Consider the following 102594-nt stretch of genomic DNA (forward strand, 5'->3'; position numbering starts at 1 on the left):
GGCGTCCGGCGCGAGCCGATGGCGATGGGATTTGCGCGGATCCAAGGTGGGCGCGCATCGCTGATCATCGATGCCGCACCGCCGCCGCGCGGGATGGAATCGGCCAATGGCCATGCCTCGACGCTGGCTTTCGAGATGACATCGGGCCGCCGCCCTCTCATCGTCAATTGCGGCTCGGGCGTGCATTTCGGCCGAGACTGGGCGCGCGCGGGGCGCGCCACGGCGAGCCATTCGACGCTTTCGATCTTCGGCTATTCCTCGTCGCGGCTCGGCCCCGAGCGCCTGTTTGGCCGCGCGCCGCGCGCCTATCTGGCGAAAACGCCGAAAAATGTCTGGACGCGCAGCGACGACCTGACCGAGACAGGCCAGCTCTTTGGCCATGACGGCTATAGCGAAACCCATGGCATGACCCATATCCGCGAGCTGGATCTGAGCGCGGATGGCCGCACGCTGCACGGGCGCGACACGTTGGGGGCGATGACGCCGCAAGATATCGCTCGCTTCGATCAGATCTTCGAGCGCGAGGGGCTTCGCGGCATTCCCTTCGACATCCGCTTTCACCTGCATCCCGATTGCGACGCCACTCTGGATATGGGCGGGCATGCCGTATCCGTCGCTCTGCGCACCGGCGAGATCTGGGTGTTTCGCCATGACGGCGTGGCCGAGCTGGCGCTGGAACCCTCGGTCTATCTCGAAAAAGGGAGGATCAGGCCCCGCCCATCGCTTCAGATCGTGCTTTCGGCACGTGTTTTGGACCGCGCATGCCAGATCGGCTGGACCTTTTCGCAAGCACGCGATAACCCGTCCGCGAACGACGCGCCCTGACCTTGGGGCAAACTCCAAGGCCTCCCCGTTGCGCGTATTCCTGACCAACGCTAGCGAGGATGCTGCCCGTGACCCGCCCGATCCCTCTGACCCGTGCCCTGATTTCCGTCTCTGACAAAACCGGCCTGCTTGATTTCGCTCGGGCGCTGTCGGCGCGCGGCGTCGAGCTGCTCTCCACCGGCGGCACCGCCAAGGCTCTGCGTGAAGCGGGCATGAGCGTGCGCGACGTGGCCGATCTGACGGGCTTTCCCGAAATGATGGATGGCCGCGTGAAGACGCTGCACCCGGCGGTCCATGGGGGGCTGCTCGCGCTGCGCGACAATGACGAGCATCTCGCCGCGATGGAGGCCCATGGCATCGAGGGGATCGATTTGCTGGTGGTCAACCTCTACCCGTTCGAGGAAACCGTCGCCAAGGGCGCCGATTACGATGAATGCATCGAGAATATCGACATCGGTGGCCCCGCGATGATCCGGGCTGCCGCCAAGAACCATGCTTTCGTGACCACGGTGGTCGATGTGGCCGATTACGGGCGCGTTCTGGCCGAGCTGGACCGCAATGACGGTGCGATTGGCTATGCCTTCCGCCAGAAGCTGGCCCAGATCGCCTATGCGCGCACCGCCGCCTATGATTCTGCCGTCAGCACTTGGATGGCGGGCGCGATTGGCGAAGAGACCCCGATCCGCCGCACCTTTGCAGGCACGCTCGCCCAGACCCTGCGCTATGGCGAGAACCCGCATCAGAGCGCGGCTTTCTACCATGACGGTACCAACCGCCCGGGCGTCGCGACCGCCAAGCAGCTTCAGGGCAAGGAGCTGAGCTACAACAATATCAACGACACCGATGCGGCCTTTGAACTGGTCGCGGAGTTCGGCACCGAAAAGCCGACCGTCGCGATCATCAAACACGCCAATCCCTGCGGTGTGGCCAGCGGTGACAGCGTGATCGAGGCCTATAAGCGCGCCTTCGATTGCGACCGCACCTCGGCCTTCGGGGGGATTATCGCCCTGAACCAGCCGCTCGATGCGGCCACTGCCGAAGAAATCACTAAGATCTTCTCCGAGGTCATCATCGCGCCTTCGGTCGAAGAGGCCGCGAAAGAGGTCATCGCAAAGAAAAAGAACGTGCGCCTGCTGGAGACCGGCGGGCTGCCCGACCCGGCTTCTGCGATCACCACCTATCGTCAGGTGGCAGGCGGTTTCCTCGTGCAGGGCAAGGATAACGGCGAGATCACGCTTGATGACCTCAAGATCGTGACCGAGCGTCAGCCCTCGGAGCAGGAACTCAAGGACATGCTCTTTGCCTGGAAAGTGGCCAAGCATGTGAAATCGAACGCGATCATCTACGTCAAGGATGGCGCAACCGTGGGCGTGGGCGCAGGTCAGATGAGCCGCGTCGATTCGACCCGGATCGCCGCGCGCAAGGCGCAGGACATGATGGAGGCCTGCGGTTTTGACGTGACGCCGACGCAGGGCTCTGTCGTGGCCTCGGATGCGTTCTTCCCCTTCGCCGACGGGCTGATCACAGCCGCCGAGGCAGGGGCCACCGCGATCATCCAGCCGGGTGGCTCGATGCGCGATCAGGAGGTCATCGATGCGGCCAATGAGCGCGGCCTTGCGATGGTCTTCACATCGATGCGCCATTTCCGCCATTGAATCTAAGAACTGCCCTCTGCACCCCGGGACAGGCCCCGGGGGCGGGGGATATCTCTGCGCCGATCAACAAGCGAGACCCAAGATGCAACTGGCCGGACGCACCGCCGCACTTGTGCTGATCATTGATCAGCTATCGAAATATATCGTGGTCCAGCGCATGCAGCTTGACCGCGTTGGCGCGATCGATGTTTTGCCGCCATGGCTCAATTTCCGCATGGCGTGGAATCGCGGTGTGAATTTCGGCCTGTTCTCGGGAGAGGGCGATGTTACGCGCTGGGTGCTGATCGCGGTGGCGCTTATCATCTCGGGCTGGGTCTGGGTCTGGGTGGCACGCACGCCCCATTCCCGCCCCGTCATGATTTCAGCGGGGCTTTTGATCGGCGGTGCGCTTGGCAATGTCGTCGACCGGATCGCTTATGGCGCGGTGGCCGATTTCATCAATACCTCCCTGCCGGGCTGGTCCAACCCGTTCTCGTTCAACGTCGCAGATATCTCGATCTTCCTCGGCGCGATCGGTCTGGTGCTGTTTGCAGGCAAGGACAAAGCCCCCAGCAAGGACTAGACCGATTTTTCGCTGGTGACGGCGCTGCGATGTTGCGTTAAGACAGGGGCACAAACGGTAATGGGAGTTGTCCATGCAGGTTCGATACGGCACGCTCAGCATCGCGATGGCTGCGGTCCTGATGCTCACGGCTTGTGGCAATGACCGCACGCCGAGCCTTATGAATCTGCGGTCTTCGCATCAGGGACCGGATGAATTCGGTATTGTGCCGAACAAACCGCTTCAGATGCCCGAGAACCTCGCGCAGCTTCCGACGCCAACGCCGGGCGGCACGAATCTCACCGATCCCACGCCAGAGGCCGATGCCGTGGCCGCTCTTGGCGGCAATCCGCGCCGTGTGACCGCAAGCGGCACAGTGCCGGGTTCCGATCAGGCCTTGGTGGCCGCTGCCTCGCGCTATGGCACGCAGGCTGGCATCCGTCAGACCCTTGCCGCCGAAGATCTGGCCTATCGCAAGAAGAATGACGGTCGCCTACTGGAGCGCCTGTTGCAGGTCTCGGTCTATAACAAGGCCTATAAGCCGATGGAGCTGAACCAGACCGCCGAGTTGCAGCGCTGGCGTCGTGCCGGTGTTGCGACCCCCGCAGCACCGCCCTCCAGTGCCGCGCAGGATGCGGCAAAGTAGCGCCGCCACGCGTCTTCACGACAATGTCACCACTCTATACGGTCGCGGCGCGAGCCCGTATCGTATTCGCCTATATTGGTCCTGTGAGGAGTTCTGATTTTGCGCGCTTTCCTGCTGGCCCTGCTGTTCATCGCAGGCGTTACTCCGGCCGTCGCCGAGACTGTCTCGACCTTCGAATTGCCCAATGGCTTGCAAGGCGTCGTGATCGAGGATCACCGGGCCCCTGTTGTCGTGCAAATGGTTTGGTACAAGGTCGGGTCCGCCGATGAGCAGCGCGGCAAATCGGGCATCGCGCATTACCTAGAGCACCTGATGTTCAAGGGCACGAAAACGATGGCGCCGGGCGAGCTGTCCAAGACGGTTTCGGCCAATGGCGGCTCGGACAACGCTTTCACGAGCTACGATTACACCGCCTATTTTCAGCGCATCGCCGCAGATCGCCTGCCTTTGGTGATGAAGATGGAAGCGGACCGGATGCGCAACCTCCAAATCACGCCCGAGGATGCCAAGACCGAGTTGCAGGTGATCCTCGAAGAGCGCTCGCAGCGCACCGATTCCAACGTCAACGCGCAGTTCTCAGAGCAGCAGCGGGCCGCGCAATTCCTCAACTCGCCCTATGGCACGCCGGTGATCGGCTGGCGGCGCGAGATGGAGGGACTGACCCGGCAGGATGCGCTCGACTGGTATCACGAATTCTACGCGCCCAATAACGCGATCCTTGTGGTGGCGGGCGATGTCACCCCCGATGAGGTCAAAGCGCTGGCCGAGAAATATTACGGCCCGCTCAAGCCGACCGAGGGTCTCAAGCCCCGCGCGAGGCCGCAGGAGCCGCCGCAGCGCGCCGCCCGCCATCTGACCTTCAAGGATGACCGGGTCGCACAGCCCTATCTGACGCGCAGCTATCTCGCGCCCGAGCGCAACCCCGGCGATCAGAAAACCGCCGCTGCTCTGAGCGTGCTGGCCGAGATCCTTGGCGGCAATCAGGCCTCTTCGGTGCTGGGGCGCAAGCTGATCTACGGCAATGGCACGGCGATTTACGCATCGGCGGGCTATGACGGGATGTCGATTGACCCGACGACCTTCACGGTCTCGGTGCTGCCCGCCAAGGATGTGAGCCTGCCCGAGGCCGAGCAGGCCCTCGATACGGCTCTGGCGCAGTTCCTCAAGGAAGGGATCGACCCCGAGCAATTCGCCCGCATCAAGACGCAGATCAAGGCCGCCGAGATCTATTCGCGCGACAACACCCAAGGGCTTGCGCGCCGCTATGGCGAAGCGCTGGCCTCGGGCTTTAGCGTGAAGGATGTGGAGGATTGGCCCGATGTGCTGACCGCCGTGACCGAGCAGGATGTGATGGATGCCGCCAAGGCGCTGTTCAACCCCGATACCTCGGTGACGGGCTATGTCGAGCGCGCCGATGCAGCACCCGCCGGGGCCAGCGCCACCTCTGCCCCGGCCTTGCCGCCCACCACGACGCAGGAGGTCACGCAATGATCCGCGCCATCTTCACCCTGCCCACGCGCCTTGTGCTGGCGGGGCTCTTCGCGCTGGTGCTGGCCCTGCCCGCCCGCGCCATCGAGATCCAGCAGGTCACCTCGCCGGGCGGCATCAAAGCGTGGCTGGTGGAGAATCACGACATCCCCTTCACCGCGCTCGACATCGCCTTCCGCGGAGGTGCCAGCCTTGATGCGCCGGGCAAACGCGGCGAGATCAACCTGATGACCGCGACCCTCGAAGAGGGGGCCGGCACGCTCGACAGCCAGCAATTCGCCGCCGCTCAGGAGGCACTGGCCGCCGAGTTCGGCTTTGATGTCGGCGATGATACGCTCGAAGTTTCGGCCCGGATGCTGACGGAAAACCGCGACAAATCGGTCGATCTGCTGCGCTCTGCGCTGATCAATCCGCGCTTCGATCAGACCGCGATTGACCGGGTGCGCCAACAGGTGCTCTCGATCATTGCCTCGGATGCGAGCGATCCCAACGCGCTGGCCGCCGAGACCTTCCGCAAGCTGGCCTATGGCGATCATCCTTATGGCAGCTCGCTCAACGGGACCGTCGAGAGCGTGAAGGGCCTGACCCAAAGCGATATGTTCGACGCCAAGGCCCGGGTGATGAGCCGCGATCACATGGTCGTCTCGGTGGTGGGCGATATCACACCCGCCGAGCTTGGCCCGATGCTCGACACGCTGCTGGGCGATCTGCCTGCAACCGGGGCTGCGATGCCCAAGCCGGTGACGCCCGTTTTCAAAGGCACGGTCACCCGGGTCGATTTCGACAGCCCGCAATCGGTGGTGATTTTCGGCCAGAAGGGGATCAAGATGGATGATCCCGATTTCTTCGCCGCCTATGTGCTCAACCAGATTATCGGCGCGGGCGGTTTCTCGTCGCGGCTGATGGATGAGGTGCGCGAGAAGCGCGGGCTGACCTATGGCATTGCCTCATATCTTGTCGACAAGGACGATGCGCAGACATGGCAGGGCAGCTTTGCCTCGGCTAATGAGAAGGTCGCCAAGGCGATCTCGGTGGTCAAGGATGAGTGGAGCAAGGCCGCGACCGGGGCGGTCAGCGATAAGGAACTCGCGGATGCGAAAGCCTATCTCACCGGTGCCTATCCGCTGCGCTTCGACGGCAATGGCACGATTGCGGGGATCATGACGGGCATGCAGCTCAACGGGATGTCGCCTGACTACATCAAGACCCGCAACGACAAGGTCAACGCCGTGACCAAGGCCGATATCGCACGGGTTGCCAAGCGGGTGCTCGATCCCGAAGAGCTGAGTTTCGTGATCGTCGGGCGGCCGATCGGGCTGAACTGAATTCGACGGCGATCGCCTGCGCGAATCTCTTGGGGAGACCCGCGCATCATGCTATCCCTAGTAGGATGAACCAGCACAACCGCAACATGCGCGCGAGCGAGCGCCCCGTAATCCGCCAGCTTGATGACGCGGCGGCCAACCGTATCGCGGCGGGCGAGGTCGTGGAGCGGCCCGCCAGCGCCGTCAAGGAACTGGTCGAGAACGCGCTCGATGCCGGGGCCGGTCGGATCGAGATCGCCTATGCCGATGGCGGCAAGACGCTGATCCGGGTCAGCGATGATGGCTGCGGGATGACTGCCGAGGATCTGCCGCTCGCGCTTTCGCGCCATGCCACCTCGAAGATCGACGGCTCGGATCTGCTCAACATCCACACCTTCGGGTTTCGCGGAGAGGCGCTGCCCTCGCTCGGCGCGGTCGGGCGGCTCACCATCACCTCGCGCGTGGCGGAGGGCGAGGCGGTGCAGATCGCGGTGGCGGGTGGCGCAATCGGCCCGGTGAAGCCCGCCGCGCTCAATCGCGGGACGGTCGTTGAGCTGCGCGATCTGTTCTATGCGACGCCTGCGCGGCTGAAATTCATGCGCACCGACCGCGCGGAGGCTCAGGCGATCGCCGATGTCATCAAGCGGCTCGCGATGGCCGAGCCCTATGTCAGCTTCACGCTCACCGATATGTCGGGCGAAAAGCAGCGCGAGATCCTGCGGGTCGATGGCGAACAGGGCGAACTGTTCGATGCGCTCTCCGCCCGGCTGGCCCGCGTGATCGGACGCCAGTTCGTCGACAATTCCGTGCAGATCGAGGCCGAGCGCGACGGCGTTCGTCTGACCGGATTTGCAGCCCTGCCCACCTATTCCCGCGGAGCTGCCGTCGAGCAGTTCCTCTTCGTCAACGGGCGCCCCGTGCGCGACAAGCAACTGACCGGGGCGTTGCGCGCGGCCTATATGGATTTCCTCTCGCGCGAGCGACATCCGGCAGCCTGCCTGTTCCTGAGCTGCGATCCCGAGCAGGTCGATTGCAACGTCCACCCCGCCAAGGCGGAGGTGCGCTTTCGCGAGGCGGGCAGCGTGCGCGGGCTGATCGTGACCGGGCTGCGCCATGCGCTCGCCAATGCAGGCCATCGCGCCTCTTCGACCGTGGCGGATGCGACGCTGGGCGCGATGCGCCCCGAGGCGGCCCCTGCCCCCGGCCAGCCGCCGCGGATCTACCAGATGGACCGCCCCAGCATGGGGGCTGTGCGCCACGCCTATCAGGCGCAGGCCCCGGCCTTTAACGAGCCTGCGCCCTCCTTCGACTATGCCCCCTCGGCGCGCGCCGAGCCACCTCCGCCGCCGCAAGCGCCCGAATTGGAGGCGCGGCCTTTGGGAGCCGCCCGCGCGCAGGTGCATGAGAATTACATCATCGCTCAGACCGAGCACGGCATGGTGATCGTCGATCAACACGCGGCGCATGAGCGGCTCGTCTATGAAAAGCTCAAGGCGCAGATGGCGCAGAACGGCGTGCCCGCGCAGGCCCTGCTGATCCCCGAGATCGTCGAGCTATCGCCGGGCGATGCCGCACTTCTTCTGGAACATGCCGAGGCTTTGATGAAGCTCGGCCTGAGCATCGAGCCTTTCGGCGGCTCTGCGGTGGCCGTGCGCGAGACCCCCGCTGTGCTGGGCGAGATCAATGCCGAGGCAATGCTGCGCGATGTGCTCGATGAACTGTCCGATCTGGGCGACAGCCAGCTTGTGCAGGCCCGTATCGAGGCCGTGCTTTCGCGCATGGCTTGTCATGGCTCGATCCGCTCGGGCCGCCAGATGCGCGCCGATGAGATGAACGCGCTGCTGCGCCAGATGGAAGCCACGCCCCATTCGGGCCAGTGCAACCATGGCCGCCCCACCTATGTCGAGCTTCGTCTCAGCGATATTGAAAGACTGTTTGGCCGCACATGATCCAGATTGGCACGCTCACGCTCGACCTCAATGACCCGATCGTTCAGGGGCTGATCGGCGCAGCCCTGCTGGCGCTGATCTTTGCGGGGCTGTGGATTTCCGCGCGCCGCCAAGCCCGCGAGCTGGCCGCCGATCTGGCGCAGGCCGAGCCTTACCGCGAAGAGGCGCAGAACCTGCGCGAGGCGCTCGCGGCCTCTGAGGCGGCTGCCGAACGGCTGCAAGAGGTGGAGCAGGCGCTGGAGCAGACCCGGGCGCAACGCGATGGGGAATACCGCGCGCGCATCGCGAAATCCGAGGCCTATGACAGTCTGCAACGCGAACATGGCGCCCGGTTGGAAGAGTTGCGCGGCATGAAGAAGGAAATCGAGGATCGGTTTTCTTCGGTCGCCTCCGGCGTGCTGCAAAAGAATTCCGAGGCCTTCCTCAGCCTTGTGAGCGAGCGCTTCAAGACCCATGAGAAAACCGCCCAGGAAGAGCTGGACCGCCGCCGCGACGCGATCGAGCATCTGGTGAAACCGCTCAATCTGCGGCTCAATGAATTCGGCGAGCAGATCCAATCTATCGAGAAAGCCCGCAACGAGGCTTACGGCGCGATCCACCAGCAGGTGCGCTCATTGGCCGAGGGGCAGAGCTCGCTGGGGCAGGAGACACGCAAGCTGGTGCAGGCGTTGCGCGCGCCAAAGACACGGGGCCGCTGGGGTGAGATGCAGCTGCGCCAGGTCTTCGAGATGGCGGGCATGACCGAGAATGTGGATTTCCATCTCGAGCATCACATGTCGACCGATGAGGGCGCGCGCCGCCCCGATGCGATTGTGCATATCCCGGGCGGCAAAAGCATCGTTGTGGATGCCAAGACGCCGCTTGAGGCCTATCTCGACGCGCTGGAGGCCGACACGCCAGAGCTGCAAAACGCCGCGATCACCCGCCATGCCCAACAGGTGCGCAACCACGTCAAGATGCTGGCCTCGAAGGCCTACCAGTCCCAGCTCTCCGAGACGCCGGATTTCGTCGTCATGTTCATCCCCGGCGAAACCTTCGTGGCCGCCGCCGCCGAAGCCGATCCGGGCCTGATCGAATATGCGTTCCAGAACAAGGTTCTGATCTCAAGCCCGACGACGTTGATGGCGCTGGTCAAGGCCATCGCCTATGGCTGGCAGCAAGAAAAAATGGCCAAGAACGCCGTCGAGGTGCAGAAAACCGCGCAGGATCTCTATGAGCGGATCAAGGTGTTTGGCGGCCATGTCGATGCGGTGGGCCGTGCGCTGACCCGCTCGGTCGAAAGCTACAACAAAGCCGTGGGCTCGCTCGAAAGTCGCGTTCTGCCCTCGGCGCGCAAGTTCGAATCGCTGGGTGTGGTGGCCGATGAGGGCAAGCTGGAAACGCCTTCGCTTGTCGAAAGCCAGCCCCGCCCGCTCTCGGCCCCGGCCCTCACCAATGACGAATAGCGCATGAGGCTTGCGCAAACTGGCCTGCGGGTGGACACTACTTGCAGGAGGATTGCCCATGCTCACTCTCAGCCCCGCCGTGATTGCCACCGTCATCCTGCGCGCCCGGAAGTTCGATGCGGGCGTCCCCAGCTCGGGCCATGCGCGTGAGCTGCGCGCCTTCATCGCGTCGCTGAACGACGACGAGAAGGCCGAGCTTACCGCCGTGATGTGGATCGGACGCGAGACGTTCGAGCCCTCGGAACTCGCCGAGGCGATCCAGACCGCCAAGGCCGAGGCGACTGTGCCCACCGAAGATTACCTGTTGGGCATCCCGATGCTCGCCGATCATCTCGAAGATGGGCTGAATGCGATGGGTGTAACGCTCGAAGAGGCCGAAGAAGATATCTTTCCCAGCGTCTAGCGGCCCCAAGCGCCGGACGAAAAAAGCGGCCCCCGAAAGGGCCGCCTGAACCGATACTCACACCGAAATGCAGGTCTTAGCCCACGAGGCGATAGCCACCGGATTCGGTGACGAGCAGCCGCGCATTCGAGGGATCGGGCTCGATCTTCTGGCGCAGGCGATAGATATGGGTCTCCAGCGTATGCGTGGTAACGCCCGCATTGTAGCCCCAGACCTCATGCAGCAGCACGTCGCGCGGCACAACACCATCGGTGGCGCGATAGAGGAACTTGAGGATATTGGTCTCTTTCTCGGTCAGACGGACCTTCTTGTCCTTGTCGTCGACCAGCATCTTCATCGCCGGTTTGAACGTATACGGGCCGAGCTGAAAGACGGCATCCTCGGATTGTTCATGCGTACGAAGCTGGGCGCGCAACCGGGCAAGGAGGACCGGGAATTTGAACGGCTTGGTCACATAATCGTTGGCACCGGAATCGAGGCCGAGGATCGTGTCGGCATCGGTATCATGACCGGTCAGCATGACGATCGGGCACTTCACGCCCTGCTTGCGAAGCTTCTTGCACAGCTCACGGCCATCGGTATCGGGCAGGCCCACATCCAGCACCACAAGGTCGTAAAGCGCGCTGCGGGCCTTATCGACCGCGTCATGCCCGTTCTCCGCCTCATAGACTTCGAAGTCATCCGTCGCGACCAATTGCTCAGCCAGCGCCTCGCGCAGGTCGGTGTCGTCATCGACCAGAAGAATTTTTTTCAGTGATGCCATCTTATTCGCCTCCGATTGCATTTGACGCATAGCTGTTGCGTTTTCACGCTTGCGACAAGGGGGATGAAACCTATCTCACGCGGACGTGTCGAATCACGCAAGGATATTTCAATTTGTTACAGTCATCGCTATCTGAGGGGGTATGAAACCGATTTCCCCCCTTGGCCCGAGCGCCTCTGAACGGCTCAACCGCGCCCGCGGCGATCTTCGCATGGGCCTTCCCGTCCAGCTCGAGGGGCAGGGCCTTGCGACCGCTGTCGAGGCTCTGACGCCGGACCGTCTGGCCGCTCTGCGCGCGCTCGGGCCGCTCACTTTGGCACTGACGGCGCGCCGCGCGCAAACGCTCAAGGCGCGGGTCTACGATGGCGATCTCGCCCGGATCCGCGTGCCAGAGGAGGCTGATCTGAGCTGGCTGCGCGCGCTGGCCGATCCCGCCGATGACCTGCGGATGCCGATGAAGGGCCCGCTGATCAGCTTGCGCGAAGGCGACAGCGCCCCGGCCCGTGCGGCGATCCGGCTGATCAAATCGGCCCATCTCCTGCCCGCGGCCCTGCTGGTCGACACGCCCGAGACGCTGCCCGAAGGGCTGACCGCGATCCGTGTCGCAGAGGCGCTCGAGGCCGCCGATATCCCGCAAAGCTTCGCGCCGGTCTCGGCAGCCCGGGTACCGATGCGCGCCGCAGAAGCCGGTCGGTTGCATATCTTTCGCCCCGATAACGGTGCCGAAGAGCATTACGCCATCGAGATCGGCAAACCTGATCGCAGCAAACCCGTGCTCGCGCGGCTGCATTCCGCCTGCTTCACCGGCGACGTGCTGGGCTCTCTGAAATGCGATTGCGGCCCGCAGCTGGATGCAGCGCTCACGATGATGGGGGAGCAGGGCGCAGGCGTGCTGCTCTATCTCAATCAAGAGGGCCGCGGCATCGGGCTTGCCAACAAGATGCGCGCCTACAGTCTGCAAGATCAGGGGTTTGATACGGTCGAGGCCAATCACCGTCTGGGCTTTGAAGATGACGAGCGGGATTTCCGCATCGGCGCGGCGCTGCTCAAGAAGCTGGGCTTCGCCTCGGTCCGGTTGCTGACCAACAATCCGGCGAAATCCGCGATGCTCGAAGCAAATGGAATCACCGTGAGCGAACGGGTGCCGCTGAAAGTCGGGCGCAGTCGCCATAACGCGGCCTATCTCGCGACGAAAGCCGCCAAATCGGGGCATCTGCTGTGATCCGGCTCAGCCGCAGGGGCTTGCTCTATCGCGGTCGCTGGTTGCCGGTCGAGATCGGGCGCGGGGGGATCACCGCCACCAAGGTTGAGGGCGATGGCGCCACACCGGCGGGGCGCCTACATATCACGGGCATGCTCTACCGCCCGGACCGGATCGCGCCACCCCAGCCTTGGGCGCAACCGATCGGCCCGCGCGATCTGTGGTGCGATGCGCCCGAAGATCCGCAATATAACCAACAGGTCGCAGCCCCCTTCGCCGCCAGCCACGAGGCCCTGCGCCGTCCCGATCCGCTCTATGACATCGTGCTGCTCACGGATTGGAATCACCCAAAAGCCATCCCCGGAAAAGGCTCCGCGATCTTCGTTCATCAACGTAGGCGCGCCGGATATCCGACCGCAGGCTGCCTTGCGCTGCGCCGCGATCACCTGATCTGGATTGCCCGCACCATCACGCGCGGCGCCGCCATCGAGATTCCCTTCATCTTGGCGAAAATATCTCGGGGGGATGCGCCGTCAGGCGCGGGGGGGCAGCGCCCCCCTCTCCCGCGCGCAAATCGCGACAAGGCTTAGGCCGTGCCGTAATCCCGCGCGCCAAAGATTGCAGACCCTACGCGGATATGGGTGGCACCCGCCGCAATCGCCGCTTCGAAATCGGAACTCATCCCCATCGACAGCCCCGCCAGCCCGTTGCGCCCGGCCATCTGCGCCAGCGCCTCGAAATGGGGCGCGGCATCCTCTGCCTCCGGCGGGATACACATCAGCCCTTCGACGGGCAGATCCATCCCGCGCGCCTGCGTCAGAAACCCGTCGAGATCTTCCGGCAGCACGCCTGCCTTTTGCGGCTCGCGACCGGTATTGACCTGCACGAACAGCGCCGGGCACCGCCCCTGCGCCTGCGCCTGATTGGCCAGTTTGCGTGCCAGCGAGGCGCGATCAAGCGTGTGAATCGCGTCGAACAGCTCGCAGGCAAGCTTGGCCTTGTTGCTTTGCAGCGGGCCGATCATATGCACTTTGCAGCCGGGATAGGCCGCGCGCCAATCGGGCCATTTGCCCTGCGCCTCTTGCACGTAATTTTCGCCAAAAAGGCGGTGACCCTCACGCAGCACCGCCTCGACCCGCGCGTTGGGCTGCACTTTCGAGACCGCGATCAGTTGCACAGCCCCTGCAGGACGCTCGGCCAGCCGCTCGGCTTCGGCGATCCGGTCCTTGATATCGTTGAGCCCCATCTGGCACCTCCGCTTTGCGCGCAGAAAACACCCTTGGCGCAAAAAAGAAAAGAGCGGGCGCAAGGCCCGCTCTTTCCGTTCGTTCAATCCGGGTTGGATTAGAACGAGAACTTCATGCCGAGGTCGGCTTGGGTGCCGGTGCCGTCGATGTCGCTGTCTGCAACACCGCCAACAACCGAAGCGCCGCCGCCGAGGTCGTATGCAGCGCCGATACCGTAGGTCGTGCCGTCTTGCGACATCGGGCCGTCGAAGCTGTTTTCGATGTGCTGGACGTAGCCCAGAACGGTGGTTGCGCCGAAGACCGAGGTCACGCCCAGGCCGTAGCCTTGGTCGAGCGTGTTAGCTTTGCCGCCTTTGGCGTAGTAAGCTTTGACCGAGGTGTTGCCGAATGCGGCGGTACCGACAAGCTCAGCCTGCGACTTATCTTCCATGCCGTTTGCGCCCGAGATGAACTCGTAGCCAGCGCCGACGGTGTAGTTGCCGAAGGTGTAAGCAGCTGCGATCGCGGCTTCTTGATCAACGCTACCATTCGGGCTTTTTTGACCCTCACGACCGGTGTCTTTGCCGTCCGACATCGAAGCTGCGATCGAGTATGCACCGAAGGTGCCGGTGTACAGAACGTTCGGGCCGGAGTTGTAACCGTCGAACTGGGTGCCGCCGTCATCGCCCGTCAGGTAGGGGATTTCGTTTGCGCCGAGGTTCGGACGGTTTTGACCGAGGTGCATCGCAGCAGCGCCGAAGCCTGCGCCGTCGAGATCGGTGTAGCCAACTTCCGGCAGGTCGCCGAACAGAGCTTCCGAAGCGCCAACGGTGTCACCCATCGAGACTTTACCGAAAGCGCCCGAAATGTAAGCAGCGCCCGCGGCACCGGTCGAGTTTGCAGTGTTTGCCTGGTCAGCACGCAGCGAAGCGCCGAATTCCAGACCACCGTCGGTTTGACCCGACAGCGTGAATTTCACGCGGATCCGGCTGGAGAAGTTCCAGTCCTTAACGCCATCATTGCCGTTATACGCCACACCCATACGGGCCGTACCACCGGTCGAGACTTCAGCGGCGGCAACGCCAGCCGACAGCACCAGAGCGGTCGTCGCGAAGAGAACCTTTTTCATCGTTTTCCCTCATCATCTTAAGGTATTTAAGGTAACCCCCAACTCCGGGGAATCCGAATTGGGTATGACGGTGTTTTCCCCTCAAGCGTTGCTCAATGCAACAAAATGCACTGCCTCTTCGTGAAAGCCGCACGGCATGGTGCAGACATGTCACAGTGTTCTGAGCGGCCAAAATCCACGCCTCGCGCGTTCCAAAACGCCTCGTCCGGAAAAACCTTGTCGGTCTCCGGGCCATAGTCTAGAGACAGAACGAGCAACATTACCGGCCGACGGGGACAGCGCCTCATGAATAGCAGACGCCTTTTGCAAATCACCGCAGTACTTGGCCTGAGCCTCGCGCTGGCTGGATGCGGCAACAGAACTTCCGGTGGAGGCTCCTTCTTCGGCGGCGGCACCGCCAAGCAGAAAGAAGCGAACTCCCTCAGCCACTTGGGTGGGGGCAGCGGCGACAATCAGGCGATTATCGACGGACCTGTGCGCGCCCAGACCAAGCAATCGTCGGTCTGGGATCTGTTTGGCAACAAGAACGACCCCAACATCACGATCGAAGTGAACAAGTATCTCTGGCAGGCCTCGCTGGAAGTGCTCGATTTCCTTCCGATCCAAGAGGTCGACCCGTTCTCTGGCGTGATCGTGACCGGCTACGGCACTCCGCCGGGCGGTGGACGCGCCTATAAGGCCACGGTCTATATCACCGATCCTTCGCTCGATGCGCGCTCGCTCAAGGTGTCGCTCAGCTCGCGCGGCGGTCCGGTCTCAGCCGACACCCAGCGCGCCGTCGAGGATGCGATCCTGACCCGCGCCCGGCAGATTCGCATCCGCGATTCCAAGCTGTAAGCGATACGCCTAACAGAATCGGACACCCCGTTTCCCCGCCCGAGCTAGCCTCCGGCGGGGATATTTATGACCCGAAAGCGGGCCGTGTCTGGACCTTTCCCCTGCGCGCGGTGTAGCAAGCCTGCGCAGAATCCGACGATGAGGGCCTCGATATGTCGCGCTACGAACCGAGCCAGAGCGAAGCGAAATGGCAAACCGCATGGAACGAGGCCGAGCTTTTCGCCGCCCGCCCCGATCCCGCGCGCCCGAAATATTACGTGCTCGAGATGTTCCCCTACCCGTCGGGCCGCATCCATATGGGCCATGTGCGCAACTACACGATGGGCGATGTGGTCGCGCGCTATAAGGCCGCGCAGGGCTATGCGGTGCTGCATCCGATGGGGTGGGATGCGTTCGGCATGCCCGCCGAGAATGCCGCGATGGAACGCGGCGGCCATCCCAAAGACTGGACCTACGGCAATATCGCCGACATGAAGGAGCAGATGCGTCCGCTGGGCTTCTCGCTCGACTGGACCCGCGAATTCGCGACCTGCGATCCTGACTATTACGGCCAGCAGCAATCGATGTTTCTCGACATGCTCAAGGCCGGGCTCGTCTATCGCAAGAATGCGGTGGTGAACTGGGACCCTGTCGACATGACGGTGCTTGCCAATGAGCAGGTGATTGACGGTCGCGGCTGGCGCTCGGGTGCCGAGGTCGAGCGGCGCGAGCTGACGCAGTGGTTCTTCAAGATCTCGGACTATTCCGAAGAGCTGCTGAGCGCGCTGGACGGTCTCAAGGACTGGCCCGAGAAGGTGCGGCTGATGCAGGCCAATTGGATTGGCAAATCGCGCGGCTTGCAATTTGCCTTCTCCACCAAGGACGCACCCGATGGGTTCGAGGCGCTTGAGGTCTATACCACGCGCCCCGACACGCTGCTGGGCGCAAGCTTTGCTGCGATCTCGCCCGATCATCCGCTGGCCAAGCATCTGGAGCGCCACGACCCCGCGATTGCCGAATTCGTTGCGAAATGCCGTGCGGGCGGGACGACCGAAGAAGCGATTGAGACCGCCGAGAAGCTCGGGATGGATACGGGCATCACCGTACGCCACCCGCTGAACACCGAGGTCGAGCTGCCGGTCTGGATCGCGAATTTCATCCTGATGGATTACGGCACCGGCGCGATTTTCGGCTGTCCGGCCCATGACGCGCGCGATTTCGAGTTCGCGACAAAATACGGCCTGCCGATCACCCCGGTCTTCGAGCCGGTCGAGGGCGACTATCCGGCGGCGGAATTCGTGCCGCTGAAATCCGAGCCCGTCCGCTATATCCGCGGCTTCGCAGGCAATGAGATTCAGACCGGCGAAGACGGTGTCGCGTCGGCCATCGCGTTTTGCGAAGAGAACGGCATCGGCCAGGGTGTGACCAAATTCCGCCTGCGCGACTGGGGCCTGTCGCGCCAGCGCTATTGGGGCTGCCCGATTCCGGTCGTGCATTGCGAGAGCTGCGGCGTCGTGCCGGAGAAAAAAGAAAACCTGCCCGTCGCGCTTCCCTATGACGAAGACGGCACGCCGATTGACTTCTCGGTCCCCGGCAATCCGCTCGACCGTCACCCGAGCTGGCGCGATTGTGCCTGCCCGTCCTGCGGAGCGCCCGCCAAACGCGAAACCGACACGATGGACACATTCGTCGATTCTTCGTGGTATTTCACGCGCTTCACGTCGCCCGGTGCGCCCACGCCCACCGATCCCGAGGAAGTCGCCTATTGGATGAATGTCGACCAATATATCGGCGGCATCGAGCATGCGATTCTGCACCTGCTCTATTCGCGCTTCTTTGCCCGCGCGATGCACAAGACCGGCCACCTGCCCGCCGATGCGATTGAGCCCTTCGATGCGCTCTTCACGCAAGGGATGGTGACCCATGAGATCTACCAGACACGCGACGAAAAGGGCCGGGCGGTGTATCACCTGCCCGAGGATGTCGAGGACGGCAAACTGAAGGCCACCGGCGAGGCAATCGAGACGATTCCTTCCGCCAAGATGTCGAAATCCAAGAAGAACGTGGTCGATCCGATGAATATCATCGCCCAGTTCGGCGCGGATACCGCGCGATTCTTCGTGATGTCGGACAGCCCGCCCGAGCGCGATGTGGAATGGACGGCTGCGGGAGCCGAGGCCACCTCGAAATTCCTCGCCCGCGTCCACCGGATCGCCGATGAAATCGCGGCCTCTGAGGCCCCGGCGGACCCGGCGCAGGATACAGCGCTGTTGAAGGCCACGCATAAGGCCATCGACGAAGTGACCCGCTCGATCGAGGGGTTTGCCTTCAACAAGGCGGTGGCGACGCTTTACGGGCTGTCGAACACGCTGTCGAAATCGAAGGCGGGGGCCGAGGCCAAACGCGAAGCCATGAAGCTGATGGCGCAGCTGATGGCACCGATGGTTCCCCACCTCGCCGAAGAAATCTGGGCGATGCTGGGCGGGACGGGATTCGTGATCTCCGCACCATGGCCCAAGGCCGATCCGGCGCTGCTGGTCGAAGACACGGTGACGCTTCCGATCCAGATCAACGGCAAGCGCCGCTCGGAACTCTCCGTGCCCAAGGATATGGGCAAGGAAGAGGTTGAAAAGCTGGTGCTGGAAGACGAACATGTGCGCAAGGCGCTCGATGGCGGGCAGCCCAAAAAGCTCATCGTTGTACCGGGGCGGATCGTCAATGTGGTCATCTGACCGAAGATCGTTTTTGCTGCTCGCAGGCACGGCCGCCGCCGTGTCCGCTTGCGGGTTCACGCCAGCCTACGGGCCCAAGGGGGGCGCGGCCACCCTGCTTAACGGGGTCTTGCCCGATGCGCCCGACACGCCCGATGCCTTCGCGCTCGTGCAACAGCTCAAGGCGCGGTTGGGGCCGCCCGAGGCGCCGCGCTATCGGCTAAGCTATAAGATTTCGACCTCGGTTCTGGGTCAGGGCGTTCAGCCCGACAACTCCACGACGCGCTATCAGCTGAGCGGCATGGTCGATTACACCCTGCGCGCGCAAGGCAGCGATGCGATCCTGCTGACGGGCCGGGTCAATTCCTTCACCTCGTGGTCCGCGACCGGCACGGTTGTGGCCACGCAGGCGGCAGAAGACGACGCCCATCGCCGCTTGATGCGCATTCTGGCGGATCAGATCATCACCCGACTTCTCGCCCAAGCCTCGAGCCTGCCGCGATGAAATTGACCGGGGCGGCAGCGGCGCGTTATTTCGCCAAGCCCGATCCTGACCGCACCGGATTGCTGATCTACGGCACCGATGCGATGCGGGTGGCGCTGCGGCGGCAGGAGGTGATTGCCGCTCTGCTGGGTCCGCAGGGCGAAGAAGAGATGCGGCTGAGCCGAATCTCGGGCGCCGATCTGCGCAAGACGCCCTCGCTTTTGCTCGATGCGATCAAGGAGGTCGGGTTTTTCCCGGGGCTCCGCGTCGTCTTTGTCGAGGATGCGACCGACGGGCTGGCAGAGCCGATCACGACCGCGCTCAGCGAATGGCGCGAGGGCGATGCCCGGATCGTGGTCACCGCAGGCTCGCTCACCGCTAAATCCAAGCTGCGCAAAGCTTTCGAGGCGCATTCAAGCGCCTATGCGACGGGGATTTACGACGATCCGCCCTCGCGCGAAGAGATCGAGGACATCCTCAAACGCGCCGGGCTGCGCGATATCGGCTCCGAGGCGATGACGGATCTCGTGGCGCTTTCGCGCGCGCTCGATCCGGGCGATTTCCGCCAGACCATCGAGAAGATCTCGCTCTACAAGTTTCGCGATGAGACCCCGCTCAGCCCCGAGGATGTGGCCGCCTGTGCGCCCTCTTCGGTCGAAGCGGGGGTCGATGACGTGCTTGAGATTGTCGCCGAAGGGCGCGCGCCCGAGCTGGGACCGGTGATGCAACGGCTCGAAAGTCAGGGCATCCAGCCGGTGCAGCTTGCGATCATGGCGCTGCGCCATTTCCGCGCGCTGCATGCCGCGGCCTCCGATCCGGGCGGTCCCGGTGCGGGCATCGCGCGGATGCGCCCGCCGATCTTCGGGCCGCGCCGCGACAAGATGCAACGTCAGGCGCAGGCTTGGGGGATGTTCAAGCTTGAGATCGCGTTGAAAGATCTGGTCGAGGCCGATCTCACGCTGCGCTCGGCCTCGCGCGCGCCGCAGATGGCGGTGATGGAACGCGCGCTGATGCGCCTTGCGATGCTGGCGCGGCGATGAGCACGGCGGTCGTCATTGGCGGCGGTCCGGCAGGGCTGATGGCCGCAGAGCAGCTGGCCCGCGCAGGCGCGCAGGTCACGCTGATCGAGGCCAAGCCGACGCTGGCGCGCAAATTCCTGATGGCTGGAAAATCCGGCTTGAACCTGACCCGCGCAGAGCCGCTGGAGCCGTTTCTGTCGCATTACTCGCATCCGCAGATCGCGCAGATCACCGCCGCATTCGGCCCCCAAGAGGTTCAGAGCTTTGCGAAAGGGCTCGATATTGCGCTGTTCACCGGCTCGACGGCGCGGATCTTTCCCACCGGCATGAAGGCCTCGCCGATGCTGCGGGCGTGGATCGCGCGGCTCACCGGGCTGGGCGTGCAGATCCAGACGCGCTGGCGCTGGCAGGGCTGGGATGCAGAGGCGCTGGCGTTCGACACGCCGGAAGGCCCGGTGACGCTGCGACCCGATGCCTGCGTTGTGGCGCTTGGCGGGGCCAGCTGGCCGCGACTTGGATCGGATGCCGCATGGGTGCCGTGGCTTGCGGAGCGCGGCGTTCAGATCACCCCCTTTGCGCCTGCGAATATGGGTTTCACCGTCGCGTGGTCCGAGCATATGGCGCCGCATCTGGGCCAACCTGTCAAGAATGTCGGGCTAATCACGCCGACGCGCCGGATGCGGGGTGAATTTGTGTTCTCGCAACAGGGGATCGAAGGCGGTGGGATCTATCAAATCGCAGCCGAGCTGCGCGCCGGGGCCATGCTGCACCTTGATCTGGCGCCCGATCTTGATGCCAACGCGCTGGCGCTGCGCCTTGCTGCGACCGCCTCCAAGCAAAGCCTGACGAACCGCCTGCGCAAGGGCGCGCGGCTCGACCCGGTCAAGCTGGCGCTGGCCATGGAATGGGGCCGCCCGCTGCCGCGCGATCCGGGCGATCTGGCGGCCCTGCTCAAGGCGATGCCGGTGCCGCTGCGCGGGCCGCGCCCGCTTGCCGAGGCGATCTCAAGCGCCGGTGGAATCAGCTGGGGCGCTCTGAGCGCCGATCTGGAACTGACTGCGCTTCCGGGGGTCTTCGCTGCGGGAGAGATGCTCGACTGGGAGGCACCGACGGGGGGCTATCTGCTGACCGCCTGCATCGCCTCGGGGCGGCATGCGGGTCAGGCGGCAGCGCGCAGGCTTGGGCTGACACCGGCTGAGGGCTAGGCCTCCGCGCCCCAATCGGCGCCCTGCATTTCGCGCAACCGGCTGGCGGTGCGCTCAAATTCGAACGTCCCTTCGCCTTCGACATAAAGCCGCTCGGGCGTATCGGCGGCCGAGCAAATCAGGCGCACCTTGCCCTCGTAGAGCGCATCGATCAGCGTCACGAACCGCTTGGCCTCGTTGAAATTGGTGGCCGATAGCAGCGGAATATCGTCGATCAGCAACGCGCGCACGGCACCTGCCACGGCGAGATAATCCGCAGGCCCCAGCGGCTTGGCGCAGAGATCCCAAAAGCTCGCGCGCCCGACACCGGCATGAAACTGCGGCAGCTCGACCGAGCGGCCCTTCACCGTCAACACCAGCGCCTCGCCAGAGGCCCCGCCCGTAAGTTCGTCCCAAAGCGCATCCATCTGCGCGCGAGCCTCGCGATTGGCGGGGTGGAAATAGACCTCGTGATCGGACAGGCGGTCCTGCCGATAATCGGTCGGAGAGGCCAATTCGCGCACAGTCAGCGTTTCGCGGATCAGCTCGATGAAAGGCACGAACAGCTGGCGGTTGAGGCCGTTCTTATACAGATCTTCGGGCGGGCGATTCGATGTCGTCACAATCGTCACGCCACGCTCGAACAGAGCCTCAAAGAGCCGCCCCACGATCATCGCGTCGGCGATGTCGGTGATCTGCATCTCATCGAAGCAAAGCAACCGCAGCGATCCCGCCACCGCCTCGGCCACGGGGCGCATCGCATCGAGCGTGTTGGCCCGGCGCGCCGTCTCCAGCTCGCCTTGGATCTCTTGCATGAAGGCGTGGAAATGGACCCGGCGCTTGGCGACATCGGTATGCTCGCAAAACAGATCCATCAGCATCGATTTGCCGCGCCCGACGCCGCCCCAGAAATACAGCCCCTTCACCGGCGCGACGGGTTTGGGCTTGCGCGCAAAGAAGCCTTTCTTCGCCGGGGCGGGCGCGGCCTCAAGCCCGGCGCGGATCTCCTCGAGGATCGGCAATACCTCGCGCTGCGCGGCGTCAGGGGTCAGGGCTCCCTGTGCCACGCGCTCTTCGTAGATCTCGGTCATCGTGCGTCTCATAGCTTTCCGATATAGCGCGCGCCCGGGATTGAAAAGCCCCGGGACTTGCGCAACCATCGCGAAGACCGGGAGGAGAAATATGGCCAAGACTTTGCCGTTGCTGGGCGCCGCGCTGAGCCTCGATATGTTCGCGCATCATCATGACTGGATCTTGGGCGATCAGCGCGATCTGGAGCTGCAGAGCTTTTGCTGGCCCAACACCTCGCAAGCCGAGCTGCAGCAAATGCTCACCCGTGCGCAGGGCCTGCTGGAGGGCCATACCGGGCGGCGTGGATTGCACGGGCCGTTCACCGGCTTTTCGCTCGATTGCGCCGATCCCGAGATCGTCACCGTGATTCAGGACCGGATGCTGCGCACGCTGGAATGCTGCGCGGCGCTGGGGGCGGACCAGATGGTCATTCACTCGCCCTATACAATGTGGAAGGAGAGCGATCTGCAGGCCAATCCGGCGAGCGGTTTCATCCAGATCGAGCGGGTGCGCTTCGTATTGACCCCGGTGATCGCGCGGGCCGAGACGCTGGGGGTGACGCTGGTGATCGAGAATTGCGAAGATCTCAACCCTGCCCTGCGCGTTGAGCTGGCCGCGCGTCTGAAAAGCGAGCGGGTCCGCGTCTCTCTCGATACGGGGCATGCGCAGTTTATGCATCGCAGGCTGGGCGCACCGCCCGTTGACGCCTTTATCGGGGCGGCGGGGGGCGCGCTTGAGCATGTCCATCTGCAAGATGTCGACGGCTATGGCGATCGGCACTGGCACCCGGGAGAAGGCTCGATTGCGTGGCACAGCGTGTTCAAGGCGCTCGGGCGTCTGCCCAAAATGCCCCGGCTGATCCTTGAGGTGAATGACGAGCGTGGTCTGCTCAAGGGCGCACGCCACTTGATTGAGAGCGGGCTTGCGCGCTAGGTGCCAGCCGACAGGGTCGGGGCCCTGCTTGTGAACCCCGGGTGCAAGGCGTAGTCTCTGCACCGCAGAAAAGCGCACAGGAGTATAGCCATGTCCAAACCCAGCCCACAGCGTCTTCACCTCGTCTTCGGCGGTGAGCTTGTAGACCCGACGCGTTCGGAATTCGCCGATGTCTCGAAGATCGACATCGTCGGCATGTATCCCAACTATGCGACCGCCTATGCCGCTTGGAAAGGCGCCGCGCATCGCACCGTGGACGATGCCCATACCCGCTACTTCATCGCCCACCTGCATCGCCTGCGCGACGAAGAGCTGGAAGTCTCGCCCACCGAAGAACTCGGCAACTGATCGATAAAGGGACCGGCGGCGGAATGCGGCATACCCTTCCTGCATGGATCGAACGCCCGCTTTCCGCACTGCGCCCCGCAGGCGCGCGGGCGCGCGCGGCGACCGCCTCGGAGCGACCCGAGGGCGTTCTGCTGTGGATCTGGGATTGCTCGGATGGGGGCGCGCGGGCGGCGCTTGTCGCTCGCCGCGTCTCTGCAAGGCTTCCCGAGCTGCAAATCGCGCTGACCTATTGCACGGATCTCTCGGGACTGACCGAGCTGCCGCCCGAGACGCTCTGTCTGCCCGCCCCCGAGGATCGCCCGGCCTCGGTACGTCTTGTGCTTGATGCATGGCGCCCCGCGATGATCCTGATCTTGGGCAATCGCTTGCCCGCCGCGCTGATCGCAGAGGCCAACCGCCGCGGGATTGCACTGGCGCTGGCCGATGCGCAGTTCGGCACCGGGGTGGATGCGATTTCGGGCGACCGGATGATCAAGCTGCTGGCCCGGTTCGAGCGGATCTATCTGCGCGACGATAGCAGCCGTAGCGCGCTGGAGCGGCGCTTGTCCTCGGTCCCCATCGCGGTCAGTGACGGCGCGCTTTCAGAGCCCGCCGATCCGCTGCCCTGCTCAGAGGCCGAGCGCAGTTCGATGGCCGAGGCGATTGGTGCGCGGCCTGTCTGGCTGGCCACGAGCCTGCCCCGCGCCGAACTGGATATCATCCTCGGCGCACATCGCTACGCCATGCGCCACGCCCATCGCCTGCTTCTGGTTTTGGTGCCCGATGACAGCTCTGAGGGCGCCGACCTCGCACGCGAGCTGAGCGCGCAGGGCTGGGCCGTGGCCTGTCGGTCGCAAGAGAGCGAGCCGCAGGAGACGACCGAGATTTTCGTGGCCGATGATGCGCAGGAATACGGGCTTTGGTACCGCCTTGCGCCGCTCTCCTATATGGGCGGCACGCTCAGCGGCGAGGCGCAGGGGCCGCGCGCGCCCTTCGAGCCGGCAGCGCTTGGCTCTGCGGTCCTGCACGGGCCGCATCTGGGCCCGGCCCGTGCGCAATATATCCGTCTGGAAAACGCCCATGCCTGTCGCGGCATCCGCAGCGCGTCGGATCTGCCCGATGCGCTCGCCGATCTGATCGCACCGGACCGCGCGGCTCATCTGGCGCATAATGCGTGGCTGGTGTCCTCGGGCGGCGCGGGCGCGGTCGAGACCGTCGCGGGCGGCGTCGCGGCCCTCCTTGAAGGCCATATCGCAAACGGACGAACGTGATGGGCGCTCCGCTGTTCTGGTTCAACGCGCCTGAGGCGCCCGGACTGGCCGCGCGGGTTCTGTCGCCGCTGGGCGCGCTCTACGCGCGCGCCACGGCGCGCCGTGTCCGCAAGTCGGGACAGGCGCTGGCGGTCCCGGTCATCTCCGTCGGCAATATCAATGCAGGCGGGACCGGCAAGACGCCCACGGTTATCTGGCTGACCCAACATCTCGCCGCACGCGGGATCACCGCGCATGTGGTCACCCGCGGTTACGGCGGCACGCTGGAGGGCCCCGTGCGCGTCGATGAGCGGCTCCATAGCGCGGCGCAGACTGGGGATGAGCCATTGTTGCTTTCAGCCTTCGCACCGACCTGGGTGGCGCGCGACCGCGCGGCGGGGGCGCAGGCCGCCGTGGCCGCCGGGGCGGAGGCGGTGGTGCTTGACGATGCGCATCAGAACCCGGCGCTGCGCAAAGATCTGTCGCTGGTTGTGGTCGACGCGGTGAAGGGCTTTGGCAACGGGCGCTGCCTGCCTGCCGGACCGCTGCGCGAGCCGGTGGCGCAGGGGCTGAAACGCGCCGATCTTCTGATCTCGATCGGAGAGAATGCTGCGCAGCATTCCTTCGCGCAAACCTGGGGAGACCAGATCACCGTGCCGCATATGACCGGGGCTTTGCGGCCGCTGCAAACCGGTATGGATTGGGGGGGGCTTCCGGTTTTGGCCTTTGCAGGCATAGGCCATCCCGAGAAATTCTTCGCCACGCTGCAGTCGCTCGGCGCGCAAATGCTGCGCAGCGAAGCGCTTGAGGATCATCAGGCATTTTCGCCCCGCCTGCTGACCCGACTTGAGACCGAGGCTACGCTTTTGGGCGCGCAGCTTGTCACCACCGAAAAGGACGCGATGCGGTTGCCGCCCGCCTTCCGCCCCAAGGTGCTGAGCCTGCCGGTGCGGCTTGAGATCCCCGCCCGCGCGCCCCTCGACGCAGCGCTCGCGCGGCTCGGTCTGTAACGCAAAAGGCCGGCCCCGAAGGACCGGCCCTGTCGCTCAGACGCGCAATCTTAGTTGGCCTTCTTGGCTTAGTTGGCCTTCTTGGCCAGTTCGTCGTCGAGAATCTTCTTGAAATCGTCCCAAGCCATGTTGGCGTGTTTCTCGCCATCGATGAGGAATGTCGGCGTGGCATCGATCTTATCGGCGCTGGCATTCTTCTGGTAGGTCGCAACCAGTTGCTCGGCGCGCTTCTCGTCGCTCATGCAGGCATTGACCTGATCTTGGCTCAGCCCAGCCTGCAGGCCGATCTTGCGCAGGTTGTCAGCGATGGTCTGCTGCTTGCCGTCGCCGATCCACTCCTTCTGCTTGTCAAAGAGCATATTCGAGATCGCGTAATATTTGGGATCTCCACCACATTGCGCGATCAGCCCCGCCCAAATCCCGAACTTGTCGAAATAGACTTCCCGCTGGATGAACTTCACCTTGCCGGTGTCGATGTAATCCTTCTTCAGCGTCGGAAATTCGGTCTCATGCCAATGTGCGCAATGCGGACAGGTGAAGGACGCATATTCGATCACGGTGACCGGCGCATCTTCCTGACCCAGCACCACGTCGGGCAAGGTTTGGACGTCTTTCGTATCGGCAGTGGCCTCTTGCGCCTGCGCTGCCGTGATCAGGCTCGCCTCGCTATGCTGGCTGGCATACCAACCACCGGCACCGAGAACACCCGCAACGGCCAAACCGCCTAGGATCGTAAGAGTTTTGCTCATGAATCAGCCTTTCTTCTGCGCGGCCCGTTCCGCGGACCTCGTTAGAACGTTTCTTGCCAGTGTTTCCAGCGCCGATTTTAGCTCGGCATTCGCGCAACCCTCCGTGGTGCGTTCTGCGGCCCGGAGAATTTTCGGGTCGGGAGCCTTGGGGGCGGGTTTCGGCGCTGGGGTGAATTGCGCCTGACCTTCGGCAAAGCCGGTCGGCGCGGTTTGCGTCAGCGAGATGCGCGAAATCGCGTTGTAACCGTAGCAGGCATTCACCTTCTCGCGGATCTGCGGCAGTTGCATCTGAACCATCGGCGCGGCAGGGCCGGTGGTCAGCAAAGTCAGCGTCGCCCCAAGCCCGCCCTTGGAATAGCCGATCTTGACCGGGCGGGTCTGGGCCGCCAGATCCTGCCCGACGACCTCGGCCCAATGGGTCAGCAAACGCGAGACCGCAAAGCCGCGCGCCTCGCCCACTTCGCGAATCCGCGTGCGCAGCAGACCGCCTGCGGTTTCAAAGCCACGCATCCGCCTGTCGGGCTTGCCGTTATGGTGTTTTGCGCGCATTGCAGGCAGGGTTCCTCTTGATCGCGGTCATACTAAGCAGCACATCGGTGCTGGCCAACAGGTGTAAAAGAGGGGAGCATAAAGTTTGCGTGACGGTAAAGGCCCAATCGGCGGAAGCCTGCTGAAATGGTACGATGCCCATGCCCGCGTGATGCCTTGGCGGGTGTCTCCGGCGGATCGTGCAGGCGGCATGCGCCCCGATCCCTACCGGGTCTGGCTCTCCGAGGTGATGCTTCAGCAAACCACCGTGGCCGCCGTGCGCGACTATTTCCATCGCTTCACCGAACGCTGGCCCGATGTCGCAGCGTTAGCGGCGGCCGAGGATGCCGATGTCATGGCGCAATGGGCCGGGCTTGGGTATTACGCACGGGCGCGCAATCTTCTCAAATGCGCCCGCGTCGTGGCCGATGAGCTGAGCGGGCAATTTCCCCAAACCGCCCCCGAGTTGCAAAAGCTGCCCGGGATCGGCCCCTATACCGCAGGCGCCATCGCCGCGATCGCCTTTGACGCGCCGGTGCCTGTCGTGGATGGCAATGTCGAGCGCGTCGTCTCGCGGCTGTTCGCCGTGCAGACGCCGCTGCCCACAGCCAAGCCGGAACTGACCGAGTTGACCGCCCAGATCACCCCGGACCAGCGTCCGGGCGATTTTGCGCAGGCCATGATGGATCTGGGCGCCACGATCTGCACGCCCCGCAATCCCGCCTGCGCGATCTGCCCGCTGATTGGCGCATGTGCGGCGCAAGCGCAGGGCATCGCCGCCGATCTGCCGCGCAAAGCTGCGAAAAAGCCCAAACCCACGCGGCACGGCTTTGCCTATGTCGCGGTGAATGCGGCGGGCGATGTGCTGCTGGAACGCCGGCCCGACAAGGGGCTTTTGGGCGGCACGCTGGGCTTTCCCGGCTCGGACTGGTCAGAGACCCCCAGCCCAGCCCCGCCATTTGAGGCCGATTGGCGTGAAGCCCCCGCCGAGGTGCGCCACACGTTCACGCATTTCCACCTCCACCTGCGCGTGCTCACTGCGCAGGTGGAGGGGAACGATTTCACGGCGCGCGCCCAGTTTGCGCCCGGCGATCTGCCGACCTTGATGCGCAAGGTGTGGGACGCGGCGCAAAGCGCTGATCTGCCGCTGTCTGGATGATTGTGCCGGAGTAATCCCACGCTATCATATCCGTGCGCACAGAATTGAGGCCAGAATGTCAAACCGCGAAGAGTTACGCCGCCCCGGTCACGCCCTCCCGTTCTGGCTTTCGCTTGGCACCGTGCCACTTGTGGTCATCGAGGCGTGGTTCGGGGGCTGGACGCTGATCTTGCTGCCCGCCTATGCGTGGTGGCTGGTGACCATGCTCGACACGCTGCTGGGCCGCAACGAGGATCAGCCCGATACGGAAACCCCCGAGGACGCGCTGGGCTGGTACCGTGCCATCACGCTGATCTGGTGGCCGATTCAGATCGCGGTGATCTACGGCACGATCTGGTGGGTGACACATGGCGCGGATCTCAACGGGTTTGAGATCGTGGCGCTGATGTTCGGCGTGGGCGTGATCTCGGGGACGATCGGGATCGTCTATGCCCATGAGCTGCTCCATCAAAAAAACCGGATGGAGCGCTGGCTGGGTGATCTGTTGCTGGCCAGCGTGCTCTATTCCCATTTCCGCACCGAGCATCTGCTGGTCCATCACTTGTGGGTCGGCACGCCACGCGATGCGGTCTCTGCGCGCTACAATGAAGGGTTTCACCGGTTTTTCTGGCGGGTGATCCGAGAATGTCCCGCCTCGGCATGGCGGGCGGAGCGTTTGAAACTCGCGCGGGCGAAGCGCCCGGTCTGGCACCGCTCGAACCCGTTTTGGCGCTACGGCGCGCTGCAACTGACCGCGCTGGCGCTGGCCTTCGCGATTGGCGGCTGGGCGGGACTGGGACTGTTCGTGCTGCAAGCCATCTTCGCGATCTGGCAGCTTGAGCTGACGAATTACGTCGAGCATTACGGGCTGACGCGCGAATACTTGGGCGAGGGGCGCTACGAGCATGTCCTGCCGCGCCATAGCTGGAATGCCGATCACACCGCATCGAACTGGCTGCTGATCAATCTGCAACGCCATTCGGATCACCATTACAAACCCGACCGGCGCTTCCCGCTTTTGCAGACCTATGATGCCGAGGAGGCGCCGCAACTGCCCTTCGGCTATCCCGGCATGACCGCGCTGGCGATGATCCCACCGCTGTGGCGGCGACGGATGAACCCGCGCGTGCGGGCGTGGCGCAAGCGCTACTACCCGCATATCGAGGATTGGACACCCTATCGCGAGGGCCGCACCCCGATGCCGCGCGGCTCAGTCTGAGCGCGCTGGTCAGCCAAGCAGGTCGCGCACGCGGGGCGCAACCTTGGTGCCATATAGCTCAATCGTCTTGCGCAGGGTCGCCGGGTCTTGCTGGCCTGCGGAGTATTTCAGCGTGAACCGCGTCAGATCGAGCGCCTTGATGGTGCTGGCGATCTTGGCCGCGACCGTCTCGGGGCTGCCGACATAAAGCGATCCATGCGCGATCTCGGCCTCGAACTGCTCGCGGCGCAGGGGCGGCCAGCCGCGCGACGCACCGATCATCGCATGCATCTTCTGATAGCCCGGGAAAAACTCGTCTTGGGCCTGTTGGTCAGTCTCTGCGATATGGCCGGGCGAATGAACGCCGATCACGCCCGGTTTCGTGCCGAGCTGCTCATGGGCGCGTTTGTAGAGATCGACAAGCGGGGCAAACCGCGCCGCATCGCCGCCGATGATCGCGAGCATCAGGTTCATTTCCATCGCAGCCGTCTCGATCACCGATTGAGGACTGCCGCCCACTCCGCGCCAGACCCGCAGCGGCTGCTCGGGGCGCGGATGCACGGTGACGGATTTCAGCGGCGGGCGGAACCGGCTTTCGAAGCTGACCTTTTCCTGCGTCACAAGCTGATGGAACATCTGGGATTTTTCTTCGAACAGGACCTCGTAATCATCAAGCGCGAGACCGAAAAGCGGGAAGCTCTCGGTAAAGGAGCCCCGGCCGATCGTGACTTCGGGGCGTCCCGGCGCCAGCGCATCAAGCGTGGAAAACCGCTGAAACACCCGGATAGGATCGTCTGATGAGAGAACGGTGACCGAGGTGCCGACCCGGATCTTCTCGGTCCGCGCGAGAATGGCGGCCATGATCGGCTCCGGCGTCGAGATCGCGAAATCGGGACGGTGATGCTCACCCAGCCCGATGTAATCCAGCCCGACCTGCTCGGCCAATTCGCCCTCGGCCAGCGTGTCGCGGATTACCTGCGCAGGGCTACGCAGCCCGTTTGCGTCGCGGGTAATGTCTCCGAACGTGTCGATGCCGAATTCGATCAAGATGCGTCTCCTTTTGTCTCTGCGCCACAAGGTAATGTCTGGGCGCGCCGGGGCGAACCCCAAGCCTGCGCACAAGAGGTGAGCGCATGTGCAGGATCAGCCGTTTTCCTGCAGCACCCGGCCCGCAAGATAGAGCGAACCGCAGATCAGCACCCGCGCCTGCGGGTCGCGCGCCACGATGGTGGCCAGCGCCATGCCCACGGAGGCGGAGGGTGCCGCAGACATCCCCACGGCTTCTGCGGCGGCCGCTGTCGTCTCGGCGGGCAGCGTATTGGCCTCTCCGGGGATCGACACGGCAAAGAGCCCCGCCGCATGGGCCGCCAACGGCTTTAGATAGCCCGTCACATCCTTGGTGTTGAGCATGCCGCAGATCAGATAGGTCGGGCGCTGCGGCAATCGCGCAAGCGTCTGGGCCAGCATCTCGCCCGCCGCCGGATTGTGCCCGCCATCCAGCCAGATCTCGGCCTCGGGGGCTGCTTCTGGCAGCGGACCTTGGCGCAGGCGCTGCATGCGCGCGGGCCATCGTGCGCGCGTCACCGCCGCCTCGCAGGCGCTCTCATCAAAGCCCAACTGGCGCAGCGCCGCCAAAGCCGCCCCCGCGTTGAGCACCTGATGCGGCCCGGGCAGGTTCGGCAAAGGCAGATCGAGCAGCCCGGTTTCATCCTGAAAGATCAGCCGCCCCCGCTCTTCCCAGACCTGCCAGTGCTGGCCGTGCGCTGCAATCGGCGCGCCCAGCTTTTGCGCACGCGCCTCGATCACCTCGAGCGCTGGCTCTTGCTGCGGCCCCACGATGACCGGCACGCGGCGCTTGAGGATGCCCGCCTTTTCGCCCGCGATCTCGGGCAGGGTCTCGCCAAGAAATTGCTGATGGTCGATCGAGACCGGCGTGATGATGGTGAGCGCGGGGGTCTCGATCACATTGGTCGCATCGAGCCGCCCGCCGAGGCCGACTTCGAGCAGGGTGTAATCGGCCTCGACCCGCGAAAAGGCCAGAAACGCCGCAGCGGTCGTCACCTCGAAAAAGGTGATCGGCGCGCCATCATTGGCCGCTTCGCATTCATCGAGGATTGCCGCGAGATCGGCCTCGGGGATCAGAGAGCCCGCCAGCCGGATGCGCTCGTGGAACCGGGCGAGATGGGGCGATGTATAGGCATGCACGCGCTGGCCCGCCGCCTCGAGACCCGCGCGAATCATCGCCTGAGTCGAGCCTTTGCCATTGGTGCCCGCGATGTGGATCACCGGGGGGATCTTGCGCTCGGGATGATCGAGCGCGGCCAGCAAGTGCTCCATCCGGTCGAGCGAGAGGTCGATCACCTTCGGGTGCAGCCCCATCAGCCGTGCAAGGATCTGGTCGGAAGCGTCGGACATGGCCGGACCTGTCATGAAAGAGGGAGCTCGGGCACCGAGGGGGCGCAACCCCCTCTTCGGCTACCGCCGAATTCACGCCTGGGATATTTGGATCAAGAGGAAGAGATCAGGTCTTGGCCTCATCACCCTCCAAGACCTCGGGCGCCGGTTCCGGCGCGGGGACGACGGGTTCAACCTCAGGTGGGGCGGGCGCGGGCAAATCGCCTGCTACAGCCGGGGGCATGCCCATTAGCATGCGCAGGATCGTGACGAGTTCCTCACGCATTTTCATGCGGTGAGTCACCCGGTCGAGCATCCCATGATCAAGCAGATATTCGGCGCGCTGGAAGCCCTCGGGCAGTTTTTCGCGGATCGTCTGTTCGATCACGCGCGGCCCGGCAAAGCAGATCAGCGCATTGGGTTCGGCGATTTGCACATCGCCCAGCATCGCATAGGAGGCCGTGACCCCGCCCGTCGTCGGGTGGGTCAGAACCACGATATAGGGCAGGCCTGCCTCTTTGAGCATCTGCACCGCAATCGTGGTGCGCGGCATCTGCATGAGCGACAGGATGCCCTCTTGCATCCGCGCCCCGCCGGCTGCCGAGAACACGATGAAGGGGCGTTTGAGTTTGACCGCGCGCTCTGCCCCCGCAAGGAAGGCATTGCCCACATACATGCCCATCGAGCCCAGAATGAAGGAGGCGTCCTGACAGGCCGCGACCACGGGCGTGCGCCCGATCTCACCTTCGGCGACCAGCATCGCCTCTTTTTCGCCGGTGGCGCGTTGGGCGGCCTTCATCCGGTCGGGATAGCGTTTCTGGTCCTTGAAATGCAGCGGATCGGCAATCGCTTCGGGGACCTTCACCTCGGAGAAGACGCCGCCGTCAAAGAGCGCTCCGAAGCGCTGGCGCGGCGTGATCGCGAGGTGGTGATCGCAATTGGAGCAGACATTAAGATTGTCCGACAGTTCGCGGTGGAACAGCATCGTCCCGCATTCGGGGCATTTCGTCCAAAGATTCTCGGGCGTATCGCGCCGTGAAAATAACGAGTTGATCCGTGGGCGGACGTAATTGGTGATCCAGTTCATCGGGTGGCCCCTGAGCTGTTCTGATGTGGCGTTGGCCTGAGATAGCGACAGCTTAGGGGAATTGCAATCAGACCCGCAAGATCAGCCGGATCACAAGCCAACTTATGAACAAGGTGAGCGCATCGACCAGCAGCCACGGCACAAGCACGGCGGCATCGCGGGCGTTGATCACGATGGTGTAGAGCGCCAGCCCGTCGAGATCGCCGTAAAAGCCCACAAAGAGCATCGAGGTGGCGTTGTTGACGAGATGGAGCACGAGGGCGGCTCCGAGATTGCCCGTTCGCGCGGTCAAATCGGCCGCGAGGCAGCCGAACGCGAAGGCCCAGAGCACCAGCAACCATGCGCTGCTGCCAAATCCCGCACTGTCGTAATGCAGCAGGCCAAACAAGGCGGAGGGCACCCCCATCCACACCCAGCGGCTGCGCCAGCGCGCGCCGAGTTGCTGCAACAGGTAGCCGCGAAACAGAACCTCTTCGGCAGAGATCTGAATTGCCAGCATCGGCAGCGACAGGGGCAACCACGCCAGCATGATCGCCAGCGGCGTCGAGCGCCCGACATTGCCATCAAAAAGCGCCAGCGCCGCGCAAACCAACCCGGCACCCAAGACGCTGGGAAAAACCGCGCGCGCCGAGCGCCACGCACCGGGGCCAAGGAGGGTCACGGCAGAGCGCCTGTGCCACCACCGGGTCACAAAGATCACGCCACATAGAAGCGGCAGAAAGCTGGACAGAAGGATGACAAGCCCGCGCGGACTGGAACCGGATGCGATCTCGCTGAGTAGCCGCGTCAAGTGCCGTGGCGCTACGGCTTGCCCCAGCACGATCAGCAATGCCCAGCTCGCAACAAGGTAGATTGCTGCGATGAAGACGAGCCCGAGCAGGGTACGCGATATCTCGCAGCGCGCCTGCGCGGGCCTCACATAGGCCGCCAACCCGGAATAGCGGGCCGCGCCGATCACGGGCGGCTCCCGGTCGCGCGCGGCGACGGGCGGCGTGTCGAAAGCAGGTCTTGCATCGTCAATCCTTGTGCGGGGTCAATCCTTGTGCGGGCGGGGCCTCGTGCGGGTGGGCCCTCATGCGGGCAGGGCCCGGGTTGGCTCCAGATAGCCCCAGCCCCGCGCGCGAAGCAACCGTGCAGACTTTACAACCGGCGCGATTGCAGAGAGGAAGCGATCGGGATCATCGAGGGAGACGGCGCATGTTCGAGCTTGGCTATGAGTTGGTCGCGATGCTGATACTCGCGGCATTTGTGGCCGGTATCGTTGATGCGATCGCCGGAGGCGGCGGGCTGATCACCGTGCCCGCGCTCTTGCTCGCCGGCGTGCCGCCGTTGCAGGCGCTGTCGACCAACAAGGTGCAGGGCACCTTTGGGGCTGCGACCTCGGCGCTGTCCTATGCGGCCTCGGGGCGGGTCGATCTGCGCAAGCAATTGCCCGCCGCTGCGGTCTCGTTTCTGGGCGGGCTGGCCGGTGCCTTGCTGGTCTCGGTCATCCCGACCGATAGCTTGCAAAACGCCCTGCCCTTCGTGCTGATCGCGATCGCTGCCTTCTTCGCGCTGCGCCCCGGGCTGGACGATACCGACCGGGTCGAGCGGATCAAACCGGCACTTTTCACCGCCACTTTCGTGCCGCTGATCGGGTTTTACGACGGGCTGATCGGACCGGGAACCGGCTCCTTCTTTATGATCGGCTTCGTGATGCTGGCAGGCTATGGCGTGTTGCGTGCGACCGCCCATACCAAGCTTCTGAATTTTGCCTCAAACATTGGCGGGCTCGTGGGGTTCATTGCCATGGGATCGCCGCTTTGGGCTTTGGGGCTGGCGATGGGCGTGGCGCAGATCGCCGGGGCGCGACTTGGGTCGCTGCTGGCCATGCGGATCGGCGCGCGGCTGATCAAACCGCTGCTGGTGGGGACATCCTCTTTGCTGGCGATCAAGCTGATTTGGGATCGGTTTCTCTAAAGTTTGGCTTGGCTAAGCACGTCAGATAGCTGTGAAAAACTATCGGCCGTGCCCATTGGTGCTGGCGCTGCAAGGAAGCTGTCCAGATCGCGCCAGACCCTGATCGCAGCGTCAATCATCTGATCCGATCCTGGCGCATAGAGGCCAGCCTGAATCATCATCTCCGCGCGATCATAGGCGCCCAGAAGCGCACGGGCCTGTCCGATCAAATGGTTCTCCTCGGGGCTAGCCGCATCAGGCAGAGAGCGCGAGACCGAGCGCAGCAGATTGATCGCCGGAAAGCGCCCGCGCTCTGCGATTTCGCGCTCCAGAACGACATGGCCATCCAGCACACCGCGCAGGATATCGGCCACGGGTTCGTCCATATCCGAACCGGCCACCAGCACCGAGAAGACCGCCGTGATGTCGCCCGCCCCCTCAAGCCCGGGCCCTGCACGTTCGCCCAGCGCCATGATCTGATAGGAGGTCGAAGGTGGATAGCCGCGCAGGCTTGCAGGCTCTCCCCCCGCCAGCGCGACTTCGCGATGCGCCTCGGCAAAGCGGGTCACCGAATCTGCGAGAAACAGCACATGGCGGCCCTGATCGCGAAAATGCTCTGCCACGGCCATTGCCGCCCATGCGCAACGCCTGCGCACCAGCGGTGATTGATCCGAGGTCGCAGCGACAATCACCGCCCGCGCCATCCCTTCGGGGCCGAGCGTTTTTTCGACGAATTCGCGCAGCTCGCGCCCGCGCTCGCCGATCAGCGCGATCACCACGATATCGGCCTGCACGCCGCGCGCGAAATTCGCCAGAAGCGATGATTTCCCGACACCAGAGCCCGCAAAGAGGCCGATCCGCTGGCCGCGCACCAAGGGCAAAAGTGTGTCGAATGCCGCCATTCCGGTCGTCAGCCGCGCCCCCAGACGCTTGCGCCGGGCCGCCGCAGGGGGTGCCGCGCGCAGGCCGCGCTCCACCGGGCCCTTCGCCAGAGGCCGACCGTCGAGCGCCGTGCCGAACGGATCGACGATGCGCCCGATCCAGCTGTCATCGGGCGAAATGGCACCTTGGTTTTGCAAGGCAACCTCGTCGCCGATGGCCACACCATCCGCCGCCCCGTCGGGCAGCAGGCTGAGCGAGCCGCGCGCGAGCGACAGCACCTCCGCCCCGATCTCGCGCCCGGTGCTGCATCTGATCCGGGCGCGGTCCCCCAAAGTCGCGCTTTGGGTCAGACCGCTGACCTCAATGATGCCCTGCCCCACCTGCGTCACCCGACCGATGGGTTGGGCGATGCTCAACGTGCGCAGCTCGGCGCGCAGCGTGTCGAATCCTGTGAAAGCCAATCTGCCTCTCCCGATGTTCTCGCAACGTTTTCTTAAGTGATTCGCCCTTAAGGCTTGGTTGATATCTCGGAGGAGAAGCCCCGGTGTTTGAGAAACTTGAAACATTACAGATGGCCAGTGCGATGGCAGTGCATGCCTCCGCCCGGCAAAATGCGGTGGCGCAAAACATCGCGAATGCGGACACGCCGGGCTACATGGCCCGCGACCTGCCCGCATTCTCAGAGCTGTATCAAAGCGAGGCAGCCTCGGGCATGCGTTCGACCCGCGCGGGCCATATCGGCGCCGATCACAGCGTCACGGTCGGGCTGGCGGATCGCGCCAATCCCGGGGTGATGTCGCCCAATGGCAATGCCGTCTCGCTCGAAGACGAAATGGTCAAGGCGATTGATGTGAAACGCCAGCACGATCAGGCCCTCGCGATCTACAGATCCACAATGACCGTCCTGCGCGCCTCACTCGGGAGGGCTTGATCATGGGAGATTTTTCCAGCGCCCTGAGCAGCTCTGCCTCCGGCATGAAAGCGCAAGCGATGCGCCTGCGCCATGTATCTGAGAACATCGCGAATACCGACACGCCCGGCTATCACCGCAAGACCGCCGCGTTCGAGCAGGTCTTCGATGGCGGCACGCGCACCGGAGAGGTGACGCTCGGATCCGTCCAGCTTGACCGGCGAGAGCTCTCTCGCATCTACGACCCCGGCCACCCGATGGCCGATGAAACCGGCTACTACAACGGCTCTAATGTCGATCTGGTGGTCGAAATCGCTGACGCGCGCGAAGCGCAACGCAGCTACGAGGCGAATCTCAAGATGTTCGATCAGGCGCGGCAAATGTCGTCGTCCCTGCTCGAGTTGCTTCGCCGTTAACAAAGAGGACTTCCAGAATGGATTTCAACACCTCTCTTGCATCGCAAAGCTATGCCAACGCCCGCGCCGCTGCGGCCCCGCAGTCGCAAGCGGCCGGGCAGGCTGGCTCTGCGTTCTGGCAAGTTGCCGGCTCCTTTGCAGAGACGCTTCAACACGGTGAGGAGACCGCGAAAGCCGCGATGACCGGCGGCGCTGATCCGCATGCGCTGGTGCAGGCGCTCGCCCAGACAGAGCTGGCCGTCGAGACCGCCGTGACCGTACGCAACAAGGTCGTCGAGGCCTATCAGGAAATTCTCAGGATGCCGGTCTGATGCAGGAAGCCGTCTTCTTCGACACGCTGCGGCAGGGCCTTTGGATCGCCGTGATGATCTCGGCCCCGCTGCTGGGTGTCGCCCTCATCGCAGGCGTCACCATCGGTCTCTTTCAGGCGCTGACCTCGGTGCAGGAAATGACGCTGACCTTCGTGCCGAAGGTCGGTGCGATGCTGATCGTGTTCTGGGTGTCGATGTCATTCATGTCCGATGCGCTGGTCGATTTCTTCACCCAGACGCTCGTGCCTTTGATTGCGGAGATCTGACCTATGGACAACTCCATCTATGCCGCGTTGAACCGCCAGTCCGGCTTGATGCAGGAAATGCGCGTCGTGGCCAACAATATCGCCAATGCCTCAACCACCGGGTTTCGCCGCGAAGGGGTGATCTTCGCAGAGCATGTGGCCGCGCTGCAGGCGCAGGAACCCTCGCTGTCGATGGCCGATGCGCGCGGGCGTGAGATCGATCTGACGCAAGGCGGGCTCACCCAGACCGGCAATGCCTTTGACTTCGCCATTGAGGGCGAGGGGTTCTTCATGATCGAGACCCCGCAGGGCAACCAATTGACCCGCGCGGGTAGCTTCATCCCCTCCCCCGAAGGCGAGCTGCTGACACCCGATGGCTACCGTCTGCTTGATCCGGGTGGCACGGCCATCGCGGTGCCCGGCGGGGTGGGTGATATCGCCCTTGCCCCCGACGGCACGCTTTCGGCCCAGGGCAATCCGATTGCTCAGGTCGGGGTGTTCCTTCCCACCGATCCAGCCGGGCTGCGCCATGTCGGCGGGACCCGCTTCAGCACTGAGGCCGGGGCAGAACCGGTCGAGCAGGCCACGCTTTTGCAGGGATATCGGGAGGAGTCGAATGTCGATCCGATCACCGAGATTTCCCGCATGATCGAGGTCCAGCGCGCCTATGAGCTGGGCCAGAAATTCCTCGACCGAGAGGATGAACGCATCCGCGGCGTCATCACGACGCTGGGTCGCTAACATCAGGAGACAGCCATGCGCGCCCTTCAAATCGCAGCCTCGGGAATGAGTGCCCAGCAAATGCGGGTCGAGGTGATCTCGAACAACCTCGCGAACATGTCGACCACGGGCTACAACACGCGGCGCGCCGAGTTTGCCGATCTGCATTATCAGCAAATGACGCGACCCGGCACGATCAATGCCACCGATGGCACGCAAATCCCGGCGGGCGTGCAGCTTGGTCTGGGCGTGCGTCCCACTGCGGTGACGGTGACGCTGGCGCAGGGCTCGCTCACCGCCACGGGCGGCGATCTGGATGTCGCGATCGACGGGAGCGGCTATCTGGAGATCACGCTGCCGTCGGGGATCTCGGCCTATACCCGCGATGGCGGTCTCAAACGCTCGGCTGACGGGCAGGTTGTGACGTCGGACGGCTTTCCAGTCGTGCCGAATATCACGATCCCCGCAGATGCCCGCGCCATCGCGATCAATGCCGATGGCGAGATGTATGCCTATTTCAATGATCAGGTGCAGCCGCAGCTTCTGGGGCAGTTCACGCTGGCGAACTTCACCAATGAAAAAGGTCTTGAGGCGATCGGGTCGAACACATTTCTGGAAACCGGGGCCTCCGGTCCGCCGGTGGTCGCCACGCCGGGACAGGACGGGCTGGGCACGCTGCGGCAGGGCTATCTGGAGGAAAGCTCTGTCGATCCCGTCCGCGAAATCACCGAGTTGATCAAGGCGCAACGTGGCTATGAGCTCAACGCCAAGGTGATCACCGCCGCCGACCAGATGCTCGGCGCAACGACTCAGGTGCGCTGATGTTACGCCTCACCCTGTGCTGGGCCCTTTGTGCCGCAGCGACACCCGGATGGGCCGAGCAACTGGTCGCGGCGCGCACGATCCGCGCGCAAACCGTGCTGGCAGCCGAGGATGTTCAGGTCGAACCGGGCACGCGTGCAGGCACGTTTACAGAGCCCGCAGAGGTCGTCGGACTTGAGACGCGCGTCACGCTTTATGCCGGGCGCCCGATCCGTATCAGCGATCTCGGCAAGCCCGCCATCGTAGAGCGCAACCAGTTTTTACCTCTCATCTTTCTCAAGGGCGGGCTGACGATCCGCACCGAGGGGCGCGCATTGGAGCGCGCCGGGATCGGCGAGACGATCCGCGTGATGAACGCCGCCTCGAAAGCCACCGTCAACGCCCGGCTTGCCAAGGACGGCGCCGCTTATGTCACCCAGTGAGGAGACCCATGCCATGAAACTGCGCGCGCTGCTTTTGGTGCTTGCGATGGCGTCCTGCGGGCGTCTCGAGAATGTCGGAAAAGAGCCGGGCTTCACGCCTGTGGAAAGCGGCAACGAGTTCTTCGCGATGTCGAGCGTGGCAATGCCGGTCGAGATAGAGCGGCGGCGCCCCACGCAGGATGCCTCGCTTTGGTCGGGATCGCGCAACTCGCTTTTGGGCGACCGGCGCGCCGCCCAGCGCGGGGATATCATGACGGTCGTTATCGAGATCGACGACAAGGCAGAGATTTCCAATTCCAGCGGACGGTCGCGCTCGGGCTCGGAAAGCCTTGGCATCCCCTCCTTGCTGGGCATTCCGCAACGTCTGGACAAGGTGCTGCCAGACGGGGCCTCGATGGCTGATGCGGTCTCGACCAATTCCAGCTCATCCTATCGCGGGGACGGCTCTGTCTCGCGCAATGAAAAGCTCACTCTGCGCGTCGCGGTTACCATCATCGAGACGCTGCCAAACGGCGTCTTGCGCATCCAGGGCAGCCAAGAGGTCCGGGTGAATTACGAGGTGCGTGAGCTGGTGGTAAGCGGCTTTGTCCGGCCCGAGGATATCAGCCGCCAAAACGAGATCACCTATGACAAGATCGCCGGCGCCCGGATTTCATATGGCGGGCGCGGCCAGATCAGCGACGTGCAGCAGCCGCGCTATGGCCAACAGATCACCGATATCCTGCTGCCATTCTAAGGGGACGTTCGATGGGCAAACTCATACCGATTCTCCTGGCGCTTGTCGGGCTCGCGGGGGGTGGCGGGGCGGGCTATTTCCTGCGCCCGCCCCCGCCCGACCCCGAGGCGCTGGCCGAGTGCGGACCGGTGCAGACCGATCACGATCTGCAAAGCTTGCCCCCGGGCGAAGAAGAAGGCGAAGCCACCACGGAATTTGTCAAACTGAACAACCAATTCATCGTGCCCGTCGTGACCTCTGGCAAGGTAAGCTCGCTTGTGCTCCTGTCGCTTGGCCTTGAAGTCCGGGTCGGTGGGACCGAGGCCGTCTATCGCGCCGAACCCAAACTGCGCGATGCATTCCTGCAAGTTCTGTTCGACCACGCCAATGTTGGTGGCTTCGCCGGTGATTTCACCGGCGCGGCCACGATGGATCGGCTGCGCATGTCTCTCCGCGAGACCGCACAAAGCATCCTTGGCGACCAAGTGATCGCTATCCTCATCTCGGACATCGTGCGTCAGGACACCTGAGCACGCCGCACCCCGCCTAAGGGTTTTGCCGTTTCGCAAGTTTGACAAGTGCCGCGTGCCGCCCCACGGCGCGCGCAGCCGCATCGCGGGCGCCCTCAAAGCGAGGGGCGCCCGCTTTGAGTTCGTCTGTAATCTGCTCCGTCCGGTTGTGCACAAAGGTGTCAAAGCGCGCAGCGGCAATGGCGGTCTCAGGACTGGCCGCCGCAGATTTTCGGGCGCTGCGTTGCTCTGCGGCCAAAGCCTCGCGCTGCGCCTCGATTGCCTGACGCTCGCGCGCGAGCGCTGCAAACCCGCTCAGCGCCACCATCCGATGTATCTGCGCCAGATCCGTGAGGCGGCTGAGTTGGCGGCGCTTGTTCATCATGATCTCCGACGGCCCGCCCGCGCGCGCATCTTCTCGGCAAAGCGGATCGCTGCGGCCACGGGCTTGTAATGTTCGGGCCGGATATCCTCGCCGACCTCAACCACGGCATAGAGCGCACGCGCGGTCGGTGGATCGGAATGAATCGGCACGCCTGATTCCGCCGCGATCTCGCGGATCCGTGCGGCCAGCGCATCCATGCCTTTGGCCACGCAGGTCGGCGCGCGGCCACTTTCGCGATCCCATTTCAGAGCCACGGCATAATGCGTCGGGTTGACGATGATCACATCGGCCTGAGCCGCATTACGCAATGTCTGACCTGTCGCAATCTCGATACCGCGTTGGCGACGCTGGCCCTTGAGATGCGGATCGCCTTCTGATTGCTTCATCTCATCCATGAGTTCCTTGCGGCTCATCCGGTTGCGGCGCAGAAAATCGGCACGCTGCCAGAAGTAATCGACCGCCCCCATCAGGGCCGCGAGCCCCGTGACAAGTGCGAGAAATTCGACGATCATCTCCATCAGCATCCCGCTGGACTGCCCCGGAGACAGACGCTGGCTCACGAGGATCTCGTCCAATTTGGCCCGCAGATAAAACGCCAGAACGACCGAGATCACGATGAGCTTCACCGTGCTTTTCGCGAATTCGAACAGACCGTTGCGTCCGAATTTCTGCACGGCATTCGCCATTGGATTGATGCGGCTGAGCTTGGGTTGCAGCTTCTCGGGGGCGGCCACGATGGCGCGCTGCGCCCAATAGGCGACCAAGGCGGCAATCAGCGGCCCCAGCAGGAACGGAGCGACCGGCGCGAGCATCGAGAACATCGCGCCCATCCCCAAAGCGCTCCCGCCCGAAAAAATGGTTTTCGACAGGCTGTCGGCGCGATCGAGCATCACCATTGCGCGCGACCCGAACTGCTCAAGCGCGACATGCCCCACGGCAGCGATCGCAAGCAGGAAGCCGCCATAGACCGCCGCCACCGCGATTTCGCTCGAGCGCACAAGATCGCCCTTCCGGCGGGCCTCTGTCAGCTTGTGCTCGGTCGGTTCATATTCCTTTTCGGCGGCGTCTTCCTCACTCATGGAGGCACCACGAACGGGTTGCCCAGAAAGTCGCGGATCGCCTCATGCCACAGGACGATCCCGCCGGGCAGCGCGATGGCCAAAAGCATCAAGCCACCCGCCGTCAGCGCAGGCGCCCCGACGAAAGCGACCATAAGCTGTGGCATCGCACGGTTGATCGCGCCAAGGGCCACATTGTAAATCAGGCCAGTAATCACGAAGGGTGCGGCGATCATGAAGGCCAGCACGAAACTCTGCGCGATCCCCGAGACGCCCCACATCCGCAACGCGCCGGCATCGGGCCACGCCCCTGCGGGGAGCACATCGTAAGAGCCGATCAGAAACGCGGTTAGATGCACGGCAAATCCCAGCTTCATCAGCAAAGCAATGGCCGCGATCAGCAAGAGGTTTCCCACGGCGGGCTGCGGCTCGCCGCCCATCCCGCCAAGCAGTTGCGACAGCGATGTCGCCTGCGCGGCAATCGTCCCCGCCACCTGAAGCGCGAACACGAAGGCGCGCAGCCCCAGCCCAAGAAACAGCCCGATCATGAGCTCAGAGAGCATCCAGAACGGTATGCCCTCACGGCTGCGCAAGGGGGCCAGATCGGTCGCAAGCGCGGGCATCACGAGCACGGTAAGGCCCAGCGCGATCATGGTTTTGATGCGCGCCGGCACGGCTTGCTCTCCAACGCCCGGGGCGAGCGCCACCAGACCGCCCACGCGCAATAGCACCACGAAGCCCAGAAACAGCGCGGCCCGACTGCCATCGAGAAGCTGCACGAGCGCCTCGGTCATGCGGCCACCATCCCGACCATCGCGGGGCGCGCGTCCAATCCGATCTCTTCAAAGCTGAGCACCGGGGCCGCGATCCCTTTCGCGCTGAGCACCGTGCGCAGAAACCGCCGCCGCCGTCCCGATGCGACCAGCGCTGGGAAGATCCCGCTTTGCCCGGCCACGGACAGCCGCTCGGCGATATTGCCCGCCAGCCGATTGAACATCTCGGGCGGCAAGGCAACATCACCCGCCCCGCGCTCCCCGACCGTATAGGTGCCGAAGGTCTCCTCCCATTCGGGCGCCAGTTGAATGAGCGGGATCGTTCCATCTTCGCGGCGCAGCTCTGCCACAAGCTGAAAGCCCAGCCGTTGCCGCACATGTTCGCAGATCGCCTCGGGCGTCGGCAGGCTGCGCACCTCCGCGATCGCTTCGATGATCAGCAAAAGGTTGCGGATCGACACCCGTTCCTCAAGCAGCAACCGCAACACTGCAAGAAGCAGATCGACCGGCACCTTGTCAGGGACGAGTTCCTCGAGCACGCGGCGATTGGCTTGGGCACGAGCGGGATCCGAAAGGTTGACCACCTCGTCGAGCAACCGCCGCAAGGCCCGCTGTGTCATCAGACGCGCGAAATTCGCCTTGATCACCTCCAGCAGATGGGTGGCCAGAACTTCGGTCGGGCTGACAACGGTCGAGCCCGCCAGAGCCGCCTCTTCCTGCGTGTCCGCCGACACCCAGCGCGCGGGCGCCTGAAAGACCGGCTCGCGCACCTCGGGCCCTTCGGGCAGGATCTCGCGATTGTCGGCGATCAGCGCCAGAACGCGCTCCGGGTAAAGCCGGTCTCGCGCCTGCTCGACGCCCTGAATGCGGATCCGGTAGCCGCCCGGCCCAAGCGTCGCATCGTCGGTCAGCCGGATCTCAGGGAGGATCAAGCCAAAATTCGTAGCCACATGGTTACGCATATTCGAAATCCGCGCATCCAGCCCGGTGGCCGGGTCCAGAGCCATCGCGACCAGATCCGGCGAGAACTCGACATGGATATCATCGACATCGAGCATATCGCCGAGCGACTTTTTCGGAGCGACTTTTTCTGGCGCGGGCATCTTCATCGCCTCGCGCCGCAGCCGCGCCCGCTCGTTCCGGGCCAACATATAGGCAGCCCCGCCCAAGATCGTAGCGCCCAGCATGAAGGGGACGAAGGGCAGCCCCGGCACCAAGCCAAAGAGCCCCATCAAGATGCCGACCGTCGCAAGGGCTGGAGGGTATTTGCCCAATTGACGGAACATCTCTAGATCGGTGGAGCCCTTCGCCCCGCCGCGCGACAGCAAAAGCGCTGAGGCAATCGAGATGATCACGGCCGGGATCTGGCTCACCAACCCATCGCCGACCGTCAGGATCGCATAGGTTTCCAGCGCGCGCCCAATCGGCATTCCGTGGACCGCCGTCCCGATGATCAGCCCCATCACGAGGTTGAGCATGGTGATCAGCAAGCCCGCCACAGCGTCGCCCTTGACGAATTTCGACGCGCCATCGAGCGAGCCGAAGAAGGTGGTCTCGGCCTGCTCGCGTTCGCGCCGCTCGCGCGCTTCGGCGTGATCGATCGCGCCCGCATTCATATCGCTGTCGATCGCGAGCTGCTTGCCTGGCATCGCATCAAGCGCAAAGCGTGCGCCGACTTCGGCCATCCGGCCCGCGCCCTTGGTGATCACGATAAAATTCACGATCAGGATCACGCAGAACACGACAAGCCCGATCAGGACCGAGCCGCTCATGATGAAATTCGCGAAGCCTTCGATCACGTCCCCAGCGGCGCCTGTGCCAGTATGCCCCTCGCCAATGATCAGCTTGGTGGAGGTGACGTTGAGCGAGAGGCGCAGCATCAGCGAGCCAAGCAGGATCGTCGGGAAGGCCGAAAAATCCAGAGGGCGCTCGATGAACAGCGTAACCGTGAAAATTAGGATGGCGAGCGCGAAGGATGTCGCAAGGCCGACATCGAGAACCCATGCGGGCACGGGCAGGATCATCATCACGATGATCGCCATCAGGGCCAGCGCAAGAAGGATCGTGGGCTGAAAGATCCGGCGCAGGGTCAAGCTCGGCGTCATTTCTCTGCACGCCGTGCCAGAGCGGAGGCGAAAAGCGATGCGCCCGCGGCATGGCCAAGCCGTGGCGTCGCGCTCTCATCGCGGATCAGGAGAGGGTAGCTATTCGCACGGCGCGGCGGCACCACCGGGTTTTGCGCCGAGACGATATCGGGAATTTCAGGGATGTCCGAGAGATCCTGCGAGGAACGTGTGGGCGATATCGCCGCTGTGTCTTGGATCCGCGCTGGCCGCAGCTGCGCCATGTTCCTATCTTCCTCGATGAAGCCTTCACGCAGGCTGGCGAACCGTTTTGAATAGCGGTCGGCATGTATCTTGGTGCGCGAATGAAAGGCACCGGCGGCCTGCGTCCAATCGCCCAATTCTTCATATAGCTCGCGAAGGAAACGCGCGGCGTAGCGCCCGTTGGCAAGCGGATCGAACATTTCCTCGATCGATGCGAACTGATCGCCATGCCATTTGAAATTGATCTGAAAGCAGCCGACATCGAAGCTCCGCGCGCCGCGCTTATATTCACGAAACACATAGCGCAGAGCCTCATCACGGGTGTCGAACCAATGCCCAGCCCCTTCCATATTCACCGTCCAGGGCCAGGGCCGAAAGGTGCCGTCGCGCTTGCGTCCGGTTTCCGTGAGCGAAATCGCTTTGAGCACAGAGATCGGCACTTTCGTCTCACCTGCGACCAGCTCGGCGGTGCGTTCACACATCGCGGCAGTGTCCAACGAGCGGGCATGCACGAGACGCATCGGCATGACCAACAGCGCGCCGATCAGACAAAACGCAAGACAGATCTGTTGCATTGGGTTCTCCCTTGGCGACGCAATTCATGCTGTCTGAAGGGTTAAGGGCAAAACCTTTAGATTGTGTTTTCAGCCTCTGAGAAAGGTCGCGATTGGCTATTGATTTGCCGCGATTTCATTGCCCACCATTCCCTCGGAAGGTGCCGCCACCTGCGTCGGCCCCAGTGCATTGAGGACATCGGCCAGCAATTCCCGCTCCTTGCGACTCGCCGCGATCAAGCTTTCTGCGCGTTCCAGCGGACCTGCGGGCGGAGGCGCGGCCTCGGCTGTGTCTGCGTCTGCAGCAAACGTCGCGACAAAGGCCTTTTCCGGTGCACTGCCATGTTGTTTCACGTATTCCCAATTGCCATCGCGCCAGGCTTCTCGCGTGGCACGTTCGGCCTCTCCCGCATTCGCGAAATAGTTTAGCGCGGCGGCGTGATCCCCGATCCGCGACATCGCCGAGGCCCGCATAGCCGTCACTTCAGCCCCTTCAAGCCCCTCAAGATAGGTCAGAGCGGCGGCGGCATCGTTCTCCTGCAAAGCGACTTGCGCCAACAAAAAGCGATCCGTGTCGTTCAAAGCCTCCGCCCTCGTCAGAAGGGTTTTGGCTGATGCAGCAAATCCCAAAGCCGTCAAACGCTCCGCAAGCGTCGCGCGCACCTCCGGATCTGCGCCTGCAGCAATCGCGGCCTCGCGATGCGCAAAAAAGGCACGCGTGAATCCGTCATCCTCGGGGAGTTTGCCAAGAAGCATCGTGATCTCCGACAGTGTCTGCGCACGCAAATCTTCTTCGGCATCCGCAGGCCAATCCGCAAGCAAACCATATCCCTCATCAAACGCGCCAATTGATGCATGGCCGAGAGCCGCCGCGCGCAGCAAGCGGCGCCCGATCGGCGTGCCTTGCAATTCGAAAGCAAGCGAGCGGGCATTCTGCATTGTGGCCTCATCGATCGGCTGGCCTGCAGCGAGCCGCGCATCCACGAGAAGGAGGAGTGCTTGCGCGGCATGCGGACCGTCCTCGGCCACGACAGAGCGCAGCGCGGGTTCCGCATCGGGCGCGCCCTCATCAAGCTCGATCTGCGCGTCGACCATCTCAAGCGCGGCCTTGTCATCTTGCGAAACGCGCGACAGGGCCGGACGCAGCGCATAGGCCACATCCGACGCCCCCATCGCGATCAGGCGCGCGACAAGATCGGGGCCGACCGTGTGGCGCAGCTCCGGCGAGAGCGCGAAATAGGCCCGCTGAACAGCTGCGAAATTCACCTGATCTTTCTCCGGCAGAGGGTCTGCGCCAAGCACCGCCCAAAGCGCCACATCCCCGTCGCAACTTGTCATCTGAGCGAAGCGCGCGGTGCGGCTCTCTGGCCGTTCATCGAGAATGTCGGACAGGTAGAACAGCGAGTCGCGCGCGGGATCCTCGGTGGCCAGCTCGCGCAACAACGCCCGCGCCTCGGCGCCGAAACCGAACGCAAGAAAAGTGCGGGCGAGCTGGAGAACCTGCACCTGATCCGGCCTGTCAAACTCCCCAAGCAAGGCGCGGCGTCCGTCACCGATCTGAGTGCTCACATCGCTCTCCCCGCGCCAGGAGCCGACAGCGAAGAGCGCATCAGGGGCGCAGCGCAGACCCGTCTTCGTGGTTTGTGACCCGGCATTGCGAAGATGCTCTGCCTGATCCACCGATGTTTCGGATTTGAACGCGATATGATCTCGCGGCAGATGGGATGTTTCGGTGGGCTCAGCGACTAGCGCCTGAACCTCCTTGCCCGGATCCCGGTCGGGCCGAGTTGGCAATTCCGGCAGTTCAAGCTCAATCAAGCCCTGCGAGGCTGCGCGCCCCAACTGCTTGATCAGATTGGACTGGACCGCGGCCACCCGCGAATCGGTCTGCGCGATCTCCGGCAGGGCAAGCGGCGCATCTTGAGGGGGTGCAATCGGGTCATTTGCGGGGCTTGGATCTGGCGCGGACCGCTCGGCCCAGTAAAGATCTAGATGCTGCTCACCGATCTTGACCGGCTGTCGGGTGACGCGTTCGGTTGGCGCCTCGCTTGCAGCGGCGGATGGGACCGGTGAGGCCGCAGTTCGAGCGGACCGTTCAAGCGCGGCCGGGCGCGGCTGGGGGCGAATCTGGTCGCTGTAGAAATCGACGACCACCCCGCCACCGGCAAGAGCGAAGGCGGAATATCTCACCCCCTTGGCCGTTCGAATGAGTACCGTCCCCGGATCAACCCCGGTTTCCAGATCGAGCACCCGATCGCGCGGGATTCGTCGGAAGACATCCTGCATCTGAAACTGCGGATCGGGCGCATCCGTCGCAAGGCGAAAACCCCGATTGGTTTCTTCGATCTCCCACTGCGCATTGGGCGGCACCATAAAGACAAGCCGCGTGAGGGCCTCATGCTCTCCCGAAAGCACGTTGATCCGCGCCGCCTGAGCGGGCGCGGCAAGCAAGCACAGCAAAACGAGTGCCCGCAGCATCATGCCGCCTCCGTCTTCACGCTTTTGAGCGCCTCTTCGAGTTCAGAGAAGCTCGGGCGAATGTGATGCGGGGTGTTCTGCCGCCCCACCTCGATGCAGATATTTGTCGCGTGATTATGCAGATTGGCGACAAGCACTTCACGGATCAGCTTGTAGAAATGGCTGTCCTCGTCGATCACCGATTTCATACGGGCGGCAAAGGGGGCGATGAACCCGTAGGCGAGAAACACGCCAAGGAATGTCCCCACCAAGGCACCACCGATCATTTTCCCCAGAATTTCTGGGGGTTGATCAATTGAGGCCATCGTCTTGATCACACCCAGAACCGCCGCGACGATGCCAAGTGCGGGCATTGCGTCGGCCACGGATTGCATCGCATGCGACGAGTGCATCGCGTGGTGATAATTCGCCTCGAGCTGCTTATCGAGCACTTCTTCGACCTGCATCGGATCATCGTAATTCATCGATGCGGAGCGCATCGTGTCGCAGACGATTTCAATCGCCTCGTGATCGTGGAGGATCCTGGGATACTTGCCGAAAATCGACGAGCTTTCAGGCGCTTCGATATGTTCTTCGATCGCGACCGGGTTCTGCCGCGCCAGTCGGATCAGCTCAAAGAGCAGACATAGCAAATCGCGATAATCGCCGGGCTTCCATTTCGGCCCCTTGAAGACCTTTCCGATATCCTTGAGCGTATGTTTAATCGCGGCCATGTCGTTGGACAGCACGAAGGCTCCGACCGCCGCACCGCCGATCATGATCATTTCAAACGGAAGGGATTTAAGGATAATCCCCATCTTTCCACCCGCAGCAACGTAGCCTCCAAAGACCATCGCGAAGATGATGACGATACCGATGATGCCGACCATGAAACTATCTCCAAATCCGAGCTGCACTCTCGCAGAAGAGGCTTAAGAAAGGCCTGATCGCTTCATTCTTTCGGGGCGCCGGCATTGCGACCGGCCATCAAAACACTGATCGTATAGGCAGATTTGGGATCGAGGCTTGAAAGCACCGCCGCCGCCGCCTCGGGACGCATCCGCCCCAAAAAGCCTGCCGCAAATTCCGGGGACATCTCTTCGAAAAGCGGGGCGGCCTGTTTTGGCTTCATGTTCTCGTAAAGCGTCACGAGGCGCGCGACGTCCTTCTCGGCGGCCTGATCCGCGATCGTGACGGTCTGCGACAAAGCCTCTTCGGCGGCGCGCAGTTCCGCAAGCCGCGCCTCAAGTCGGGTCTGGGCAATCGACATGGCCTGTTCACGATCCAGCAAAGAGCCCTCGCGGTCGGCCAGGGTCTCCTCGCGGCTTTGCAGCTCCGCATGAAGCGCCATCAGCCCGGGCTCAGTCACACATTCGCCCGCCGTTTGCTCCGCCGCGTCCGCGCTTTCGGTCTGGCGGGCAATCGCACTGCCCCCCGCTTCCACAAGGCGCAGCACCCCGGAGCTTACAAACAGACCCGCGATGATCCAAAGGAGGCCCCGCCCGAGGCGGCGGCGAAGGCCCCGGGCCTTCTTTTGACCCGAACGCTTGGTATCGGTTGTGGCGCGTGCAGCCGTCTTCATTCTGCCGCCTCCAGATCGATATCGCGCAGGCGTCGGCGCAGCACGCGACGACGCGGCTCAGGCTCAGGCGTCACCTCTGGCGTCGCGACGGGGGCCGGTTCAGGCTCCGAGGGCAGGTCATGCAAAGAGGCAAGCAGGATTTCGAGTTTTTCCGCCCCCGCCTCCGCACGTTCGGTAAGCGCGCGCAGCTCGGTTTCCGAATGGGCCGCCGTTGCCTGCGCTTTTTGCAGGGCCCGCGTCATGTCATCGACCTGCGCCGAGAGCACGGCAATCGCACCCCCCATCCCGCTTTCAAGCTGATTGAACTGCTTGAGACGCCGGGCCAAGACAAAGCAATAGCCTGCCGCCACCAATGCCGCGAGGGCGAGAATGATATCCGAGATAAGCTGCATTTTCGTCTCCCTCAATTCAGCACGAATTCGATGACCAGAAGATCGCGCACCCGGCCCTCGCCGGTCACGATCTGCACCCGTCGCAGCATCTGCGCGCGCAGGCGCATCAGGGCAGACGAATCTTCCAGCATGGCGGTATCGACCGCGCGCAGATAGCCGTTCAGCACGTCCATCACCCGTGGCTTGAGCATCTCGACATCGGATTGATAGGCGACCGGAACCTCAAGCTGGGCGACGAATCGCAGATGGCGCGCGCCGTTTCCGGCCAGATTGATTGTCATCGGATCGAGCGCCACGAAGGCAATTTCCGGCAAGGCTGAAGGCGCGGCCTCTGGCGTGTGCTCTTCGGCATCCGCCGCGCCCTCTGGCACAGGCGGGGCAAGAATCATCCCCGAATAGACTGCGAAGAAACCGCCGCCACCAAGCAGCAGCATAAGCACCACCCCGATCAACAGCGGAAGCTTGGACTTTTTCTTCGGCGCTGCATCGGCAGCACCGGTCATATCAATGTCAGCCATGGTCTCACCGATTTCTTCGATGCAAGCAGTCATAACCCGAAACCGACTAACCGATTGTTAAGCGCCTTCGTGGAAAGTGAGTGCACGCGACGGGGCAGAACGCCCGCTCAAGGAGGTGCGCTTTGCAACAGCTACTCGGTGTCTGGCAGGCTCTGGATCTGCGCAAAAGGATCATCGTGAGCCTCGCAACTGGGGCCATGTTCGCCGCGATTCTCGCGATCTCCTCAATGGCATCGAAACCCTCGATGAGCCTGCTTTTCGCCGGGCTTGGCGGATCGGAATCAGGTGAGGTCGTAAGCGCGCTGGAACAAAGGGGAGTTGCCTACGAGGTGCGTGGCGACGCGATTTTCGTGCCCGCCGCGCAACGCGATGCCCTGCGCATGACGCTGGCCGCCCAGGGTCTGCCTGCCGGGGGATCGGCGGGCTACGAGCTGCTGGATTCGCTTTCCGGTTTCGGGACGACGTCGCAGATGTTCGATGCTGCCTATTGGCGCGCGAAGGAGGGCGAATTGGCACGCACGATCGCCGCCTCTCCGGCGATTCGTTCAGCGCGCGTGCATATCGCCCATCCCACCAACCAGCCCTTTCGCAAGGATTTGGCGCCCAGCGCATCGGTTACGGTGACAGGAACCGGCGGGCCGATCGGGGCGGAACAGGCCAAGGCGCTGCGCTATCTCGTCGCCTCCGCCGTGACCGGGATGAGCCCCGACGCCGTCTCGATCATCGATTCCACCCGTGGATTGGTCGCCTCGAGCGAGGATAGCTCTGCGCAGGAGGGCGCGGATGAGCGCGCCAAGGCGCTCAAGGAGAATGTCGAACGTCTGCTCGCCGCGCGCGTGGGCGCGGGCAATGCGGTGGTCGAGCTGTCCGTCGAGACGATGAACGAACGCGAGGCGATCACAGAGCATCGCTTCGATCCCGAGGGCCGCGTCGCGATCTCTACCGATACGGTCGAGACGACGAAACAATCCGATGCAACACAGCCCGCAGCGGTGACCGTCGCCTCGAACCTGCCCACAGGGGACGCGGCAGATGGCGGGAAGTCGCAAAGCCAAAGCTCTGAGACGCGCGAGCGGACGAATTACGAAGTGTCCGAGACCCGTCGCGAAGTGCTGCGCACCCCCGGCGCGATCAAGCGCCTCAGCGTTGCAGTGCTCGTTGACGGGGTCACCACGCAAAACTCCGATGGGACGACCTCTTGGGCCCCCCGCTCAGAGGCAGAACTGGCAACGCTCAAGGAGCTGGTCTCTTCCGCGGTGGGTTTTGATGCAGAGCGCGGCGATGTGATCACCTTGCAATCGCTGCAATTCGAATCCCTTCCCGAGCAAGGCACCTATGCCGGGGCAGGCGCGCTTGGCGGCATGTCCTTCGATCTCACGCAGATCATCCAGATCGCCGTTCTGGCACTGGTCGCACTTGTGCTTGGGCTTTTCGTCGCCCGGCCGATCCTGACGCAGCAGCCCGAATCCGCCGCAAGGGGGCTGCCCGCGCCCGAACCAGAGAGCGCCTCGGATCGGCCCACCGCGCTGACCGGCGAGATTGCCGATGACGCGATGCCCGAGATGAACATGCAGGTGGTCTCTGATTTCGACATGAGCGATCTGCCGATGGGGGTGGCCGGAGATTTCGATCTTGGAGACTTCAGCGGCATTGGCGCTGAAAGAGCACTGGAGAGCGACCCGGTCACGCGGCTGAAGAAGCTGATCGAAGCCCGGCAAGCCGAATCGGTCGAGATCTTGCGCAACTGGATGGATGACAGCGAGGAGAAAGCCTGATGGCACAGCGCCTGAAACTCGAGTCTTTCGAGCAACTCCCCGCCGAAGAGGAGATGGTCGAGCTGGATCCCGTCGCCTTCGAGGAGGCCAAACTTGCCTCCTTCGAGACCGGGTATCAGGCCGGCTGGGATGATGCGGTGGCCGCCCAAAATGCCGAGACGGCGCGGCTGCATGCCGATCTGGGGCGCAATCTTCAGGCACTGTCCTTCACCTATCACGAGGCGCGGCAGCACATGCTCGATGCGATTGAGCCGCTTTTGACTGAAATCTGCGCCACGATCCTTCCAGCGATGGCGCGCGACGCGATCCCGGGCCTAGTGGCGGACCAGCTGATGCCGCTTGCAGAGGCCCGGACTCTGACACCGATCACCATCGTCGCCCATCCCGAGGCTTTGACGCAGATCGAGGAGATCTTGCGCAGATGCGACTCCCTGCCGCTTGTCTACACCTCGGAGCCCAGCCTCGATACGGGCCAAGTGCTTCTAAAATTTGCCGAAGGTGAGACCCGTATCGACCTGAGCGAGGCGCTTGCGCGCATTTCCCAAACCCTTGCCACCTGTTTCCAAGCCCCCGCCGAGGAGAGCCACAATGACTGACGCCCCTGCCGAGACAACCGGAACCAATCCGTTCAGCCAGGTGCCGATCGAAATCACGATCTCTGTCGGAAAGGCGCGCCCGCTGGTGCGCGACATGTTGCGGCTGCAGCGCGATTCCGTCTTGCCACTGGATCGCCGGGTCGATGATCCGGTCGAGCTTTATGTCGGCGATAAGCTGATCGCGCGGGGCGAGCTGACCGAGGTCGAGGGTGACCCGAACGGGCAGCTTGCCGTGCGGCTGACCGAGGTTGCCGATCTGCAAAACGGATTGTGAGGCGATGCGCGGTGCGACCCTGATCTGGCGGATCTGCCTGCCGCTGCTGGGCCTTGTACTTTCGGCGCAGGGGGCAATTGCGCAGGACATCACGCTCTCGATGGGGGAGGGCGACAGTCTGGCAGGTCGGTCGATCCTGATCATCGTCGCGATCACCTTGCTCAGCCTTGCGCCGGGGCTTGCCATCATGGTGACCGCGTTTCCCTTCATCGTCACGGTGCTGTCGATCTTGCGGCAGGCGATCGGATTGCAGCAATCACCGCCCAACATGCTGATCGTCAGCCTCGCGCTGTTTCTGACTTGGTTCATCATGGAGCCGGTTTTCATGGAAAGTTGGCGGGTGGCTGGCGCGCCTCTTGTCGAGGGCAGCATCGATTGGCAAACCGCCCTGCCCCGCGGGATAGAGCCGTTTCGCGCCTTCATGGCCAATCGCGCCGATCCCGAGACCTTCACGGCGCTTTCGGCGCTGCGCGATGGCACGCCCTATGAGGGGACGCTGAAAGACGCCCCTTTATCGACGCTCGTACCCAGCTTCATGCTCTCTGAAATCACCCGCGCCTTTCAGATCGGCTTTCTGATTTATCTGCCATTCCTGATCATCGATCTCGTGGTCTCAGCGGTGCTCATGTCGATGGGGATGATGATGGTGCCGCCTGCGGTGGTCGCGATGCCTTTCAAGCTTGCGTTTTTCGTCGTCGCGAATGGCTGGGTTCTGGTTTCTGGAGCTTTGGTGCGCAGCTATTTCTGACGCTGCAGCGCGGTCCGGTAGCGCAAAGGCATTTCGTGCCGGAGGCTCAGCGCCACGCTATCCGCTCACACGAGGCGCCGTGCTGCCGCGATGGCAAGCATTTCATTGGGATTCTTGGCGTCGAATTTACGGCAGGCCGACGCAATCCGTGCCTTCACCGCGCTTTCGCTGATCTCCAACTCGGCGGCGATCTGTTTGAGACGCAGCCCGCTGGCCCGCATGCGGATGGCCTCGGCCTCGGCCGGTGTCAGGCTCGGAGCGACCTGCGGCACATGATGAAGTGCCCGGAGCGCGTCAAGCGCCTCGTTCAACTCCGCATCCTCAAACTCTCGATCGGGATGAAAGAGCACCGCGTAGCTGCGCTTACCGATATCCTCGGCGCGGCTGAACGAGACCGAGGCCCCGAAGCCCAGCTTCATCTGACGTGACAGCGAGATCACGCCAATCGGATCTGGGAGATCGATCTCGCTCCAGCGAATGGCTCCGAAATTCGAATAAACCCAGCGCATTGCCGGGTCATGAACGTAGAGGCCAAGCTGCGTGTAGAGGTCGATCCAGCCTTGATCGAGACAGTTGATTTCATCCTCAGGCGATGAAAAGCCCACCCGCAGAGCAACGTAATACCCACCTGGCGCGAGCTTTTCGAAAACGGGCTGACTTTGCCGCAAATCCATAATTTGATCTTATCACTTTATTCTAAAAGAGCGGCACGCCGCGCCGGATCATGCCAAAAACTGGCACCTCACGTAAACTATGATCGATAAGGGTCTATGAAAACCCAAATCAGCGCTTTTCAACGCAGGCAGGTTCAGGGGCCCGGCACCGCGATGCGCAAAACGGTGGCTCACAGCTAGTCTTCCGGAAAGCGGTCATGGGCATTGCTGCCACGAAACCAGCGCCAGACGCCGACATGGTACTTAGCAAATGTCGAGAGCGCTCACGTCACGTTCGGCACATCGTCCAGAGGTCGGGATAATCAGTGATCGCTCCGAATGCGTCCGTGACGAGCGTCGCCCGGTAGTCGTGCTGCGGTGATACATAGGCATAGGTCCGGGGGCCGGTTCGATGGTAGCTTTGAGGCAGGCGCTTTACGCTCCAGTCTTCGGTGTCGAGCCACACCGCCACGCAATCCGCGCCAGTACCCTCGGATAGATCTAACCGTCTGATCGCATTGGTATTACTGGCAGGCGTAAAGCCAAGATCGATGTCGTCCAACCCCGTCATATTCGGGTCGATCTCGCCATTTACGCGCCAGTCATCTGTTCCCGCGCGTTCCAGTGTCAGATCGAGAGACATATGTCCGACCCATCCCGATACCGAAGCCCCGCGGCTTCGCCATGTGGCGTCGCAGAACAAGCGATATGCCAGATGAGCCGCCGTTCCATTCTGCGCGAACACAGCAGCGCCCTCGATTGTCCAACCCTGAGACGTCGCAGCAATGCGACACGCATCATATCCCGGTTGATCGAGGCGGCGCCAAAGGACGGTATGCACAAAACTCTCCATTTTTGCATCATACCAACTCATGTGGTTGCCGGAAGCTTCGTCCTCGCAAAGCCAACCAAAATATTTGCCCTCCAACCATGAGATAGGGACAGAGAGACCCAGCGATAGCCTGAAACGACAAAGGGCTCAGCCATCTCTGGCTAAGCCCTTGGATATGATGGTGAGCCGTGCAGGATTCGAACCTGCGACCCACTGATTAAAAGTCAGTTGCTCTACCAACTGAGCTAACGGCCCATCACACGGCGCTTCTCTATAAACCCCTGCCATGGGGGTCAAGGCTAAAAGATCGCAAAAATTGCATGTCTGGAAAAAACTTTTGCGCAAGCGTATATCGCGCTTCATGAACACTGTGCGACAGCCCCCCGGCCAGCCCTTCATGAAGATGCATGGTCTTGGCAACGACTTCGTCGTCATCGACGCCCGCACGGGCGACGATCCGGTGACGCCTGCGCTTGCGCGCGCGCTTGGCGACCGGCATCGCGGGGTGGGCTTTGACCAGCTTGCCGTTATCCGACCCTCGCAAGATACGGATTACACGCTGGAATTCTGGAATTCGGACGGCTCGCGGGCGGGCGCTTGCGGCAATGCTTCGCGCTGCGTGGGCGATTACATGATGCGTGAGCTTGATCGCGATGCGCTTCGTTTCACGACCGAGCGCGGCGCGCTTGCAGCGGTCCGGGGGCCCGACGGGCGGGTGTCGATCAACATGGGCGCGCCGATTCTCGACGCCGCCGCAATCCCGGTGCGCGCGGGGAGTGATCCGGCCCATCTGCCGCTCGACGGCGATCCGATCGCAGTTGGCATGGGCAATCCGCATTGCATTTTCTTCGTGGCCGATGCCGAGTCTGTCGATCTTGCGGGGCGTGGGCCTCTGATCGAGCATGATCCGCTCTTTCCCGAACGGACCAATGTCGAGTTTGCAACGCTAACCGGCCCCGACCACCTGCGTATGCGAGTCTGGGAGCGCGGCGCGGGTATCACCTTGGCCTGCGGCTCTGGCACCTGCGCCACCGCCGTGGCCGCCCATCTGCGCGGCCTGACAGGCAAACGCGTCTTGGTCGATGTGGATGGCGGCCAGCTTGAGATCGACTGGCGCGATGACGGGGTCTGGATGACCGGGCCTGTGGCCCATGTCTTCTCGGCCCATCTGACACCCGAATTTCTGGCCGCAATATGAGCGCGCCGGTCTTCTCCACGCTGGGCTGCCGTCTCAACGCCTATGAGACGGAGGCGATGAAAGAGCTGGCCGAACAGGCCGGGCTGACCGGGGCCGTCGTCGTCAATACCTGTGCGGTAACGGCGGAGGCCGTGCGCAAGGCCAAGCAGGAGATTCGCCGCCTTGCGCGCGAGAACCCGGACGCGCCTGTGATCGTGACCGGCTGTGCCGCCCAGACCGAGCCCGAGACCTTCGCCGGGATGGCCGAGGTCACGAAGGTGATCGGCAATCACGAGAAGATGCTGGCCGAGACCTGGACCGCGCTGACCCCGCAAGGCCCTGATTTCATCGGCCAGACAGAGCGCGTCATGGTCGATGACATCATGTCGGTGAAGGAGACCGCCGGTCACCTGATCGACGGTTTCGGACGCCACCGCGCCTATGTGCAGGTGCAAAATGGCTGCGATCACCGCTGCACTTTCTGCATCATCCCCTATGGTCGCGGCAATTCGCGCTCGGTGCCTGCGGGCGTGGTGATCGAGCAGATCAAGCGGCTGGTGGATCGCGGCTTCAACGAGGTCGTGCTGACCGGGGTGGACCTGACCTCGTGGGGGGCAGACCTGCCTGCAACGCCCCGGCTCGGTGATCTGGTGATGCGGATCTTGCGGCTGGTGCCGGATCTACCCCGGCTGCGGATCTCTTCCATCGATTCGATCGAGGCCGATGAGAACCTGATGCTCGCGATTGCGACCGAACCGCGCCTGATGCCGCATCTGCATCTGTCGCTGCAAGCGGGCGACGACATGATTCTCAAGCGGATGAAGCGCCGTCACCTGCGCGACGACGCAATCGCGTTTTGCGAGGAGGCGCGGCGCCTGCGGCCCGGTATGGTGTTTGGCGCCGATATCATCGCAGGCTTCCCGACCGAGACCGAAGCGATGTTCGAGAATTCGCTGAAGCTGGTCGATGATTGCGACCTGACATTCCTGCATGTGTTTCCTTATTCCGCGCGCAAGGGCACGCCTGCGGCGCGCATGCCTGCCGTGGCGGGCCCCGAGGTGAAATCCCGCGCGGCGCGGCTGCGGGCCAAGGGTCAGGAGGCGCTGAGCGCGCATCTCGCGCAGCAGGTCGGACAACGCCTTCGCGTGTTGACCGAAGGCCCGCGCGTTGCGCGCACCGAGGGCTTTGCCGAGGTCGCCCTTGCAAGCGATCATCCCGAAGGCAGCCTGCTAGATCTCGACATCACCGGCCATGACGGGGCGCGGCTTCTGGCCTGACACAGGCAGGCCCGCGCGCGGCTGATCGTCTCGCAGCTTCTTTTTGATCGTTCCGCCACCAATAGGGCGGGGCAGCCGCGGAAAAGGGGTTTCGTTTTTCCGGCCCTGCACTAGCTTGAGCCCTATGTTGCGTATCAATGATCAGATCAGCATCGAGGATTGGGAAATCGTCGAGACATTCACCCGGGCTCAAGGGCCGGGCGGGCAAAACGTCAACAAGGTCTCGACGGCGGTCGAGCTGCGTTTCGAGGCCGATCGCTCACCGAACCTACCCCCGCCGGTGAAGGCGCGCCTGCGGCGGTTGGCGGGGCGCAAATGGACGACGGATGGGGCGCTTGTGCTCTTGGTGCAGGACACGCGCAGTCAGGCCCGCAATCGCGAAATCGCCCGGGAGCGGCTGGCAGAGATGATCGTCAAAGCCTGTGAGCGGCCCAAGCGGCGCATTCCGACGAAACCCACCAAGGGCAGCCAGCGGCGGCGGCTCAAGACCAAGACGATCCGAGGCGAGGTCAAGGCGCTGCGCGGAAAGGTTGGCGATGGCGAATGAGCTGATCGAGCGGCGCGCGCGGCTTCTTGGGCCGAATGTCCCGACATTCTACGCCGATCCGGTCCATATCACCCGCGGTGCGGGCAGCTATTTGTGGGATGCAGACGGGCAGCGCTACCTCGATGCCTATAACAACGTCGCCCATTGCGGCCACTGCCATCCAAAGGTGGTGGAGGCGATCTCGGCGCAGGCGGCCCGGCTCAACACCCATACCCGCTATCTGCATGAGGGCATCTTGGATTATGCCGAGGCGCTGCTCGCCCGGTTTGGCCCTGGGCTGGATCAGCTTTTGATGACCTGCACGGGATCTGAGGCCAATGATGTTGCCCTGCGCATGGCACAGGCTGCGACCGGAAAACGCGGCTTCATCGCCACCGACAACACCTATCACGGCAACACCACGGCGGTTGCGCATCTCTCGACGCGACGCCCGCCCATCGGCGGCTGGCCCGATCATATCCGCCGCGTGCCTGCGCCTGACAGCCTCGCGCCGCTGGGGGGCACCGCCGAGGCACAGGCGGAGGCGTTCGCTGCGAATATCGCCACAGCCATCGCCGAGCTGGAAGCCGCAGACCATGGCTTTGCCGGGCTGATGCTCTGCCCGATCTTTGCCAATGAGGGCATGCCCGGCATCGCGCCCGGCTTTCTCGACCCGACCGTCGATCTCGTTCGCCGCGCCGGTGGGCTGATCCTGTGTGACGAGGTTCAACCCGGGTTCGGGCGCATCGGCAGCCATTTCTGGGGGCATGACTGGCTGGGGTTTTCCCCCGATGTCGTGACGCTTGGAAAGCCGATGGGCAACGGGCATCCGGTGGCGGGTGTCGTGGCACGCCCCGCAACCATGGCCGCCTTCCGCGAGGCGTTCGGGTATTTCAACACGTTCGGCGGCAATCCGGTCTCCTGTGCGGCAGCGCTCGCGGTGCTGGAGGTGATCGAGGAGGAGGGCCTGCAGGAAAATGCGCGCGATGTCGGCGCCTATCTCCTGACAGGGCTGCAAGAGCTGTCTCATCCGCTGATCCATGACGCGCGCGGACTGGGCCTGTTTTTGGGCCTTGAACTTGCCCGCGACGGCGCTCCCGCCGGAGAGGAGGCCGCCCGGATCGTTGAAGAGATGCGCGCGCGGCATGTTCTGATGGGGCGCGTCGGGCGCGCGCAGCATATCCTCAAGATCCGCCCGCCCATGGTATTTTCACGCGATGACGCGGATATGCTGCTGGCGGCGCTCGACGCCAGCTTCCGCGCGATACCGGCATGACGGACGGGGCGGATATGCTTTGGGCTGCGCATGACGCGCTTCAGGCATGGGACGCAGACAAAACCGCGCCGCGCCTTGTCAGCCATCGCGAGAATATCGTTTTTGACGCCTCTCTGAACGGGGGGCGGCGGATCGCCCTGCGGCTGCACAGACCCGGCTATCAGGAGCGCGCTGCTATTGAGGCCGAGCTGAACTGGTGTGCCGCGCTCGCCGCGCGAGGCCTGCCGGTCCCTCGCCCCGTCCCAAGCCGGACGGGCACGCTGACGGTGCAGGCAGGTCCGCGTCTGGCCTCTTGCGTGGATTGGCTCGACGGCACACCGATCGGCGCGGGAGATCAACCACTTGGGCCGGATGCCGCATCGGTCGCGCGGGATGCACGGGCGCTTGGGCGGCTGATCGCTCAGTTGCACAACGCCACGGATGCGCACCCGCCCGCGCCCTTCCCGCGCCCGGTCTGGGATGCCGAGGGCCTGCTGGGCGAAACGCCGCTCTGGGGCCGCTTCTGGGAGCACCCGGCCCTTACCCCCCCGCAGCGCGACTGTCTGGGGCAGGCCCGCGCGCTGGCTGCCGATACTTTGAAAGCGGTCACGGATTTCGGACCGATCCACGCCGATATCCTGCGCGAAAATGTGCTGAAGACCGACCGAGGTCTCGCGCTCATCGATTTCGACGATTGCGGCACGGGCTATCGGCTTTACGATCTGGGAACAGCCCTGATTCAGGGCTGGGGCGATCCGCTTTGGGCCGCGCAGGTCGCGGGTCTGACCGAAGGCTATCGCAGCCAGCGTTCGCTGCCCGATGACCAGATACGCTTGTTGCCCGTTCTCGTGGCATTGCGCGGTTTTGCCTCTGCTGGCTGGATCGTGACGCGTGCCACAGGTGACGATTCCCGTCAGATGTCGTATGTCAGGCGCGCACTGGCATTGGCCCAGCATGTGATCAACCAGACGACCCCATGGGAGCGCTAGAATGAAATGGGCAAAACGGATCGCCAAAGACCTGATCGGCAGCCGCCCCGCTTCGCTGCAAGTGGGAGCGCTGTGCACGCGCAGGATCGATGGCAAATTGCAGATCCTGCTGATCACCTCGCGCGATAGCGGGCGCTGGGTGGTCCCAAAGGGCTGGCCGATGCGCGGGCGTTCACTGGCAGGAGCGGCGCGTCAGGAAGCTTGGGAAGAAGCCGGGGTCAAAGGCCGGATCTCTTCCGAACCCGTCGGCAGCTTTCACTATGAAAAGATACTGGATGGAGGGCTTGGGGTTCCGACCGATGTGGTACTATACCACCTCAAAGTGGATCACTTGGAGAAGGTTTATCCCGAGGATCACCAACGCAAGCGGCAATGGTGCTCGCCCAGATATGCCGCAGATCTTGTCGCGGAAGACAGCCTCAAAAAGATCCTGCTGGAGTTCAAGGGCTGAGGCCGCAACAACGTCAGCGCGCTTGTACGACAGGGTCAAATCCGTTAGGGGAGCGGCTTTGTAACGCAATCATGACAGGTAGCTGACAGTGGCTTCGGACGAAAACAATCCGCCCGTCAACCAGTGGAAGACGCTCGATCGGGATCTCAAGCGGTTCGGACGCCTTGAAGCGGGCAGCCATTCGATCTCGCGCGGTCTGGTCGCACCGGGGCTGGCCCTCGCCTTCATCGTATTCGTGGGACTTGTCACAGCCGTCTTGATGGGCGGGCAGACCGGTCAGCTTGTGGTGATCGCCGCCGCCTCGATCGGCGCCTATATGGCGATCAATATCGGCGCCAATGACGTGGCCAACAATATGGGCCCAGCGGTGGGCTCGCGGGCGATCACGCTGCTGGCGGCGCTGGTTCTCGCGGCAGTCTTCGAGTCGATGGGGGCGCTGCTGGCGGGCGGCGATGTCGTCGACACGGTCGCCAAGGGCATCATCGCGCCAAGCGCCCTGCCCGATTCCTCTCATTTCGTCTGGGCGATGATGTCGGCGCTGCTGGCCGCAGCGCTGTGGCTGAACCTTGCGACATGGCTTGGCGCGCCGGTTTCAACCACCCATTCCATCGTGGGCGGTGTCGTGGGCGCCGGGATCGTGGCTGCGGGCTTCGGAGCCGTCAACTGGGACACGATGGGCATGATCGCCGCAAGCTGGGTGATCTCTCCTATCATGGGGGGCGTGATCGCAGCGCTGTTTCTCGCGCTGATCAAAAGCAAGGTCATCTATACCGAAGACAAGATCGCCGCCGCGCGCCGTTGGGTGCCGATCCTGATCGGGATCATGGCGGGCGTGTTCTCGGCCTATCTTGCGCTTAAAGGGCTCAAACATCTGTTCAAAATCAGCCTCCTCGAGGCGCTCGCCATTGGTCTCGTGATCGGTGTCGGCTGCTGGCTGATCGCGATCCCGCTGATCCGGCGCCAATCCGAAGGGCTGGAGAACCGCAAGAAGTCGCTCAAGACGCTGTTCTCCTTTCCGCTGATCATCTCCGCGGCTCTACTGAGCTTCGCCCATGGCGCCAATGATGTGGCCAATGCCGTAGGCCCGCTCGCCGCGATCGTGCACACGGTCGAGCAGGGCGACGTTGCAAGTCAGGTGGGGATTCCGTTCTGGGTGATGGCAGTGGGGGCGTTGGGCATTTCCTGCGGGCTTTTGCTGTTTGGTCCCAAGCTGATCCGTCTGGTGGGCGACCAGATCACCAAGCTCAACCCGATGCGCGCCTATTGCGTGGCGCTGTCCGCGGCGGTGACGGTGATCTTGGCCTCGTGGCTTGGCCTGCCGGTGTCCTCCACCCATATCGCGGTGGGCGGCATCTTTGGCGTGGGGTTCTACCGCGAACACTACGCCGAGAAGCGCGCCCGTGAAAAAGGCATCAGCAAGGGCAAGCCGGTTCCGCCCGAAGAGCGCAAGCGCCGCCTTCTGGTGCGCCGCTCGCATATGGTGACGGTGGCTGCGGCCTGGATCATCACGGTGCCGGCCTCGGCGGCGCTGTCCGCCGTCGTTTATCTCGTGCTGGACCGGCTGGCGTCCTAGACCACGACGTCGAACGCCTGCTGATCGCCCACGCCGAAGACGCGCTTGTAACGCGCGATTTCGGCCTCGGGGCCCATCGCCTTCTCGGGGTTGTCCGACAGTTTTACGGTCGGGCGACCATTCGCCGAGATCGCCTTGCACACAAGGCTGAACGGCGCGAGCCCGTCATCAGGCACCAGCTTGCGGAAATCGTTTGTCAGCAAGGTTCCCCAGCCGAAAGAGACCTTCACGCGACCGGAGAACTGCGCGTGCAACTCGCGGATCTTGTCGACCGTCAGCCCGTCGGAAAAGATCACCAGCTTGTCGCGCGGGTCCTCGCCACGCGCGCGCCACCACGCAATCGCATCCTCGGCGCCCGAAGCCGGATCGCCCGAATCGATGCGAATGCCCGTCCAGCCCGCCAGCCAGTCCGGCGCAAGCTCCAGAAAGCCCTTCGTGCCATAGGTGTCGGGCAGGATGATCCGCAGATTGCCCTCATGTTCCTCGTGCCAATCGGCCAGAACCTTGTAGGGCGCGCGGCGCAGGGTCTCGTCCGTCTCGGACAAAGCCGCATAGACCATCGGCAGCTCATGGGCGTTGGTCCCCACCGCCTCGATATCGCGCCGCATCGCGATCAGACAGTTCGAGGTGCCGGTGAACGCGCCGCCTTTCGCGCTGTCGCCCAGCCCCTCCAACATCGCCTGCACGCACCAGTCCTGCCACAGGAATGAGTGCCGCCGCCGCGTGCCGAAATCCGCGATCTTGAGATCGGGCAATTCGCGCAGCGCCTCGATCTTCTCCCAGACCCGCGTCATCGCCCGCGCATAGAGCACCTGCAATTCGAACTTGCCCATCCGATCAAGCACCGCGCGCCCGCGCAGCTCCATCAGGATTGCGAGCGCCGGGATCTCCCAGAGCATGACCTCGTGCCACTTGCCCTCGAAGGTCAGCTCATATTGCCCGTCGCGTTTCTCAAGATGGTAGGGCGGAAGCTGGAAGCCCTCGAACCATTCCATGAAATCCGAGCGGAACATCTGCCGCTTGCCGTAAAACGTGTTGCCGCGCAGCCATGTGCTCTCGCCCCGTGCCAGCCGCAGCGAGCGCGCATAATCCAGCTGCTCACGCAGTTCACCTTCATCGACCAGCTCGGCCAGACGCACCGATTTCGTGCGGTTGATCAGGCTAAAGGTCACCTGCGTGTCCGGATGATTTCGGAAAATCGATTGACACATCAACAGCTTGTAGAAATCCGTGTCGATCAGTGACCGCACGATCGGGTCGATTTTCCATTTGTGATTGTGAACGCGCGTGGCGATATCGACCATGTCAGTGCTCCAGTTTGACGCCCGCGGCGGTCATTGCATCACGGGCCGCGTTGAGCGACCCCTCAAGATCGATCGCCCGGCAGGCGTCCTCCAGAACCCGTGCCTCAAAGCCAAGGCGCGCCGCATCCATCGCCGACCAAGCGACGCAGAAATCGAGCGCAAGCCCGACAAAGGTCAGCTCCTGTGCGCCGCGCGCGCGCAGATACCCGGCCAGCCCTGTGACGGTTTCGTGGTCATTCTCGAAAAAGGCGGAATAGCTGTCGACCTCGGGCCGGAAGCCTTTGCGGATCACCAGATGTGCAGGTCCGGTTTCCAGGTCGGGGTGAAAAGCCGCGCCAGAGCTGCCTTGCACGCAATGGTCGGGCCAGAGCGTCTGCGGCCCATAGGGCATGTCAATCTGCGTAAAGGGTGCGGCGCCGGGATGTTGCGAGGCGAAAGAGGAATGCCCCGCCGGATGCCAGTCCTGCGTCAGCACCACTGTGTCGAACTCACCCATCAGCGCGTTCACCCGCCCGATGATCTGGTCCCCGCCCGTCACCGCGAGCGCGCCACCGGGGCAGAAATCGTTTTGCACGTCGATGACGATCAAGGCCTTGGTCATGGTTTATCCCCCAAAAACTTCCCCAATGGGTAGGGGGATGCCACGCCATGGTCAATCCGGGCCTTGCCAGATCGCCCCTCTCGGCGCTAAGCCGCGTGTCATGTATATCGTCGCCGCCCTCTATCACTTCACCCGGTTCGCAGATCCCGCAGCGCTCAAGCCTGCGCTTGAGGGTCTGGCGCAGTCGCATGGCGTGAAGGGCTCGCTGCTTTTGGCACGCGAAGGGGTCAACGGCACGATTGCCGGGCCCCGCGCCGGGATCGACGCCGTGCTTGCGCATATCCGCGCATGGCCCGGATGTGGGGATCTGGAATGGAAGGAAAGCAGCGCCCCCGAGATGCCCTTCGGTCGGATGAAGGTACGGCTGAAGCGGGAAATCGTGACCATGGGGATCGAAGATGTCGATCCGCGCGCCCGTGTTGGTCACTATGTAGAGCCCTCGGATTGGAACGCGCTGATTGCCTCTGACGACACGGTGGTGATCGACACGCGCAATGATTACGAAGTCGAAATCGGCACGTTTCAAGGCGCGATAGACCCGCAAACAAAGACCTTCCGCGAATTTCCCGACTGGTGGCGCGAGAATGCCCATCGCTTTCACAACAAGCGTGTCGCGATGTTCTGCACCGGCGGTATTCGCTGCGAGAAGGCCACGAATTTTCTGATCTCGGAAGGGGTCGAGGATGTCTATCACCTCAAGGGCGGCATCCTGAAATATCTCGAAGAGGTACCTCAGGCCGAGTCACGCTGGGATGGTGATTGTTTCGTCTTCGATGGCCGCGTGAGCCTGCGTCATGGGCTGGAGATCGGGGAGTATGACAGCTGTCATGCCTGTCGCCGCCCGGTCTCTGCTGAGGACAAGACGCGCCCGGAATTTGAGCAGGGCGTGTCTTGTCATCGTTGCATCGCCACCTTCTCTGACGCGGATCGCGCACGTTTTCGCGAGCGCGAGCGTCAGATCCGGCTGGCCGCCGAACGGGGCGAGCCGCATCTCGGGCGCGATTAGCGCTGGATGCGAACCTGCGTCACCGAGCCGCTGGCTTGCGTGACCTGATGGTTGCCGCCCTGAAAATCGAGGCGCGGCAAGTTGAAATCCCCGATACCGGCCGATGCGGCACTGGCACTGAGAACGGCGAAAACAAGGGCGGTTGCGATACGTTTCATGGTTCTTCTCCATAACTGAACTGATTGGTTCAGAACTCAATATGAACTGTTCGGTTCAGTTTTCAAGAGAAACTGAACTGCATAGTTCATAAATCCGCATTGCATTTCTTGCATGGCTTGCTACTTTAGAAACGTTCTAAAGAAGGATAGCCCATGTTCGCCGGTTTCACCTCCCGCCGCCGGTTCGCGGATCTCTCCGAACAAGAAGTGCTCGCGCTTGCGATCTCTTCCGAGGAGGATGACGCGCGGATCTATCGCCAATACGCAGAGCATTTGCGCCATGACTACCCGGCGTCGGCCAAGATCTTCGACGGGATGGCGGCCGAGGAAGACACCCATCGCCGCCGCCTGATTGATCAGCACGAAGCCCGTTTCGGCACCGTCATTCCCCTGATCCGGCGCGAACATGTCGCGGGGTTCTACGCGCGCAAGCCGGTCTGGCTCACCCAGAACCTCTCGCTTGAAACGATCCGGGGCGAGGCCGAGGCGATGGAGCGCGATGCGGGCAAATTCTACACGCTGGCCGCCCAGCACAGCACCGATTCCGGCACGCGCAAGCTGCTGGGCGATCTGGCAGCCGCGGAACTGGGCCATGAGGAAGCCGCCAAGCACCTGACCCAGACGCATCTGCCCGAGGACGCGAAAGAGGAAGAGGACCGCAAGGCGCATCGGCAATTCATCCTGACATGGGTGCAGCCGGGGCTTGCGGGGCTGATGGACGGGTCGGTCTCGACGCTGGCACCGATCTTTGCGACGGCCTTTGCCACGCATGACCCTTGGACGACGTTCCTTGTCGGGCTTGCCGCCTCGGTCGGTGCGGGCATCTCGATGGGCTTCACCGAAGCGGCCCATGATGACGGGGTGATCTCGGGCCGTGGCTCGCCGCTCAAACGCGGCCTTGCCTCGGGCGTGATGACAGCGCTTGGCGGGCTCGGCCACGCCCTGCCCTATCTGATCCCGGATTTCTGGACGGCGACCTCAATCGCCTTCATCGTCGTGTTCATCGAGCTGTGGGCCATCGCCTGGATCCAGAACCGCTTCATGGAAACGCCATTTCTGCGCGCGGCGTTTCAGGTCGTGCTCGGCGGCGCATTGGTCTTTGCAGCCGGTGTTCTGATCGGCGGCGGCTAAAGGTTGCGGACCTTTTCGTAAAAGACGTGATTGGCGGCGCGCGCTTCCTCAAGGATGTCGCGCCGCTCGGCCCGCCCCAGCGCGTTTTGCCAGTCCTCAGGTACCGCCATCACCGGCGGCTCCCGAAAGCCGTTGAACTTATCGGAAAACGGCACGCAAAGCACTTTGCGCCCAAGAGCCATCGCCCAAAGCGTGCCGTGATAAGAATTGCTCACCACCGTCTCCCCGCGGGCCATATGCGCAATCGCCTCGGCCATGGAGATGTCGTGATTGTCGCGCGACGGATAGGTGTTTTGCGCCGCAACAGAGCCTGATTTGCGGGCATGCCAAAAGCAGACCACCTCGGTCTCGGGCGCGGGGGCCGCATCAAAAAGCGGCGAGAGCAGCGAGGCGCAGGGCACATAATCACAGCCAGCCCGCCCCCAATCTCGGCACCCGATCAAGGCGCAATGCGGCGCGATGATATCGAACATCAGGCCGCGCTGTTGCGTCTCGGAGATCCCAACACCCCAAATCACCTTGTGACGCGCCGCAGCCCCGTGGTTCACGACCGCATCGGCGCATTGGTTAAACACCTGCCCCCCGCCCAGAACCAGCAGATCGCAGGGCGGCACCGGCGCGCTGAAATCTCGGAACTCGGACGGGCCAAAATCCAGATAATTGCCCGGTGAACATGCGAGGTCGCCGACATTGGGCGTGTGACGCAGATGCTGAAATACCGTTTGGCTCATAGGCAGAGACTAGCGCCCCTCGCGACCGCATGCTAGCGCTTGGTCATGCTGGAGATCTTCCTCAAGACCTTGCCGTTTTTCGCCCTGATCGGGCTGGGCTGGTGCGCCGGAAAGGCCCGGTTTTTCCCGCCTGAAGCCTCTGTCTGGCTGACGAAATTCGTCTTCTTCTTCCCGCTTTCGGCGATGATCTTCAAGTTTTCCGCAGCGCTCGATCTGCGCACGCTGTTCGATCCAGCGTTCATGCTGGCCTATATCACGGGCTCGGGCGCGCTCTGGCTGCTCACCTTTGGCGTGGCCAAAGCGCGCCGCGAACCCACGGTACTTGCGGCGATGGAAAGCAACACGTCGATGACCGGCAATACGGGCTTTCTGGGCGTGCCAATGCTCGCGGTGATCCTTGGCCCCCAAGCGGTCGGGCCGATTCTGATGGTGCTGAGCTGCGATCTGATCGTCTTCACCTCGATCATCACGATCATCGTCACCGCCACACGCCACGGCAAAGTCTCGCTGGCGCCAATCGTATCGGGGCTGATTGGCAACCCGATGATCATGTCGATGGCCGCAGGGCTGATCTGGGCGGGCTTCAGTCTGCCGATGCCCGGCCCGCTCGACGATTTCGTGACCATTCTCGGGGCAGCCGCGACCCCCGGTGCGCTCTTTGCCATCGGCGCCTCGCTGGCCGACAAATCCGCCGAGCGCCCCGGCCCCGCGCTTTGGCTGTCCTTCGGCAAGCTGATCTTGCATCCCTGCGCGGTTGCGATCACGGCGCTGCTGATCTTTCACGTCGATCCCTTCGCGGCGGGCGTGATGATCTGCGCAGCCGCCCTTCCCGTCGCTGGCAATGTCTATATTCTGGCGCAGCATTTCGGCGTGGCACCGCAGCGGGTCTCGGCTGCCATCTTGTTTTCTACCGCCGTCTCGATCCTGACGATTCCGGCGGTCATTCACTGGGTCCAAGGATAGGAGAGACGCGATGAAAACGATCTCGGAAAACCGCTGCTTCGATGGCGTACAGGGGGTGTATTCCCACCACTCAAACGCCACCGGCTGCGAGATGACCTTCGGCCTTTTCCTGCCGGCCGAGGCCAAGGACGGTCCCGTTCCGGTCCTGTGGTATCTCTCGGGCCTGACCTGCACCCATGAAAACGCGATGACGAAATCGGGCGCGCAGGCCTATGCCGCCGAGCACGGCATCGCCTTGGTTTTCCCCGACACCTCGCCGCGCGGCGAAGGGGTGGCCGATCACGAAGATTACGATCTGGGTCAGGGCGCGGGCTTTTACGTCAACGCCACCCAAGACCCTTGGGCGCCGCATTTCCAGATGTGGGATTACATCGCGCAGGAATTGCCTGATGCGCTGGGTGCCGCCTTCGCAATCGATACCGAGCGCCAATCGATCACCGGTCATTCGATGGGCGGCCATGGGGCGCTGACGCTGGCGATGCATATGCCCGAGCGGTTCCGCTCCGTCTCGGCCTTCGCACCGATTGCCAATCCGACCCAAAGCGACTGGGGCCGCAAGCAGCTCGGCGCCTATCTCGGCGCGGATGAGCAGCTTTGGGCCGCGCATGATTCAAGCCTTTTGATGCGCGAGCGCGGCTTTGACGGCTCGGTGCTGATCGATCAGGGCAGCTCTGATCAATTCCTCGACCTGTTGCGGCCCGAAGCCCTGTCCGAGGCGATGGCCGCGCGCCGCCAGCCCGGCACGTTCCGCATGCAGGCAGGCTATGATCACAGCTATTGGTTCGTCTCGACCTTCATGCCCGATCACATCGACTTCCACGCCGAGGCGCTTTGGGCGTGATCTGGATCGATGCAGATGCCTGCCCGGTCAAAGCCGAGGCGGAACGGGTCGCCACGCGGCTCAGCATAAAGCTGATGATGGTCTCGAATGGCGGGCTGCGGCCCTCGCCAAACCCGCTGGTCGAGATGGTCTATGTCGATCGGGGCCCCGATGTCGCCGACATGTATATCGCCGAGCGTGCGACGCGCGGCGATGTCGTGGTTACCAACGATATCCCGCTGGCCGCGAAATGCGTCGAAGCGGGCGCGCGCGTGCTGCGCCCCGATGGCGAGGCGCTGACCCCTGCCAATATCGGCAATGTGCTGGCCACACGCGATCTGATGAGCGATCTGCGCTCTGCCGACCCGTTCCGTCAGGGCGGCGGCAAACCCTTTTCCAAAGCTGACCGGTCGCGCTTTTCCGACGCCCTCGACAGGGTTGCGCGGGCCGCCCAAAGAGAGGTTTCCAATGGTTGAAGCGGTGATTTTCGATATCGGCAATGTGCTGATCGAATGGCAACCCGAACGCTATTACGACGCGCTGATGCCGCGCGCCGAGCGCGAAGCGATGTTTGCAGAGGTCGATCTGCATGCGATGAATGACAATATTGATCGCGGCGCGCCGTTTCGCGACACGATCTATGACTGGGCCGAGCGCTACCCGAAATGGCGCGACAAGGTCCGGCTGTGGCATGACGACTGGATCAAGATGGCCAGCCCCGGCATCGAGCGCTCGCAACGTCTGATGGCGGCGCTTCAGGCCAAGGGCATCCCGGTCTTCTCACTGACGAATTTCGGCATCGGCAGCTATGATCACGCCGCGCAGTTCTACCCGTTCCTGCGCCAATTCGACCGCGATTTCATCTCGGGGCATATGGGGGTGACCAAGCCCGACCCGAAGATCTACCAGATGCTCGAATCAGAAACTGGGTTGTCCGGCCATCAGCTGATTTTCACCGATGACCGCGCCGATAACATCGCAACGGCGCATACGTTCGGCTGGAAGACCCATCTCTTCGAGGGGCCCGATGGCTGGGCAAAACGGCTGATCGATGAGGGGCTGCTCAGCGAGGCCGAGGCCGCGTAGCCCTCTTCCTCTTGATCCAAATATCCCCCGGGGGAGCGAGCCAGTTGGCCCGCGGGGGGCAGAGCCCCCCATCCGTCACGCCGTCAGGCGCGCTTGGCCACCGCCACGCCCATCAGGTCAAGCACCTTGGCTTCAATATGGGCCGCGTCCATTCCGGCGTCGCGATACATATCCTCGGGGCTTGCATGGTCGATGAAGCTGTCGGGCAGCACCATCGAGCGGAATTTGAACCCGTGATCGAACACGCCCGCATCCGAAAGATACTGCGCGACATGGCTGCCAAAGCCGCCGACCGCGCCTTCCTCGATGCACAAGATCGCTTCGTGCTCGGCAACAAGCTGGTCGATCAGCGCGGTATCGAGCGGCTTGGCAAAGCGCGCATCGGCAATCGTGGGGGCGATGCCGCGCGCCGCAAGGGCCTCACGCGCCTTGAGCACTTCGGCCAAGCGGGTGCCGTAAGAGAGGATCGCGACGCGCTTGCCCTCCGAGATGATCCGGCCCTTGCCGATCTCGAGCGGCACGCCCGCCTCGGGCATCTCCACGCCCATCCCCTCGCCACGCGGATAGCGGAACGCAATCGGCCCGTCATCATAGGCCGCAGCCGTGGCGACCATGTGGACCAGCTCGGCCTCGTCGGCGGCGGCCATCACGACCATGCCCGGCAGGCTGGCCATGAAGCCCACATCGAAAGCGCCCGCATGGGTCGCCCCATCCGCGCCCACAAGCCCGGCGCGGTCGATCGCAAAGCGCACCGGAAGGCGCTGAATGGCGACATCATGCACGATCTGGTCATAGCCGCGCTGCAGGAAGGTCGAGTAGATTGCGCAGAACGGCTTCATCCCCGACGCCGCAAGCCCGGCCGAAAAGGTCACCGCGTGCTGCTCGGCAATCCCGACATCGAAACAGCGGCGCGGGAATTGCTCAGCAAACATCTTCAGACCCGTGCCATCGGGCATCGCGGCGGTCACAGCGACGATCTTCTCGTCCTTATGTGCCTCGCGTGTCAGGCTTTGCGCAAAAACCTTGGTGTAGCTTGGCGCATTGCTCGTCGATTTTTTCTGCTCGCCCGTCACCACATCGAATTTAGAGGTGGCATGACCGCCATCGGCGCGGCTTTCGGCGGGCGCATAGCCCTTGCCCTTCTTGGTCAGCACATGGATCAGCACTGGCCCCTTGGCGCGGGCCTTGAGCATCCGCAGCACCGGCATCAACTGATCAATGTCATGCCCGTCAATCGGGCCGACATAGGTGAACCCCAGCTCCTCGAACAAGGTGCCGCCCATCGCCATGCCCTTGAGCATTTCCTTGGCGCGGCGGGCCCCCTCTTGCAGCGGCTCGGGCAGGAAAGTCCGCACCGCATTCTTCGCGACATCCTTGAGGTCCTGCACCGGGCTTTCGGCATAAAGCCGTGTGAGGTAGCTCGACAGCGCACCCACGGGCGGCGCGATCGACATCTCATTGTCGTTGAGTACCACGAACACTCGCTTGCCCAGATGGCCTGCGTGGTTCATCGCCTCGAAAGCCATCCCCCCCGACATCGCACCGTCACCGATCACGGCAATCGCGTCGCCCGTCTCGGCACCCAGTTCACGGCCCATCGCAAAGCCCACTGCGGCTGAGATCGAGGTCGAGCTATGGCCCGCACCAAAGGCGTCATAGGGGCTCTCGGAGCGTTTGGTGAAGCCCGACAGCCCGTCCTTCATCCGCAGCGTGCGAATGCGGTCGCGACGCCCGGTGAGGATCTTATGCGGATAGCATTGGTGGCCGACATCCCAGATGATCTTGTCGCGCGGCGCATCGAACACCGCGTGCAAAGCAACTGTCAGCTCGACCACGCCGAGACCCGCGCCCAGATGCCCGCCGGTTTGCGACACCGCCGAGATCACCTCCGTGCGCAGCTCATCGGAGAGCTGCTTCAGCTCAGCATCACCCAATCCTTTCAGATCGGCGGGCAGGCGCACGCGGTCAAGCAAGGGGGTCACCGTCAGGGAATTGGCGCTATCGCTCATTTTATTGGCTGCTTTCGGCTCGATCAGGTCTTACGGGAAATAACGAACTGAGCCGCATCCCGCAAGTTTTGTGCGCGCGCGCCATAGCCCGAGAGCGCATCCTGCGCCGTCTCGATCAGCTCCGCCGCACGGGCTTGGGCGCCGTCCAGTCCCAGAAGCGACACGAAAGTCGCCTTGCCAGCATCGGCATCTTTCCCGACACGCTTTCCGGTCGCGGCCTCATCGCCGGTGACGTCAAGAATATCGTCGACGATCTGGAAGGCGAGGCCAAGCGCCTCGGCATAGGCGCGCAGCGCGCTCTGATCGGCACCGGCCAGAATGGCCCCGGACCGCGCCGAGAAAGAGATCAGCGCGCCGGTCTTGCCCGCCTGAAGATCGATGATCTGTTCGAGCGACAGCGGCGTCGTGGCGCTTTCGGCCGCGATATCCAGCGCTTGGCCGTGGCACATGCCCGCCGCGCCCGACGCTTTCGCGAGCGCCTCGACCAGCGCAATGCGCCGCTCGGGCGGGCCAAGCACCGGATCGCAGCACAGTTCGAAGGCCAGCGTCTGCAAGGCATCCCCGGCCAGAACAGCGGTCGCATCGTCCCATTTCACATGGATCGTCGGCTGGCCGCGCCGCAGATCGTCATCGTCCATGCAGGGCAAATCGTCATGTACGAGCGAGAAGGCATGCAGCGCCTCGACCGCCGAGGCCGCGGGCATCGCCTGCGCCTGCGGCAGGTCGTAGAGTGCCGCACTTTCCAGCACCAGAAAGGCGCGCAACCGCTTGCCGCCTTGCAACGCGTAATGCATCGGGGCGCGCAACGGCCCCTCGGGCTGGCGCGCCACTGCGATATCGAGCGCGGACTGAACCGCCTTCTGAATGTCGAGAAGCCGTGTCTGGAACATTTAGGTGCCGTCTACCGGGGCCGTGCCCTGAACGGAGCCATCGGCCCCAAGCGTGATCTTCTCGACCCGCTCTTCGGCCTCCTTGAGCAAGCTGGCACAGCGCGCCTTCAAGGCCGCCCCGCGCTCATAAAGCGCAATCGACCGGTCCAGCGCCACATCCCCATGCTCCAACTGGCCCACGACCTCTTCAAGCGCCTTCATGGCCTGCTCGAAGCTGAGCGTTTTCACATCTGGCTCTTCGTTGCTCATCCACCTGCTCCCTTAACGTTCTTGGGATGCCACCAAAGCGGCTCAAGGTCCAGCCCCGGAGCCGGTCTGCGTGAAAAATCGCGCGCCTGATAGCATAATGCCGCACAGCCATATCGCGCCTACAAATATACGGAAAGGGCCGTCTCGCTATGAGACGGCCCTCCGAGATCTACGGAGATGGTCCGGTTAGGGTCCGAAGGATCCAGCCGTCCCAGTCAGGGTTCTTTTGCCTCAGGGTTTGCCCTCAGGCCACGGCCCCCCTCACTGTCCCGACACCTCTCTCCACTATCACTCTAGACACTGGACCACCTCCTTTCATGCGTTGCCGTTATCCACAGCCTGCCACATATTTTGTGTGTGGCAAGAATTTTTACGCAAATCTTGGAGAAAGTTTGGTGACAATTGTCTTGAAAGGCAGCAGAGCGATGAAAGTCAGGGCAAGTTTTACAAGCCAATCCGCACAGGCAAGCGACACCCAAAGCGGAACCATCGGACCAAGGCCCAACAGCGGCAGGGTCTCGTTGGCCCAATCCACATTATTGCTCGGTTCGAGAAAGCTCAGGCTGGCCGAGAACGCGATCGAGAAGAACAACAGCGTATCGAGCGAGGCGCCGATCAGCGTCGAGACGACAGGCGCGCGCCACCACACGCCGTTGCGCAGCTTGTCGAAGACAAACACGTCGGTCATCTGAGCAAACAGGAACGCGGTCCCCGAGCCCATCGCGACCCGCAGCGACACGGCGGGGTATTGGAACCCGTCGCCCTGAAGCATGATCTGGGTGCCGATCAGCGAACAGAGCACCCCCACGACGAACCCTGCGAAAACGACTCGGCGCGCAGCCGCCGGGCCATAGATGCGGTTCATCACGTCATTGACGAGAAAGGCGAAGGGATAGGTGAACGCGCCCCAAGTCAGCCAGTCGCCGACGAGGAACTGCACCAAGATATTGGAGGCCACGACGACGATGGCCATGGCAATGATGCCAGGAAGAAAGCGGGTCATAACTGCATCCGTTTTTACATGGTAGCGGGGACATGGCCCAGAACGATCCCGGGCAAGGGCGCGCGATACGCCGAAGTGACCTTTCCGTCAATCCATTTTCGTCAGGAAACGAAAGGCGCCCTGCTGCCTTACTGCGCAGGCGGCAGTCGGTATTCGACGATTTCGGTGCGTTGCAGGAAATGCCGGAAATTGTCGTCCGAGATCATCGTGAGGCGGATCGCGCCGGTGTTGTCGCGCCAGACCGAGATCCCTTCCAGATTGTCATGCCGCCCGGCCCCGGTCTGGATCAGCACCTTCCCACCCGAGATATGATCGCCCTTGATATCGAACACCTGCACCCGCGTGAGAAAGCCCAAAAGCCCCCAAAAATCCCGCTCCAGCAGATAAAACCGCCCGTCCGGCCCGAAATCGGCACCGACCGGAAGCCATGTCCCGGAGCGCGGAATCGAGAAGGGCTGGCTCCATTTGCCATTGCGATAGCGCCAGACCGGATAGGGCCGCGTCAGCGCGCCCGAGCGTTCGGGCATCGTGTAGAGCGCACCATCCGGGCCGATGGCCAAAGCCTCGAGCGAGGAATTGTTTTGCATATGTTTGAACGCCTCGGGACGCGGCAGGCGCTGTCCCGGGCCACCATCTTTCGGGTAATGCATCACCCGGGCAATGCCCTCGAAGGAAATGTAGACCGAGCCGTCAGGAGCCACTGCAAGCCCCTCGGAATCGCCCGAATGCTTGGCCAACACCCTGCCACCCGCCCCGTGCAGCGCCACCGGTCCTTCGGTCAGGTGAATACCGGTGATCCGCTCATCCGCATCACGCTGAAACTCGCCCCGCCAGATCGTGGCGCGGTCCGATTGCGTGACAAAGCTGCGGCCATGCGGTCCCAGCTCAAGCCCCGAGAAGCCGCCGAACTGCGCCACTCCCGGCATCTGCCAGTGATAGGATTGCAAGAAAACGGCCTTGCCCGTCGAGGCGGCGAGCGCAAGCTCGGCCAGCCCCAGACACAGCGCAGCTGCAATCAGCGCGAGGAGAGAACGGCGCGACATTGCTGCGGCAAATCAGACATCACATAGGTACGCGCGGTTTTCTTGGGCGGTCCGGGCTTCTTCTTAGGTGCCGGGCCGGTGCGCTTGGGCGGATTGAGGTAATCGGTCACCCACCAGTTCAGAGTCTCGTCACACCCGTCGCCGCCTTTCGAGAGCGCCGCTACGGTCGGCTTTTGCGTCTCGCAATAGCGCGCACCGGGCGGGCATTTCAGCCGCACGTGGAAATGGGTGTTATGGCCGTAGATCGGGCGGATCTTTTGCAGCCACGCCCGGTCATTGCGCGGCACGGTGTTGCACATGTTGATCTTGACGGCCGCCGCCACGAAGATCCGGTCAACGCGCGGATCAGAGGCGGCGTGACGCAGCAGCGCCAAATGCTGCGGCGTCCAGTTGCCGTTGACGCGGGTCTGATCCGGCGTGCGCACCGAGATCGACGAGATCCGCTCGCGCTCGGCCCGGCTCAGGTTCAGCCGCTGCGGCGGGAGCATCCAGATATCGGCGTCCAAGCCGATCTGATGGCTCGCATGGCCACCGGTCATTGGCCCCCCGCGCGGCTGGCTGATATCGCCGATATAGAGCCCCTTCCACCCCGGCAGCGTGGCGGCGTAGCGCGACAACTCCTGAAGATAGCTCAGCATTTCTGGCTGGCCCCAGTTGCGGTTGCGCGACAGGCGCATCGCCTGCCACGTCGGCCCGCTCTCGGGCATCGCCTGTAGCCCCGCCGCACAGCCGCGCGAGTAGAAACCGATCGGCGCGGGGGCCTGCTGCGAGGGCTGCGTCTCGGCGCCGAACAACTGGCGCGCCAGCGGCTCGGCCAGAGACGGCCCGGCCAACAGGCTGGCAGAGAGGGCGGCAATCAGAATGCGGAGCATGACTTATCCTTCAGGGGTCGGGTCGCCGTTGGTCTTCACGAATGCTAGCAGCACCAGCCCCAGGATTAAAAGCACGATGATCGGTGTAATGCCGATCGCCTGATTGCCACTGATCTGCGTCACCACCCCGATCGAGATCGGCGCGATGAAGGCGGTGGCCTTGCCCGACAGCGCATAAAGCCCGAAATGCTCGGTGATTTTCTCGGGATCGGCCTGCCGCACCATCATCGTGCGCGACGCCGATTGCAGCGCGCCGCCGCAGGCCCCGATCAAACCGCCCAGAACGTAGAAGGCGATATCGGGCAGGGCGCTATCGGGAGAGACCGCGATGCCGAACACCTCGGTGCGCGAGATGAAGACGACCCCGATCACGACGAGCACCAGCACGATCACGTTGAGCGAAATCACCGCTTTCGGGCCAAACCGGTCATCGGCCTTGCCGCCCAGCCATGCAAAGATCGCGCCGGTGACAATGGCGAGAATACCGAAAATCCCGATCATCGTGATCGACCAGTTCAGCACGCCTGCCGCGTAAAGCCCGCCGAAGGTGTAAATCCCGTTGAGCGCATCGCGGTAGAACATCGACGACAGCAAGAACGAACTGAGCGAGCGGCGCCGGGGCAGCGCGCGCAGGGTCGCCCGCAGATCGGGCCACGCGCCGCGCAGCGCGGTGCCGACGGGAAGCGCATCGGGCTTGCGCGGTTCGCGGACCCAGCAGAAGAACGGAATCATGAACACCGCGTACCACACGGCCACCAGCGGGCCCACGATCCGCGTATCCTCGCCGGTTGCGGGATTGAGACCGAATAGCGGGGTCAGCCCCAGCAAGGTCTTGCCGGTGCTTGGGTTTGCCTGCAACAAAAGCAGCATGATCAGAAGTGAGATCAGCCCGCCCACATAGCCAAAGGCCCAGCCCGAGCCAGAGATCTTGCCGATCTTCTCACGCGGGCCCAGATCAGGCAGCATCGCGTTGGTGAAGGTGGTCGCGAACTCCATGCCGATCATGCCGACCGCGAAGGAGATCATGATCGCCAACAGGTGAAAATCACCCGGGATCGCGTACCATAGGCCCCATGCGCCCACGACATACATCGCCGAGAACACCCACAGAAAGGGAATGCGCCGCCCCGAGCGATCCGCAATCGCGCCCAGAAACGGTGAACAGAGGGCAATCACCACGCCTGCAAAGCCCACGCCGTAACCCCAGACGGTTTGCGCCTTGGTCCCGTCGCCCAGCAGATCCTTCACGAAGGGCGCGAAGATGAAGGTGATCAGAAGCGAGTTATAGGGCTGACTGGCCCAGTCGAAAAACCACCAGCCCCAGATACGTTTGCGCGCCGTGATCATGTCCTACCCCTGAGCTGCGGCCCTCGCCTTTGAGGCGATCAAGCCCCAAATTGGCAGGGCGTGCAAGACAAGTTACGCTCTGGTCTCAGAAATTCGGCGGCCAGGGGCGTTTGGCATCAGCCTCGGCCCAGGCGGTGACGAACTCCGGCAGCGCGGGGCTTTCCTGATCGATCCCCATCGCCTCCATCACGCGGGCGGGCGCGATCATGCCCTGCTTTGAGGTCACAGCGCCACGGATCAGCACATGCGAGGTGCATTCTCCGCGCATGAACATCGCGTGCTCCAGCCAGATCCAGCGGTCATCCCAGCCAACACAGCGCGAGCGCATCTCGAAGCGCTGAAAAGCCTGCACCCGACGGCGGTAGCGCGTGGTATTGCCCGCAACCACAATGCCCCAGCCATTGCGCTTGAGCGCAGGCCACAGCCCCGTGCGCATCGCCAGCGGAATGCGCCCAAGATCGTACAGCGTGAGCGTGCGTCCGTTATTGAGCTCCATCCACAGATCGATGTCCCACGGCCAGCAGATATGCTGGCTGATATGGGTGCCGGTCACCGGCAAGGCCGGGGCCTTGCGGTACTTCAGGATCTCTTTGGACATGCGGATAAAAGGATACATATGCAAGCGGTGCCGCGCGTATGCAGGCCCGTCAAGCGGAACGTTACGGAAAATGCGGCAGGCGTGATGGTTGCATTGCGCGCGGTGCTCGCTTACCTGTCTTTGCGACCCAAAGCGGAGGTGTTCGATGGTCACGCTCTTTCAGGCGCTCATCCTGATATTGAATGTTATCTGGTTCGTCATGATCGCCCATATCATCATGAGCTGGCTGATCAATTTTCAGGTGCTCAACCTGCGCCAGCCTCTGGTTGCGCAGATCTGGTTCGGCCTCAACAACCTGCTGGAGCCAATCTATGGCCGGATCCGGCGGTTCTTGCCCAATACGGGCGGGCTCGACCTTGCGCCTCTGGTGGCCTTCATCGCGCTGATCATCCTCCGTCAGGCGCTTTATAACAATGCAGGCTTCTTCTACGGCAACAGCTTCTGATGGCTGAGACCGGGGTGATCGAGGACCCAAGCGCGCTTTTGGCGCGTGTCTGGGGGTTCGATGCGTTCCGGCCCGGTCAGGAGGAGGTCGTCCAAGCGGTGATCGCGGGTCGCAACGTGCTGGCGATCATGCCGACGGGCGGCGGAAAATCCCTCTGTTATCAATTGCCTGCCCTTGCACGCTCTGGTGTGACGGTTGTGATCTCGCCGCTGATTGCGCTGATGCGCGATCAGGTGCGCGCGATGAAACAGGCCGGCGTCGAGGCGGGCGCGCTCACCTCTGGCAATACCGAGGAGGAGACCGAAGAGGTCTTCGCCGCGATCGATGCGGGGCGGCTCAAGCTGCTATATATGGCGCCCGAACGGCTGGCTTCGGGGGGCGCGATGACGCTGTTGCGGCGCGCCAATGTCTCGATGATCGCGGTCGACGAAGCCCATTGCGTCAGCCAGTGGGGCCATGATTTCCGGCCCGACTATCTGCGCATCGGCGAGTTGCGGCGCAGTCTCAACGTGCCTCTGGCCGCTTTCACCGCGACCGCCGATGAGGAAACCCGCGCCGAGATCGTGACGCGCCTCTTCGATGGCACGGCGCCAGAGACCTTTCTGCGCGGTTTCGATCGACCCAATATCCATCTCGCCTTCCAGCCCAAGGATCAGCCGCGCAAACAGATCCTGACATTCGCAGCCGCGCGTAAGGGCCAGTCCGGGATCGTTTATTGCGGCACACGGGCCAAGACCGAGACGCTGGCGCGCGCCCTGCGTGAGGCGGGTCATGCCGCCTGCCACTATCACGGCGGGATGGAGGCCGATGAGCGCCGTGATGTGGAGGTCCGCTTTCAACAGGAAGACGGGCTGATCGTCGTCGCGACAGTGGCCTTCGGGATGGGCGTCGACAAACCCGATATCCGCTGGGTCGCCCATGCCGATCTGCCGAAATCCATCGAGGCCTATTACCAAGAGATTGGCCGCGCGGGCCGCGACGGGGCCGCTGCGGAAACGCTGACGCTATATGGTGCCGACGACGTGCGCCTGCGCCGCGCGCAGGTCGATGAGGGGCTGGCCCCGCCCGAGCGCAAGGAAGCCGATCATGGGCGGCTCAACGCGCTTTTAGGACTGGCCGAGGCCACCGAATGCCGCCGCGTGAAGCTGTTGCGCTACTTTGGCGAGAGCGCCGCGCCCTGCGGCAATTGCGATCTCTGCGACACCCCGCCCGAGCTGTTCGACGGCACGCAGGCCGTGCGCAAGGCGCTGTCGGCAGCGCTGCGCACCGAGGAGCGTTTTGGCGCGGGCCATCTGATCGAGATCCTGCTGGGCGCCAGCAATGACCGGATCACCCAGCGCGGACATGACAAGCTGCCGACCTTCGGGATCGGGCGCGATATGAGCCGCCCGCAATGGCAAGCGCTGTTCCGGCAGATGATGGGCCATGACCTGATGCGGCCCGACGCCGCGCGCCACGGGGCGTTGGTGATGACGAAGCGCGCCCATCCGATCCTGCGCGGCGAGGAGAGCATCACGCTGCGCCGCGATCTGGTGAATAAGGCCAAGCCTTCCAACGTGGCCAAGGCTTTGGTCAGCGATGAAGATGCCCCGCTGCTCTCCGCACTCAAGGCCAAGCGCCGCGCGCTGGCCGAGGCCGCCGGGATGCCCGCCTATATCATCTTCAACGACCGCACCCTGATCGAGATGGCCGAACGCCGCCCCGCCACGCTCGATGAAATGGCGCAGGTCGGGGGTGTCGGCGCGAAAAAGCTGGAAAGCTACGGCGCGGAATTTCTTGAGGTGATCTCCGGCGCGGTCGAAGAGATGCATCCGGTGCGGCGCAAGCTGGCGGGGCGCCCCGCGGGGACGATTTTCGACGCGCTTGTGCAGGCCCAGCGCGATCTGGAGCGCGGACCCGACGGGCTGGAGCGCCCGCTCTCTTGCTCCACCTCGATCCTGCGCAAGATCGCAGAGGCCCGGCCACAAAGCCGCGCCGATCTCGCCCGGCTCACCAAGTTGCCCGAAGCCAAGCTAGACCGCTTCGCCGATGCGTTTCTCGCGGCTCTGCGCGAGGAAAGCTGAGCCTCAGGCCGACATCGCGACAGTTGCGACATCCGGGCAGGCGGCGATGATCTGCTCGGCCAGAGCAGCTTTCTTGAGCGGCTTGGTCAAGTAGTGATCGACCCCCGCTTCGAACATCGTCGTGCTATCGCCCTCCATCGCATGGGCGGTCAGTGCGCAGATCGGAACATGGGCCCCAGCGCCTTCTTCCGCGCGGATCGCGCGGGTTGCCGCCCGCCCGTCCATCTCGGGCATCGAGATATCCATGAAGATCAAATCGGGCTGGAAGCTGCGCCACATATCGACCGCCTCCCGCCCGTTCGACGCAAAGCGCAGATCGATGTCGAAATCCTTCACCATCTTTGAGAAGACAAGCTGATTGGTGCGGTTATCCTCTGCCGTCAGAACCCGCATCTGACGGCGCACCTCAGTCGGGGCCGGGTCCGGCTCGGCGATGTCGGGCGCGGGTCTGGGCTGCGAAAGCGACTGCAAGGCCCGAAACAACTCGGAGCGATGCACCGGCTTTTGCAGACATCCCGACAGACCCGCCGCTTCGGTGATCTCGGACGGATCGAGATCAGAGCTGAGCAGCATCACCGGCGCGGTCACGCCCGCCGCGCGCAGTTTCTCGGCAAACTCGATACCGTCGAGACCGGGCATCCTGTGATCGGACAGAACAACATCGAAAGCCGCGCCCGCCTCAACGGCGCTCAATGCCTCGCTGCCTGAGCGGCACAACGTCACCTCGATCCCGCAGGCCTGCAATTGCCGCTCAAGGATCACCCGGTTCACCGGTTGATCATCGACGACCAACGCTGCACGCAGGGTGATCGGCGTGCAGTCCAGTTCTTGCGCGTCCAAAGGCTCGGCCAGCGGCACGCAGATCTTGAAGCCAAAGCACGAGCCAACCCCCAGCTCACTATCGACCCAAACCTCTCCGCCCATCAGGCGCACGAGTTGATGGGTGATCGCCAGACCAAGCCCGGTTCCTTCGAACTTCCGATTGGAATCGCTCTCGACCTGATTGAATTCGCCAAAGACATGTTCGATCAGCTCAGGCGCGATCCCGATCCCGGTATCTTCGACTGTAAGATGCAGCTCGTAATGTGCATCCTCCCGCTCAAAGCCGACGACGCGGGCCAGCACGTGACCCTGCGGCGTGAACTTGACCGCATTGCCGATCAGATTGGTCAAAATCTGCCGCATCCGTCCCGGATCTGCCTTGAAGCGGGTCGGCAGGAACATGTCGTAATCGAGCTGCAACTGGACATTATGCTCGCGCGCCGAGGGCTGCAGGAGCATCATCACCTCGTGCAGACAGCGCTCCAGATCGAAATCTTCCGGAAAAAGCATCAGCCGCTGCGCTTCGATCTTGGAGTAGTCGAGCACGTCATTGATGATCGTCAGCAGCGCCTCACCCGAGGAGCGGATCGTATCGGCGTAAAGCTGTTGCTCCTCGCTCAGATCGGTCTCGCCCAGCAGCTCGGACATGCCCACGACGCCGTTCATCGGTGTGCGGATCTCGTGGCTCATATTGGCGAGAAAGGCGGATTTGGCCCGGTTGGCAGCCTCGGCCTTGTCACGGGCTTCGCGCAGCTCATCCTCGCGCGCAATCGCCTCAGAGATATCCTGCGCATAGGTCACCAGATCGCCCTGCTCACCCCAACGATTGTTGATCCGATACCAGCGACCATCCGTCGCCTGAACCTCGAGCGGAGCGATATCGCGGCGGCGCACCCGCGCGCACATCTCGAAATGCCAGTCTTCCGGGTCGCGACCCTGCAGATCGAACAGGCCATGCTTTGCGACCAGACGCAAAACATCGTCATACAGCGTGCCCGGGCCAATCGCGGTCTCGCCTTCGAAGAAGGACATGTAGACCTTATTGGCCGCGACCAGTCGCAGATCATGGTCATACACGGCAAATCCGTCGGAAATCGTCTCGACCGCATCCCAGAGGCGACGCTGCGCGATAAGCGCCATCGAATTGGCGCGCTCAAGGTCCGTCTTGACCCGATCGTTTTCGCCCTTGAGCGACTGGGTTTCGGTCAGGGCCCGTGCAAGCCCCTGACGCTGCTCGACAATTTTCTCTGACAGCATACGCGCATGCATTGCCAGTTTTTCATTGGCCGCGAACAGTTCGTTCTTTTTATGTTCAAGCAGGCGCTCCGCCGCAAGACGGGCACGACGTTCCTGCGCCAGCTTTTCCGCGATGGACGATTGCATCCTGTCCCTATGCCGATGAGAGAACCACGGCCTGCAATCTCGCAAAGAGCCGTGAACTTTCGCTTAATCAGGCTGCGGGGACACTGAGGCAGGTCACAGGAAGAATATTTAAAATTGCGCGCAATCAGCTTCGTTCGATTGCGAGCGCGATACCCTGTCCGCCTCCGATGCACATCGTGACGAGCGCGCGTTTGCCGCCGGTGCGTTCCAGCGCATGGAGCGCCTTGACGATCAAAATCGCCCCCGTGGCACCGACCGGATGGCCAAGGGCGATCGCGCCGCCATCGGGGTTCACCTTCGCCGGGTCCAAATCCAGCCTGCGCGAGACCGCGAGCGCCTGCGAGGCAAAGGCCTCGTTGCTCTCGATCCAGTCGAAATCGTTCGCCTTGAGCCCAGTCTTCGCCAGAAGCGCCTGAACGGCCGGGATCGGACCCAACCCCATCACCTCGGGGCGTACGCCCGCAATCGCGTAGCCGGTGATCGTGGCGCGCGGGGTCAGCCCGGCTGCCTTTGCAGCCTCGGCACGCGCCAGCACAAGCGCCGCCGCGCCGTCATTGATGCCGCTGGCATTTCCCGCCGTGACCGTGCCGTCCTTCTGGAACACCGGCTTGAGACCCGCGAGCTTCTCAAGGCTGGTCTGCTTGGGGTGCTCGTCGGTATCAAAGACGTGGGTGGCCTTGCGCGAAGCGATCTCGACCGGCGTGATCTCGGCGGTGAAATGGCCCTCGGTTATGGCACGCGCCGCGCGTTCCTGACTTTGCAGCGCGAAGGCGTCTTGATCCTCGCGCGAGATGCCCTCCTCAGAGGCGACATTTTCCGCCGTCACGCCCATATGGCCGGTGCCGAACGGGCAGCTCAGCGCTCCGGTCATCATATCGAGCATCCGTGCGTCGCCCATCTTCTGCCCAAAGCGCGCGGCGGGCAGGATATAGGGCGATTTGCTCATGACCTCAGCGCCACCGGCCAATGCGAAATCGGCATCGCCAAGCATCAGCATCTGCGCCGCCGAGACAACCGCCTGCACGCCCGAGCCGCAGAGCCGGTTGACGTTCATCGCGGGCGTTCCCACCGGCACACCGGCCTCCACGGCGGCCACACGCGAGAGATACATGTCGCGCGGCTCGGTATTGATCACATGCCCGAACACCGTCTGCCCAATCTGATCGGGCGCGATCCCAGCACGCTCAATCGCGGATTTCGCAACAAGCGTTGCCAGATCAATCGGGCCAAAGCCCGACAGAGAGCCGCCAAACGTGCCAATCGGGGTGCGCGTGCCAGAAAGAATGACGATGCCAGTCATGGGAGCCTCCTCAGATATCCTTTGGATCAAGCTAGGCCGATAGTGGGCAATCGGCCAGTCGCGCGCAGGCAAATGACGGAACGTTACCGAGCCGCATCGCGGCATAAGCGTTCAGGCTTGGCCGGGCTCAGCTGCGCGTGGGTGTCAGCGGCACCCGCCCGTCCGGGGTCAGATGCCACGCCGAGCGCCCCTCGATTGCCACGGCCGTGAGAGGCTGGAAATAGCCCGCGCCGCTATCAAGGTTCAGTCGGTTCCCGTAATGGGTTGCGTGATCGATTTTGGTGTGGCCGTGGACGACAAGGACGCCGTGATCGCGCGGATCGGAGAGGAACGGCTCGCGGATCCACAAAAGATCATCCTCCACCTGATCCTCAAGCGCCACGCCCGGACGGATGCCTGCATGCACGAACAGGGCCTCGCCGCGCGAATGCCAAGCCGGTTGGGAGGCCAGCCAGTCGCGATGGGCCTGCGGCACGGCCCCCAGCTCTTTGCGGATTTCCTCAAGCGGGCGGCTGCTTGCATCGGCAATCCCGTAGCTTTGCAAGGTCGCCTCGCCGCCAAGGCGCGAATTGAGCCATGTCAGGTTGGGGTTCAGAAGCGGATCTTGACTTGTCGGGTCTTTCAGAAATCCCAAAAACATTCGGTCATGATTGCCGCGCAGCACGATCCACGGTTCACCGCGCTCCTGCCCCGTCATCAGGTAGTCAATCACACCGGCCGAATCCGGGCCGCGATCGACCAGATCGCCGACATGGATGATCGGAGCCTTGAGCGCCTCTGGACCGGCACTGCCATGGGCGGCCCGGTCGGCCTCGATCAGCGCATGGGCCGTCTCCAGCATCTCGAGCTGGCCGTGAATATCACCGATCGCGTAGCTCAGCATGATGTCGCCCTCGAAATGAAAGGGCCCCTCGGCATATGCGAGGGGCCCGGGTCGTCGTTCCAGCTAGATCAACCGAGGTTGAATTCCAGCGGCTTGACCTGTTTGAAATCGCCGGTCGCCTTCATCGCATCGACGACCTCTTGCGAAATCGCGTCATCGACATAGGCGATCGCAATCGCCTCGCCGCCCTGTTTGGAGCGCCCGAGCGTGAAGTTCGCAAGGTTGACGCCATGATCGCCCAGCATCGTGCCCAGCTTCCCAATGATGCCCGGCACGTCGTTATTGGTCGTGTAGAGCATATGCGCGCCGACCTCGGCATCGATATTGATGCCCTTGATCTGGATGAAGCGCGGCTTGCCGTCCGAGAACACGGTGCCAGCAATCGAGCGCTCTTTGCTTTCAGAAACGACGGTAACCTTGATGTAGCCCTCAAAGACACCGCTTTGATCCTGCGACGTGGTGGAGAGCTGAATGCCGCGCTCTTTGGCGACAACCGGGGCCGAGACCATGTTCACATCGGGCTGGCTGGCTTTCATGATACCCGAGATGACGGCTGCATCGAGCGCCTTGAGGTTCATCTCAGAGGCCACACCGTCATAGGTGACGTTGATCGCCTTGATCGCATCTTCGGTCATCTGACCGATGAAACCACCCAGATGCTCGGCCAGTTTGACCCAAGGGCCCATCGTCTTGGCCTCTTCGGCGGTCATCGAGGGCATGTTGAGCGCGTTCTCGACCGCACCATCAAGCAGGTAGTTCGACATCTGCTCGGCCACTTGCAGGGCAACGTTCTCTTGCGCCTCGGTGGTGGCAGCGCCAAGGTGCGGCGTGCAGACCACGTTGGGCAGGTTGAACAACACGTTCTCGGTGGCGGGTTCTTCGGCAAAGACGTCAAAGGCCGCGCCCGCGACATGACCCGATGTCAGCAGATCCGCCAGAGCCTGCTCATCGACCAGACCGCCGCGCGCGCAGTTGATGATCCGCACGCCCTTCTTGGTCTTCTCGAGGTTTTCCCGGCTCAGGATGTTGCGGGTCTGATCGGTCAGCGGAACATGCAGAGTGATGAAATCGGCCCGCTTGAGCAGCGTATCCAGATCCACCTTCTCGACGCCCATCCGCTCGGCCTTCTCTTCGCTCAGGAAGGGGTCATAGGCCACGACCTTCATCTTGAGACCGCGCGCACGATCACACACGATGCCACCGATATTGCCCGCACCGATCACGCCCAGCGTCTTGGCGGTCAGCTCGACCCCCATGAATTTCGACTTCTCCCATTTACCGGCATGGGTGGAGGCCGAGGCCTCGGGGATCTGACGCGCCACGGCGAACATCATCGCAATCGCATGTTCGGCGGTGGTGATCATGTTGCCGAACGGCGTGTTCATGACGATCACGCCCTTCTTGGAGGACGCTTCTTTGTCAACGTTGTCGGTGCCGATCCCGGCGCGACCGATCACTTTGAGATTGGTGGCGCTTTCCAGCAGCTTCGCGGTGACCTTGGTCGCCGAGCGGATCGCAAGACCGTCATATTTGCCGATCACCTCGGCCAGCTTGTCTTTGTCTTTGCCCAGCTTGGGTTCGAAATCGACCTCAATGCCGCGATCCCGGAAGATCTGGACGGCGGTTTCGGAGAGGCTATCGGAGACGAGAACTTTGGGAGCCATTTTCTGGATTCCTTGAAATTTCTGATATTTGGGAAAGACGGACCATGATCGGCCCGTCGATCTGTCAAATGATCACGCTTGCGCGGCGATCGCGGCCTCGAAGGCATATTCGATCCACGGCAGGAGCGCTTCGACATCGGCCTGCTCTACCGTCGAGCCACACCAGATCCGCAGACCCGCCGGGGCGTCGCGATAGGCGCCGACATCCAGAGCCACGCCCTCGGTCTCAAGACGTTTGGCGACAGCCTTGGCGAAAACCGCGCCATCCTTGATACGCTCATCGGTAAATTTCAGGCACACGCTCGTGGTCGAGGCGGTCGCGGGATCGGTCGCGAGGTTCGCGATCCACGGCTTGGCGTCGCAGAAATCCCAGATCGTTTTGGCATTGGCCGTGGCGCGCGCCACGAGCCCTTTCAGACCGCCCACCGATTTCGCCCAGTTCAGCGAAACGAGGTAATCCTCGACGCAGAGCATGGAGGGGGTGTTGATCGTCTCGCCCTTGAAGATGCCCTCGATCAGCTTGCCGCCCTTGGTCATGCGGAAGATCTTGGGCAGCGGCCATGCGGGGGCGTAGCTCTCCAGCCGCTCGACGGCGCGGGGGGACAGGATCAGCACGCCGTGGCCACCCTCGCCGCCCAGCACTTTCTGCCAGGAGAAGGTGGTGACGTCGAGCTTGTCCCAAGGCAGCTCCATCGCGAAGGCCGCCGAGGTGGCATCGCAAATGGTCAGGCCTTCGCGATCCGCCGGGATCGCATCGCCGTTGGGGACGCGCACGCCCGAGGTGGTACCGTTCCAGGTGAAGACGACATCGGTGTTGAAATCGACCGTATCGAAATCGACGATCTCGCCATATTCAGCGGTTTTCGTCTCGGCCTCGATCTTGAGCTGTTTGACCACATCGGTCACCCAGCCCGCGCCGAAGCTCTCCCAAGCGACCATGGTCGCAGGGCGCGCGCCCAGCAGCGACCACAGCGCCATTTCGACCGCGCCCGTATCGGAGGCGGGCACGATGCCGATGCGGTATTCCGCAGGCACGCCAAGAATTTCACGGGTGGTCTCGATCGCCTCTTTCAGCTTCGATTTGCCGATGGCGGCACGGTGCGAGCGACCAAGCGGCGCGTCGGACAGCATGTCGAGGGAGAAACCGGGGATCTTCGTGCAGGGGCCCGAAGAGAAACGCGGGTTTGCCGGCCGCGCGGCCGGAGCTTGAATAGCCATTGCTGGTATCCTTCCAGATATGTGCCCTTCGTTGGGGAAGGGTGTCCCGGGACTGCAGATACGCGCGGCCCCTCTCTGGTGCAAGTGAATTTTTTATTCTAATGCGGCACCTGAGATATCGGAACCGACATTTTGCCTAGGAGCGCGCATGTTCACCGCCACGCTGATCACCGATCCCTCCCGTGCCACGCTGGATCAGGCAACGCTCGATGCGGTCTGCGGAGCGTGGGGCGGCGGGGCTGCGCGCTGGCTGAGCAACAATGTCGCCGCAGAGTTTGTCTGCCCGCAGATCCCCTCGAATCGCTGGGAGACTTGGGAGGGGCTTCAGGGGCTGGGCGTCGATCTGGTAGTGCAGCCGACCGAAGGCCGCCGCAAGCAGATGCTTTTGGCCGATATGGACAGCACGATGATCCAGCAGGAATGCATCGACGAGCTGGCAGATGTGGCCGGTGTCGGCGATCAGGTAAAGGCCATCACCGCCAAGGCGATGAACGGCGAACTGGATTTCGAAGGCGCGCTGACCGAGCGGGTGGGCCTGCTCAAAGGTCTGCCCGAGAGCGTGATTGCCAAGGTCATTGAGACCCGTATCAGCTTCATGCCCGGCGGGCGCGCCCTGCTGGCCACGATGAAGGCCAATGGTGCCTATTGCGCGCTGGTCTCAGGCGGGTTTACCACCTTCACTGGCTTTGTCGCGCAAACCCTGGGCTTCGACGAGAACCGCGCCAATAGCCTTCTGGTCGCAGACGGGCATCTGACGGGCGAGGTCGGACGCCCGATTCTGGGGCGCGAAGCCAAGGTACAGGCGCTTGAAGAGATCACCGCCCGGCTGAGCCTGAGCCATGATCAGGTGATGGCCGTGGGCGACGGTGCCAATGATCTGGGGATGCTCGGGCTTGCAGGCGCAGGTGTGGCCCTGCACGCCAAGCCCTCCGTGGCCGCGCAATGCGACATTCGGATCAATCACGGCGATCTCAGCGCTTTGCTCTACATCCAAGGCTACGCCGAAAGCGACTTCGCCTGAGACCATCGCCGCCCCGGGAGGTCTTGGGTCGGTTCTGCAACGTGTTGGCGAGCATCGACCGCAAGAAACGCGCCGTTGCGCGGTCTGGTTTGCACCCAAAGTTCCAGTCGCTTTAGCTCATGGTTCCAACGGCCACGGCCACGGCCAGAACAGCGGAAATGACCAGAGTTGCCGTGGAAACCAAACATTTTGCGGTGAGGTTGAGGTCTAGCGCAAAAGCGCGCCAGATGATCACTGCGGATGCAAACCCTGACAGGAGCAAACCCCACCCCACATTCGTATTCACAGCATACCATACCGCCTCATCGCCCAAGGTTCTGCCAGTGCGAAAACCTATCGTTGAGTTTAATGAAATCATCTGCAACGCCAGCATCAAGCCGATTGTGCCAAAGAGGGCGGGAGGCAGCAGCATCAGGTATTTCATTGTCTCTCTGGTGCTATCACAGTCGGCTTCGTCCCGCATGAGCGAACCACCCCGCCTTGCAGGCCTCCAATTATTTTCCAAAGTTTGGTCTTTGCACAACTGTGCTGCGTAGCCGAGTGGTACCGGGCCGTGTAACAAAGCGGCATAGGAATACGACTTGGGAACGGGGCCTACCGGCTCTAACTCTAAGTCTGAACGCTGTGGGGACCCATGCGCAAACCATTGATATTCGCTTTGCTGATCGCGGTCGCTCTGATCACCGCTTGGTTTGTGGCCGATCCAAGCCCAGAGGGTTTGCGCAATTTGCGCGACGGTTTGCAAAGCTGGCATGCCAATCACCCCATAGCCCTGCCCGCGGTCTTCTTCGTGACCTATGTCACCGTAGCCGCGCTCTCACTGCCCTTCGCGGTCTGGATGACCTTGCTGGGCGCAGCCCTTTTCGGGTTCTGGGAGGGGCTTGTGCTGATCTCGTTTGCCTCGGCCTTGGGGGCCACGCTCGCGCTTCTCGTGACCCGCTACCTGATGCGCGACTGGGCGCGTGCGAAGCTTGGCAACCGGATGCGCCGGATCGAACAGGGCGTAACGCGCGACGGAGCATTCTACCTGTTCTCGCTGCGCCTGATCCCGGTCGTGCCGTTCTTCGCCGCCAATCTCGCCTTTGGTCTGACGTCGATGAAGGCGTGGAAATTCTACCTCGTGTCGCAGGTTGGCATGTTGCCGGGCACCGCCGTCTATGTCGCGGCGGGCGCGCAGCTTGGCCAGCTCAACAGCCTCTCGGGCATTCTGTCGCCCGGGCTGATCGGGGCCTTTCTGGCGCTGGCCCTTTTCCCTTGGATCGCGCGGGCTGGCTTGCGGATCTACACCCGGAAAAGAGCCTATTCCGGCTTCAAACGCCCCACATCCTTTGATCGCAACCTCACGGTGATCGGCGCGGGTTCGGCGGGGCTTGTGGCCTCCTATGTCGCGGCACAGGCCAAGGCAAAAGTCACCTTGGTCGAGCAGGCCGAGATGGGCGGCGATTGCCTCAATTCCGGCTGCGTACCCTCGAAATCGCTGATCGCGTCGGGTCGGGCCGCCGCCAATGCGCGCGCCGCCTCAGATCTTGGCGTCAGCGCCGCGCCGCAAGTGGACTGGCCGCGCGTGATGACGCGGATCTCCGAGGTGATCGAGACCATCGCGCCCAATGACTCCGTTGCGCGCTATGAGAGCCTCGGCGTTGAGGTCAAACGCGGCCATGCGACGCTGATCGACCCGTGGACCGTCGAGATGGATGGCCAGCGCTGGTCGTCGCGCGCAATCGTTCTGGCCACCGGCGCCGCACCCGTGATCCCCGATTTGCCGGGACTGAAGGAGGTCGATCCGCTGACCTCCGAGACGCTCTGGACGGCATTGTCGTCTCTCGACCGCCCGCCAGAGAAGATGGTGATCCTCGGCGGGGGCCCGATTGGCTGCGAGATTGCGCAGGCGATTGCCCGGCTCGGTGGTGGCGTGACCCTGATCGAGGCGGCGGATCGGCTGGCCGCTAAGGAAGAGCCCGAAGTCTCCAAAGCGCTGGAAGCGGCTCTGACCCGCGACGGCGTGCAGGTGCTGACAGGTGCGAAAGCGCAGCGTTTCGGCTCTGATCCGGCCAAATGGGTCGAATTGGAGGGCGGCACGCGGCTGGAGTTTGACCTGCTTCTGGTCGCCGTTGGTCGCCGTGCGCGGCTTGAAGGGTTTGGGCTGGAGGCGCTTGGCGTGCGCACCGACCGGGTGATCGAGACCAACGCCTATCTGCAGACCCTACTCCCCAATATCTACGCCGCGGGCGATGCAGCGGGTCCGCTACAGCTGACCAATGCGGCGGGCCATCAGGGCTGGATCGCGGCGGCCAATGCGCTGGCGGCCCCGTTCTGGCGCTTCAAGGCGGCAGAGGCGCCGATTCCTGCGGCGATCTTCACAGCCCCGGAGGTGGCGCGCGTGGGCCTGAGCGTGGCTGAGGCCGAGCAGCAGGACATCGCCCATGAAGTGGTGCGCTACCCGCTTTCGGATCTGGATCGCGCGGTGACGGAAGGCGTTCGGGAAGGCTTTGTGCAGATCATCGTGGCCAAGGGCTCGGACAAGATCCTTGGGGCGACGGTGCTGGGCGATCATGCAAGCGAAATTCTGGCCGAGATCGCGCTGGCGATGCGGCACAAGCTGGGGTTGGGCAAGATCCTGTCAACGCCGCATATCTATCCAAGCTGGTCTGAGGCTGCCAAGAACGCTGCCGGACGTTGGCGGCAGGGCCATGTAAACCCGCGCCTGCTGGGCTGCGCCGAGCGCTTCATGGCATGGAGACGCGGATGATCGACGCAACCCTGCAGCCGTTGCAACGTGCGATCCTGCGCTCCCCTGCAAGCCTGCTGGCCGCGCGGGGTGTGCAGGCGGATCACGTGACTCTTGTGGGCTTTGGCGTGGGGCTGCTGGCGATCCCGGCGCTGGCGCTGCAGCTCTATTGGGTAGCGCTGGTACTGATCTTGCTCAACCGGCTGGCAGACGGGCTGGACGGCGCGATTGCACGGATCAACGGGCCGACCGATCGCGGGGCGTTTCTCGATATCGCGCTCGATTTCCTGTTCTACGCGCTGATCCCGGTGGGCTTTGCGCTCGCCGATCCGGCGGCCAATGCGCTGGCAGCCAGCGTGCTGATCGCGGCCTTCGTCGGCACCGGGTCAAGCTTTCTCGCCTTCGCCTCCATCGCGGCGAAGCGCCAGATCAGCACCGAGGCCTATCCCACCAAGGGGATCTACTATCTGGGTGGCTTGACAGAGGGCGCCGAAACCATCGTGTTTTTCGTCGCAATCAGTCTCTTTCCCGGCCTGTTTGCCCCCCTCGCCTACCTGTTTGCCGCCGCCTGCGGCCTGACGACTGTAACCCGCTGGCTGATGGGTTGGCGCGCCTTTTCGGATATGGAGTGAGTATGAAACGTTCTTTTGCCGCAGCCGTCGCTGCCTCTCTCATGCTGGCCTCGCCGGCTTTGGCCGACTGGGCGCAAACGAAAGCGGATGCCAAAGGGCAGACGGTATATTTCAACGCTTGGGGCGGCGATCCGCGCACAAACGCGTTCATCGAATGGGTCTCGCAGCAGATGCAGGCGAAATACGGTGTGACCGTTGAACAGGTGAAGCTGAGCGACACGGGCGAGGCCGTCTCGCGCGTGCAGGCCGAGAAAGCCGCCGGTCAGAACAGCGGCGGCGCGGTGGACCTGATCTGGATCAACGGGCCGAACTTCCTAGCGATGAAACAGGCCGGTCTGCTGCATGGTCCGTTCCTGAACGAGCTGCCCAATGCGAAATATCTCGATCTGAGCCCCGGCTCTGCGGCGACCACCGATTTCACCGTGCCGACGGAGGGCTATGAAAGCCCGTGGCGGCTTGCGAAATTCGTCTTCGCCTATGATACCGACCGGGTCAAAGATCTGCCGCATGATATGGCGGGGCTCTCGCAATGGGCCGCCGCTCATCCGGGCCGCTTCACCCATCCCAACCCATCGAATTTCATGGGTGCGACTTTCCTCAAGCAAGCGCTGGTCGAGATGGCGCCCGACGCAGAGGCGCTGTCCAAGCCTGTGACCGATGAAAGCTACGCCAAGGAGACCGCGCCGCTTTGGGCTTGGTATGACAAGCTGCGCCCGAACCTCTGGCGCAAGGGCGAGTCCTTCCCAGAAAACGAGAGCGCGCAGGCCACGCTTCTGGCCGATGGTGAGGTCGATTTCGCAATGTTCTTCGATCCGGCGGCCCCGGCGGCGATGATCAAGCAGCAGGTGCTGCCGCCTTCCGTGCGCGTCTGGGTGCCCGATGAAGGCTCGATCGGGAATATGTCCTATGTCGCGATCCCCTATAACGCCGCGCATCAGGCGGGGGCCGAGCTGGTGGCGAACTTCCTGCTCGATCCGGCGACGCAGGCCCATATGCAGAATATCGATGTGCTGGGCAGCTACTCGGTGCTGGACCCGAGCAAGCTGGATGCGAGCGCTAAGGAGGCCTTTGCCAAACTGCCGACCGCGCCTGCGCTGCCCACGCTGGCCGAACTTGGCCCGACCCTGCCCGAGCCACACCCCTCGTGGATGACCCGGCTGACCGAGGATTGGGCCAAGCGCTACACGAAATGATCGCGATCCGGGCGCTTTTCACAGTCGTGATCGGCGCTCCGGTGCTGATCGGCGTCGTGCTGACGCTGGGGCTGGCGCTTGGCTGGCAACCGGGGCTGGGCCAGTTCGACCCCGGGATCGACGCCTTCGCGCAGGCCCTGTCGCTACCCGGATTTGCCACCAGCCTGCGGTTAAGTCTGGTGACCGGGCTGGGCGCGACGCTCGGCGCATTGGGCGTCTCGCTCCCACTGGGTCTGTGGCTGATCGGCAGGGCGGGTGCGGCGCGCTATCTCAGCCCGCTGCTCGCAGTGCCCCATGCAGCGCTGGCCATCGGGCTTGGGTTTCTGCTGGCACCCTCGGGCTGGGCGGTGCGGCTGATCTCGCCCTGGGCCACCGGCTGGGATCTGCCCCCCGATGTGGTGACCGTGGGCGACCCTTGGGGGCTGGTGCTGATCCTCGGTCTGATGCTCAAGGAGGTGCCGTTTCTGCTGCTCGCGACGCTGATCGCGGCGGGACCGCGCGATGTCGCGGGCCAGATGGCGACCGGGCGGAGCCTTGGCTATAGCCGCGCGCAGGTCTGGCGTTTGATCATCTGGCCGCAGCTCTATCCCGCGCTGCGCCTGCCGGTGCTGATCGTGCTGGGATTTTCGCTCTCGGTCGTCGATATGGCGCTGGTGCTTGGGCCCTCCAATCCGCCGGTTCTGGCCGTGCAGATCCTACGCCTGTTCTCTGCCCCGGATCCCGAACAAGCGCGTCCCGCCGCCGCGCTGGCTGTCATCTTGCTGGGTATCATGGGGCTGTGCCTTCTGGGGTGGCTGGGCGCAGAGCGCGCGGTCGCGACGCTCGGACGACACTGGCTACGGCGGGGGCGGCGCATACGACAAAAACAGTCTCTATCCGGGCCTTTTCTCGCGATTTTGGGGCTGATGCTTGGGGGCGGCTCGCTTGTCATCCTCGGGCTGTGGAGCGTCGCGGCCTTCTGGCGTTTCCCCGATGCCCTGCCCCCGGGGATCAGCCTGTCGCGCTGGCAGGCAGCGGACTGGGCGCACCCCGCGCTGAGCAGTCTGGGGCTTGCCGCCGCCAGCACGGCAATCGCGATGATTTTGTCTCTCATCTGGCTGGAAACGGAAGATCGCCTTGCGCGCCCGATGCGTTTGGGCTGGTTGATCGTGATGCCGCTTTTGCTGCCGCAGATCGGGTTTTTACAGGGGCTGACCACCGGCTTTCTCTGGCTTGGCCTGCCGCCCGGACCGGTGGCGGTGATCTGGGCGCAGCTTTTATTCGTCTTTCCGTATGTGATGATCGCGCTGACCGGCCCGTGGCGCGCGCTTGATCCGGGCCTGACGGCCAGCGCTGCGAGCCTTGGCGCGGGGCCGATGCGGCGGTTGTTCCGGGTCAAACTGCCGGTGCTGAGCGCGCCTCTGATGACGGCGGCGGCCATCGGTGTCGCGGTCTCGGTCGCGCAATATCTGGCCGTGCTGCTGCCCGGCGCGGGCCGGGTGCCCGCGCTTGCGACAGAGGCGGTGGCGCTGGCCTCGGGCGCGGATCGACGCCTCACCGCGATCACGGCCCTGATGCAGGCCGTCTTGCCGCTTGCCGCCTATCTGCTGGCGCTCGCACTGCCGCTGTGGCTGCATCGCAATCGCCGGGGCCTACGCGGAGGACTGACATGAGCCTGAACCTGACGGAGATCAGCCTGACCGCGCCGCGCGAGACGCGCGCACTTTTCGCGCCCTTGAGCCTAAGCGTTGCGCCGGGCGAGACGGTCTGCGTGATGGGCCCTTCGGGGATCGGCAAATCGAGCCTGATCGCCCTGATCGGCGGACATCTGCCGCGTGGGTTCACGACACGGGGCACGGTCACGCTCGCGGGCACCGATCTGCTTGATCTGCCCGCCGAGCAGCGCAGCGTCGGGGTCTTGTTTCAGGACGCGCAGCTGTTCCCGCATCTGAGCGTGGGTGACAATCTGGCCTTTGGCCTGCGCGCCGATCTGCGCGGGCGAAAGGCACGGCGCGAGGCGGTCGAACAGGCGTTGGAGCAAGCGGGGCTCCGCGGGTTTGCGGCGCGCGATCCCGCGACCCTCTCGGGCGGGCAGCGGATGCGCGTGGCGCTGATGCGCAGCCTGCTTGCCGCACCCAAGGCGATGCTGATCGACGAGGCCTTCGCGCGCCTTGATGCCGATCTGAGGGTCGAGATGCGCGCCTTCGCACTGCGCCATATCGCCGCGCGGCGGATCCCCGCCCTGATGGTGAGCCATGACGATCAAGACGCCCAAGCCGCCGACCGTATGATCCGTTTGAGCCGGTAGCGGAGGGTCAAAGCGGCGGTACTTTGCCGTGACGGACTTGATCGGGATGCAGCAAATCACTATCCCCTTGGCCATGCGAACCGTTTTCACTCCTTCGATCCTCCGCGCCCGTCTTGGGCTGTCGCTTGCAGCTCTGGCGCTTGCAGGCTGCGTGCCTGTGGGAATGAACGGCAATCAGGTCGGTCAGTCGCGCACCACGCTGACCGGGCCGGGGCTGACGATCGCTGCGCCAACGGGCTGGTGCGTCGATCCCAAGTCACTCAAAAACACCAGCAATGGCGGCTTCGTGCTGTTTGGAAACTGCGCGGCGATTTCGGAAAATCCCAATGATGCACGCGCGCCCGAACCCGCCTTGCTCAGCGCGACCATCGGGCCGCCGGCTGTGGAAGACAAAAACGGCAAGCTGAGCCTAACGCGCCTCAAGGGGATAGATACATTCTTCCAATCCGAAATCGGGCGTGCGGCGCTGGCGCGGTCCGGCGAAAGCAAAGATGTGAAGATCGAGAGTTCGCGGATCACCGGCGATATGCTGTTGCTGCGGATCTCCGACCGCTCCACTTCGGGCGGCCCGCCGACGGCGCGGACCTATCTGCGCGCCATCACCGATATCAAGGGCCGGATCGCGGCGCTCTCGGTCATACCGCTCAAAGATGGCGAGATGAGTGCGTCCGCGCAGCGCAGCCTGATCGAACGCTTTGCCGCGACGATCCGGGCGGCGAATTGAGCCGATCCGCGTGACGCGTTGCGCAAGACGCTGAAAATTTTGGTCATTTAGGCCGAAACCACCTATCGCACGGCCCCGCAATGCGGAATAAATACCGCAGGGGCGCGCAGGCGCACCGATTTATGGGGCATGTTGGATCAAGATGACAAAGGCGCAACGCTCTTCCTTGCTCGATCGTCTGACCTATCGGCGCAGCGTACGGCGCTGGCGACAGGCCGCCCGCGATGCCAATGCTCTCGAGATCGGACAGTTGCCGCGCCTACGCTCGGAGGCGCGCGGGCTGCGTCGCCAGCTCGACAATTTTCTCCATCAGATCGAGGGGCGGCTGCAATTGCCCCGGATCGGCGCCGATAGCGTGCCCGCCCCGCCCGAGAGCGACTGGACATGGCGCCCAGAGCTGTGGCGCGGCCCCGTGTCGCCTTTCGGGGTTGCCGGCGCTCAGAACCGCGCGCAGCTAGGCCGCGAATTGACGCTGTTTCACGACTGCGCCCATTCCGAGGTCACGCTGCGCCAGATGCGCAATCTCCGCGAGACCGATCTGGCACCCTTTGGGCTCCGGATGGATGTGCTGGGGTTTGAGGGCTCGTTCCTGTCCTTCGTGCTTGACCTGCCCGACAGCGCGATCCAAGGCTTGCAGCTCAACCACCTGATCCGGCTGGAGATGCTTCTAGAGCTGGAACGCCCGCTTGAGATCTTTTGCAGGCTCAACATCAAGCACGGCCCCAATAGCGACCAGCTTGTGCGGGAAATGCCTGTGACAGAAGGCGGTGCGGCGGTGGAATTCGATCTGGCCTATATGCGGCTCAATGAGAAACGCCTTGAAAAGGCGTGGATCGACGTGATTTTCGAACGGCCCGCGATGAACCAGGTATTGCTGCGCGATTTGCATTTCTCGCGCTATCCACGGGCAGAAATGTGAGGGTGACATGCTGGAATTGACGCGCATTCACGCCGGTCGCTGGGAAGCCAGCAGCAAGCAACACGACGCCCCCGCGTTGGAGGTCCTGCATCAGGGGGACGTGCTGGACGGGCTTGAGGTGACCGGTACGCCGGGAGATTGGCAGATCGTCCAGCCGATCCCGCCCGAGCTGATATCGGATGGGGTGATGAGCTTTGTTGTGCGCGCGCGCGACAGCGAACAGGAGGTCGCCCGGTTCTCGCTGATTGCGGGAGAGCCGCTGGCCCCCGATCTGCGCGCCGAGTTGGATCTGCTGCGGGCCGAGCTGGATCTCCTCAAGGCCGCGTTCCGCCGCCATTGCGCCGAGACCGCAGGCTAACCGACCCGCCCACGCCGATCAGAGCGCGGCGGCCAGCCGGGTGCCCTGATCGATGGCGCGTTTGGCGTCAAGCTCGGCTGCCACATCCGCGCCCCCGATGACATGCGGGCTGCGACCCGCCGCGATCAGCGCATCGGCAAGGCTCCGGTTTGGCAGCTGCCCGGCGCAGAGCACCACCGTATCGGCGGCAATCACCCGGGGATTTTCATGTGCCTCCCCATCCGAGACATGCAGCCCCTCGGCGGTGATCTTCTCGTAATTGACGCCGCCGATCATCTCGACCGCCTTCATCTGAAGCGCCGCGCGGTGGATCCACCCTGTGGTCTTGCCCAGCCGCCGCCCGAGCCTTTCGCGCTTGCGCTGCAACAGGGTGACGGCGCGCGCGGGCGCTTCGGGCTTGGGATCACGCAGGCCGCCGGGGGATCGCGCGGGATCGCCCACCCCCCACTCCTCGCGCCATTCCTCCAGATCGAGCGTCGGGCTTTCGCTTACCGTCAGATATTCCGCCACATCAAAGCCAATCCCCCCGGCCCCGATGATCGCAACCCGCGGCCCGGCGGTCACACGGCCTTGCAGGATGTCGATATAGCTCACGACTTGCCCACCCTCGATGGGGATCTCGGGGTCGCGCGGGCTTACGCCGGTGGCGATGATGATCTCGTCGAACCCGGCCAATATCTCGACCGTCGCCTCGGTATTGAGACGCAGGGCAACGCCGCTTTGCGCCACCATCGTCGCGAACCAATCGGTCAAGCCGTGGAACTCTTCCTTTCCGGGCACTTCGCGCGCCATTGTCAGCTGACCACCGATCTGCGCGGCGCGATCAAACAGCGTCACGTCATGGCCACGCTGCGCCGCCGTGATCGCAGCCGAAAGGCCCGCAGGCCCCGCGCCGACCACCGCGATTCGCTTGGGCGCCTCGGTCGGACGCAGCACGATCTCGGTCTCATGAGCGGCACGCGGATTGACGAGACAGCTTGAGACTTTGCCCTGAAACGTATGATCGAGGCAGGCCTGATTGCACGCGATACAGGGCGCGATCTGTGCTGCGCGCCCCTCTTGCGCCTTCACGACGAAATCGGGATCGGCGAGGAAGGGCCGCGCCATCGAGACCATATCCGCGCAGCCCTCGGCCAGCACGCTTTCGGCCACATCGGGCATATTGATCCGGTTCGAGGTGATCACCGGGATCGAGACTTCCGGACGCAGCCGCTTGGTGAGCCATGTGAAGGCCGCGCGCGGCACCGAAGTGGCAATCGTGGGGACCCGCGCCTCATGCCAGCCAATACCGGTATTGAGCATCGTAGCCCCCGCCGCCTCGATGGCGCGGGCCAGCGTGATGACCTCGTCCCAGGTCGAGCCATCGGGGATCAGGTCGATCAGCGAGATGCGGAAGATCACGATGAAATCCGGGCCGACCGCCGCACGCACCCGCTTCATCACCTCGACGGGCAGCCGCATCCGGTTCTCAAAGCTGCCGCCCCAGCGATCCTCGCGCTTGTTGACATGGCGCACGAGGAACTGGTTGAGAAAATAGCCCTCGGACCCCATCACCTCGACGCCGTCATAACCTGCCTCACGGGCGCGCGCTGCTGAAGTCGCGATATCAGCGATCTGCTTTTCGATGCCCGCCTCGTCCAACTCTTTGGGCGCAAAGGGAGAAATCGGGGATTTGATCGGTGAGGCCGAGACACATTCCGGCCCATAGGCATAGCGCCCGGCATGCAGGATCTGCATCGCGATCCGGCCTCCGGCCTCATGCACCCGGTCGGTGACGATCCGATGATGGGCGATGTCCTCGGGGGTGAACAGCCCGGCGGCACCGGGGAAAACGCCACCTTCGGCATTGGGCGACATGCCACCCGTGACCATCAGTGCCACGCCGCCGCGCGCGCGCTCGGCGTAAAATTCCGCCACCGCGTTCCAGTCGCCGCGCTCTTCGAGATTGGTGTGCATGGACCCCATCAGCACCCGGTTGGGCAATGTGACATGGCCCAGATCGAGCGGTTCGAACAGATGCGGATAATGGCTCATGCGGTCCTCCCTTGGCTGGGCGCAGTGTGAGAGCCTGCGGCCCCCTTGTCACGCCAAACGCCGCGTCACGGAGCCCGCCCGCGCAACCAAGCCCGAGCCCGGATCGCCTGCCGCAGCATCGTTTCGCGCAGAGCATCAAATTTGGCGATTCCTTGGTATTGTCCCCCCTTGGTCCCATTTGCGCCCAAATTGCGGATCAGACAGATCCCCATAGTATTAGTGGTTCGAGATCGAAAAGGTGCGAAAATGGATCGCCTGACTGAAATGGAAGCCTTTGCGATGGTCGTGGACCAAGGCGGTTTTACCGATGCCGCCAAGAAGATGGGCATCTCCAAGTCTGCCGTTTCCAAGCATGTCTCAGCGCTCGAGGCGCGTCTGGGCGCGCGCCTGCTCAACCGCACAACGCGCCGCGTCAGCCCGACCGAGATCGGTCTGGCTTATTACGACCGGGCGCGCCGCGTGCTCAATGATGCGGGAGAGGCCGATGCGCTGGTCACCTCGATGCAGCTTGCGCCATCGGGCGTGCTGCGGATCTCGGTGGCAACCGATTTCGGGGTGAACCTGCTCAGTCCGGTGCTCGGCGATTTCTTGCAGGAATTTCCCGATATCACCGTGAATATGGTGCTCAACAACCGCTACGTAGAGCTGATCTCGGAAGGCTTCGACATGGCGATCCGCGTGGGTGAGCTGGAAGACAGCTCTCTGCGGGCGCGCAAACTGACCGAGACCTCGCACCGGATGATCGCAGCCCCGGGCTATCTCCAACAGTATGGCCGACCGCAAAAGATCGACGATCTCACCGAGCACAAGCTGCTGCACTATTCCAACCAATCCGCCGGCAATGTCTGGAAGCTGACCGCGCCTTCGGGTGAGCGGCGGCAGGTGCGCTCCAATGGCTGGCTGACGGTGAATGACGGGCAGTCGCTGCTGCATGCCGCGATCGCAGGGCTTGGGATCGCCTATCTGCCGTCATATCTCTACGCCGAGGCGATGAAAAACGGGCTTGTCGAAGAGGCGATGCCGGAGTTGCCGATGGAGACGATGGGGATCTACGCGATCTATCCGCCGGGTCGGTTCACCCAGCCCAAGGTTCGCGCCTTCATCGACTTCCTTGCCACGACATTCGCAGATCGCGGGCCCGACAACTGGTAGGCCAAGTTTCCCTCCCGCAGCGCCCAGTTCCCTCCGGCGCTGTCAACTTTGGGTCGAAGTGAGAACCGCTTCGACCCGCCTGTTTTTCTCGCGGCCCGCTTTGGTCAGATTGGTCGCGCGCGGCGCAAGATAGCCCGCACCCTCGGCGCTGATCTGCGCCGGAGCGGTTCCATAAGTCGTAATCATCCGCTGCCGGGCAGACTCTGCGCGCCGTTTCGACAGCGCGATATTCACCGCGAGAGACCCCACCGCATCGGTATGGCCCACCAGCACGACCCGCGCGCCGGGATTGGCCTTGAGATAGGCCGCCAGTTCCTTGAGCGAGGCGAAACTGCCCGCCCCCAATGTCGCCTCGCCGCTTGCAAAATCCAGATCATCAAGCGCCACGAATCCTTGCGATTCCAGACGGTTGGAAAAATCGCTCTGTGCCGGCACCGCCGCGGACGCACTGCCGGGCGCGGGTGGCGCGGGCTGGGCCGTTGCCAGAGGGTTATCGGGCTCGGCGGGGCTCACATCATGCACGCTCATATCGGTCACTTGGATAAAGCCCGATTCCGAGCTGCGTGACACGGTCAGCGCGACATATTCATCGCCCTTGCGGGCTGCGAGATAGCGGAAATCGCCCAGATCGACATGCATCGCAGGCTCGGGCAGCAGATCAAGCGCATAGCGGAAATCGAACCCACCGCAGGCCTGCGTGCCGCATTCATACAAGATCTGGTAGCCCGCCTCCTTGAGCTGGGAGCGCAGGGGCGCCAGCAATTGCAGCGTCGTGTTTTGATTGGCCCGCAGCCGCCACGCCGTGTCGCTGCGCGACCCTTCCAGATTGAGGCTGTCCATCGCGTCGCCCTTCCAAGGCCCGACGGCCAGCGCATAGCTGGTCGCGGGGCTGGAATCCTGTGCGGCCTGCTTGGCGCCCGGCGGCAGCTTGAGATCCAGCGGCGCGGCCCAGGCAGGCAGGGCGCCCATCAGGCAGACACAGCAGGCAATCACTGTCTTCATTGCGTGGGCTCCCGCCGATAATGATAGGCCGCGCGCTGGGGCATCCCCAGCCTGCGCGCGAGCCCGTTGGAGGCATCATTGACCTGCGTCACGATCATCTCGAACCGCGTGGCACCGGACTCCTGCGCCCAGCGCGCCGCCTCATGGACGATCGCGCGGGCCAGACCCAGCCGCCGAAACTCCGGCGCGACGGCCAGCGCATGCAGCATCGCGACCGATCCGTGCAGAGCGACAAACGCCGCGCCCGCCGCACGATCCTTCTTGCGACCCAGAATGCAGGCACGCGGCCCGGCCACGCGCGCCATGATCGCCTGCCGCTCCGGGCCGTTCTCCATCTCTGACCACAGATCGCGCGCGATCTGCAATGGCGGCCAATGCGCGAACGCTGTTACCGGCGGGATCTCGCCCTGAACCTGCGC

105 protein-coding genes and 1 tRNA gene are annotated in these 102594 nt (G+C 63.3%); 61 read left to right on the forward strand and 45 right to left on the reverse strand.

The features are described from left to right. The 9 genes from DL1_RS10360 to DL1_RS10400 form a co-directional block, all read left to right on the forward strand. Positions 1–825: heparinase II/III family protein (locus tag DL1_RS10360; RefSeq protein WP_038065794.1), on the forward strand; the 825-nt coding region annotated here is incomplete at its 5' end. Positions 826–893: 68 nt separating this feature from the next. Beyond that, a complete protein-coding gene (gene purH / locus DL1_RS10365; RefSeq protein ID WP_038065996.1) occupies positions 894–2480 on the forward strand; it encodes a bifunctional phosphoribosylaminoimidazolecarboxamide formyltransferase/IMP cyclohydrolase in 1587 nt (528 codons plus the stop codon). 82 nt (positions 2481–2562) lie between these two features. After that, complete coding sequence (gene lspA, locus DL1_RS10370) at positions 2563–3042, forward strand: signal peptidase II (RefSeq protein ID WP_038065796.1); 480 nt, start codon at positions 2563–2565, stop codon at positions 3040–3042. 73 nt (positions 3043–3115) lie between these two features. Then, the gene (locus tag DL1_RS10375) at positions 3116–3667 is read left to right on the forward strand and encodes a DUF3035 domain-containing protein (RefSeq protein ID WP_038065798.1); all 552 of its coding nucleotides are present in this window, start codon (positions 3116–3118) and stop codon (positions 3665–3667) included. A gap of 99 nt (positions 3668–3766) precedes the next feature. Then, complete coding sequence (locus DL1_RS10380; RefSeq protein ID WP_051693479.1) at positions 3767–5158, forward strand: M16 family metallopeptidase; 1392 nt, start codon at positions 3767–3769, stop codon at positions 5156–5158. Next, on the forward strand, positions 5155–6480 hold the full coding sequence (locus DL1_RS10385; protein ID WP_038065799.1) for a M16 family metallopeptidase: 1326 nt from the start codon (positions 5155–5157) through the stop codon (positions 6478–6480). Before DL1_RS10380 ends, DL1_RS10385 begins: the two co-directional genes overlap by 4 nt. Positions 6481–6545: 65 nt before the next feature. Further along, positions 6546–8408, forward strand: a complete 1863-nt coding sequence (gene mutL / locus DL1_RS10390; protein WP_038065802.1) for a DNA mismatch repair endonuclease MutL — start codon at positions 6546–6548, stop codon at positions 8406–8408. Further along, positions 8405–9853: a DNA recombination protein RmuC gene (locus tag DL1_RS10395; protein ID WP_038065805.1), complete on the forward strand. Its 1449-nt coding sequence runs from the start codon at positions 8405–8407 to the stop codon at positions 9851–9853. The genes mutL and DL1_RS10395 overlap by 4 nt, the downstream gene beginning before the upstream one ends. 58 nt (positions 9854–9911) lie before the next feature. Further along, positions 9912–10256, forward strand: a complete 345-nt coding sequence (locus DL1_RS10400) for a DUF3775 domain-containing protein (RefSeq protein WP_038065807.1) — start codon at positions 9912–9914, stop codon at positions 10254–10256. A gap of 76 nt (positions 10257–10332) precedes the next feature. Here the strand turns inward: DL1_RS10400 and DL1_RS10405 are convergent, their stop codons facing one another. Further along, positions 10333–11019: a response regulator transcription factor gene (locus DL1_RS10405; protein WP_038066000.1), complete on the reverse strand. Its 687-nt coding sequence runs from the start codon at positions 11017–11019 to the stop codon at positions 10333–10335. Between the two features lie 142 nt (positions 11020–11161). Between DL1_RS10405 and ribA the strand changes: the two genes are divergently transcribed. Then, positions 11162–12241: a GTP cyclohydrolase II gene (gene ribA, locus DL1_RS10410; RefSeq protein WP_038065809.1), complete on the forward strand. Its 1080-nt coding sequence runs from the start codon at positions 11162–11164 to the stop codon at positions 12239–12241. Then, positions 12238–12810 (forward strand): L,D-transpeptidase family protein, encoded by a 573-nt coding sequence (locus tag DL1_RS10415; protein WP_051693480.1) that lies wholly within the window; start codon positions 12238–12240, stop codon positions 12808–12810. The genes ribA and DL1_RS10415 overlap by 4 nt, the downstream gene beginning before the upstream one ends. Here the strand turns inward: DL1_RS10415 and DL1_RS10420 are convergent. Beyond that, positions 12807–13466, reverse strand: coding sequence for a YggS family pyridoxal phosphate-dependent enzyme (locus tag DL1_RS10420; protein ID WP_038065811.1), 660 nt, complete (start codon positions 13464–13466; stop codon positions 12807–12809). The genes DL1_RS10415 and DL1_RS10420 overlap by 4 nt on opposite strands. A 98-nt stretch (positions 13467–13564) precedes the next feature. Continuing rightward, entirely contained in the window at positions 13565–14575 is a 1011-nt protein-coding gene (locus DL1_RS10425) for a porin (RefSeq protein WP_038065814.1), read from the reverse strand. A gap of 285 nt (positions 14576–14860) precedes the next feature. Here DL1_RS10425 and DL1_RS10430 point away from each other — a divergent pair, with 285 nt between their 5' ends. From DL1_RS10430 to DL1_RS10450, 5 genes are all read left to right on the forward strand, one after another. Continuing rightward, positions 14861–15412, forward strand: a complete 552-nt coding sequence (locus DL1_RS10430) for a DUF3576 domain-containing protein (protein WP_038065817.1) — start codon at positions 14861–14863, stop codon at positions 15410–15412. A gap of 152 nt (positions 15413–15564) precedes the next feature. Beyond that, positions 15565–18123 (forward strand): leucine--tRNA ligase, encoded by a 2559-nt coding sequence (gene leuS, locus DL1_RS10435; protein ID WP_038065820.1) that lies wholly within the window; start codon positions 15565–15567, stop codon positions 18121–18123. After that, positions 18110–18607: an LPS assembly lipoprotein LptE gene (gene lptE, locus DL1_RS10440; RefSeq protein WP_038065822.1), complete on the forward strand. Its 498-nt coding sequence runs from the start codon at positions 18110–18112 to the stop codon at positions 18605–18607. The genes leuS and lptE overlap by 14 nt, the downstream gene beginning before the upstream one ends. After that, positions 18604–19626: a DNA polymerase III subunit delta gene (holA, locus tag DL1_RS10445; RefSeq protein WP_038065824.1), complete on the forward strand. Its 1023-nt coding sequence runs from the start codon at positions 18604–18606 to the stop codon at positions 19624–19626. The genes lptE and holA overlap by 4 nt, the downstream gene beginning before the upstream one ends. Beyond that, positions 19623–20810: a BaiN/RdsA family NAD(P)/FAD-dependent oxidoreductase gene (locus tag DL1_RS10450; protein ID WP_038065825.1), complete on the forward strand. Its 1188-nt coding sequence runs from the start codon at positions 19623–19625 to the stop codon at positions 20808–20810. The genes holA and DL1_RS10450 overlap by 4 nt, the downstream gene beginning before the upstream one ends. On the opposite strand, the gene zapE is transcribed toward DL1_RS10450, so the two are convergent. Continuing rightward, the gene (gene zapE, locus DL1_RS10455; protein WP_074854778.1) at positions 20807–21892 is read right to left on the reverse strand and encodes a cell division protein ZapE; all 1086 of its coding nucleotides are present in this window, start codon (positions 21890–21892) and stop codon (positions 20807–20809) included. The two genes, DL1_RS10450 and zapE, sit on opposite strands and share 4 nt — an antisense overlap. Positions 21893–21971: 79 nt before the next feature. On the opposite strand from zapE, the gene DL1_RS10460 reads away from it, so the two are divergent. From DL1_RS10460 to lpxK, 4 genes are all read left to right on the forward strand, one after another. Continuing rightward, a complete protein-coding gene (locus DL1_RS10460) occupies positions 21972–22793 on the forward strand; it encodes a sugar phosphate isomerase/epimerase family protein (RefSeq protein ID WP_038065829.1) in 822 nt (273 codons plus the stop codon). Between the two features lie 90 nt (positions 22794–22883). Then, positions 22884–23141 carry a DUF4170 domain-containing protein gene (locus tag DL1_RS10465; RefSeq protein ID WP_038065831.1) on the forward strand — a complete coding sequence of 86 codons (258 nt, stop codon included), beginning with the start codon at positions 22884–22886 and terminating at the stop codon, positions 23139–23141. A 23-nt stretch (positions 23142–23164) separates the two neighbouring features. Continuing rightward, positions 23165–24391, forward strand: a complete 1227-nt coding sequence (locus DL1_RS10470) for a 3-deoxy-D-manno-octulosonic acid transferase (RefSeq protein WP_051693481.1) — start codon at positions 23165–23167, stop codon at positions 24389–24391. Further along, positions 24391–25380 carry a tetraacyldisaccharide 4'-kinase gene (gene lpxK / locus DL1_RS10475; protein WP_038065833.1) on the forward strand — a complete coding sequence of 330 codons (990 nt, stop codon included), beginning with the start codon at positions 24391–24393 and terminating at the stop codon, positions 25378–25380. Before DL1_RS10470 ends, lpxK begins: the two co-directional genes overlap by 1 nt. Positions 25381–25448: 68 nt before the next feature. Here lpxK and DL1_RS10480 read toward each other — a convergent pair whose 3' ends face one another. Together DL1_RS10480 and DL1_RS10485 are read right to left on the reverse strand one after the other, a co-directional pair. Next, on the reverse strand, positions 25449–26129 hold the full coding sequence (locus tag DL1_RS10480; protein WP_038065835.1) for a DsbA family protein: 681 nt from the start codon (positions 26127–26129) through the stop codon (positions 25449–25451). Between the two features lie 3 nt (positions 26130–26132). Next, positions 26133–26678: a DUF721 domain-containing protein gene (locus DL1_RS10485; RefSeq protein WP_038065837.1), complete on the reverse strand. Its 546-nt coding sequence runs from the start codon at positions 26676–26678 to the stop codon at positions 26133–26135. Between the two features lie 85 nt (positions 26679–26763). Here DL1_RS10485 and mutY point away from each other — a divergent pair, with 85 nt between their 5' ends. Next, complete coding sequence (gene mutY / locus DL1_RS10490; protein WP_038065839.1) at positions 26764–27816, forward strand: A/G-specific adenine glycosylase; 1053 nt, start codon at positions 26764–26766, stop codon at positions 27814–27816. Between the two features lie 55 nt (positions 27817–27871). Beyond that, entirely contained in the window at positions 27872–29014 is a 1143-nt protein-coding gene (locus tag DL1_RS10495; protein WP_038065842.1) for an alkane 1-monooxygenase, read from the forward strand. 9 nt (positions 29015–29023) lie between these two features. On the opposite strand, the gene DL1_RS10500 is transcribed toward DL1_RS10495, so the two are convergent. The 4 genes from DL1_RS10500 to DL1_RS10515 form a co-directional block, all read right to left on the reverse strand. Beyond that, positions 29024–30043, reverse strand: a complete 1020-nt coding sequence (locus DL1_RS10500; RefSeq protein ID WP_038066006.1) for an LLM class flavin-dependent oxidoreductase — start codon at positions 30041–30043, stop codon at positions 29024–29026. A 93-nt stretch (positions 30044–30136) separates the two neighbouring features. Beyond that, positions 30137–31408: a bifunctional folylpolyglutamate synthase/dihydrofolate synthase gene (locus DL1_RS10505; protein ID WP_038065844.1), complete on the reverse strand. Its 1272-nt coding sequence runs from the start codon at positions 31406–31408 to the stop codon at positions 30137–30139. A gap of 106 nt (positions 31409–31514) precedes the next feature. Continuing rightward, positions 31515–32474 (reverse strand): acetyl-CoA carboxylase, carboxyltransferase subunit beta, encoded by a 960-nt coding sequence (accD, locus tag DL1_RS10510; protein WP_038065847.1) that lies wholly within the window; start codon positions 32472–32474, stop codon positions 31515–31517. A gap of 67 nt (positions 32475–32541) precedes the next feature. Beyond that, on the reverse strand, positions 32542–33432 hold the full coding sequence (locus DL1_RS10515) for a CPBP family intramembrane glutamic endopeptidase (RefSeq protein ID WP_038065849.1): 891 nt from the start codon (positions 33430–33432) through the stop codon (positions 32542–32544). A gap of 239 nt (positions 33433–33671) precedes the next feature. On the opposite strand from DL1_RS10515, the gene DL1_RS10520 reads away from it, so the two are divergent. Next, positions 33672–34433 carry a TSUP family transporter gene (locus DL1_RS10520; RefSeq protein ID WP_038065850.1) on the forward strand — a complete coding sequence of 254 codons (762 nt, stop codon included), beginning with the start codon at positions 33672–33674 and terminating at the stop codon, positions 34431–34433. On the opposite strand, the gene DL1_RS10525 is transcribed toward DL1_RS10520, so the two are convergent. Continuing rightward, on the reverse strand, positions 34430–35755 hold the full coding sequence (locus DL1_RS10525; RefSeq protein ID WP_038065853.1) for a FliI/YscN family ATPase: 1326 nt from the start codon (positions 35753–35755) through the stop codon (positions 34430–34432). The two genes, DL1_RS10520 and DL1_RS10525, sit on opposite strands and share 4 nt — an antisense overlap. Before the next feature lie 83 nt (positions 35756–35838). Here DL1_RS10525 and DL1_RS10530 point away from each other — a divergent pair, with 83 nt between their 5' ends. Genes DL1_RS10530 through DL1_RS10570 form a run of 9 tightly spaced genes read left to right on the forward strand, consistent with a single transcriptional unit; the run spans position 35839 to position 40385 of the window. Continuing rightward, positions 35839–36225 carry a FlgB family protein gene (locus tag DL1_RS10530; protein ID WP_038065855.1) on the forward strand — a complete coding sequence of 129 codons (387 nt, stop codon included), beginning with the start codon at positions 35839–35841 and terminating at the stop codon, positions 36223–36225. Between the two features lie 2 nt (positions 36226–36227). After that, positions 36228–36620, forward strand: coding sequence for a flagellar basal body rod protein FlgC (flgC, locus tag DL1_RS10535; RefSeq protein WP_038065858.1), 393 nt, complete (start codon positions 36228–36230; stop codon positions 36618–36620). Positions 36621–36637: 17 nt separating this feature from the next. Next, on the forward strand, positions 36638–36931 hold the full coding sequence (gene fliE, locus DL1_RS10540) for a flagellar hook-basal body complex protein FliE (protein WP_038065859.1): 294 nt from the start codon (positions 36638–36640) through the stop codon (positions 36929–36931). After that, positions 36931–37197 carry a flagellar biosynthetic protein FliQ gene (locus DL1_RS10545; RefSeq protein WP_038065861.1) on the forward strand — a complete coding sequence of 89 codons (267 nt, stop codon included), beginning with the start codon at positions 36931–36933 and terminating at the stop codon, positions 37195–37197. Before fliE ends, DL1_RS10545 begins: the two co-directional genes overlap by 1 nt. Before the next feature lie 3 nt (positions 37198–37200). Next, positions 37201–37917 (forward strand): flagellar hook-basal body complex protein, encoded by a 717-nt coding sequence (locus DL1_RS10550; protein WP_038065864.1) that lies wholly within the window; start codon positions 37201–37203, stop codon positions 37915–37917. A gap of 15 nt (positions 37918–37932) precedes the next feature. Then, positions 37933–38718 carry a flagellar basal-body rod protein FlgG gene (gene flgG, locus DL1_RS10555; RefSeq protein ID WP_038065867.1) on the forward strand — a complete coding sequence of 262 codons (786 nt, stop codon included), beginning with the start codon at positions 37933–37935 and terminating at the stop codon, positions 38716–38718. Continuing rightward, a complete protein-coding gene (gene flgA, locus DL1_RS10560; RefSeq protein WP_051693482.1) occupies positions 38718–39140 on the forward strand; it encodes a flagellar basal body P-ring formation chaperone FlgA in 423 nt (140 codons plus the stop codon). The genes flgG and flgA overlap by 1 nt, the downstream gene beginning before the upstream one ends. Before the next feature lie 13 nt (positions 39141–39153). Beyond that, positions 39154–39876: a flagellar basal body L-ring protein FlgH gene (flgH, locus tag DL1_RS10565; RefSeq protein ID WP_038065869.1), complete on the forward strand. Its 723-nt coding sequence runs from the start codon at positions 39154–39156 to the stop codon at positions 39874–39876. Between the two features lie 11 nt (positions 39877–39887). Then, positions 39888–40385 carry a flagellar basal body-associated FliL family protein gene (locus tag DL1_RS10570; RefSeq protein WP_038065872.1) on the forward strand — a complete coding sequence of 166 codons (498 nt, stop codon included), beginning with the start codon at positions 39888–39890 and terminating at the stop codon, positions 40383–40385. Between the two features lie 16 nt (positions 40386–40401). Here DL1_RS10570 and DL1_RS10575 read toward each other — a convergent pair whose 3' ends face one another. The 10 genes from DL1_RS10575 to DL1_RS10620 all read right to left on the reverse strand — a co-directional run bounded on the left by DL1_RS10575 (position 40402) and on the right by DL1_RS10620 (position 50410). After that, positions 40402–40746, reverse strand: coding sequence for a hypothetical protein (locus tag DL1_RS10575; RefSeq protein ID WP_038065873.1), 345 nt, complete (start codon positions 40744–40746; stop codon positions 40402–40404). Continuing rightward, positions 40746–41828: an EscU/YscU/HrcU family type III secretion system export apparatus switch protein gene (locus tag DL1_RS10580; protein WP_038065876.1), complete on the reverse strand. Its 1083-nt coding sequence runs from the start codon at positions 41826–41828 to the stop codon at positions 40746–40748. The genes DL1_RS10575 and DL1_RS10580 overlap by 1 nt, the downstream gene beginning before the upstream one ends. Continuing rightward, positions 41825–42601 carry a flagellar biosynthetic protein FliR gene (locus DL1_RS10585; RefSeq protein ID WP_051693483.1) on the reverse strand — a complete coding sequence of 259 codons (777 nt, stop codon included), beginning with the start codon at positions 42599–42601 and terminating at the stop codon, positions 41825–41827. Before DL1_RS10585 ends, DL1_RS10580 begins: the two co-directional genes overlap by 4 nt. Beyond that, complete coding sequence (gene flhA, locus DL1_RS10590; RefSeq protein ID WP_038065879.1) at positions 42598–44685, reverse strand: flagellar biosynthesis protein FlhA; 2088 nt, start codon at positions 44683–44685, stop codon at positions 42598–42600. The genes DL1_RS10585 and flhA overlap by 4 nt, the downstream gene beginning before the upstream one ends. Further along, the gene (locus tag DL1_RS10595) at positions 44682–45482 is read right to left on the reverse strand and encodes a transglycosylase SLT domain-containing protein (RefSeq protein ID WP_038065882.1); all 801 of its coding nucleotides are present in this window, start codon (positions 45480–45482) and stop codon (positions 44682–44684) included. Before DL1_RS10595 ends, flhA begins: the two co-directional genes overlap by 4 nt. A 96-nt stretch (positions 45483–45578) precedes the next feature. Continuing rightward, a complete protein-coding gene (locus DL1_RS10600) occupies positions 45579–47942 on the reverse strand; it encodes a hypothetical protein (RefSeq protein ID WP_038065884.1) in 2364 nt (787 codons plus the stop codon). Further along, the gene (motA, locus tag DL1_RS10605) at positions 47939–48808 is read right to left on the reverse strand and encodes a flagellar motor stator protein MotA (RefSeq protein ID WP_038065887.1); all 870 of its coding nucleotides are present in this window, start codon (positions 48806–48808) and stop codon (positions 47939–47941) included. The genes DL1_RS10600 and motA overlap by 4 nt, the downstream gene beginning before the upstream one ends. A gap of 62 nt (positions 48809–48870) precedes the next feature. Then, a complete protein-coding gene (locus DL1_RS10610) occupies positions 48871–49500 on the reverse strand; it encodes a MotE family protein (RefSeq protein WP_038065890.1) in 630 nt (209 codons plus the stop codon). Further along, complete coding sequence (locus DL1_RS10615) at positions 49497–49892, reverse strand: DUF6468 domain-containing protein (RefSeq protein WP_038065892.1); 396 nt, start codon at positions 49890–49892, stop codon at positions 49497–49499. Before DL1_RS10615 ends, DL1_RS10610 begins: the two co-directional genes overlap by 4 nt. Before the next feature lie 11 nt (positions 49893–49903). Further along, positions 49904–50410 carry a flagellar basal body-associated FliL family protein gene (locus DL1_RS10620; RefSeq protein WP_038066014.1) on the reverse strand — a complete coding sequence of 169 codons (507 nt, stop codon included), beginning with the start codon at positions 50408–50410 and terminating at the stop codon, positions 49904–49906. Positions 50411–50532: 122 nt separating this feature from the next. On the opposite strand from DL1_RS10620, the gene fliF reads away from it, so the two are divergent. From fliF to fliP, 4 genes are read left to right on the forward strand one after another with little or no spacing between them, the layout of a single operon-like run. After that, positions 50533–52185 (forward strand): flagellar basal-body MS-ring/collar protein FliF, encoded by a 1653-nt coding sequence (gene fliF / locus DL1_RS10625; protein ID WP_038065895.1) that lies wholly within the window; start codon positions 50533–50535, stop codon positions 52183–52185. Further along, positions 52185–52781: a FliH/SctL family protein gene (locus DL1_RS10630; protein ID WP_038065897.1), complete on the forward strand. Its 597-nt coding sequence runs from the start codon at positions 52185–52187 to the stop codon at positions 52779–52781. Before fliF ends, DL1_RS10630 begins: the two co-directional genes overlap by 1 nt. Further along, positions 52774–53055, forward strand: coding sequence for a FliM/FliN family flagellar motor switch protein (locus DL1_RS10635; RefSeq protein WP_038065900.1), 282 nt, complete (start codon positions 52774–52776; stop codon positions 53053–53055). The genes DL1_RS10630 and DL1_RS10635 overlap by 8 nt, the downstream gene beginning before the upstream one ends. A 4-nt stretch (positions 53056–53059) precedes the next feature. Beyond that, on the forward strand, positions 53060–53803 hold the full coding sequence (gene fliP / locus DL1_RS10640; RefSeq protein ID WP_143081621.1) for a flagellar type III secretion system pore protein FliP: 744 nt from the start codon (positions 53060–53062) through the stop codon (positions 53801–53803). A gap of 65 nt (positions 53804–53868) precedes the next feature. Here fliP and DL1_RS10645 read toward each other — a convergent pair whose 3' ends face one another. The 3 genes from DL1_RS10645 to DL1_RS10655 all read right to left on the reverse strand — a co-directional run bounded on the left by DL1_RS10645 (position 53869) and on the right by DL1_RS10655 (position 55543). Beyond that, positions 53869–54477 carry a helix-turn-helix transcriptional regulator gene (locus DL1_RS10645; RefSeq protein ID WP_038065901.1) on the reverse strand — a complete coding sequence of 203 codons (609 nt, stop codon included), beginning with the start codon at positions 54475–54477 and terminating at the stop codon, positions 53869–53871. A 268-nt stretch (positions 54478–54745) separates the two neighbouring features. Next, positions 54746–55309: a putative glycolipid-binding domain-containing protein gene (locus tag DL1_RS10650; RefSeq protein WP_038065902.1), complete on the reverse strand. Its 564-nt coding sequence runs from the start codon at positions 55307–55309 to the stop codon at positions 54746–54748. A 158-nt stretch (positions 55310–55467) separates the two neighbouring features. Continuing rightward, positions 55468–55543, reverse strand: a tRNA-Lys gene (locus DL1_RS10655). 106 nt (positions 55544–55649) lie between these two features. On the opposite strand from DL1_RS10655, the gene dapF reads away from it, so the two are divergent. The 7 genes from dapF (at position 55650) to DL1_RS10690 (ending at position 62536) form a co-directional block, all read left to right on the forward strand. Then, positions 55650–56486 (forward strand): diaminopimelate epimerase, encoded by an 837-nt coding sequence (gene dapF / locus DL1_RS10660; protein WP_038065904.1) that lies wholly within the window; start codon positions 55650–55652, stop codon positions 56484–56486. After that, the gene (gene mtaB, locus DL1_RS10665) at positions 56483–57742 is read left to right on the forward strand and encodes a tRNA (N(6)-L-threonylcarbamoyladenosine(37)-C(2))-methylthiotransferase MtaB (protein ID WP_038065906.1); all 1260 of its coding nucleotides are present in this window, start codon (positions 56483–56485) and stop codon (positions 57740–57742) included. Before dapF ends, mtaB begins: the two co-directional genes overlap by 4 nt. Before the next feature lie 124 nt (positions 57743–57866). Continuing rightward, complete coding sequence (gene arfB, locus DL1_RS10670; RefSeq protein ID WP_038065908.1) at positions 57867–58289, forward strand: alternative ribosome rescue aminoacyl-tRNA hydrolase ArfB; 423 nt, start codon at positions 57867–57869, stop codon at positions 58287–58289. Then, positions 58279–59544: an aspartate aminotransferase family protein gene (locus DL1_RS10675; protein WP_038065912.1), complete on the forward strand. Its 1266-nt coding sequence runs from the start codon at positions 58279–58281 to the stop codon at positions 59542–59544. Before arfB ends, DL1_RS10675 begins: the two co-directional genes overlap by 11 nt. After that, positions 59541–60512: a phosphotransferase enzyme family protein gene (locus DL1_RS10680; protein WP_038065915.1), complete on the forward strand. Its 972-nt coding sequence runs from the start codon at positions 59541–59543 to the stop codon at positions 60510–60512. The genes DL1_RS10675 and DL1_RS10680 overlap by 4 nt, the downstream gene beginning before the upstream one ends. 1 nt (position 60513) lies before the next feature. Further along, the gene (locus DL1_RS10685) at positions 60514–60963 is read left to right on the forward strand and encodes an NUDIX hydrolase (protein ID WP_051693484.1); all 450 of its coding nucleotides are present in this window, start codon (positions 60514–60516) and stop codon (positions 60961–60963) included. Positions 60964–61045: 82 nt separating this feature from the next. Further along, positions 61046–62536 (forward strand): inorganic phosphate transporter, encoded by a 1491-nt coding sequence (locus tag DL1_RS10690; RefSeq protein ID WP_177195322.1) that lies wholly within the window; start codon positions 61046–61048, stop codon positions 62534–62536. Here DL1_RS10690 and pncB read toward each other — a convergent pair. Beyond that, complete coding sequence (gene pncB / locus DL1_RS10695; RefSeq protein WP_038065920.1) at positions 62533–63840, reverse strand: nicotinate phosphoribosyltransferase; 1308 nt, start codon at positions 63838–63840, stop codon at positions 62533–62535. The two genes, DL1_RS10690 and pncB, sit on opposite strands and share 4 nt — an antisense overlap. A 1-nt stretch (position 63841) precedes the next feature. Next, the gene (gene pncA, locus DL1_RS10700) at positions 63842–64441 is read right to left on the reverse strand and encodes a bifunctional nicotinamidase/pyrazinamidase (protein WP_038065922.1); all 600 of its coding nucleotides are present in this window, start codon (positions 64439–64441) and stop codon (positions 63842–63844) included. Between the two features lie 100 nt (positions 64442–64541). On the opposite strand from pncA, the gene trhO reads away from it, so the two are divergent. Beyond that, positions 64542–65447, forward strand: a complete 906-nt coding sequence (gene trhO / locus DL1_RS10705) for an oxygen-dependent tRNA uridine(34) hydroxylase TrhO (protein ID WP_038065925.1) — start codon at positions 64542–64544, stop codon at positions 65445–65447. Here trhO and DL1_RS21590 read toward each other — a convergent pair. Continuing rightward, entirely contained in the window at positions 65444–65605 is a 162-nt protein-coding gene (locus tag DL1_RS21590) for a hypothetical protein (RefSeq protein WP_156022730.1), read from the reverse strand. The genes trhO and DL1_RS21590 overlap by 4 nt on opposite strands. Positions 65606–65758: 153 nt before the next feature. Here DL1_RS21590 and mbfA point away from each other — a divergent pair, with 153 nt between their 5' ends. Beyond that, positions 65759–66736 (forward strand): iron exporter MbfA, encoded by a 978-nt coding sequence (mbfA, locus tag DL1_RS10710; RefSeq protein WP_038065928.1) that lies wholly within the window; start codon positions 65759–65761, stop codon positions 66734–66736. Here the strand turns inward: mbfA and DL1_RS10715 are convergent. Then, positions 66733–67467 carry a glycosyltransferase family protein gene (locus DL1_RS10715; protein ID WP_038065930.1) on the reverse strand — a complete coding sequence of 245 codons (735 nt, stop codon included), beginning with the start codon at positions 67465–67467 and terminating at the stop codon, positions 66733–66735. The genes mbfA and DL1_RS10715 overlap by 4 nt on opposite strands. 45 nt (positions 67468–67512) lie before the next feature. Between DL1_RS10715 and DL1_RS10720 the strand changes: the two genes are divergently transcribed. The 4 genes from DL1_RS10720 to DL1_RS10735 are packed head-to-tail and all read left to right on the forward strand — an operon-like array spanning position 67513 to position 70336. After that, positions 67513–68430: an AEC family transporter gene (locus tag DL1_RS10720; protein WP_038065933.1), complete on the forward strand. Its 918-nt coding sequence runs from the start codon at positions 67513–67515 to the stop codon at positions 68428–68430. Between the two features lie 10 nt (positions 68431–68440). Then, entirely contained in the window at positions 68441–69271 is an 831-nt protein-coding gene (fghA, locus tag DL1_RS10725) for an S-formylglutathione hydrolase (RefSeq protein ID WP_038065934.1), read from the forward strand. After that, a complete protein-coding gene (locus tag DL1_RS10730) occupies positions 69262–69726 on the forward strand; it encodes a YaiI/YqxD family protein (protein WP_038065935.1) in 465 nt (154 codons plus the stop codon). The genes fghA and DL1_RS10730 overlap by 10 nt, the downstream gene beginning before the upstream one ends. Continuing rightward, positions 69719–70336: an HAD-IA family hydrolase gene (locus tag DL1_RS10735; protein ID WP_038065937.1), complete on the forward strand. Its 618-nt coding sequence runs from the start codon at positions 69719–69721 to the stop codon at positions 70334–70336. The genes DL1_RS10730 and DL1_RS10735 overlap by 8 nt, the downstream gene beginning before the upstream one ends. A gap of 83 nt (positions 70337–70419) precedes the next feature. Here DL1_RS10735 and dxs read toward each other — a convergent pair whose 3' ends face one another. From dxs to DL1_RS10775, 8 genes are all read right to left on the reverse strand, one after another. Beyond that, positions 70420–72345, reverse strand: coding sequence for a 1-deoxy-D-xylulose-5-phosphate synthase (dxs, locus tag DL1_RS10740; RefSeq protein WP_038065939.1), 1926 nt, complete (start codon positions 72343–72345; stop codon positions 70420–70422). A 23-nt stretch (positions 72346–72368) separates the two neighbouring features. Continuing rightward, a complete protein-coding gene (locus DL1_RS10745) occupies positions 72369–73235 on the reverse strand; it encodes a polyprenyl synthetase family protein (RefSeq protein WP_038065941.1) in 867 nt (288 codons plus the stop codon). Then, positions 73236–73484 (reverse strand): exodeoxyribonuclease VII small subunit, encoded by a 249-nt coding sequence (locus tag DL1_RS10750; protein ID WP_038065943.1) that lies wholly within the window; start codon positions 73482–73484, stop codon positions 73236–73238. A 370-nt stretch (positions 73485–73854) separates the two neighbouring features. Beyond that, the gene (locus DL1_RS10755) at positions 73855–74487 is read right to left on the reverse strand and encodes a queuosine precursor transporter (protein ID WP_038065944.1); all 633 of its coding nucleotides are present in this window, start codon (positions 74485–74487) and stop codon (positions 73855–73857) included. A gap of 128 nt (positions 74488–74615) precedes the next feature. Further along, entirely contained in the window at positions 74616–75530 is a 915-nt protein-coding gene (locus DL1_RS10760; RefSeq protein ID WP_038065946.1) for an esterase-like activity of phytase family protein, read from the reverse strand. After that, positions 75503–76402, reverse strand: a complete 900-nt coding sequence (gene mepA, locus DL1_RS10765; RefSeq protein ID WP_038065948.1) for a penicillin-insensitive murein endopeptidase — start codon at positions 76400–76402, stop codon at positions 75503–75505. The genes DL1_RS10760 and mepA overlap by 28 nt, the downstream gene beginning before the upstream one ends. A 3-nt stretch (positions 76403–76405) precedes the next feature. Further along, on the reverse strand, positions 76406–77749 hold the full coding sequence (locus DL1_RS10770; RefSeq protein WP_038065950.1) for an MFS transporter: 1344 nt from the start codon (positions 77747–77749) through the stop codon (positions 76406–76408). An 85-nt stretch (positions 77750–77834) separates the two neighbouring features. After that, positions 77835–78365, reverse strand: coding sequence for a thioesterase family protein (locus DL1_RS10775; RefSeq protein WP_038065953.1), 531 nt, complete (start codon positions 78363–78365; stop codon positions 77835–77837). Positions 78366–78492: 127 nt separating this feature from the next. Between DL1_RS10775 and DL1_RS10780 the strand changes: the two genes are divergently transcribed. Together DL1_RS10780 and recQ are read left to right on the forward strand one after the other, a co-directional pair. Further along, entirely contained in the window at positions 78493–78792 is a 300-nt protein-coding gene (locus tag DL1_RS10780) for a YggT family protein (RefSeq protein WP_038065956.1), read from the forward strand. Next, positions 78792–80855, forward strand: coding sequence for a DNA helicase RecQ (gene recQ, locus DL1_RS10785; protein ID WP_051693485.1), 2064 nt, complete (start codon positions 78792–78794; stop codon positions 80853–80855). Before DL1_RS10780 ends, recQ begins: the two co-directional genes overlap by 1 nt. Before the next feature lie 3 nt (positions 80856–80858). Here recQ and DL1_RS10790 read toward each other — a convergent pair whose 3' ends face one another. The 5 genes from DL1_RS10790 to DL1_RS10810 all read right to left on the reverse strand — a co-directional run bounded on the left by DL1_RS10790 (position 80859) and on the right by DL1_RS10810 (position 88125). Further along, entirely contained in the window at positions 80859–83060 is a 2202-nt protein-coding gene (locus DL1_RS10790; RefSeq protein WP_038065957.1) for a response regulator, read from the reverse strand. 124 nt (positions 83061–83184) lie between these two features. Then, on the reverse strand, positions 83185–84360 hold the full coding sequence (locus DL1_RS10795) for an acetyl-CoA C-acyltransferase family protein (RefSeq protein WP_038065958.1): 1176 nt from the start codon (positions 84358–84360) through the stop codon (positions 83185–83187). A 127-nt stretch (positions 84361–84487) separates the two neighbouring features. Next, complete coding sequence (locus tag DL1_RS10800) at positions 84488–85243, reverse strand: metallophosphoesterase family protein (RefSeq protein ID WP_038065959.1); 756 nt, start codon at positions 85241–85243, stop codon at positions 84488–84490. Between the two features lie 68 nt (positions 85244–85311). Beyond that, positions 85312–86907: a phosphoglycerate dehydrogenase gene (serA, locus tag DL1_RS10805; protein WP_038065962.1), complete on the reverse strand. Its 1596-nt coding sequence runs from the start codon at positions 86905–86907 to the stop codon at positions 85312–85314. A 72-nt stretch (positions 86908–86979) separates the two neighbouring features. Beyond that, the gene (locus DL1_RS10810) at positions 86980–88125 is read right to left on the reverse strand and encodes a phosphoserine transaminase (RefSeq protein ID WP_038065964.1); all 1146 of its coding nucleotides are present in this window, start codon (positions 88123–88125) and stop codon (positions 86980–86982) included. A 148-nt stretch (positions 88126–88273) separates the two neighbouring features. Here DL1_RS10810 and serB point away from each other — a divergent pair, with 148 nt between their 5' ends. Further along, positions 88274–89146 (forward strand): phosphoserine phosphatase SerB, encoded by an 873-nt coding sequence (gene serB / locus DL1_RS10815; protein ID WP_038065967.1) that lies wholly within the window; start codon positions 88274–88276, stop codon positions 89144–89146. Between the two features lie 112 nt (positions 89147–89258). On the opposite strand, the gene DL1_RS21820 is transcribed toward serB, so the two are convergent. Beyond that, positions 89259–89570 (reverse strand): SdpI family protein, encoded by a 312-nt coding sequence (locus tag DL1_RS21820; protein ID WP_162178745.1) that lies wholly within the window; start codon positions 89568–89570, stop codon positions 89259–89261. Between the two features lie 210 nt (positions 89571–89780). Between DL1_RS21820 and DL1_RS10825 the strand changes: the two genes are divergently transcribed. The 8 genes from DL1_RS10825 (at position 89781) to DL1_RS10860 (ending at position 97987) form a co-directional block, all read left to right on the forward strand. Then, a complete protein-coding gene (locus DL1_RS10825) occupies positions 89781–91895 on the forward strand; it encodes an FAD-dependent oxidoreductase (protein WP_038065970.1) in 2115 nt (704 codons plus the stop codon). Continuing rightward, complete coding sequence (locus tag DL1_RS10830) at positions 91892–92506, forward strand: CDP-alcohol phosphatidyltransferase family protein (protein ID WP_038065972.1); 615 nt, start codon at positions 91892–91894, stop codon at positions 92504–92506. Before DL1_RS10825 ends, DL1_RS10830 begins: the two co-directional genes overlap by 4 nt. A gap of 2 nt (positions 92507–92508) precedes the next feature. Next, positions 92509–93699, forward strand: a complete 1191-nt coding sequence (locus tag DL1_RS10835) for an ABC transporter substrate-binding protein (RefSeq protein WP_038065975.1) — start codon at positions 92509–92511, stop codon at positions 93697–93699. Continuing rightward, positions 93696–95351: an ABC transporter permease gene (locus DL1_RS10840; RefSeq protein ID WP_038065977.1), complete on the forward strand. Its 1656-nt coding sequence runs from the start codon at positions 93696–93698 to the stop codon at positions 95349–95351. The genes DL1_RS10835 and DL1_RS10840 overlap by 4 nt, the downstream gene beginning before the upstream one ends. Beyond that, on the forward strand, positions 95348–95986 hold the full coding sequence (locus DL1_RS10845) for an ATP-binding cassette domain-containing protein (RefSeq protein WP_038065980.1): 639 nt from the start codon (positions 95348–95350) through the stop codon (positions 95984–95986). The genes DL1_RS10840 and DL1_RS10845 overlap by 4 nt, the downstream gene beginning before the upstream one ends. Positions 95987–96032: 46 nt before the next feature. After that, positions 96033–96710 (forward strand): hypothetical protein, encoded by a 678-nt coding sequence (locus DL1_RS10850; RefSeq protein WP_162178746.1) that lies wholly within the window; start codon positions 96033–96035, stop codon positions 96708–96710. 166 nt (positions 96711–96876) lie between these two features. Beyond that, entirely contained in the window at positions 96877–97629 is a 753-nt protein-coding gene (locus DL1_RS10855; RefSeq protein ID WP_425441841.1) for a DUF6478 family protein, read from the forward strand. 7 nt (positions 97630–97636) lie between these two features. Beyond that, positions 97637–97987 (forward strand): hypothetical protein, encoded by a 351-nt coding sequence (locus DL1_RS10860; protein WP_038065986.1) that lies wholly within the window; start codon positions 97637–97639, stop codon positions 97985–97987. 18 nt (positions 97988–98005) lie between these two features. On the opposite strand, the gene DL1_RS10865 is transcribed toward DL1_RS10860, so the two are convergent. Continuing rightward, positions 98006–100021, reverse strand: coding sequence for an NADPH-dependent 2,4-dienoyl-CoA reductase (locus DL1_RS10865; protein WP_038065988.1), 2016 nt, complete (start codon positions 100019–100021; stop codon positions 98006–98008). 246 nt (positions 100022–100267) lie between these two features. Here DL1_RS10865 and DL1_RS10870 point away from each other — a divergent pair, with 246 nt between their 5' ends. Next, positions 100268–101173: a LysR family transcriptional regulator gene (locus DL1_RS10870; RefSeq protein WP_038065990.1), complete on the forward strand. Its 906-nt coding sequence runs from the start codon at positions 100268–100270 to the stop codon at positions 101171–101173. A 42-nt stretch (positions 101174–101215) separates the two neighbouring features. Here the strand turns inward: DL1_RS10870 and DL1_RS10875 are convergent, their stop codons facing one another. Both DL1_RS10875 and DL1_RS10880 read right to left on the reverse strand, forming a co-directional pair. After that, a complete protein-coding gene (locus tag DL1_RS10875; RefSeq protein ID WP_038065992.1) occupies positions 101216–102175 on the reverse strand; it encodes an OmpA family protein in 960 nt (319 codons plus the stop codon). Next, positions 102172–102594 (reverse strand): GNAT family N-acetyltransferase (locus tag DL1_RS10880; RefSeq protein ID WP_038065994.1); only part of this gene is annotated, 423 nt, incomplete at its 5' end. The genes DL1_RS10880 and DL1_RS10875, both read right to left, overlap by 4 nt.

The organism is Thioclava dalianensis (assembly GCF_000715505.1).
Classification (GTDB): Bacteria; Pseudomonadota; Alphaproteobacteria; order Rhodobacterales; family Rhodobacteraceae; genus Thioclava; species Thioclava dalianensis.

What these genes read in the sequence shown, in the direction of transcription:
- lspA (WP_038065796.1), top strand. Translation starts at nt 2,563, where the DNA reads ATGCAACTGGCCGGACGCACCGCCGCACTTGTGCTGATCATTGATCAG.
- DL1_RS10375 (WP_038065798.1), top strand. Translation starts at nt 3,116, where the DNA reads ATGCAGGTTCGATACGGCACGCTCAGCATCGCGATGGCTGCGGTCCTG.
- DL1_RS10385 (WP_038065799.1), top strand. Translation starts at nt 5,155, where the DNA reads ATGATCCGCGCCATCTTCACCCTGCCCACGCGCCTTGTGCTGGCGGGG.
- mutL (WP_038065802.1), top strand. Translation starts at nt 6,546, where the DNA reads ATGAACCAGCACAACCGCAACATGCGCGCGAGCGAGCGCCCCGTAATC.
- DL1_RS10395 (WP_038065805.1), top strand. Translation starts at nt 8,405, where the DNA reads ATGATCCAGATTGGCACGCTCACGCTCGACCTCAATGACCCGATCGTT.
- DL1_RS10400 (WP_038065807.1), top strand. Translation starts at nt 9,912, where the DNA reads ATGCTCACTCTCAGCCCCGCCGTGATTGCCACCGTCATCCTGCGCGCC.
- DL1_RS10405 (WP_038066000.1), bottom strand. Translation starts at nt 11,019, where the DNA reads ATGGCATCACTGAAAAAAATTCTTCTGGTCGATGACGACACCGACCTG.
- ribA (WP_038065809.1), top strand. Translation starts at nt 11,162, where the DNA reads ATGAAACCGATTTCCCCCCTTGGCCCGAGCGCCTCTGAACGGCTCAAC.
- DL1_RS10420 (WP_038065811.1), bottom strand. Translation starts at nt 13,466, where the DNA reads ATGGGGCTCAACGATATCAAGGACCGGATCGCCGAAGCCGAGCGGCTG.
- DL1_RS10425 (WP_038065814.1), bottom strand. Translation starts at nt 14,575, where the DNA reads ATGAAAAAGGTTCTCTTCGCGACGACCGCTCTGGTGCTGTCGGCTGGC.
- DL1_RS10430 (WP_038065817.1), top strand. Translation starts at nt 14,861, where the DNA reads ATGAATAGCAGACGCCTTTTGCAAATCACCGCAGTACTTGGCCTGAGC.
- leuS (WP_038065820.1), top strand. Translation starts at nt 15,565, where the DNA reads ATGTCGCGCTACGAACCGAGCCAGAGCGAAGCGAAATGGCAAACCGCA.
- lptE (WP_038065822.1), top strand. Translation starts at nt 18,110, where the DNA reads ATGTGGTCATCTGACCGAAGATCGTTTTTGCTGCTCGCAGGCACGGCC.
- holA (WP_038065824.1), top strand. Translation starts at nt 18,604, where the DNA reads ATGAAATTGACCGGGGCGGCAGCGGCGCGTTATTTCGCCAAGCCCGAT.
- DL1_RS10450 (WP_038065825.1), top strand. Translation starts at nt 19,623, where the DNA reads ATGAGCACGGCGGTCGTCATTGGCGGCGGTCCGGCAGGGCTGATGGCC.
- zapE (WP_074854778.1), bottom strand. Translation starts at nt 21,892, where the DNA reads ATGAGACGCACGATGACCGAGATCTACGAAGAGCGCGTGGCACAGGGA.
- DL1_RS10460 (WP_038065829.1), top strand. Translation starts at nt 21,972, where the DNA reads ATGGCCAAGACTTTGCCGTTGCTGGGCGCCGCGCTGAGCCTCGATATG.
- DL1_RS10465 (WP_038065831.1), top strand. Translation starts at nt 22,884, where the DNA reads ATGTCCAAACCCAGCCCACAGCGTCTTCACCTCGTCTTCGGCGGTGAG.
- DL1_RS10470 (WP_051693481.1), top strand. Translation starts at nt 23,165, where the DNA reads ATGCGGCATACCCTTCCTGCATGGATCGAACGCCCGCTTTCCGCACTG.
- lpxK (WP_038065833.1), top strand. Translation starts at nt 24,391, where the DNA reads ATGGGCGCTCCGCTGTTCTGGTTCAACGCGCCTGAGGCGCCCGGACTG.
- DL1_RS10480 (WP_038065835.1), bottom strand. Translation starts at nt 26,129, where the DNA reads ATGAGCAAAACTCTTACGATCCTAGGCGGTTTGGCCGTTGCGGGTGTT.
- DL1_RS10485 (WP_038065837.1), bottom strand. Translation starts at nt 26,678, where the DNA reads ATGCGCGCAAAACACCATAACGGCAAGCCCGACAGGCGGATGCGTGGC.
- DL1_RS10495 (WP_038065842.1), top strand. Translation starts at nt 27,872, where the DNA reads ATGTCAAACCGCGAAGAGTTACGCCGCCCCGGTCACGCCCTCCCGTTC.
- DL1_RS10505 (WP_038065844.1), bottom strand. Translation starts at nt 31,408, where the DNA reads ATGTCCGACGCTTCCGACCAGATCCTTGCACGGCTGATGGGGCTGCAC.
- accD (WP_038065847.1), bottom strand. Translation starts at nt 32,474, where the DNA reads ATGAACTGGATCACCAATTACGTCCGCCCACGGATCAACTCGTTATTT.
- DL1_RS10520 (WP_038065850.1), top strand. Translation starts at nt 33,672, where the DNA reads ATGTTCGAGCTTGGCTATGAGTTGGTCGCGATGCTGATACTCGCGGCA.
- flgC (WP_038065858.1), top strand. Translation starts at nt 36,228, where the DNA reads ATGGGAGATTTTTCCAGCGCCCTGAGCAGCTCTGCCTCCGGCATGAAA.
- fliE (WP_038065859.1), top strand. Translation starts at nt 36,638, where the DNA reads ATGGATTTCAACACCTCTCTTGCATCGCAAAGCTATGCCAACGCCCGC.
- DL1_RS10545 (WP_038065861.1), top strand. Translation starts at nt 36,931, where the DNA reads ATGCAGGAAGCCGTCTTCTTCGACACGCTGCGGCAGGGCCTTTGGATC.
- DL1_RS10550 (WP_038065864.1), top strand. Translation starts at nt 37,201, where the DNA reads ATGGACAACTCCATCTATGCCGCGTTGAACCGCCAGTCCGGCTTGATG.
- flgG (WP_038065867.1), top strand. Translation starts at nt 37,933, where the DNA reads ATGCGCGCCCTTCAAATCGCAGCCTCGGGAATGAGTGCCCAGCAAATG.
- flgA (WP_051693482.1), top strand. Translation starts at nt 38,718, where the DNA reads ATGTTACGCCTCACCCTGTGCTGGGCCCTTTGTGCCGCAGCGACACCC.
- flgH (WP_038065869.1), top strand. Translation starts at nt 39,154, where the DNA reads ATGAAACTGCGCGCGCTGCTTTTGGTGCTTGCGATGGCGTCCTGCGGG.
- DL1_RS10570 (WP_038065872.1), top strand. Translation starts at nt 39,888, where the DNA reads ATGGGCAAACTCATACCGATTCTCCTGGCGCTTGTCGGGCTCGCGGGG.
- DL1_RS10575 (WP_038065873.1), bottom strand. Translation starts at nt 40,746, where the DNA reads ATGAACAAGCGCCGCCAACTCAGCCGCCTCACGGATCTGGCGCAGATA.
- DL1_RS10580 (WP_038065876.1), bottom strand. Translation starts at nt 41,828, where the DNA reads ATGAGTGAGGAAGACGCCGCCGAAAAGGAATATGAACCGACCGAGCAC.
- DL1_RS10585 (WP_051693483.1), bottom strand. Translation starts at nt 42,601, where the DNA reads ATGACCGAGGCGCTCGTGCAGCTTCTCGATGGCAGTCGGGCCGCGCTG.
- flhA (WP_038065879.1), bottom strand. Translation starts at nt 44,685, where the DNA reads ATGACGCCGAGCTTGACCCTGCGCCGGATCTTTCAGCCCACGATCCTT.
- DL1_RS10595 (WP_038065882.1), bottom strand. Translation starts at nt 45,482, where the DNA reads ATGCAACAGATCTGTCTTGCGTTTTGTCTGATCGGCGCGCTGTTGGTC.
- DL1_RS10600 (WP_038065884.1), bottom strand. Translation starts at nt 47,942, where the DNA reads ATGATGCTGCGGGCACTCGTTTTGCTGTGCTTGCTTGCCGCGCCCGCT.
- motA (WP_038065887.1), bottom strand. Translation starts at nt 48,808, where the DNA reads ATGGTCGGCATCATCGGTATCGTCATCATCTTCGCGATGGTCTTTGGA.
- DL1_RS10610 (WP_038065890.1), bottom strand. Translation starts at nt 49,500, where the DNA reads ATGAAGACGGCTGCACGCGCCACAACCGATACCAAGCGTTCGGGTCAA.
- DL1_RS10615 (WP_038065892.1), bottom strand. Translation starts at nt 49,892, where the DNA reads ATGCAGCTTATCTCGGATATCATTCTCGCCCTCGCGGCATTGGTGGCG.
- DL1_RS10620 (WP_038066014.1), bottom strand. Translation starts at nt 50,410, where the DNA reads ATGGCTGACATTGATATGACCGGTGCTGCCGATGCAGCGCCGAAGAAA.
- DL1_RS10630 (WP_038065897.1), top strand. Translation starts at nt 52,185, where the DNA reads ATGGCACAGCGCCTGAAACTCGAGTCTTTCGAGCAACTCCCCGCCGAA.
- DL1_RS10635 (WP_038065900.1), top strand. Translation starts at nt 52,774, where the DNA reads ATGACTGACGCCCCTGCCGAGACAACCGGAACCAATCCGTTCAGCCAG.
- fliP (WP_143081621.1), top strand. Translation starts at nt 53,060, where the DNA reads ATGCGCGGTGCGACCCTGATCTGGCGGATCTGCCTGCCGCTGCTGGGC.
- DL1_RS10645 (WP_038065901.1), bottom strand. Translation starts at nt 54,477, where the DNA reads ATGGATTTGCGGCAAAGTCAGCCCGTTTTCGAAAAGCTCGCGCCAGGT.
- DL1_RS10650 (WP_038065902.1), bottom strand. Translation starts at nt 55,309, where the DNA reads ATGGAGAGTTTTGTGCATACCGTCCTTTGGCGCCGCCTCGATCAACCG.
- dapF (WP_038065904.1), top strand. Translation starts at nt 55,650, where the DNA reads ATGAACACTGTGCGACAGCCCCCCGGCCAGCCCTTCATGAAGATGCAT.
- mtaB (WP_038065906.1), top strand. Translation starts at nt 56,483, where the DNA reads ATGAGCGCGCCGGTCTTCTCCACGCTGGGCTGCCGTCTCAACGCCTAT.
- arfB (WP_038065908.1), top strand. Translation starts at nt 57,867, where the DNA reads ATGTTGCGTATCAATGATCAGATCAGCATCGAGGATTGGGAAATCGTC.
- DL1_RS10675 (WP_038065912.1), top strand. Translation starts at nt 58,279, where the DNA reads ATGGCGAATGAGCTGATCGAGCGGCGCGCGCGGCTTCTTGGGCCGAAT.
- DL1_RS10680 (WP_038065915.1), top strand. Translation starts at nt 59,541, where the DNA reads ATGACGGACGGGGCGGATATGCTTTGGGCTGCGCATGACGCGCTTCAG.
- DL1_RS10685 (WP_051693484.1), top strand. Translation starts at nt 60,514, where the DNA reads ATGAAATGGGCAAAACGGATCGCCAAAGACCTGATCGGCAGCCGCCCC.
- pncB (WP_038065920.1), bottom strand. Translation starts at nt 63,840, where the DNA reads ATGGTCGATATCGCCACGCGCGTTCACAATCACAAATGGAAAATCGAC.
- pncA (WP_038065922.1), bottom strand. Translation starts at nt 64,441, where the DNA reads ATGACCAAGGCCTTGATCGTCATCGACGTGCAAAACGATTTCTGCCCC.
- trhO (WP_038065925.1), top strand. Translation starts at nt 64,542, where the DNA reads ATGTATATCGTCGCCGCCCTCTATCACTTCACCCGGTTCGCAGATCCC.
- DL1_RS21590 (WP_156022730.1), bottom strand. Translation starts at nt 65,605, where the DNA reads ATGAAACGTATCGCAACCGCCCTTGTTTTCGCCGTTCTCAGTGCCAGT.
- mbfA (WP_038065928.1), top strand. Translation starts at nt 65,759, where the DNA reads ATGTTCGCCGGTTTCACCTCCCGCCGCCGGTTCGCGGATCTCTCCGAA.
- DL1_RS10715 (WP_038065930.1), bottom strand. Translation starts at nt 67,467, where the DNA reads ATGAGCCAAACGGTATTTCAGCATCTGCGTCACACGCCCAATGTCGGC.
- DL1_RS10720 (WP_038065933.1), top strand. Translation starts at nt 67,513, where the DNA reads ATGCTGGAGATCTTCCTCAAGACCTTGCCGTTTTTCGCCCTGATCGGG.
- fghA (WP_038065934.1), top strand. Translation starts at nt 68,441, where the DNA reads ATGAAAACGATCTCGGAAAACCGCTGCTTCGATGGCGTACAGGGGGTG.
- DL1_RS10735 (WP_038065937.1), top strand. Translation starts at nt 69,719, where the DNA reads ATGGTTGAAGCGGTGATTTTCGATATCGGCAATGTGCTGATCGAATGG.
- dxs (WP_038065939.1), bottom strand. Translation starts at nt 72,345, where the DNA reads ATGAGCGATAGCGCCAATTCCCTGACGGTGACCCCCTTGCTTGACCGC.
- DL1_RS10745 (WP_038065941.1), bottom strand. Translation starts at nt 73,235, where the DNA reads ATGTTCCAGACACGGCTTCTCGACATTCAGAAGGCGGTTCAGTCCGCG.
- DL1_RS10750 (WP_038065943.1), bottom strand. Translation starts at nt 73,484, where the DNA reads ATGAGCAACGAAGAGCCAGATGTGAAAACGCTCAGCTTCGAGCAGGCC.
- DL1_RS10755 (WP_038065944.1), bottom strand. Translation starts at nt 74,487, where the DNA reads ATGACCCGCTTTCTTCCTGGCATCATTGCCATGGCCATCGTCGTCGTG.
- DL1_RS10760 (WP_038065946.1), bottom strand. Translation starts at nt 75,530, where the DNA reads ATGTCGCGCCGTTCTCTCCTCGCGCTGATTGCAGCTGCGCTGTGTCTG.
- mepA (WP_038065948.1), bottom strand. Translation starts at nt 76,402, where the DNA reads ATGCTCCGCATTCTGATTGCCGCCCTCTCTGCCAGCCTGTTGGCCGGG.
- DL1_RS10770 (WP_038065950.1), bottom strand. Translation starts at nt 77,749, where the DNA reads ATGATCACGGCGCGCAAACGTATCTGGGGCTGGTGGTTTTTCGACTGG.
- DL1_RS10775 (WP_038065953.1), bottom strand. Translation starts at nt 78,365, where the DNA reads ATGTATCCTTTTATCCGCATGTCCAAAGAGATCCTGAAGTACCGCAAG.
- DL1_RS10780 (WP_038065956.1), top strand. Translation starts at nt 78,493, where the DNA reads ATGGTCACGCTCTTTCAGGCGCTCATCCTGATATTGAATGTTATCTGG.
- recQ (WP_051693485.1), top strand. Translation starts at nt 78,792, where the DNA reads ATGGCTGAGACCGGGGTGATCGAGGACCCAAGCGCGCTTTTGGCGCGT.
- DL1_RS10790 (WP_038065957.1), bottom strand. Translation starts at nt 83,060, where the DNA reads ATGCAATCGTCCATCGCGGAAAAGCTGGCGCAGGAACGTCGTGCCCGT.
- DL1_RS10795 (WP_038065958.1), bottom strand. Translation starts at nt 84,360, where the DNA reads ATGACTGGCATCGTCATTCTTTCTGGCACGCGCACCCCGATTGGCACG.
- DL1_RS10800 (WP_038065959.1), bottom strand. Translation starts at nt 85,243, where the DNA reads ATGCTGAGCTACGCGATCGGTGATATTCACGGCCAGCTCGAGATGCTG.
- serA (WP_038065962.1), bottom strand. Translation starts at nt 86,907, where the DNA reads ATGGCTCCCAAAGTTCTCGTCTCCGATAGCCTCTCCGAAACCGCCGTC.
- DL1_RS10810 (WP_038065964.1), bottom strand. Translation starts at nt 88,125, where the DNA reads ATGGCTATTCAAGCTCCGGCCGCGCGGCCGGCAAACCCGCGTTTCTCT.
- serB (WP_038065967.1), top strand. Translation starts at nt 88,274, where the DNA reads ATGTTCACCGCCACGCTGATCACCGATCCCTCCCGTGCCACGCTGGAT.
- DL1_RS21820 (WP_162178745.1), bottom strand. Translation starts at nt 89,570, where the DNA reads ATGAAATACCTGATGCTGCTGCCTCCCGCCCTCTTTGGCACAATCGGC.
- DL1_RS10825 (WP_038065970.1), top strand. Translation starts at nt 89,781, where the DNA reads ATGCGCAAACCATTGATATTCGCTTTGCTGATCGCGGTCGCTCTGATC.
- DL1_RS10830 (WP_038065972.1), top strand. Translation starts at nt 91,892, where the DNA reads ATGATCGACGCAACCCTGCAGCCGTTGCAACGTGCGATCCTGCGCTCC.
- DL1_RS10835 (WP_038065975.1), top strand. Translation starts at nt 92,509, where the DNA reads ATGAAACGTTCTTTTGCCGCAGCCGTCGCTGCCTCTCTCATGCTGGCC.
- DL1_RS10840 (WP_038065977.1), top strand. Translation starts at nt 93,696, where the DNA reads ATGATCGCGATCCGGGCGCTTTTCACAGTCGTGATCGGCGCTCCGGTG.
- DL1_RS10845 (WP_038065980.1), top strand. Translation starts at nt 95,348, where the DNA reads ATGAGCCTGAACCTGACGGAGATCAGCCTGACCGCGCCGCGCGAGACG.
- DL1_RS10850 (WP_162178746.1), top strand. Translation starts at nt 96,033, where the DNA reads ATGCAGCAAATCACTATCCCCTTGGCCATGCGAACCGTTTTCACTCCT.
- DL1_RS10860 (WP_038065986.1), top strand. Translation starts at nt 97,637, where the DNA reads ATGCTGGAATTGACGCGCATTCACGCCGGTCGCTGGGAAGCCAGCAGC.
- DL1_RS10865 (WP_038065988.1), bottom strand. Translation starts at nt 100,021, where the DNA reads ATGAGCCATTATCCGCATCTGTTCGAACCGCTCGATCTGGGCCATGTC.
- DL1_RS10870 (WP_038065990.1), top strand. Translation starts at nt 100,268, where the DNA reads ATGGATCGCCTGACTGAAATGGAAGCCTTTGCGATGGTCGTGGACCAA.
- DL1_RS10875 (WP_038065992.1), bottom strand. Translation starts at nt 102,175, where the DNA reads ATGAAGACAGTGATTGCCTGCTGTGTCTGCCTGATGGGCGCCCTGCCT.